Source organism: Actinacidiphila acidipaludis (assembly GCF_019890725.1).
In the GTDB taxonomy this organism is placed as follows: domain Bacteria; phylum Actinomycetota; class Actinomycetes; order Streptomycetales; family Streptomycetaceae; genus Actinacidiphila; species Actinacidiphila acidipaludis.
Genome location: NZ_JAINZZ010000009.1, coordinates 111,378 through 192,212 on the forward strand (window position 1 = coordinate 111,378; position 80,835 = coordinate 192,212).

The 80,835-nt window shown below is 72.4% G+C and carries 79 protein-coding genes (1 of these 79 cut by a window edge); 25 read left to right on the top strand and 54 right to left on the bottom strand.

Translation table 11 applies throughout. The features are described 5' to 3' along the window. The 7 genes in view from K7862_RS10945 to K7862_RS10975 are tightly spaced (at most 50 nt apart) and all read right to left on the bottom strand, a layout consistent with a single transcriptional unit that may run on beyond the window. A protein-coding gene (locus K7862_RS10945) for an NADH-quinone oxidoreductase subunit G (RefSeq protein ID WP_222962281.1) crosses the window boundary here: on the bottom strand, positions 1–1,425 show its 5' portion. The gene continues 1,077 nt to the left of window position 1, outside the view; the window shows 1,425 of its 2,502 coding nt (coding positions 1–1,425); the start codon lies at positions 1,423–1,425; its stop codon lies off the left edge, out of view. Continuing rightward, a complete protein-coding gene (gene nuoF, locus K7862_RS10950; protein ID WP_222962282.1) occupies positions 1,422–2,756 on the bottom strand; it encodes an NADH-quinone oxidoreductase subunit NuoF in 1,335 nt (444 codons plus the stop codon). Before nuoF ends, K7862_RS10945 begins: the two co-directional genes overlap by 4 nt. Beyond that, the gene (nuoE, locus tag K7862_RS10955) at positions 2,756–3,610 is read right to left on the bottom strand and encodes an NADH-quinone oxidoreductase subunit NuoE (protein ID WP_222962283.1); all 855 of its coding nucleotides are present in this window, start codon (positions 3,608–3,610) and stop codon (positions 2,756–2,758) included. The genes nuoF and nuoE overlap by 1 nt, the downstream gene beginning before the upstream one ends. Beyond that, positions 3,607–4,959 (bottom strand): NADH-quinone oxidoreductase subunit D, encoded by a 1,353-nt coding sequence (locus K7862_RS10960; RefSeq protein ID WP_222962284.1) that lies wholly within the window; start codon positions 4,957–4,959, stop codon positions 3,607–3,609. Before K7862_RS10960 ends, nuoE begins: the two co-directional genes overlap by 4 nt. Continuing rightward, a complete protein-coding gene (locus tag K7862_RS10965; protein ID WP_222962285.1) occupies positions 4,959–5,678 on the bottom strand; it encodes an NADH-quinone oxidoreductase subunit C in 720 nt (239 codons plus the stop codon). Before K7862_RS10965 ends, K7862_RS10960 begins: the two co-directional genes overlap by 1 nt. Beyond that, a complete protein-coding gene (locus tag K7862_RS10970; protein ID WP_222962286.1) occupies positions 5,675–6,229 on the bottom strand; it encodes a NuoB/complex I 20 kDa subunit family protein in 555 nt (184 codons plus the stop codon). Before K7862_RS10970 ends, K7862_RS10965 begins: the two co-directional genes overlap by 4 nt. A gap of 50 nt (positions 6,230–6,279) precedes the next feature. Continuing rightward, positions 6,280–6,639 carry an NADH-quinone oxidoreductase subunit A gene (locus K7862_RS10975; protein ID WP_222962287.1) on the bottom strand — a complete coding sequence of 120 codons (360 nt, stop codon included), beginning with the start codon at positions 6,637–6,639 and terminating at the stop codon, positions 6,280–6,282. A gap of 606 nt (positions 6,640–7,245) precedes the next feature. Between K7862_RS10975 and K7862_RS10980 the strand changes: the two genes are divergently transcribed. After that, the gene (locus tag K7862_RS10980; protein ID WP_222962288.1) at positions 7,246–8,106 is read left to right on the top strand and encodes a C40 family peptidase; all 861 of its coding nucleotides are present in this window, start codon (positions 7,246–7,248) and stop codon (positions 8,104–8,106) included. An 85-nt stretch (positions 8,107–8,191) separates the two neighbouring features. Here the strand turns inward: K7862_RS10980 and K7862_RS10985 are convergent, their stop codons facing one another. The 7 genes from K7862_RS10985 to K7862_RS11015 all read right to left on the bottom strand — a co-directional run bounded on the left by K7862_RS10985 (position 8,192) and on the right by K7862_RS11015 (position 15,518). Next, positions 8,192–9,481: a geranylgeranyl reductase family protein gene (locus K7862_RS10985; RefSeq protein WP_372461554.1), complete on the bottom strand. Its 1,290-nt coding sequence runs from the start codon at positions 9,479–9,481 to the stop codon at positions 8,192–8,194. Between the two features lie 181 nt (positions 9,482–9,662). Continuing rightward, on the bottom strand, positions 9,663–11,198 hold the full coding sequence (locus tag K7862_RS10990; RefSeq protein ID WP_222962290.1) for a hypothetical protein: 1,536 nt from the start codon (positions 11,196–11,198) through the stop codon (positions 9,663–9,665). A 281-nt stretch (positions 11,199–11,479) separates the two neighbouring features. Continuing rightward, positions 11,480–12,178 carry a demethylmenaquinone methyltransferase gene (locus K7862_RS10995; RefSeq protein WP_222962291.1) on the bottom strand — a complete coding sequence of 233 codons (699 nt, stop codon included), beginning with the start codon at positions 12,176–12,178 and terminating at the stop codon, positions 11,480–11,482. A gap of 113 nt (positions 12,179–12,291) precedes the next feature. Then, positions 12,292–12,759 (bottom strand): imidazolonepropionase-like domain-containing protein, encoded by a 468-nt coding sequence (locus K7862_RS11000; RefSeq protein WP_222962292.1) that lies wholly within the window; start codon positions 12,757–12,759, stop codon positions 12,292–12,294. Positions 12,760–12,766: 7 nt separating this feature from the next. Continuing rightward, positions 12,767–13,990, bottom strand: coding sequence for a cyclic dehypoxanthinyl futalosine synthase (gene mqnC / locus K7862_RS11005; protein WP_222962293.1), 1,224 nt, complete (start codon positions 13,988–13,990; stop codon positions 12,767–12,769). 182 nt (positions 13,991–14,172) lie between these two features. Beyond that, on the bottom strand, positions 14,173–14,472 hold the full coding sequence (locus K7862_RS11010; RefSeq protein WP_222962294.1) for a WXG100 family type VII secretion target: 300 nt from the start codon (positions 14,470–14,472) through the stop codon (positions 14,173–14,175). Between the two features lie 191 nt (positions 14,473–14,663). After that, positions 14,664–15,518: a menaquinone biosynthetic enzyme MqnA/MqnD family protein gene (locus tag K7862_RS11015; RefSeq protein WP_222962295.1), complete on the bottom strand. Its 855-nt coding sequence runs from the start codon at positions 15,516–15,518 to the stop codon at positions 14,664–14,666. Between the two features lie 251 nt (positions 15,519–15,769). On the opposite strand from K7862_RS11015, the gene K7862_RS11020 reads away from it, so the two are divergent. Beyond that, a complete protein-coding gene (locus tag K7862_RS11020) occupies positions 15,770–15,976 on the top strand; it encodes a cold-shock protein (protein WP_222962296.1) in 207 nt (68 codons plus the stop codon). A gap of 193 nt (positions 15,977–16,169) precedes the next feature. On the opposite strand, the gene K7862_RS11025 is transcribed toward K7862_RS11020, so the two are convergent. Both K7862_RS11025 and K7862_RS11030 read right to left on the bottom strand, forming a co-directional pair. Further along, a complete protein-coding gene (locus tag K7862_RS11025) occupies positions 16,170–18,080 on the bottom strand; it encodes an AMP-dependent synthetase/ligase (protein WP_222962297.1) in 1,911 nt (636 codons plus the stop codon). A 150-nt stretch (positions 18,081–18,230) separates the two neighbouring features. After that, positions 18,231–19,511, bottom strand: coding sequence for an acetyl-CoA C-acetyltransferase (locus tag K7862_RS11030; protein ID WP_222962298.1), 1,281 nt, complete (start codon positions 19,509–19,511; stop codon positions 18,231–18,233). A 98-nt stretch (positions 19,512–19,609) separates the two neighbouring features. On the opposite strand from K7862_RS11030, the gene K7862_RS11035 reads away from it, so the two are divergent. Both K7862_RS11035 and K7862_RS11040 read left to right on the top strand, forming a co-directional pair. Continuing rightward, positions 19,610–20,926 (top strand): 3-oxoacyl-ACP reductase, encoded by a 1,317-nt coding sequence (locus tag K7862_RS11035; protein WP_222962299.1) that lies wholly within the window; start codon positions 19,610–19,612, stop codon positions 20,924–20,926. 5 nt (positions 20,927–20,931) lie between these two features. Beyond that, positions 20,932–21,792, top strand: a complete 861-nt coding sequence (locus K7862_RS11040; protein WP_222962359.1) for a MaoC/PaaZ C-terminal domain-containing protein — start codon at positions 20,932–20,934, stop codon at positions 21,790–21,792. Positions 21,793–21,832: 40 nt separating this feature from the next. Here K7862_RS11040 and K7862_RS11045 read toward each other — a convergent pair whose 3' ends face one another. From K7862_RS11045 to K7862_RS11070, 6 genes are all read right to left on the bottom strand, one after another. Then, complete coding sequence (locus K7862_RS11045) at positions 21,833–22,417, bottom strand: TetR/AcrR family transcriptional regulator (RefSeq protein WP_222962360.1); 585 nt, start codon at positions 22,415–22,417, stop codon at positions 21,833–21,835. Between the two features lie 134 nt (positions 22,418–22,551). Then, complete coding sequence (locus K7862_RS11050) at positions 22,552–22,854, bottom strand: DUF4229 domain-containing protein (RefSeq protein ID WP_222962300.1); 303 nt, start codon at positions 22,852–22,854, stop codon at positions 22,552–22,554. A 124-nt stretch (positions 22,855–22,978) separates the two neighbouring features. Beyond that, positions 22,979–23,500, bottom strand: coding sequence for a GNAT family N-acetyltransferase (locus tag K7862_RS11055; protein WP_222962301.1), 522 nt, complete (start codon positions 23,498–23,500; stop codon positions 22,979–22,981). 165 nt (positions 23,501–23,665) lie between these two features. After that, complete coding sequence (mqnE, locus tag K7862_RS11060; RefSeq protein WP_222962302.1) at positions 23,666–24,829, bottom strand: aminofutalosine synthase MqnE; 1,164 nt, start codon at positions 24,827–24,829, stop codon at positions 23,666–23,668. Positions 24,830–24,905: 76 nt separating this feature from the next. Further along, the gene (locus tag K7862_RS11065) at positions 24,906–25,361 is read right to left on the bottom strand and encodes an Lrp/AsnC family transcriptional regulator (protein WP_222962303.1); all 456 of its coding nucleotides are present in this window, start codon (positions 25,359–25,361) and stop codon (positions 24,906–24,908) included. A gap of 82 nt (positions 25,362–25,443) precedes the next feature. Beyond that, positions 25,444–26,166 carry a UbiX family flavin prenyltransferase gene (locus tag K7862_RS11070; RefSeq protein WP_222962304.1) on the bottom strand — a complete coding sequence of 241 codons (723 nt, stop codon included), beginning with the start codon at positions 26,164–26,166 and terminating at the stop codon, positions 25,444–25,446. Positions 26,167–26,354: 188 nt separating this feature from the next. Here K7862_RS11070 and K7862_RS11075 point away from each other — a divergent pair, with 188 nt between their 5' ends. Then, entirely contained in the window at positions 26,355–26,942 is a 588-nt protein-coding gene (locus K7862_RS11075) for a rhomboid family intramembrane serine protease (protein WP_372461555.1), read from the top strand. 178 nt (positions 26,943–27,120) lie between these two features. After that, the gene (locus K7862_RS11080; protein WP_222962306.1) at positions 27,121–28,227 is read left to right on the top strand and encodes a hypothetical protein; all 1,107 of its coding nucleotides are present in this window, start codon (positions 27,121–27,123) and stop codon (positions 28,225–28,227) included. 85 nt (positions 28,228–28,312) lie between these two features. Here K7862_RS11080 and mqnP read toward each other — a convergent pair whose 3' ends face one another. Both mqnP and K7862_RS11090 read right to left on the bottom strand, forming a co-directional pair. After that, positions 28,313–29,233 (bottom strand): menaquinone biosynthesis prenyltransferase MqnP, encoded by a 921-nt coding sequence (gene mqnP / locus K7862_RS11085; protein ID WP_222962307.1) that lies wholly within the window; start codon positions 29,231–29,233, stop codon positions 28,313–28,315. 180 nt (positions 29,234–29,413) lie between these two features. Beyond that, positions 29,414–30,871, bottom strand: coding sequence for a menaquinone biosynthesis decarboxylase (locus K7862_RS11090; protein ID WP_222962308.1), 1,458 nt, complete (start codon positions 30,869–30,871; stop codon positions 29,414–29,416). A gap of 90 nt (positions 30,872–30,961) precedes the next feature. On the opposite strand from K7862_RS11090, the gene K7862_RS11095 reads away from it, so the two are divergent. Continuing rightward, positions 30,962–31,363 (top strand): PLD nuclease N-terminal domain-containing protein, encoded by a 402-nt coding sequence (locus K7862_RS11095; protein WP_222962309.1) that lies wholly within the window; start codon positions 30,962–30,964, stop codon positions 31,361–31,363. A gap of 30 nt (positions 31,364–31,393) precedes the next feature. Here K7862_RS11095 and ccsB read toward each other — a convergent pair whose 3' ends face one another. The 7 genes from ccsB to hemL all read right to left on the bottom strand — a co-directional run bounded on the left by ccsB (position 31,394) and on the right by hemL (position 39,649). After that, entirely contained in the window at positions 31,394–32,497 is a 1,104-nt protein-coding gene (gene ccsB, locus K7862_RS11100; protein WP_222962310.1) for a c-type cytochrome biogenesis protein CcsB, read from the bottom strand. Continuing rightward, positions 32,494–34,227, bottom strand: coding sequence for a cytochrome c biogenesis protein ResB (gene resB / locus K7862_RS11105; protein ID WP_222962311.1), 1,734 nt, complete (start codon positions 34,225–34,227; stop codon positions 32,494–32,496). The genes ccsB and resB overlap by 4 nt, the downstream gene beginning before the upstream one ends. 4 nt (positions 34,228–34,231) lie before the next feature. After that, complete coding sequence (locus K7862_RS11110; RefSeq protein ID WP_222962361.1) at positions 34,232–34,990, bottom strand: cytochrome c biogenesis CcdA family protein; 759 nt, start codon at positions 34,988–34,990, stop codon at positions 34,232–34,234. A gap of 16 nt (positions 34,991–35,006) precedes the next feature. Beyond that, positions 35,007–35,618, bottom strand: a complete 612-nt coding sequence (locus tag K7862_RS11115) for a TlpA family protein disulfide reductase (RefSeq protein WP_222962312.1) — start codon at positions 35,616–35,618, stop codon at positions 35,007–35,009. A 105-nt stretch (positions 35,619–35,723) separates the two neighbouring features. Further along, on the bottom strand, positions 35,724–37,028 hold the full coding sequence (locus tag K7862_RS11120) for a polysaccharide deacetylase family protein (RefSeq protein WP_222962313.1): 1,305 nt from the start codon (positions 37,026–37,028) through the stop codon (positions 35,724–35,726). 597 nt (positions 37,029–37,625) lie between these two features. After that, positions 37,626–38,345 (bottom strand): histidine phosphatase family protein, encoded by a 720-nt coding sequence (locus K7862_RS11125; protein ID WP_222962314.1) that lies wholly within the window; start codon positions 38,343–38,345, stop codon positions 37,626–37,628. Continuing rightward, positions 38,342–39,649: a glutamate-1-semialdehyde 2,1-aminomutase gene (gene hemL / locus K7862_RS11130; protein WP_222962362.1), complete on the bottom strand. Its 1,308-nt coding sequence runs from the start codon at positions 39,647–39,649 to the stop codon at positions 38,342–38,344. The genes K7862_RS11125 and hemL overlap by 4 nt, the downstream gene beginning before the upstream one ends. Before the next feature lie 118 nt (positions 39,650–39,767). Between hemL and K7862_RS37470 the strand changes: the two genes are divergently transcribed. The 6 genes from K7862_RS37470 to K7862_RS11160 all read left to right on the top strand — a co-directional run bounded on the left by K7862_RS37470 (position 39,768) and on the right by K7862_RS11160 (position 44,820). Beyond that, a complete protein-coding gene (locus tag K7862_RS37470; protein WP_262412950.1) occupies positions 39,768–40,448 on the top strand; it encodes a hypothetical protein in 681 nt (226 codons plus the stop codon). Between the two features lie 466 nt (positions 40,449–40,914). After that, entirely contained in the window at positions 40,915–41,535 is a 621-nt protein-coding gene (locus K7862_RS11140; protein WP_222962315.1) for a cyclodeaminase/cyclohydrolase family protein, read from the top strand. Then, complete coding sequence (locus K7862_RS11145; RefSeq protein WP_222962316.1) at positions 41,532–42,395, top strand: bifunctional 5,10-methylenetetrahydrofolate dehydrogenase/5,10-methenyltetrahydrofolate cyclohydrolase; 864 nt, start codon at positions 41,532–41,534, stop codon at positions 42,393–42,395. Before K7862_RS11140 ends, K7862_RS11145 begins: the two co-directional genes overlap by 4 nt. Positions 42,396–42,650: 255 nt before the next feature. After that, the gene (locus K7862_RS11150) at positions 42,651–43,184 is read left to right on the top strand and encodes a hypothetical protein (protein ID WP_222962317.1); all 534 of its coding nucleotides are present in this window, start codon (positions 42,651–42,653) and stop codon (positions 43,182–43,184) included. Between the two features lie 99 nt (positions 43,185–43,283). Next, positions 43,284–44,048 (top strand): SDR family NAD(P)-dependent oxidoreductase, encoded by a 765-nt coding sequence (locus tag K7862_RS11155; protein ID WP_222962318.1) that lies wholly within the window; start codon positions 43,284–43,286, stop codon positions 44,046–44,048. Between the two features lie 190 nt (positions 44,049–44,238). After that, entirely contained in the window at positions 44,239–44,820 is a 582-nt protein-coding gene (locus K7862_RS11160; protein WP_222962319.1) for a dienelactone hydrolase family protein, read from the top strand. Between the two features lie 138 nt (positions 44,821–44,958). Here K7862_RS11160 and K7862_RS11165 read toward each other — a convergent pair whose 3' ends face one another. The 4 genes from K7862_RS11165 to K7862_RS11180 all read right to left on the bottom strand — a co-directional run bounded on the left by K7862_RS11165 (position 44,959) and on the right by K7862_RS11180 (position 47,955). Then, entirely contained in the window at positions 44,959–45,723 is a 765-nt protein-coding gene (locus tag K7862_RS11165; RefSeq protein WP_222962320.1) for an SAM-dependent methyltransferase, read from the bottom strand. A 189-nt stretch (positions 45,724–45,912) separates the two neighbouring features. After that, positions 45,913–46,143 carry a hypothetical protein gene (locus K7862_RS11170; RefSeq protein WP_222962321.1) on the bottom strand — a complete coding sequence of 77 codons (231 nt, stop codon included), beginning with the start codon at positions 46,141–46,143 and terminating at the stop codon, positions 45,913–45,915. Positions 46,144–46,162: 19 nt separating this feature from the next. Beyond that, positions 46,163–47,317, bottom strand: coding sequence for an inorganic phosphate transporter (locus K7862_RS11175; protein ID WP_222962322.1), 1,155 nt, complete (start codon positions 47,315–47,317; stop codon positions 46,163–46,165). Positions 47,318–47,481: 164 nt separating this feature from the next. Continuing rightward, positions 47,482–47,955 carry a MerR family transcriptional regulator gene (locus K7862_RS11180; protein ID WP_222962323.1) on the bottom strand — a complete coding sequence of 158 codons (474 nt, stop codon included), beginning with the start codon at positions 47,953–47,955 and terminating at the stop codon, positions 47,482–47,484. Between the two features lie 71 nt (positions 47,956–48,026). On the opposite strand from K7862_RS11180, the gene K7862_RS11185 reads away from it, so the two are divergent. The 3 genes from K7862_RS11185 (at position 48,027) to K7862_RS11195 (ending at position 50,809) form a co-directional block, all read left to right on the top strand. Beyond that, positions 48,027–49,025, top strand: coding sequence for an aldo/keto reductase (locus K7862_RS11185; RefSeq protein WP_222962324.1), 999 nt, complete (start codon positions 48,027–48,029; stop codon positions 49,023–49,025). 131 nt (positions 49,026–49,156) lie between these two features. After that, complete coding sequence (locus K7862_RS11190; protein WP_222962325.1) at positions 49,157–49,663, top strand: GNAT family N-acetyltransferase; 507 nt, start codon at positions 49,157–49,159, stop codon at positions 49,661–49,663. A 111-nt stretch (positions 49,664–49,774) separates the two neighbouring features. Continuing rightward, positions 49,775–50,809, top strand: coding sequence for a cation diffusion facilitator family transporter (locus K7862_RS11195; protein WP_222962326.1), 1,035 nt, complete (start codon positions 49,775–49,777; stop codon positions 50,807–50,809). A 44-nt stretch (positions 50,810–50,853) separates the two neighbouring features. On the opposite strand, the gene K7862_RS11200 is transcribed toward K7862_RS11195, so the two are convergent. Continuing rightward, positions 50,854–51,042, bottom strand: a complete 189-nt coding sequence (locus K7862_RS11200; RefSeq protein ID WP_222962327.1) for a hypothetical protein — start codon at positions 51,040–51,042, stop codon at positions 50,854–50,856. A 173-nt stretch (positions 51,043–51,215) separates the two neighbouring features. Continuing rightward, positions 51,216–52,409: an RtcB family protein gene (locus K7862_RS11205; protein WP_222962328.1), complete on the bottom strand. Its 1,194-nt coding sequence runs from the start codon at positions 52,407–52,409 to the stop codon at positions 51,216–51,218. A gap of 394 nt (positions 52,410–52,803) precedes the next feature. Here K7862_RS11205 and K7862_RS11210 point away from each other — a divergent pair, with 394 nt between their 5' ends. The 4 genes from K7862_RS11210 to K7862_RS11225 all read left to right on the top strand — a co-directional run bounded on the left by K7862_RS11210 (position 52,804) and on the right by K7862_RS11225 (position 56,829). Beyond that, on the top strand, positions 52,804–53,607 hold the full coding sequence (locus tag K7862_RS11210) for a DUF3558 domain-containing protein (protein ID WP_222962329.1): 804 nt from the start codon (positions 52,804–52,806) through the stop codon (positions 53,605–53,607). A gap of 103 nt (positions 53,608–53,710) precedes the next feature. Beyond that, positions 53,711–54,427, top strand: a complete 717-nt coding sequence (locus tag K7862_RS11215; protein ID WP_222962330.1) for a DUF3558 domain-containing protein — start codon at positions 53,711–53,713, stop codon at positions 54,425–54,427. Between the two features lie 154 nt (positions 54,428–54,581). After that, positions 54,582–56,216 carry a DUF2637 domain-containing protein gene (locus tag K7862_RS11220; protein WP_222962331.1) on the top strand — a complete coding sequence of 545 codons (1,635 nt, stop codon included), beginning with the start codon at positions 54,582–54,584 and terminating at the stop codon, positions 56,214–56,216. 232 nt (positions 56,217–56,448) lie between these two features. Further along, positions 56,449–56,829, top strand: a complete 381-nt coding sequence (locus tag K7862_RS11225; protein WP_222962332.1) for a roadblock/LC7 domain-containing protein — start codon at positions 56,449–56,451, stop codon at positions 56,827–56,829. Between the two features lie 131 nt (positions 56,830–56,960). Here the strand turns inward: K7862_RS11225 and lysS are convergent, their stop codons facing one another. After that, positions 56,961–58,694: a lysine--tRNA ligase gene (gene lysS / locus K7862_RS11230; protein ID WP_308011932.1), complete on the bottom strand. Its 1,734-nt coding sequence runs from the start codon at positions 58,692–58,694 to the stop codon at positions 56,961–56,963. A 169-nt stretch (positions 58,695–58,863) separates the two neighbouring features. On the opposite strand from lysS, the gene argS reads away from it, so the two are divergent. After that, positions 58,864–60,636: an arginine--tRNA ligase gene (gene argS / locus K7862_RS11235; protein WP_222962334.1), complete on the top strand. Its 1,773-nt coding sequence runs from the start codon at positions 58,864–58,866 to the stop codon at positions 60,634–60,636. Between the two features lie 114 nt (positions 60,637–60,750). After that, positions 60,751–61,980 carry a PP2C family protein-serine/threonine phosphatase gene (locus tag K7862_RS11240; RefSeq protein WP_222962365.1) on the top strand — a complete coding sequence of 410 codons (1,230 nt, stop codon included), beginning with the start codon at positions 60,751–60,753 and terminating at the stop codon, positions 61,978–61,980. Positions 61,981–62,025: 45 nt separating this feature from the next. Here K7862_RS11240 and K7862_RS11245 read toward each other — a convergent pair whose 3' ends face one another. From K7862_RS11245 to K7862_RS11280, 8 genes are all read right to left on the bottom strand, one after another. Further along, positions 62,026–62,574, bottom strand: coding sequence for a hypothetical protein (locus tag K7862_RS11245; RefSeq protein WP_222962335.1), 549 nt, complete (start codon positions 62,572–62,574; stop codon positions 62,026–62,028). A gap of 40 nt (positions 62,575–62,614) precedes the next feature. Beyond that, entirely contained in the window at positions 62,615–63,601 is a 987-nt protein-coding gene (hemB, locus tag K7862_RS11250; protein ID WP_222962337.1) for a porphobilinogen synthase, read from the bottom strand. Between the two features lie 186 nt (positions 63,602–63,787). Then, positions 63,788–65,452: a bifunctional uroporphyrinogen-III C-methyltransferase/uroporphyrinogen-III synthase gene (locus K7862_RS11255; RefSeq protein WP_222962338.1), complete on the bottom strand. Its 1,665-nt coding sequence runs from the start codon at positions 65,450–65,452 to the stop codon at positions 63,788–63,790. Beyond that, complete coding sequence (gene hemC / locus K7862_RS11260; protein WP_308011933.1) at positions 65,449–66,450, bottom strand: hydroxymethylbilane synthase; 1,002 nt, start codon at positions 66,448–66,450, stop codon at positions 65,449–65,451. The genes K7862_RS11255 and hemC overlap by 4 nt, the downstream gene beginning before the upstream one ends. Next, complete coding sequence (locus K7862_RS11265; RefSeq protein ID WP_222962340.1) at positions 66,447–67,799, bottom strand: glutamyl-tRNA reductase; 1,353 nt, start codon at positions 67,797–67,799, stop codon at positions 66,447–66,449. The genes hemC and K7862_RS11265 overlap by 4 nt, the downstream gene beginning before the upstream one ends. Further along, positions 67,796–68,509 (bottom strand): redox-sensing transcriptional repressor Rex, encoded by a 714-nt coding sequence (locus K7862_RS11270; RefSeq protein ID WP_222962341.1) that lies wholly within the window; start codon positions 68,507–68,509, stop codon positions 67,796–67,798. Before K7862_RS11270 ends, K7862_RS11265 begins: the two co-directional genes overlap by 4 nt. Before the next feature lie 131 nt (positions 68,510–68,640). Next, positions 68,641–69,330 carry a 3'-5' exonuclease gene (locus K7862_RS11275; protein ID WP_308011934.1) on the bottom strand — a complete coding sequence of 230 codons (690 nt, stop codon included), beginning with the start codon at positions 69,328–69,330 and terminating at the stop codon, positions 68,641–68,643. A 116-nt stretch (positions 69,331–69,446) separates the two neighbouring features. Next, a complete protein-coding gene (locus K7862_RS11280; RefSeq protein ID WP_222962342.1) occupies positions 69,447–69,683 on the bottom strand; it encodes a glutaredoxin family protein in 237 nt (78 codons plus the stop codon). A gap of 93 nt (positions 69,684–69,776) precedes the next feature. Between K7862_RS11280 and K7862_RS11285 the strand changes: the two genes are divergently transcribed. The 3 genes from K7862_RS11285 to K7862_RS11295 all read left to right on the top strand — a co-directional run bounded on the left by K7862_RS11285 (position 69,777) and on the right by K7862_RS11295 (position 73,469). Continuing rightward, positions 69,777–70,775, top strand: a complete 999-nt coding sequence (locus tag K7862_RS11285; RefSeq protein ID WP_222962343.1) for an HAD family hydrolase — start codon at positions 69,777–69,779, stop codon at positions 70,773–70,775. A 339-nt stretch (positions 70,776–71,114) separates the two neighbouring features. Then, positions 71,115–71,972, top strand: a complete 858-nt coding sequence (locus tag K7862_RS11290) for an ECF subfamily RNA polymerase sigma factor, BldN family (protein WP_222962344.1) — start codon at positions 71,115–71,117, stop codon at positions 71,970–71,972. A gap of 243 nt (positions 71,973–72,215) precedes the next feature. Continuing rightward, entirely contained in the window at positions 72,216–73,469 is a 1,254-nt protein-coding gene (locus K7862_RS11295; protein WP_222962345.1) for a DUF5667 domain-containing protein, read from the top strand. A gap of 67 nt (positions 73,470–73,536) precedes the next feature. Here the strand turns inward: K7862_RS11295 and K7862_RS11300 are convergent, their stop codons facing one another. From K7862_RS11300 to K7862_RS11335, 8 genes are all read right to left on the bottom strand, one after another. Further along, positions 73,537–74,832 carry a lysophospholipid acyltransferase family protein gene (locus K7862_RS11300; RefSeq protein WP_222962346.1) on the bottom strand — a complete coding sequence of 432 codons (1,296 nt, stop codon included), beginning with the start codon at positions 74,830–74,832 and terminating at the stop codon, positions 73,537–73,539. Positions 74,833–74,870: 38 nt separating this feature from the next. Next, entirely contained in the window at positions 74,871–75,926 is a 1,056-nt protein-coding gene (locus tag K7862_RS11305; RefSeq protein WP_222962367.1) for an NAD-dependent epimerase/dehydratase family protein, read from the bottom strand. Positions 75,927–76,083: 157 nt separating this feature from the next. Further along, positions 76,084–76,299, bottom strand: coding sequence for a 30S ribosomal protein bS22 (locus K7862_RS38585; protein WP_443611929.1), 216 nt, complete (start codon positions 76,297–76,299; stop codon positions 76,084–76,086). Positions 76,300–76,319: 20 nt separating this feature from the next. Then, entirely contained in the window at positions 76,320–76,532 is a 213-nt protein-coding gene (locus tag K7862_RS11315; protein WP_176930343.1) for a helix-turn-helix domain-containing protein, read from the bottom strand. A gap of 127 nt (positions 76,533–76,659) precedes the next feature. Next, a complete protein-coding gene (locus K7862_RS11320) occupies positions 76,660–77,472 on the bottom strand; it encodes a phosphatase (RefSeq protein ID WP_222962347.1) in 813 nt (270 codons plus the stop codon). A gap of 177 nt (positions 77,473–77,649) precedes the next feature. After that, on the bottom strand, positions 77,650–78,825 hold the full coding sequence (locus K7862_RS11325) for an acetoin utilization protein AcuC (protein ID WP_222962348.1): 1,176 nt from the start codon (positions 78,823–78,825) through the stop codon (positions 77,650–77,652). Next, positions 78,794–80,059 carry an MFS transporter gene (locus tag K7862_RS11330; RefSeq protein ID WP_222962349.1) on the bottom strand — a complete coding sequence of 422 codons (1,266 nt, stop codon included), beginning with the start codon at positions 80,057–80,059 and terminating at the stop codon, positions 78,794–78,796. Before K7862_RS11330 ends, K7862_RS11325 begins: the two co-directional genes overlap by 32 nt. A gap of 59 nt (positions 80,060–80,118) precedes the next feature. Then, positions 80,119–80,766, bottom strand: coding sequence for an HAD family hydrolase (locus tag K7862_RS11335; RefSeq protein WP_222962351.1), 648 nt, complete (start codon positions 80,764–80,766; stop codon positions 80,119–80,121). Between the last annotated feature and the right edge of the window lie 69 nt (positions 80,767–80,835).

Consider the following 80,835-nt stretch of genomic DNA (forward strand, 5'->3'; position numbering starts at 1 on the left):
CCGCCCTACGTCGTCCAGGCCGACACCGCCGGCCAGCGCGTCCAGCCACTCCGGCTCGGTGCCGGGGGCGGCGGGAAGCAGGATGCCGCCGGCCTTCTCCAGGCCGCGGCTGGCGTGGGTCGCCAACGCGTAGGACTGCTGCTTGTGCGCGCGGTGGGCCTTGCGCAGCCGCAGGAAGACGATGGGCGCCTCTTCTTCGGCCTCCAGGCCGGCGAGCAGCACCGCCGGGGCCTGCTCCAGCGCCCGGTGGCTGAGTCCGCCGCCGCCCGGCAGGTCCACGCCGCGTCCCGCGACGGCGGCCGCCAGGAAGTCGGCCTCCTCCGCGGAGTGGGCCCGGGCCCGGAAGTCGACGTCGTTGGTGCCGAGCGCCACGCGGGCGAACTTGCCGTAGGCGTAGGCGTCCTCGACGGTGACCCGGCCGCCGGCCAGCACGGCCGCCCGGCCGTGCGCGGCGCTCAGGCCGGCCGCGGCCGCGGCGAGCGCCTCGGGCCAGCTCGCCGGGACCAGTTCACCGTCGGGGTCGCGGACCAGCGGCTGGCCGAGGCGCTCGGGGCGCTGCGCGTAGCGGAAGCCGAACCGGCCCTTGTCGCACAGCCACTCCTCGTTCACCTCGGGGTCGTCGGCGGCCAGCCGCCGCATGACCTTGCCGCGCCGGTGGTCGGTGCGGGTCGCGCAGCCGATCGCGCAGTGCTCGCACACCGAGGGCGACGAGACCAGGTCGAACGGGCGGGAGCGGAACCGGTAGGCGGCGGAGGTGAGCGCGCCGACCGGGCAGATCTGGATGGTGTTGCCGGAGAAGTACGATTCGAAGGGGTCGCCCTCGCCGATCCCGACCTGCTGCAGGGCGCCGCGCTCCAGCAGTTCGATCATGGGGTCGCCGGCGATCTGGTTGCTGAACCGGGTGCAGCGCGCGCACAGCACGCAGCGCTCGCGGTCCAGCAGCACCTGGGCGGAGATCGGCACCGGCTTCTGGTAGGTCCGCTTGCGGCCCTCGAAGCGGGTGTCCGGGTCGCCGACCTGCATCGCCTGGTTCTGCAGCGGGCACTCGCCGCCCTTGTCGCAGACCGGGCAGTCCAGCGGGTGGTTGATCAGCAGCAGCTCCATCACGCCGCGCTGCGCCTTCTCGGCCACCGGCGAGGTGAGCTGGGTGCTGATCACCATGCCGTCGGTGCAGGTGATGGTGCAGGAGGCGACGGGCTTGCGCTGGCCCTCGATCTCCACGATGCACTGGCGGCAGGCACCGGCCGGGTCGAGCAGGGGGTGGTCGCAGAACCGCGGGATCTCGATCCCGAGCAGCTCCGCGGCCCTGATGACCAGGGTGCCCTTGGGGACGGAGACCGCGATGCCGTCGATCGTGACGGAGATCAGGTCGTCGGGCGGCACCGCCTGCCCGCCCCCGGCGGGTGCGTTGGTAGTGACGGTCACGCGTTGACCTCCGTACGGGACTTGTCGGCCCAGGCGGTGGAGCGGGCCGGGTCGAACGGGCAGCCCTTGCCTGCGATGTGCTCCTCGTACTCCGCGCGGAAGTACTTCAGGGAGGAGAAGATCGGGGCGGCGGCGCCGTCGCCCAGCGCGCAGAAGGACTTGCCGTTGATGTTGTCGGCGATGTCGTTGAGCTTGTCGAGGTCCTCGGGCCGGCCCTTGCCGGCCTCGATGTCCCGCAGCAACTGCACGAGCCAGTAGGTCCCCTCACGGCACGGTGTGCACTTGCCGCAGGACTCGTGGGCGTAGAACTCGGTCCACCGGGTGACCGCCCGCACCACGCAGGTGGTCTCGTCGAAGCACTGCAGGGCCTTGGTGCCGAGCATCGACCCGGCGGCGCCGACGCCCTCGTAGTCCAGCGGCACGTCGAGGTGCTCGTCGGTGAACATCGGGGTCGACGAGCCACCCGGCGTCCAGAACTTCAGCCGGTGGCCGGGGCGCATGCCGCCGCCCATCTCCAGGAGCTGGCGCAGGGTGATGCCGAGCGGGCCCTCGTACTGGCCGGGCCGGGCCACGTGCCCGGACAGCGAGTAGAGCGTGAAGCCCGGGGACTTCTCGCTGCCCATCGACCGGAACCACTCCTTGCCCCGGTTGATGATGGCGGGAACCGACGCGATGGACTCGACGTTGTTCACCACAGTGGGGCAGGCGTAGAGCCCCTCGACGGCGGGGAAGGGCGGCCGGAGCCTCGGCTGGCCGCGCCGGCCCTCCAGGGAGTCCAGCAGCGCGGTCTCCTCACCGCAGATGTACGCGCCGGCCCCGGCGTGCACGGTGAGCTCCAGGTCGAAGCCGCTGCCCTTGATGTTCTTGCCGAGGTAGCCGGCCGCGTACGCCTCGCGCACCGCCTCGTGCAGGCGGCGCAGGACGGGCACGGTCTCACCGCGGAGGTAGATGAAGGCATGGTGCGAGCGGATGGCCCAGCACGCGATCACGATGCCCTCGATGAGGGAGTGCGGGTTGGCGAAGAGCAGCGGGATGTCCTTGCAGGTCCCCGGCTCCGACTCGTCCGCGTTGACCACCAGGTAGTGCGGTTTGCCGTCGCCCTGCGGGATGAACTGCCACTTCATGCCGGTCGGGAAGCCGGCGCCGCCGCGGCCGCGCAGCCCGGAGTCCTTGACGTAGGCGATCACGTCGTCGGGCGCCATGGCCAGGGCCTTGGTCAGCGCCTGGTAGCCCTCGTGCCTGCGGTAGGTGTCCAGCGTCCATGAACGCGGGTCGTCCCAGAACGCGGAAAGGACGGGCGCGAGCAGCTTCTCGGCCGGTTCCACGGTCATCACTCGCCGTCCTCCTCGGTGACCGGTCCCGCCGGGTTGTCCGGGTCGGAGACCGCGGACTGCTGCGGGGCGTCGTGCGAACTCGCGTGCTCGGCGGGCGAGACCGGGCCGTAGCCGGCGCCCTCGCCGGCCGGCGACTCCGCGCGCTGCGGGACGACGCGGGCCCCGGCGGCTTCGCCGCGGTGCAGTTTCAGGCCGGCCAGCGAGGCCGGTCCGGCGCCGCCGCTCGCCTCGACGGCGCCCTCGCGCTCGTCGGGGAAGCCGGCCAGGATCCGGGCGGTCTCCTTGTAGCCGCAGAGCGGGGCGCCGCGGGTCGGGCGCACCTCGCGGCCGGCGATCAGGTCGTCGACCAGCGCCTTCGCGGACTCCGGGGTCTGGTTGTCGAAGAACTCCCAGTTGACCATCACCACGGGCGCGTAGTCGCAGGCCGCGTTGCACTCGATGTGCTCCAGCGTGACCTTGCCGTCGGCGGTGGTCTCGTCGTTGCCGACCCCGAGGTGCTGCTTGAGCTCGTCGAAGATGGCGTCCCCGCCCATCACCGCGCACAGCGTGTTGGTGCACACCCCGACCTGGTAGTCGCCGCTCGGCTTGCGGCGGTACATGGTGTAGAAGGTGGCGACCGCGGTGACCTCGGCGGTGGTGAGGTCCAGCATCTCTGCGCAGAAGCGGATGCCGGTCCGGGTGACGTACCCCTCCTCGGACTGCACCAGGTGCAGCAGCGGCAGCAGGGCGCTGCGCGATCCGGGGTAGCGGGCGATCACCTCGCGGGCGTCGGTCTCCAACCGGGCCCGGACGTCGGCCGGGTAGTCCGGTGCGGGCATCTCCGGGATTCCCAGGGACACTTCGGCACTCATCGGTCGACACCTCCCATCACGGGGTCGATGGACGCCACCGCGACGATGACGTCGGCGACCTGGCCGCCCTCGCACATCGCCGCCATGGACTGCAGATTGCTGAAGGAGGGGTCGCGGAAGTGGACCCGGTAGGGGCGGGTGCTGCCGTCGCTGACGACGTGCACGCCCAGCTCGCCCTTCGCGGACTCCACCGCGGCGTACGCCTGGCCGGGCGGGACCCGGAAGCCTTCGGTGACGAGCTTGAAGTGGTGGATCAGGGCCTCCATGGAGGTGCCCATGATCTTCTTGATGTGGTCGAGCGAGTTGCCCATGCCGTCGGGGCCGAGGGCGAGCTGGGCGGGCCAGGCGATCTTCTTGTCCTCGACCATGACCGGGCCGGGCTCCAGCCGGTCCAGGCACTGCTCGACGATCCGCAGGCTCTGTTCCATCTCGTGCAGCCGGACCAGGAAGCGACCGTAGGAGTCGCAGGTGTCGGCGGTCGGCACCTCGAACTCGTAGGTCTCGTAGCCGCAGTACGGGTCGGTCTTGCGCAGGTCGTGCGGCAGCCCGGTGGCCCGCAGGATCGGGCCGGTGGCGCCGAGCGCCATGCAGCCGGACAGGTCCAGGTAGCCGACGTCCTGCATGCGGCCCTTGAAGATGGGGTTGCCGGTGGCGAGCTTGTCGTACTCCGGCAGGTTCTTGCGGAACTTCTTGATGAACTCCCGGACCTGGTCGACCGCGCCGGGCGGCAGGTCCTGGGCGAGGCCGCCGGGGCGGACGTACGCGTGGTTCATCCGCAGGCCGGTGACGAGCTCGAAGATGTCGAGGATCATCTCCCGGTCGCGGAAGCCGTAGATCATGATCGTGGTGGCGCCGAGCTCCATGCCGCCGGTGGCGATGCAGACCAGGTGCGAGGAGATCCGGTTGAGCTCCATGAGCATCACGCGGATGACGCTCGCCCGGTCCGGCACCGTGTCGGTGATGCCGAGCAGCCGCTCCACGGCCAGGCAGTACGCGGTCTCGTTGAACAGCGGCGTGAGGTAGTCCATGCGCGTCACGAACGTGGACCCCTGGGTCCACGTGCGGAACTCCATGTTCTTCTCGATGCCGGTGTGCAGGTAGCCGATGCCCGCGCGGGCCTCGGTGACCGTCTCGCCGTCGATCTCCAGGATCAGCCGCAGCACGCCGTGGGTGGACGGGTGCTGCGGACCCATGTTGACGATGATCCGCTCGTCGTCCGCCTTGCCGACGGTCTCGGCGAGTTCGTCCCAGTCGCCGCCGGTGACGGTGAAGACCCGGCCCTCGGTGGTCTCCCGCTCGGCCGCCTGCGCGGGGGCGTGGGGGGTGCCGGGTGTGCTGTGGGTGGACATCAGCTGTACGACCTCCGCTGGTCGGGAGCCGGAATCTGGGCGCCCTTGTACTCGACGGGGATCCCGCCGAGCGGGTAGTCCTTGCGCTGCGGGTGGCCGGGCCAGTCGTCCGGCATCATGATCCGCGTCAGCGCCGGGTGGCCGTCGAAGACGATGCCGAAGAAGTCGTACGTCTCGCGCTCGTGCCAGTCGTTCGTCGGGTACACCGAGACCAGGGACGGCACGTGCGGGTCGGCGTCGGGGGCGCTCGTCTCCAGCCTGATCAGCCGGCCGTGGGTCACCGAGCGCAGGTGGTAGACGGCGTGCAGCTCCCGGCCCTTGTCGGACGGGTAGTGCACCCCGCTGACGCCGGTGCACAGCTCGAAGCGCAGCGCCGGGTCGTCGCGCAGGGTCCTGGCGACCTGGAGCAGGTGCTCGCGGGCGATGTGGAAGGTGATCTCGCCGCGGTCGACGACGACCTTCTCGATCGCGTTGCCCGCGACCAGTCCCTGCTCCTCGAGCGCGCCCTCGAGCTCGTCGGCGATCTCGTCGAAGACGCCGCCGTAGGGCCGGCTGGACGGGCCGGGCAGCCGTACGGTGCGGACCAGGCCGCCGTACCCGGAGGTGTCGCCGCCGTTGTTGGCACCGAACATGCCGTGGCGGACGCCGACGACCTCGCCGGTGTCGTCGCGCTGCGTCGGCAGGTGGTTGCCGTTCGGGGTCCCGGGTGCGTCGCTCATCGCAGCAGCCCCTTCATCTCGATCGTGGGGAGCGCCTTGCGGGCCGCTTCCTCCGCCTCGCGGGCGGCCGCTTCGCGGTTGACGCCGAGGGGGGCGTGCTGGATCTTCTCGTGCAGCTTGAGGATCGCGTCCAGCAGCATCTCGGGCCGCGGCGGGCAGCCGGGCAGATAGATGTCGACCGGCACGATGTGGTCGACGCCCTGCACGATGGCGTAGTTGTTGAACATCCCGCCGCTGGAGGCGCAGACGCCCATCGAGATGACCCACTTGGGGTTCGGCATCTGGTCGTAGACCTGCCGCAGCACCGGCGCCATCTTCTGGCTCACCCGGCCCGCGACGATCATCAGGTCGGCCTGCCGCGGCGAGCCGCGGAAGACCTCCATGCCGAACCGGGCCATGTCGTACCGCCCCGCGCCGGTCGTCATCATCTCGATGGCGCAGCAGGCGAGACCGAACGTGGCCGGGAAGACCGACGCCTTTCGGACCCACCCCGCCGCGGTCTCGACCGTCGTGAGCAGGAATCCGCTCGGCAGTTTCTCTTCGATACCCATGGGTTGGCTCCTGGTCTCCTCGGTCTCCTGATCTCCTCGTCAGCCGTCCGCTAGTCCCACTCCAGGCCGCCGCGGCGCCACACGTACGCGTAGGCGACGAAGACGGTGAGGACGAACAGGAGCATCTCGACGAGCCCGAACATCCCCAGCCGGTCGAAGGTGACGGCCCAGGGATAGAGAAAGACGATCTCGATGTCGAAGACGATGAAGAGCATCGCCGTCAGGTAGTACTTGATCGGGAACCGGCCGCCGCCGGCCGGCGTCGGAGTGGGCTCGATGCCGCACTCGTACGCTTCCAACTTGGCCCGGTTGTACCGCTTGGGCCCGACGATCGAAGCCGTCACCACGGAGAAGATCGCGAACCCGGCCGCGAGGCCTCCCAGCACGAGGATGGGCGCGTAGGCGTTCACCGTCCCCCGCTCCTTCCAGTCGACAGTGACTGATATGCACGGACCGTGACTTCCGGTCTGTGCTGCGTCACGAAAACACGAAGATCGCGTCTATGTGAGGCAGTTCACAAGCCCAAGTCGCCTGCATCCTATGCCTCCCGGTCTGTGATCTGCGACACGGGGGTAGAGACGAGCTTTGTGATCTCCACCACCTGGCGAACGATCATGAAGTCGGATGAGCGGTGATCATGTGGCAGATGCGGCCCAAACGATCACTTCGCGTCACAATCGAGGCCGTTCCTGCTGGTCAGCCTACTCCGCGCATTATCAAGTGATCATCGTTCGAGGCAAATTCGCTCTGGACCGGACCCCGTGATAGCGCCACGTCCGACCCTCGGCGGACCACCGAACGACCGGAAACCGACGGGAATCACGCGCGTGAAAGCGTGCACGAGCGCATACGTAACCGGAGGGCTGAAAACGGACCAAAGCAACGCGCAACGAAGATCCCGAATCGGGCAATTGAGCCGTGAGCACGTCAACTGTGGCGCATCCCACCTTTGTTGAACGGAACCATTCGTTCCTGATAGCCAGAGACGCATGTCCCCGAACACACCACGGACGACGATGTCCGATTCGCATACCCATACAGGCCGCCGACGGCATGCGGCGCCCCGCGACGCCAAGTGGACGCGCAGGGCCGGACTCGTCGGCGGTGTCGTCAGCGCGCTCGCTCTCGGCGGCGCGGCCGCTCCGGCCATGGCCGACAACACGCACCACTCGGCGCCGGTCGGCGCCCACGCACCGCAGGCGGTCGTTCCCGCGGCGGCGACGACAACGCTGTCCACCGTCGCCACCGCCCGCCAGGCCGCCGCCGCGCTGCAGCAGGACGCCATCGACGTCTCGCTCGCCGCCGCCAAGCAGCAGGCCGCGACCGACGCCAAGAAGGCGGCCGCCGAGAAGAAGGCCGCCGACGCCGCTGCCGCGAAGAAGAAGGCCGCGGCGCAGGCCGCGAAGGAGCGGGCCGCCGCCCAGGCCGCCGCCTCACGCTCCGAGCAGCGCGCGCCGCTGAGCGTCACGACGCTCGCCGCGACCACCACGAGCTCGGTCACCACCGCCGCGCCGGCCTCGTCCGGCAAGGCCGGCCAGCTCATCGCGTTCCTGAAGTCCCAGATCGGCAAGCCGTACGTGTACGGCGCGACCGGTCCGGGCTCCTACGACTGCTCCGGGCTCACCCAGGCCGCCTTCGGCAGCGTCGGCGTGACCCTGCCGCGCACCTCGCAGGAGCAGTCCACCGTCGGCACCCCGGTGTCGATATCCGCCCTCCAGCCCGGCGACCTCATCTTCTGGGGCGGCGAGGGCAGCGCCTACCACGTGGGCGTCTTCATCGGGAACGGCCAGTACCTCGACGCGGCGAACCCGTCGACGCCGGTGGGCATCCACCAGCTGGCCGACTACATGCCCGACTGGGCGGTCCGGGTCCTGTGACCTGACAGGTGGCCGCCGCTCTCCCTGGGGAGTGGCGTGCGGCGGCCTCCACGATCCCGCCCGGGCGCACCGGGCGGCCGCGTCGTCAGGCGCTCGGAGTGATCTTCGTCAGTCCGTTGATGACGCGGTCCATCGCGTCGCCGCCGGTCGGGTCGGTCAGGTTCGCCAGCAGCTTCAGGGCGAACTTCATCAGCATCGGGTGGGTCAGACCGCGCTGGGTGCACATCTGCAGCACCTTCGGGTTGCCGATGAGCTTCACGAACGCGCGGCCCAGCGTGTAGTAGCCGCCGTAGGTGTCCTTGAGGATGCGCGGGTAGTTCTGCAGGGCAAGTTCGCGCTGCCCGGCGGTCGCGCGGGCGTGCGCCTGCGTGATGACGTCCGCGGCGAGCTGACCGGATTCCATCGCATAGGCGATGCCCTCGCCGTTGAACGGGTTGACGAGGCCGCCGGCGTCGCCGACCAGCAGCAGGCCGCGGGTGTAGTGCGGCTGGCGGTTGAAGGCCATCGGGAGCGCGGCGCCGCGGATCGGCTGCGTCATGTTCTCCGGGGTGTAGCCCCAGTCCTCCGGCATCGAGGCGACCCACGCCTTGAGGACCTCGCGCCAGTCCAGCTCGCGGAACGCCGACGAGGAGTTGAGGATGCCCAGGCCCACGTTCGAGGTGCCGTCGCCCAGGCCGAAGATCCAGCCGTAGCCCGGGAGTTGGCGCGGCTGAGCGCCGCGGCGGTCCCACAGCTCCAGCCACGACTCCAGGTAGTCGTCCTCGTGCCGCGGTGACGTGAAGTACGTACGGACCGCCACGCCCATCGGCCGGTCCTCACGCCGGTGCAGGCCCATCGCGAGCGACAGCCGGGTGGAGTTGCCGTCCGCGGCGACGACCAGCGGCGCGTGGAAGGTGACCGGGGTCTTCTCCTCGCCCAGCTTGGCCTGCACGCCGGTGATCCGGCCCGTGCGCTCCTCCAGGACGGGCGCGCCGACGTTGCAGCGCTCGTACAGCCGGGCGCCGGCCTTCACCGCCTGCTGGGCCAGCAGCTCGTCGAAGTCCTCGCGCTTGCGCACCAGTCCGTAGTTCGGGTACGCGGCCAGGTCCGGCCAGTCCATCTGCAGGCGCATGCCGCCGCTGATGATGCGCAGGCCCTTGTTGCGCAGCCAGCCCGCCTCCTCGGAGATGTCGATGCCCATCGACACGAGCTGCTTGGTGGCGCGCGGCGTGAGGCCGTCGCCGCAGACCTTCTCCCGCGGGAAGGCGGTCTTCTCCAGGAGCAGGACGTCCAGTCCCGCCTTCGCCAGGTAGTACGCGGTCGTCGAACCCGCGGGCCCGGCGCCGACGACGATCACATCGGCGCTGCGCTCGGACAGGGCGGCGGTGTCGGTCACGGTGGGCTCTCCCGTTTCGGCGAGGGGGTGTTGCTGCTGCACGATGCGGTCGAGTGTATGAGGCGACCCGCGGCCGCGCGTCGGCGGCTCTCCTGGGCGGCGCCATTCCGGACGCCCGGGTCCCCGCCGGGAGGGGCGCGGAGCGGCGGCAGCGGACGGCCGGGGAGGGTCCCGTGTGCCGTCAGCGGTGGCCGGGCGGCTTCCCCGGCCCGGGCGGCTCATTGAGCCGGGGCGGCTGGACGATGCCGAGGTCGTGCACGGTCGGCTCGACTGGCCCGCCCTGGGGCGGCAGCGGCGGCCGCCCGGGCATGGGCGGGGCGGGCACCGCCGGCTGCCGCGGCGGCCGGAGAAGGTGCGCGACGCCGCCCGGATCCGCGCCGGTTCCGGCCGCCGTCCCCCCGGGGGCGTGCGCGCCGGGCACCGGCGCCGGCAGAAAGCCGCGCAGCGCCCGCGCCACGTACGGCCCGACCAGGACACCGCCGCACGACCACAGCAGCGCGAACATCAGGGCCTCCGGCACGCTCGTCGCGTACGTGATGTGCCCGCTGCCGGCGCCGACCGCGACGAGCGTGCCGGCGCCGTCGGTCGACAGCCCGCCGAACGCGGTCAGCGCCGTGAACAGCGCGGTGAACAGGCCCGCGACGAGGAACTGTTCGAGCCGGTCCGCGGACCGGCGGACCGCCAGCACCCCGAGCACCAGCGCGCACACCAGGCCGCCGGCGACCGCGCCGGCGGTGGCCCAGCCGTGCCAGACGTGCCCGAGGTCCGACAGGCCGTACGAGAAGTGGGAGGAGCTCCCCGAACCGTTGTTCGCGTCCATCCGGAACGGTGCGCCCCAGCCCAGACCCAGACCGGAGACACCGAGGTTGAGCACGAACAGCGCGGCGAAGGCGACGCCCCAGCCGCTGGTGTCGGAGACATCGGCCCCGACCACCACGAAGACCACCGCCCCCGCGAGGGCGACGGTGACCAGCAGCGCGAGCAACGCCGTGACCAGGGCACGGGTCGTGGCCGCGAGGCCCGGCCGCTCCGCCAGCCACCGGCGGACGTCCGGCGCGCAGAGTGTGAGCAGGGCGGTGGCCAGGCTGATCAGGAACGCCCACAGCGTGAGCAGGGCCGGCCGGGTGGTCAGGTGCTCCTCGCGCACGTGCGGTCGGGCGGCCAGACCGAGGACGAGTGCGGTGGCCGCGGCCAGCAGCGCGACCCGCACGGCGGCCTCGGCGGCACCCCAACGGGCCGCCTCCGCCGGAGGGTTCGCGCCCTCGGCACCCGCGCCCGCGCCGGCTCCCGCTCCGGTGGCGCGCGTGCGCATCCTGCGCAGCGCTACGAACAGCGAGCCCACCCACAGCAGGGACATCGCGAGGGCGGTCACCGAGAACGTGGAATGGAGGGTGGTGAAGCTGGAGTCCGAGAGCCCCGAGGAGCCGTAGGAGTCGCCGAACGCGGAGCCGCTGTCGGGGAAGTTCTCGAAGCGGGTGGTGAGGTCGAGTCTCCCGCCGATGCCGGTGAGCAGCAGGGCCAGCGCCACCCGGGTCCGGGTGAGGAAGTCCACGCCGGAGTGGTGCACCGACGCGCCGGACCAGACGGAGATCACCACGGCGAGCGCGACGAACCACAGCGCGGGCACCACGGCGGCCCGGGCGGCCACGTCCCAGCGGCCGGTGAGGGTCCGGCGCAGGAACAACGCGGCGGGCGAGGTCCCCGCCGGTCCGGCCACGACCGGCGTCCCGGGCGGCGGGGACGGGGGCAGGGGCGTAGGTGCGTGGGTGGGCGGCGCGGGTGCGTGGGCGGGAGGCGGCGCCGTCAACTCCGTGCCGCAGCGCGCGCAGGAGCGGGTGTCCGCGCGGGTGTCCGCCTCGGAGGGGGCGACGTCTCCGCACGCCGGGCAGTACGACATGGGCCACTCCGGGGACGAAACGGGGACGCTTCCTCCCCTCAGACACCGCAGCGTAGAGGGGCAGTTCCGCGTTCCGCTGCCGGAATGACCGCTTCCCCGCGCTACGCGGCCGCTTTCCGCCCGCGGTGCAGCGCCACGATGCCGCCGGTCAGGTTCCGCCAGGCGACCTGTCCCCAGCCGGCGCCCTTCAGCAGTCCGGCCAGCGCGCGCTGGTCGGGCCAGGCCCGGATCGACTCGGCGAGGTACACGTACGCGTCGGGGTTGCTGCTGACCGACTTGGCGACCGGCGGCAGCGCCCGCATCAGGTACTCGGTGTAGACGGTGCGGAACGGCCCGTACGTCGGGTGGCTGAACTCGCAGATCACCAGGCGCCCGCCGGGCTTCACCACGCGCAGCATCTCGCGCAGCGCGGCTTCCGTGTCGTGCACGTTGCGCAGTGCGAAGGAGATGGTGGCGGCGTCGAACACGCCGTCGGCGAACGGCAGCCGGGTCGCGTCCCCGGCGGTGAGCGGCAGTTCGGGGTGGCGCTTCTTCCCCTCGCGCAGCATCCCGAGGGAGAAGTCGCACGGCACGACGGTCGCGCCCGCGGCGACGAACGGCAGCGAGGACGTGGCCGTTCCGGCGCCCAGGTCCAGGACCCGCTCCCCCGGCCGCACGTCCAGCGCCTGCGCGACGGCCCGGCGCCACAGACGCGTCTGGCCGAGCGACAGCACGTCGTTCGTCAGGTCGTACTTGGCCGCGACGTCGTCGAACATCGCGGCGACGTCCCGCGGTTTCTTGTCCAGAGAGGCTCGCGTCACGTCCCTAGCCTATGCATGCCGTGCGCCGCCGCCGCGCGCACCCCGGGCGCGCGCCGACGCGCGCCGGTGCGGGCGCGCCGATCCGGGCCCGGCGCCGGTCTCGTCGCGGCCGGTCACGCCCTGCGGTGGACGAGGCGGCCGGCCAGGATCGTGGCGACGCACGAGCCGTCGGGCGCGAAGACGGCCAGGTCGGCGCGGGCACCGGCGGCCAGCCCTGAGGCGGCCTCGCGGCGCAGCCCGCTACGGGCGACGGCCGCACGGACCACCGGGTCGGCGATCTCCCCGGTCACGGCCGTCACGCCGCGGGTCAGCAGGCCGTGCACCGCGCGGCGCACGGCCTCGCCCCGCTCGCGGGAGTCACCGGCGGGCACCGCCGCGAGCACCTGCGGCGCGGCCTCGGCCCGCCCGGCCCGCACGGTGCCGGTCCAGGCGCGCACCCGGGCCGCGGGGTGCGCCGCGGCCAGTTCCTCCAGCGGGCCGACGGCCGCGATCCGGTCGCCGTCCACCAGCACGGCGCCGCCGGTGACCGGCGGCCGACCGCCGCCGGGCTCGACCGCGTCCGCGGCGTGCAGGCTCAGCACGGGGGCCTCAGCGATCGCCGGCGAGCAGCTTCAGCTCGGGGTGCGCCGTGCCGCCCTCGATCGCGGTCGAGGACAGGTGCGAGACCACGTGGTCGTCGACCGGGTCGTTCGCCGGGTCGTCGTGCACCACCAGGTGCTCGTAGGTGGTGGCGCGCTGCGCGGGGACGCGGCCAGCGGCCCGGATGAGATGGATGAGCTCCATCCGGTTGGAGCGGTGCTTGGCGCCGGCCGAGGAGACGACGTTCTCCTCCAGCATGACCGAGCCGAGGTCGTCCGCGCCGTAGTGCAGCGAGAGCTGGCCCACCTCCTTGCCGGTGGTCAGCCAGGACCCCTGGATGTGGGCGACGTTGTCGAGGAACAGCCGCGCGATCGCGATCATCCGCAGGTACTCGAAGAGCGTCGCCTGCGTCTGGCCCTTCAGGTGGTTGTTCTCCGGCTGGTAGGTGTACGGGATGAACGCCCGGAAGCCGCCGGTGCGGTCCTGCACGTCGCGGATCATCCGCAGGTGCTCGATGCGCTCGGCGTTGGTCTCGCCGGTGCCCATCAGCATCGTGGACGTGGACTCCACACCGAGCCGGTGCGCCGTCTCCATGATCTCCAGCCAGCGCTCGCCGGACTCCTTGAGCGGGGCGATGGCCTTGCGCGGCCGCTCGGGCAGCAGCTCGGCGCCGGCGCCCGCGAAGGAGTCGAGGCCGGCCGCGTGGATCCGGCGGATCGCCTCCTCGGCGCTGACCCCGGAGATCTTGGCCATGTGCTCGATCTCGGAGGCGCCGAGGGAGTGGATCACGAGCTGGGGGAACTCCCGCTTGATCGCGGAGAAGTGCTCCTCGTAGTACTCCACGCCGTAGTCGGGGTGGTGGCCGCCCTGGAACATGATCTGGGTGCCGCCGAGTTCGACGGTCTCGGCGCAGCGCCGCAGGATGTCGTCGAGCCCGCGGGTCCAGCCCTTCGCGGTGTCCTTGGGCGCCGCGTAGAACGCGCAGAACTTGCACGCCGTCACGCAGACGTTCGTGTAGTTGATGTTGCGCTCGATGATGTACGTCGCGATGTGTTCGGTCCCCGCGTAGCGGCGGCGCCGGGACGCGTCGGCGGCGGCGCCGAGCGCGTGCAGCGGGGCGTCGCGGTACAGGTCGAGCGCCTCCTCCGCGGTGATCCTGCCGCCTGCGGCGGCGCGGTCGAGGACGGCTGCGATGTCGCTCGCCGGGGCGGCCGGGGAGTTGGGAGGAGTCACCGGGGCGGTCCCTTCTCAGGGGTGGATCGGACCAGGCCAGCGTACGCCAGCGGTCCGCGGCGCCCGTGAAGGGACCGGTCGGGCGCCGGGCGTCCACGGCCCCGGACACACGGGCGCCGCGGCGGAAGGAGCATCCGCCGCGGCGCCCGGTCCGTACCCGCCGGGTGCGGGACGGCTGGGGCTCAGTGGCCGCCGAGGCCCTTGGCGAGCTGCTCGTCCGCCTGCTGGAACGCGTCGGCCGCGGACTCCAGGTACTTGCCCAGGCCGTCCAGACCCTCGATGGTCTTGGTGGCACCGGTGTTGAACTCGTTGTAGGACGACTCGAACTGCTTCGAGGAGCGGTCCGTCACGTAGCCGCCGTTGACCAGGTCCTGCACGTACTTCTGCAGCGTGTGCAGCTTCTCGGTGATCTCGTGCTGGCCGCTGCGCAGCTTGGTGGCCGCGTCGCGCATGTCCTGGTAAGTGACGTTCACATTAGCCATAGCGGCTTGACTCCTCATCGAACGCGTGCCGCAGGGCCTACCCCCGTGGCTCCCTGATTCGGGCATCAACTTACAGGGGAGGACGTGACGGGTGCAGCCCCCGGTTCCCGGCACCGCAAGGCCAAGGCGAGCTTCACCGGGGCGAGTTCGCGGCCTTCCGCGGGGGCCGTCCCGCGCGCCCCGGCCGCTGCCTACGGGAGGAGTTCGACCCGGGCCTCCGGGGGGAAGCCGACGCGCTTGGCGAACTCGGCGATGCCCGTCAGCTGCTCCGGGCCGAGCGAGAAGTCGAGCGTGGTGAAGTAGCGCCGCAGCAGCGTCTCGTCGAACGCCTCCCAGCGGGCGGCCTGTTCGGCGACCTTGGTGACCTCCTCCAGCGACAGGTCGCGGGAGGCGAGGAAGGCGCGGTGCACCTCGCGCACGGCCTCCGGGTGGTCGGCGAAGTAGTCGCGCCGGGCGGCCCAGATCGCGAAGACGAACGGCAGCCCGGTCCACTCCTTCCACATCAGGCCCAGGTCGTGCACCTCCAGGCCCAGGCGCGGCGCGTCGTGCAGCGAGGCGCGCAGCGCGGCGTCACCGATGAGCACCGCCGCCTGCGCCTCCTGCATCATCAGGGCCAGGTCGGGCGGGCAGCGGTAGTAGTCGGGGCGGACGCCGTAGCGCTCGCTGAGCAGCAGCTCGGCCAGGCGGACGGACGTGCGGCTGGTGGAGCCGAGAGCGACCCGCTCGCCGTCCAGCCGCTCCAGCGGGAGCTGGGAGACGATCACGCAGGACATCACCGGGCCGTCGCAGCCGACCGCGATGTCGGGCAGGGCGATGAGCTGGTCGGCGTGCTTGAGGTACTCCATGAGGGTGACGGGCCCTATGTCGAGAGCGCCCTCGACCAGCTGGCTGCTGAGCTTCTCCGGGGTGTCCTTCGTCAGCTCCAGGTCGAGCAGGGCACCGGTTCTGGCCAGCCCCCAGTACAGGGGCACGCAGTTCAGGAACTGGATGTGGCCGACCCGGGGCCGGACCGGACCGCTGCCGTCGTCATGCGCCGATGTGTCCATATGGCGGACGCTACTCCTGGTTCCCGGAGCCCCTGCGGCGGGGGGCTCCGGGCGTGCCGCACGGCCCGGGGAACATGGATCTTGCGACCCTTCCCTGGCGACACCCCACATGCTAGGCTCGCCGCAAGTTGCAGTTTGGTTTCCTTGCAGTACAAAGCCTGCGGAGCATGTAACCCGCGGGCTTTTGTAGTTTTCAGATCTCTCTTGCAGGTTCTGGAGCAGGGCAACCCTTTGGGCCCAAGGAGGGCTTTATGGCTACCGGAACCGTCAAGTGGTTCAACGCTGAAAAGGGCTTCGGCTTCATCGCCCAGGACGGCGGCGGCCCGGATGTCTTCGTCCACTACTCCGCGATCAACGCGTCCGGCTTCCGTTCGCTCGAGGAGAACCAGCCCGTGACGTTCGACGTCACGCAGGGCCCGAAGGGCCCGCAGGCGGAGAACGTCACCCCCGCCAACTAGTTCTCACCGGTCTGGAAGCTGGGCGCACATCGCGCCCAGAACCTGTAAGCACTACCAAGGGGCCCCGCACCTGTGCGGGGCCCCTGCCTTTGTGTGCCGCGGTGTGGCGTGGTGTGCCGTGGTGGGCCGCCGAGTGTCCTGATGGTCCCTCGGCGCCCGGGCCGGCCCGACCAGCGCCGGCCGCCCTCCGCGCCTACCTGCGGCGCCGGTACAGCTCCTCGATCTGCGGCGCGAAGTCCCGCGCGATCGCGGCCCGCTTCAGCTTCAGCGACGGCGTCAGGTGCCCGGCCTCCTCGGTGAAGTCCACCGGCAGCACCGAGAACTGGCGGATGGACTCGGGCTGCGACACCGTCGAGTTCGCCTCGTCCACCGCCTTCTGGAGGTCGGCCAGCAGCTCCGGGTCCGCGACCAGTTCGGACGGCCGCAGCTCCTCCTTGCGGTGCATGCGCTGCCAGTGCGTCAGCCCGTCGGCCTCCAGGGTGATCAGCGCGCCCACGAAGGGCCGGTTGTCGCCGACCACCATGCACTGGCCGACCAGCGGGTGGGCCCGCACCCGGTCCTCCAGCGGCGCGGGGGCCACGTTCTTGCCGCCCGCGGTGATCAGGATCTCCTTCTTGCGGCCGGTGATCGTCAGATAGCCGTCCTCGTCCAGCCGGCCGATGTCCCCGGTTGGGAACCAGCCGCCGATCTGCGGCACTCCGGCGCCCTCGTCGTTCCAGTACCCGGCGAAGACCTGCCCGCCGCGCAGCAGCACCTCGCCGTCGGCGGCGATGCGCACTGCGGTGCCGGGCAGCGGCCAGCCGACCGTGCCGAGCCGGGGCCGCAGCGGGGGCGTCACGGTGGCCGCCGCGGTGGTCTCGGTGAGGCCGTACCCCTCGAAGACCATCACCCCGGCGCCGGCGTAGAAGGCGGCGAGCCGTTTGCCCAGCGGCGACCCGCCGCAGATCGCGTAGCGGACCTTGCCGCCCAGCGCGGCCCGGATGCGGCGGTAGACCAGCGGATCGTACAGCGCGTGCGCGAGCCGCAGGCCCAGCGACGGGCCGGGACCGGTGCCGACCTGCCGGGCGACCGTCGCCTCGCCGTAGCGCTGGGCGATCCGGGCCGCGCGGTCGAAGGAGGATGCCCGGCCGAGCTTCTCGGCGGTGGCCCGGCCGGTGTTGTAGACCTTCTCCAGCACGTACGGGATGGCCAGCAGGAAGGTCGGCCTGAAGCCGGCGAGGTCGGCGAGCAGGTCCTCGGTGGCGATGCTGGGCGCGTGCCCGAGCCGGACCCGGGCCCGCAGGCAGCCGACCGCGACCATCCGGCCGAAGACGTGCGACAGCGGCAGGAACAGCAGAGTGGACGCCGGTTCGGTGCTGACCGACCTGAAGACCGGGTGCAGCAGTTCGGTGGCGTTGTCGACCTCGGCGAAGAAGTTGCCGTGCGTGAGGACGCAGCCCTTGGGGCGTCCGGTGGTGCCAGAGGTGTAGATCAGCGTCGCGACGGTGTCCGGGCTCATCGACTGGCGCCGGGAGGTGACCAGCGCGTCCGGCAGGGAGCGGCCGTCGACGGTGAGCTGGCCGATCGCGCCGGCGTCGATCTGCCACAGGTGCCGCAGCCCCGGCAGTTCGGCGCGCCGGCCGCTGACCAGCCGGGACTGCTCGACGTTCTCCACCGCGCAGGCGGCGGCGCCGGAGTCGGCCAGGATCCAGGCGGTCTGGGAGGCGGAGGAGGTGGGGTAGATCGGCACGGTCACCAGGCCCGCGGCCCAGCCGGCGAAGTCCAGCAGCGTCCAGGCGTAGCTGGTCCTGGCCATGATCGCGAGCCGGTCGCCCGCCTTGAGGCCGGCCGCGATGAGGCCCTTGGCGACCGCGGTCACCTCCTGGCAGAACTCGGCGGCGGTCACGTCCCGCCAGACCCCGTTCGCCTCCTTGCGCGACAGCAGCACCTCACCGGGAGCCTCGGCCGCGTTGCTGTAGGGGATGTCGCCGAGGCTTCCCTGCCGGGGCGCCGGCACCAGCGGCGGAACGGCCGCCTGCACGACGCGGCCGCCCTCCCGCACGGTCTGCGGATCACCCGGCGCGGCGGGCGGCCCCACCGCGGACAGCTTCTGGCTGGACGTCATATCGGCGGCTCCTGAGGGTGGGCTGCTGCTGCACGGGGTGCTACGCGGATCGCCGCGTGGCCGGCTGGACGGGTGGCTGGGCGGATCGCCGCACGGGCGGCTGGACGGGTGGCCGGGCGGATCACCGCACGGGTCGCGGCGCGGGCTGCTTCACGGGCGGGTGAGGACGGCGGTGACGCCCTGGCCTCCGGCGGCGCAGATCGAGACCAGGCCGCGGCCGGGGGAGTCGCGTTCGGCGAGGAGCTGCGCGAGGGTCGCCACGATCCGCGCACCGGTCGCGGCGAACGGATGGCCGGTGGCCAGCGACGATCCGGCGGTGTTCAGCCGGTCGCGGTCGATCGTCCCCAGCGGCCCCTCCAGGCCGAGGCGCCGGACGCAGTAGTCCTTGTCCTCCCAGGCGGCGAGCGTGGCCAGCACCTGGGAGGCGAACGCCTCGTGGATCTCGTACAGGTCGAAGTCCGCCAGTCCGAGACCGGCCCGGGCCAGCATCCGCGGCACGGCGTAGGCCGGGGCCATGAGCAGGCCCTCGTCGCCCGACACGAAGTCCACGGCCGCGGTCTCGTAGGCGCTGAGGTAGGCCAGCGGGGTCAGGCCGTGCGCGGCCGCCCACTCGTCGCTCGCCAGCAGCACCACCGCGGCGCCGTCGGTGAGCGGCGTGGAGTTGCCCGCCGTCATGGTGCCCTCGGGACCGCCGTACACAGGCCGGAGCCGGGCCAGCTTCTCGACGCTGGAGCCGGGCCGCAGGTTCTGGTCGCGCTCCAGGCCCCGGTAGGGGGTGACCAGGGAGTCGAAGAAGCCGCGGTCGTACGCGGCGGCGAGCCGCTGGTGGCTGGCGGCGGCGAGCTCGTCCTGCGCCTGGCGGGTGACGTGCCACTGCTCGGCGGTGATCGCCGCGTGCTCCCCCATCGACAGACCGGTCCGCGGTTCGGCGTTGCGCGGGATGTCGGGCACCAGGTGCCGGGGGCGGATCCCGGCGAGGGCGCGGGCCCGGCCGCCGAGCGACCTGGCGCGGCGGGCGGCGAGCAGGGTGCGCCGCAGGTCGTCGTTGACGCCGAGCGGGGCGTCGCTGGTGGTGTCGGCGCCGCCCGCTATGCCGCAGTCGATGACGCCGAGCGCGATCTTGGCGGCGACGGCGAACACCGCCTGGAGGCCGGTGCCGCAGGCCTGCTGCACGTCGTAGGCGGGCGTGTCGGGAGCGAGCACCGACCCGAGCACGGTCTCCCGGGCGAGGTTGAAGTCGCGGCTGTGCTTGAGGACCGCGCCCGCCGCGAACTCGCCGACGCGCTCGCCGACCAGGCCGGTGCGCTCGGCGAGGCCGTCGAGGGCGGCGGTGAGCATGTCCTGGTTGGACGCGGTGGCGTACGGGCCGTCAGAACGGGCGAAGGGGATGCGGTTGCCGGCGACGACGGCGACACGGCGGACGGTCTGCATGCGGTCTCCCGGGACTGCGCTGGCCGCTCTTGGCCTGAGCGGTAACTCACCAGTAGCCTTACCGCCGGTAAACTTACTCCAGAGTAAGGAGAAGGCCAATGGCCGATCGCTACCTTCGCTTCACCGGTACGGCTCCCGGCCGCTTCCTCACCCGGAGCCTCGGCCTCCCCCAGCCGACGCCCCTGCGCCGCTGGTCCGCCGCCCGTCCCGAACTCGACGGCCCGGTGCTGCGGCTGACCGCGGGCCAGGCGCCTCCCGCCCCCGGGCCCGGCGGCTGCGCGGGCATCGTCCTGGATGCGACCGGCATCACCGATCCGGCGGGGCTGCGCGGTGTGCACACCACACTCCACCCACTGGTCCGCGGCCTCGCGGAGTGCGGCCGCGTGGTCGTGCTGGGCGCGCTGCCGGACGCCGCCGACGTCCACCAGGCCGCCGCGCAGCAGGCGCTGGAGGGCATCGTCCGCTCGCTCGGCAAGGAGATCGGGCGGGGCAGGACGGTGCAGCTGCTGCGTCTGGCGCCCGGTGCCGCGGCCGCGTCCACCCTGGAGTTCCTGCTCTCCCCGAAGTCGGCGTACGTCAGCGGTCAGGTCATCGAGATCGGCCCGGCGCCCGCGACCCCCGCGGCTGCGGAAGGCGACGCCGCCGACGACGACCCGGCCGAGCACGCCCCAGCCGGGGAACCGGTGGTCCGCCCGCGCACCGCCCTGGTCACCGGGGCCGCCCGCGGCATCGGCGAGGCCGTCGCCGAGACGCTGGCCCGCGACGGGCTGCACGTCGTCTGCCTGGACGTACCGCAGGCCGCCGAGCCGCTGGCCGCGGTCGCCGCCCGACTCGGCGGCACCGCGCTGCCGCTGGACATCACCGCGGACGACGCCGGGGAACGGATCGCGGCGGCCCTCCCCGACGGCCTGGACGTGCTGGTCCACAACGCCGGGATCACCCGCGACCGCAAGCTCGCCAACATGGACGGCGACCGCTGGGACGCGGTGGTGGAGGTCAATCTGAACAGCGTGCTGCGCACCACCGGGCACCTGCTGAAGGCGGGCACGCTCAACGCCGGGGCGCGGATCGTGGCCACCGCCTCGATCAGCGGGATCGCGGGCAACGCGGGCCAGACCAACTACGCGGCGTCCAAGGCCGGGATCATCGGATTCGTCCGGGCGCAGGCGGCGGCCCCCGAGCTGCGCGAGCGCGGGATCACCGTCAACGCCGTCGCCCCCGGGTTCATCGAGACGTCGATGACCGCCGCGGTCCCGCTGTTCATCCGCGAGGCCGGGCGCCGGATGAACTCCCTCGGCCAGGGCGGGCTGCCGGTGGACGTCGCCGAGACGGTCGCCTGGTTCGCCCGGCCGGGCTCCGGCGGGGTCACCGGCCAGGTGGTCCGGGTGTGCGGCCAGTCGCTGTTGGGGGCGTGAGGACGATGGCGCTGCTGCTCACCCTCGCGCTGGGTGCGGTCACCGGAGTCGGCAAGCGGCCGTCCCCCGCCTCCCCGCTGCCCGACGTGCGGCTCACCGAACCCGGTGTGCCGATCGCCCCGGCGCGGGTCGCCGCCTACGCGCGGGTGTGCGGCTTCCCGCGGCCGGCGTCAGGGGACGCCGGGGCAGCCGGGGACGCCGGGGACGCAGAACTGCCGCTGACCTACCCGCACATCCTGGGGTTCCCGCTGGCCGCGCGGATCATGGCAGCGCGCGGCTTCCCGCTGCCGCTGATGGGCCTGGTGCACACCTCCGTCGACATCGTGGCCCACGTCCGGCTGACCGTGGCGGACCGGCCGGAACTCGTGGTCCACGCGGCGGAGTTGCGAAGCCATCGGCGCGGCACCGAGGTGGTCATGGTCACCGAGGCGCGGCTCGCCGGCGCGGTGGTGTGGACCGACCGCAGCACCTACTTGGCCCGGCACGCCGTGGACGAGACGCGGGCGGCGGCGCCCGATCACGCCGATCCCGACGGTCCCGCCGCACCGGACGGGCCGCTGCCGGTGGTGGACACCTGGCGGCTGCCGGCCGACCTGGGCCGCCGGCACGCCCGGGTGTCCGGCGACTACAACCCCATCCACCTGCACCCGGTGACGGCCAGGCCGCTCGGCTTCCCCCGGGCAATCGTGCACGGCATGTGGACGGTGGCCCGCTGCGCCGCCGCGGCCCCGGGAGCCACGCGTATCACCGCGGAATTCCGCCGGCCGGTGCTGCTGCCCTCGACGGTGGAGTACGCCGCGGACGGCCCGCGGTTCGAGGTGCGCTCGCGGGCCGGGCTGCACGTCACCGGCCGCACGGAGAGCTGACGGCGGCTCGGACGGGGACGGCCGCGATTCACCGGGGGGATCAGCGCGCGGAGGACTCCCAGCGGTGCCCGTGCATCAGATTGCCCAGGCCCGCCCACGCGAAGTTCATCATGGTCGCGGCGTTCTCCCGGCCGGAGAAGGCCGCGCCCCAGCCGGCCAGCGACTCGGCGGCACCGACCAGGGCGTGGGCCAGCGCGGCCACCTCGCGGTCGGCCAGTGCGGGGTCGCAGTCCGCGTCCTCGGCCGCGGCGGCGATCAGCACCCGGACGAACTCGACGATCTCCGCGCGCATCGCGGAGACCTCCTCGGCGAACGGCTCGCCCACCGTCCGGGCCTGGCTGTAGAGGACCGCCCAGCCCTCGGGGTGCGCGGCGGTGTGCTCGAAGAAGGCGAGCAGCCCGGTCCAGAGCTGCCGGTCGGCGGTGGCGCCGGGCTCGACCGCGCCCCACACGGCCGCCTTCAGGGCGTCGGCCTCACGCCGGATGCACGCGCTGAACAACGCGTCCTTGGAGTTCAGATAGAGGTAGACCAGGGGCTTGCTGACGCCCGCGGCGATCGCGATCTCGTCCATCGACGCCGCGCGGTACCCCCGCCGGGCGAACGTCGCGACCGCCGCGTCCAGCATCTGCTGTTCGCGCACGGCCCGCGGTACCCGCTTGCTCTGCGTCCCCACCAGCCCCACCTCTCCCCTCGCGTTCCCCCGAGCGCAAGCGTAGGGCCTGTCCGGCTGGCCCTACCGAGAGATGCCCTACCGAGAGATCAGGCGGTGTGGGGCTCCGAGGTGCGGGCGGCCTCGTCGGCCTCGTCCTCCTCGCCGGCGGCCGCGGCGAAGTTCGCCTTGGTGCGCTCGACGCGCTCGGAGACCTGCACGGCCGCCTGCTCGCGGACGCCGCGCAGCAGCACCCAGCTCAGGGGCGCGGAGACGACGAGGGCGAGCAGACCCACCCACAGGTAGTTCGAGTCACCGAGCCCGGCCGGCAGGACGCGCAGCCGGACCAGGCCCCAGATGACGCCGAAGCTGGCAACGATGAGGCCGAAGCGCAGTGCGGTGTAACGGAGCATGGATCCAGTGAAGCACGCGCCGGCGGCGACGCGTGCCGCAGGGCCGGGTCCACCGGCACCGGGCCGGGTCGCGCCAGGTCAGGCGGGGTCGTTCGGCGTCACCGGGCACGCCGCGCGACCGATCTCACAGGGTGAGCAGCATGACGATGTCGTCGCGGTCGTCGCCGGGGGCCACCCGGATCGCGTTCGGGACCCGCCCGACCTCCTTGTAGCCGCACCCGGCGTAGAAGTGCTCGACCCCGGTGCCGCCGCGGCAGGTGAGCCGGACCGCCTCGATCCCGGGGAGGGTGCGCGCGGCCCCCTCGACGGCCGCCATCAGCGTGCGGCCGTACCCCTTGCCCTGGTGACGGGGGTGGACCATCACCGTGTACAGCCATATCCAGTGCCCCATCAGGCGGTGGCTGTTGTACGTCAGGAACGCCGTCGCGGCGATCCGGCCGTCCTCGTCGCGGCCGAGGAGCAGCCGGCGGCGGCCCGCCGCGAGCTCGCCGAGCGACCGTTCGAGGTCGGGCCGGATGTCGTCGGCGGTGACGGGCGGCACGAAGCCGACGGCACCGCCCGCGTTGGACACGTCGGTCCACAGCGCGCTGATGCCGTCCCGCACCTCGTCGTCGATCGCGGGGTCGAGCTGGCACGTAAGGGTCATAGGTCCACAGTATCCATTACGCACTCGGAGTACCGGACGGCCCCGGCCCCGCCCGGTGTCGCTCTCGTCACACCAAGGGCCCGCACCCGGCTCGTCCGCCGGGTGCGGGCCCTTCGCTGGTGTCCGGGTCCCCGGGGCGGCCCGAGTCCCGGGCCGCCCCTGGCCTCAGGCGCGCATCGGCTGCGGGGTCTCCCGGCGCGACGCGTCCGGGCCCGGGTACTCGCGGATGATCTCGTAGCGGGTGTTGCGCTCGACCGGCCGGAAGCCGGCGTCCCGGATGAGTTCCAGGATGTCGTCGCGGGTCAGCTTGTTGGGCGTGCCGAAGTCGTCCGCGTCGTGGGTGATCTTGTACTCGACGACCGAGCCGTCCATGTCGTCCGCGCCGTGGTTGAGGGCGAGCTGCGCGGTGGACAGGCCGTGCATGACCCAGAAGACCTTCACGTGCGGCACGTTGTCGAACAGCAGCCGGGAGACCGCGAAGGTCTTCAGCGCCTCGGCGCCGGTCGCCATCGTGGTCTGCGCCTGCAGCCGGTTGCGGATCTTGCCGTCCTTCATGTCCACGAAGTCGTGCTGGTACCGCAGCGGGATGAAGACCTGGAACCCGCCCGTCTCGTCCTGCAGTTCACGCAGCCGCAGCACGTGGTCGACGCGGTGCCGGGGCTCCTCGATGTGCCCGTACAGCATGGTCGCCGGGGTCTTCAGGCCCTTGGAGTGCGCCAGCCGGTGGATCCGGGACCAGTCCTCCCAGTGGGTGCGGTGGTCCACGATGTGCTGCCGGACCTCCCAGTCGAAGATCTCCGCGCCGCCGCCGGTCAGCGACTCCAGCCCGGCGTCGATGAGTTCGTCGAGGATGTCGGACGCGGACATCCCCGAGATCGTCTCGAAGTGGTGGATCTCGGTGGCGGTGAACGCCTTCAGCGAGACCTGCGGCAGCGCCTCCTTGAGGGCCTTCAGCGACCGCGGGTAGTACCGCCACGGAAGCGTCGGGTGCAGGCCGTTGACGATGTGCAGCTCGGTGAGGTTGTCGCCCTCCATCGCCTTGGCGAGCTTGACGGCCTCCTCGATCCGCATCGTGTAGGCGTCCTTCTCCCCCGGCTTGCGCTGGAAGGAGCAGTACGCGCACGACGCGGTGCACACGTTCGTCATGTTCAGGTGACGGTTGACGTTGAAGTGGACGACGTCGCCGTTCTTCTGCGTCCGCACGTGGTGGGCGAGGCCGCCCAGCCACGCCAGGTCGTCCGACGCGTAGAGGGCGATGCCGTCCTCACGGGTCAGCCGCTCCCCTGCGTAGACCTTCTCCTCGAGCTCGCGCTTCAGCCCGGCGTCCATGTGTCGTCTCCTCCTGCGCCGCGATCGGTCGGCCCGATCGACGATACGCCTGCCGCCCGCGGCGGCTCGGCGCGCCCTACACCTCTTCGGGCAGTTCGCCGACCCGGTTCTCCCACTTGGTGGACAGCACGATCGTGGTCCGGGTCCTGGCCACGCCCTTGGTCCCGGACAGCCGGCGGATGGTGTGCTCCAGACCGTCGACGTCGCCGACCCGGACCTTGAGCATGTAGGAGTCGTCGCCGGCGATGAACCAGCAGTCCTCGATCTCCTCCAGATCGCGCAGCCGGCGCGCCACTTCCTCGTGGTCGGCGGCGTCGGACAGCTGCAGGCCGACCAGCGCGGTCACGCCGAGACCGAGGGCGGCCGGCGCGACGGTGGCGCGGTAGCCGGTGATCACCCCGGCCTGTTCGAGCCGGTTGATGCGGTCGGTGACGCTCGGGCCCGACAGGCCGACCAGCCGGCCCAGCTCCGCGTAGGACGCGCGACCGTTCTCACGCAACGCCTGGATGAGCTGTCTGTCCACCGCGTCCATCAGAATGGACCCTCCCGTTCGTCCCGTGACTGCGCTGTCTGGACAAGAATCTAAGGCATCAACGGGTGTGTGCCCTGCGCATCTACTCCGCTGGTGCGGTTTCGGCCTGGTTGTCACCCGTCGCCCGGCCGCCGCCCAGCTCGCCCTCCCAGCGGCGGTACAGCTTGTGCGGGACGCCCACGGCGTCCAGCACCCGGCCGGCGACGAAGTCCACCAGGTCCTGGATGTGCGCGGGGCCGGAGTAGAACGCCGGGGAGGCCGGCAGCACCACCGCGCCGGCGTCGTCCAGGGTGACCAGGTGGCGCAGCGTCTGCCCGCTCAGCGGGGTCTCGCGCACCGCCATCACCAGCGGCCTGCGCTCCTTGAGCGTGACGCTCGCGGCGCGCTGCAGCAGGTCCTTGGACAGGCCGAGCGCCACCCCGGCCACACAGGCGGTGCTGGCGGGGACGACGAGCATGCCGCGGACCGGGTACGACCCGGACGACGGGCCCGCCGCCAGGTCGCCGGCCGGCCAGTGGCGGACGCCGGACAGATCGGGGGCCGCGGGGAAGAAGTCCGGGCTGCCGTCGGCGCCGCGGGCCAGCCAGGCGGCCAGGTCCTCGCGCCAGTGCGCGTCACGGAAGGCGCGGCCGGTCTCGTCCAGCAGGGTCAGGCGCGCGGCCCGGCTGACCACCAGGTCGACCTCCTCACCGGCGTGCAGCAGCCCGCGCAGCACGGCCGCGGCGTACGGCGTGCCCGATGCGCCGGACACACCGACCACCCAGGGCCTGCGTTCGCCCGGCCGGCCGTCGCTTCCTCGTCTCACGCGTCGAGCTTAGGCCCTGGCCGCGAGTGTCACCCGATCGAGGCGTCCGGGCGGGAACCGCGGGGGCCCGGACGGCGTTGGAGTCAGATGAGGGAACCGGGCCGCTGGACCTCAGGGGGGATGCGGTGACGTACGGACAGACCGCGGGCAGACCCGCCAGGCCCCGGACGGGGCTGGCGGACCTCGCGCTGGCGCCCCTGCGCGCGAGCACGAAGGTCACCGCCGCCGCGGCGCTGGCCGCCGGCTGGGTGGCCCTGCTCTGGGTGCTCGAAGCGATCGACGTCATCTCCGGGCACCGCCTCGACAGTCTCGGCATCACCCCGCGCAGGAGCGGCGAGCTGCTGGACATCGTGCCCGCCGCGTTCACCCACTTCGGGTTCGGCCATGTCGCCTCCAACAGCCTGCCGTTGCTGGTGCTCGGCTTCATCGCCGCGCTGCGCGGCATCGGGCGCTACCTCGCGGTGGCGTTCACCGTCATCGTCGTCAGCGGGCTCGGCGTGTGGCTCGTCGCCCCCGCGCACACCAACACCGCCGGCGCGTCCGGTCTGGTCTTCGGCCTCTTCGGCTACCTGCTGATACGCGGCTTCGCCGACCACCGCGCGCTGGACGTGGTGGTCGGCCTGATCGTCGGTCTCCTCTACGGCTCGATCCTGTGGGGCGTGCTGCCGAGCGCGACCGGAGTCTCCTGGCAGGGCCACCTGTTCGGGCTGATCGGCGGGGTGGCGGCGGCCTTCCTGTTCCGGACACGTCCCTCCGTGAGCGCGGCCGCCGGTTGAAGTCCGGTGCGCCCGCGCGGTCCTGACTTGCCGTCACGTTTCCGGAACCCGGCAGCGAAGAGCCGCCCGAACGCCTCGGAAACCCCCGTGAGACGGCGGCAGGAACACCAGTAGTCTTTCTCCAGCTCAGATTCCGCAAAGATTTCCCAAAGCTTCCGAGGAGTTCGCCATCATCACCATGCGCAAGGGCCTGGCTGCCGCCGGAGTGGTGGCCCTGATATCCGTGGGCGCCGTCGCCTGCGGGTCGGACACGACCACGCCCCAGGGCAAGGTCGAAAACGCCTTCGAGAAGCTCGGCAAGCAGAACACCGTCACCATGAGCCTGGGCTTCGACGGCTCCGCGGACGACATCTACGCCGCTCTGAAGGACGAGGACGACTTCTCCCGGGACAACGCCAAGCTGCTGGCGACGCTGAACCTCTCGCTCTCCGTCAGCTCGCAGAAGTCGTTCAGCCTGCTCGGCAAGGACGGCGCCAAGGACGGCAAGAACGGCGCCTTCGCGTTCGCCCTGTCCAACGACGGCTCCGGGGCGTCCAGCCTCGCCGAGATCCGCTACGTCAACCAGAAGGCGTACCTGCGGGTCGACCTCAAGGGCCTGGAGAAGCTGGGGCCGACCGGCGGGAACACCGCCTTCGACCAGTTCCTCAGCCAGTCCGACCAGTTGCCGTCCTCCCTCGCCTCGGTGAAGGCGGCGATCAAGGGCCAGTGGGTGACCATCGACCCCAAGGCGTTCCAGCAGTTCGCCAAGAGCCTGGCCGGGGCGTCCGGCGGTTCGTCCGGCTCCGCCGACTCGCCGCTGTCCGGCCTCACCGGCACCCCGTCGGTGGACGCCGCGACGCAGAAGAAGATCTGGGCGGCCCTGAAGAAGGCCCTCACCACCAACGTCACCTACAAGGACCTCGGCAACCGCGACGGCGCCGACCACGTCCAGGTGAGCGCCCCCGCGCGCCAGCTCGCCAAGGCGCTGTCCGACAGCCTCACGCCGGTCCTCAAGGACATCCCGGGCTACAACGCCAAGTCCCTGGACCCGAGCGGCGCGCCCGACAAGACGCTGTCGGTGGACGTGGCCATCAAGGGCGGTTCGCTGTCCGCGGTGACCTTCGACATAGCCCAGCTCGACGACCAGGCCCACGGCAAGCTCCCGATCACGCTCTCGCTGGACGGCAGCGCGAAGTCGATCAGCGCGCCCGCCGGCGCCCAGGTCCTCAACCCGCAGGACATCATGGGCCTGTTCATGTCGCAGATGCCGGGCTCGTCGGACGACGGCTCGTCCAGCGGCTTCTGACCCGTCCCGCAGTCACGAAGGGCGCGGCCCCGGACCGTCGAGGTCCGGGGCCGCGCCCTTGGCGGATCAGGTCGTCGGGCCGCCGCTATCCCCCGAGGCCGCGGGAGATCAGGTCGCAGAGGGCGAACACGAACAGGGTGATGCCGATCACGCCGTTCACCGTGAAGAACGCCCGGTTGAGCCGGGACAGGTCGTGCGGCGTGACGATCGCGTGCTCGTAGAGGAAGGCGCCGATCACGATCGCCAGGCCCACCCACCAGAACGCGCCCGCACCGGTCGCGGCGCCGTACCAGACCAGCAGGCCGGAGGTGACGGCGTGGGAGGCCCGCGCCCCGTACAGGGCGGCCGGGATGCCGAAGCGGGCCGGCACCGACATCACGCCGTGCGCGCGGTCGGCCGCCACGTCCTGGCAGGCGAAGATCAGGTCGAACCCGCCGATCCACACGCCCACCGCGAGGCCCAGGATCACCGCGTCCCACGACCAGGAGCCGGTCACCGCGAGCCACGCCCCGACCGGGCCCATGGCCTGCGCCAGCCCCAGGATCGCGTGCGGGAAGTTCGTGAACCGCTTGCCGTACGGGTACACCACCATCGGCACGACCGCGAGCGGCGACAGCGCCAGGCACAGCGGGTTGAGCAGCGCGGCCGCGCTCAGGAAGACCACCACGGCGACCAGCGCGCCGGTCCACGCGGTGCGCACCGACAGGGCGCCGGTGACCAGTTCGCGGGTCGCGGTGCGCGGGTTGCGGGCGTCGATCTCCCGGTCGATGATCCGGTTGCACGCCATCGCGAACGTGCGCAGGCCCACCATCGCGACGGTGACCAGCAGCAGTTCGGACCAGTGCACATGCCGGTCGTCGCGGTACATCGCGGTCAGCGCGGCGATGTACGCGAACGGCAGCGCGAAGACGGAGTGCTCGATCATCACCAGCCGCAGGAAGGCGCGCACCTTCCCCTCGGGCCGCGGCCCCGGCCCGAACAGATCCTCCGCCGCCACCTGACTCACAGCCTGCCTCCCTTCGCTTCTCCGCCCACTCGGCTCAACGGCGCGGCTTTCGCCGACACCTGCTGCCCGGCTGCCTCGTGTGCGTCGCTCACAGCCTGCCTCCGTTCGCTTCTCCGCCCACTCGGCTCAACGGCGCGGCTTTCGCCGACACCTGCTGCCCGGCTGCCTCGTGTGCGTCGCTCACAGGCCGTACTCCTTCCAGCGCTTGTCCACCAACGCCGCCGTATCGGGATCCGACAGCACCATCTCGGGCCAGCCGCCGTCCCGCGTGTAGCCCTCCTCGGGCAGTTTGCGGGTGGCGTCGATGCCTGCCTTGCCTCCCCAGAACTGCTGGTAGGAGGCGTGGTCGAGATGGTCCACCGGCCCTTCGACGACCGTCAGGTCGCGCGCGTAGTCGGTGTTGCCCAGCGCACGCCAGGCCACCTCGTGGAGGTCGTGCACGTCACAGTCGGCGTCCACCACCACGATCAGCTTGGTGAGCGACATCATGTGCGCTCCCCAGATCGCGTGCATCGTCTTCTGCGCGTGCTTCGGGTACTTCTTCTCGATCGAGACGATCGCACAGTTGTGGAAACCGCCCGCCTCCGGCAGGTGGTAGTCCACGATGTCCGGCACGATGATCTTCAGCAGCGGCAGGAAGAACCGCTCGGTGGCCCGGCCCAGCGGCCCGTCCTCGGTCGGCGGCCGACCCACCACGATCGACTGGAACAGCGGCCGCTTGCGCATCGTCACACAGTCGATGGTGAGCGCGGGGAACGGTTCCTGCGGGGTGTAGAAGCCCGTGTGGTCGCCGAACGGCCCCTCGGGCAGCATCGTCCCGGGCTCCAGCCAGCCCTCCAGCACCACCTCGGCCTGCGCGGGCACCTGCAGCGGCACCGTCTTGCAGTCGACCAGCTCCACCCGCTTGCCCTGCACGAAACCGGCGAAGAGGTACTCGTCGATGTCCCCGGGCAGCGGCGCCGTCGAGGCGTAGGTGACCGCGGGCGGGCAGCCGAAGGCGATCGCCACCGGCAGCCGTTCGCCCCGGCGCTGGGCCACCTGGTAGTGGTTGCGGCTGTCCTTGTGGATCTGCCAGTGCATGCCGATGGTGCGGCGGTCGTGCCGCTGCAGCCGGTACAGGCCCAGGTTGCGGACGCCGGTCTCGGGGTCCTTGGTGTGCGTCAGGCCCAGGTTGAAGAACGAACCGCCGTCCTGCGGCCAGGTGAAGAGCGCGGGCAGCTTGTCCAGGTCGACGTCGTCGCCGGTGAGCACGACCTCCTGCACCGGCGCGTCGCCCGCCTTCACCTTCTTCGGCGGAACGTGCATCATCCCGGCGAGCTTGCCGAACGCCTCGCGCACGCCGACGAAGCCGTGCGGCAGTTCGGGCTTGAGCAGCCCGGCGATCTTGTCGCTGATGTCGGAGTAGGCGTTCAGGCCCAGCGCCTTCAGCAACCGGCGGTCGGTGCCGTAGACGTTCATCGCCAGCGGGGCGACCGAGCCGCGCACGTTCTCGAAGAGCAGCGCGGGGCCGCCGGCCTTGTTGACCCGGTCGGTGATCTCGCCGACCTCCAGGTACGGGTCGACCTCGGCGGTGATCCGGCGCAGGTCGCCGTCCTTCTCCAGTGCCCGGAGGAACGAGCGGAGATCGTCGTAAGCCATGGGCTCAGTCTTCCATTCCGTGCACGCCGTACGCTTGGGGGTCGTCGCGGGGTGGTTCGGAGCCCCGCAACTCGAGGGGGACACCGAACCGTGTTGCGCTACCTGCCGTACCTCGTGCTGTTCGCGCTGTGGATCTACGCCTTCGTGGACTGCCTGGGCACGCCCGAGCGGGACGTGCGCGGGTTGCCCAAGGTGGTCTGGGTGCTCATCATCCTGTTCTTCGGCACCGTGCTGATCGGTCCGCTCGCCTGGCTGCTGATAGGCCGGCGCCGCGGCCGGGTGGGGCCCGCGGGCGCGACGCCCGCCGAGTGGCACCGCGCGAACCGGGCCGACCGCGGCGACCGCCCCGGTCCTGCCGGGCAGCCGCTGCGGGCGCCATCCGAGGACTGGATCCCGCCGGACGACAACCCCGCGTTCCTGCGTTCACTGAGCGAGCGGCTCAACCAGAACCGCCGGGACGGCGACGGCCGCCCCTCCGCCGAGGGCGAGTGACCTCCCCCGGCCGAAGAGCGGCCCTCTTCGTCACACCCCGGCGTAGGAGTGCTTGCCGGTCACGAAGATGTTCACGCCGTAGTAGTTGAAGAGGAAGCAGGCGAACGCGGCCAGCGCCAGGTAGGCGGCCTTGCGGCCCTTCCAGCCGGCCGTCGCGCGGGCGTGCAGGTAACCGGCGTACGCGACCCAGGTGATGAACGACCAGGTCTCCTTCGGGTCCCACTCCCAGTAGTGGCCCCACGCCGCCTGCGCCCAGATCGCGCCGGCGATGATCGTGAACGTCCACAGCGGGAAGACCAGCGCGTTCATCCGGTACGCGAACTTGTCCAGGGTCGCCGCGGACGGCAGCCGGCGCATGATGTCGCCCCAGCGCCCCTCCTGGGCCCGGCCGGCGGTCAGCGCCACCTCGAAGTGGTCCCGGAACAGGTACAGCAGGCTGCCGACGGCCGCCAGGTAGAACACCGCGCCGGAGATGATCGCGCAGGACACGTGGATCCACAGCCAGTACGAGTGCAGCGCCGGCACGAGCTGGTCGCTGGAGGTGTAGAGCACCGACAGGGCCAGGCCCAGGTCCAGCAGCACGGTCGTGGTGAGGAACAGCCCGATCCAGCGGACGTCCTTCTTCAGCGCGAGCAGCAGCAGGTACGCGCCGACCGCGACCATGCCGAAGGTCGTGGAGAACTCGTACATGTTGCCCCACGGCGCGCGCTGCACCGAGGCCGCACGCAGCGCGACGCCGCCGAAGTGCAGCAGCCAGGCGAGGATCGTGAAGGAGACCGCGATCCTGCCGTACAGGTCGCCCCGCTCGGAGCTTCCGGCCGCGCCCGGGCCGTCGGCGATCCCGCGGTCGCTCGCCGACGCGCGGGTGACGACCTTGGGCCGTTCCAGGGTGGTGGTGCCGCCGCGCGTGGTGACCTTGACGGCCACCCCGCCCGCGGCGCCCTGCCCGCCCTCCCCCTGACCCGCCGCCTCGGCGGTCAGCGCGGCGGACTGCGTGGCGATCTTGCTGCGACCGCCGAACACCCACTCGGCCAGATGCCCGAGGAAGGCGAGCGCGTAGACGAACATCGCCGAGCGGATGAGGTAGTTGCTGTAGTTCGCGAAGTTCTCGTTGACCGCGGCAGCGATGTTCACGCGCGGGCTCCTTCGTCTGCGGGCTGAGGGGCGGAATCGTCGGGGAGGCCGTCGTCGGCCGGGTCGCCGGGGTCCGGTTTCGCGGGTGCGTCCGGCTGGAGCTGCAGGGCGACGTCGCCGAGCTCGTCGGCGATGCGGGCGGACTCGCTGCGGCCGAGGCCGCCCATCTCCACGAGCGTGTCGCCGCCCTCGGAGGGCACCGCGCGCACCCAGATCCGGCGGCGCTGGATGAACAGCGAGCCCATCAGGCCGAGGATCGCGGCCGCGCCGCTGAACAGGGCCCAGTCGTTGCCGGCCTGGTGGGAGACGGTGAAGCTGGCCCAGGTCTTGACCCCGTCGAAGGTCAGGGTGCCGCGGCCGTCCGGCAGCACGATCCGGCCGCCGGGAGTGAGCGCGTCACCCCTCATCCCGGACTTGCTGCCGATGTCGAGCTGTTTCATGTGGGTGGTGTCGAGCTGGTACACGTTCTGCGCGATGCCCGAGTCGATGCCCAGGTCACCGTGGAACGCGGACAGCCACAGGATCGGGTGGTCGAGCGCGGGGAACACCGACCGGGGGCCCAGCGCGGTGTCACCGGTGGGGGTGAAGAACCCGGTGAAGCCGAGCTCGTCCGGCTTGCCGTCCTTGCCGAGCGCGTCCGGGACCTTGACCACGCCGGTCGCCGTCCCGTTGTTGTCCTGCGGCAGGAACGGCACCGGGCCGTGGAACGCGACGTTGCCCTGGCCGTCCCGCACGGTGACCACCGGCGCGTAGCCGTGCGAGATCAGGTAGACCTTCTCGCCGCCGATGCTCAGCGGGTGGTTGACGGAGATGGAACCCTTCACCGGCTTGCCGTCGGCGCCGTTCCAGTAGTGGATGTTGGCCCGGAACATCCGGGCGGAACCACGCTCGGGGCCGCTGGTGGCGTAGGCCGCGTCGAAGCTGTCCAGGTTGAAGCCGAACGGCTTCAGGTCGTCCTTGCCGTACAGCGTGCCGCCGTTGAAGTCGTCGTACTGCGTCGGGTTGTTGGTGAAGCCGTCGCCCTCGACGATCAGCTTGCCGCCCGAGGCCCCTTCCAGTGAGGTGGCCGCGAAGGCGATCAGCAGCCCGAACAACGCCACGTGGAACAGCAGGTTGCCGGCCTCGCGCAGGTAGCCCTTCTCGCCCGCCACCGAACTGCCGGACGTGCTGGTGCGGAAGCGGCGGCCACGCAGCGCGCGTTCGGCGGCGGCCGTGACCTGCTCGGGCGTGGCGTCGGTGTGCCAGGTGCTGTAGGCGGGCAGCCGGGTCAGGTTGCGCGGCGCGGCCGGCGGCTTCGACCGGAGCTGCCCGACGAACTGCCAGGTGCGCGGGACGATGCAGCCGGCCAGCGAGACGAACAGCAGGATGTAGATCGCGGAGAACCACGGCGAGCTGTAGACGTGGAACATCCCCAGCCGCTCGTACAGCGGCGTGATCGTGGGGTGCTTCTGCTTGAACGCGTCGACCTTGAGCTGGTCGGAGTGCTGCGGGATCAGCGACCCGGGGATCGCCGCCAGCGACAGCAGGAAGAGCAGGATCAGCGCCACCCGCATGGACGTGAGCTGGCGCCACATCCAGCGCAGCCAGCCGATCACGCCGAGCCCGGGCGTCTGCGCCAGGGTGTCGGTCGGCTGGGTACTGAGCTGCGCGCCGGCCGCCCCGAGTTCCTCGTTCTCGGACGTGGCGGGGGGCGCCTCCGGGTCGCCGCCGTTCTTCTGCGTGATGCTCATGGGTTCAGACCCCTGGGGTGAAGCTGCTCGACCAGATCTGCATCTGGTAGGTGATGTGGTCCCACACGCCGGTCACCAGCAGGACGCCGACGGCGACGAGCATGCCGCCGCCCAGCCGCATGACCCACACGTAGTGGCGCTTGACCCACGCGAACGCGCCGAGGGTTCGGCGGAAGGCGACAGCCGCGACGATGAACGGCACGCCCAGACCTAGACAGTAGAACACCATCAGCAGGGCGCCCCGCCCGGCACTGGCGTCCTGGAAGGCGAGCGTGTTGACCGCGCCGAGGGTGGGCCCGATGCACGGCGTCCAGCCGAGGCCGAAGAGCACACCGAGCACCGGCGCCCCGGCCAGGCCCATGGCGGGCTTGATGTGGAAGCGGAACTCGCGCTGGGTCACACCGCCGACGAACCCCATGAAGGCCAGGCCGAGCACGATGGTGAGCCCGCCGAAGACCTTCGTCAGCACGTCCCGGTGTTCCTGCAGGGTCATGCCGAAGTTGCCGAACAGGGCGCCGCCGGAGACGAACACGGCACTGAAGCCGAGCACGAACAGCGAGGCGCCCGCCACCATCCGGCCGCGCCGGGCCTCGCCGAGATCGGTGCCGGTGACTCCGGTCACATAGGACAGGTAGCCGGGGACCAGAGGCAACACGCAGGGCGAGAAGAAGGAGATGAGCCCCGCGAACATCGCGACGGGGATCGCGGCCAGCAGCGCTCCGGTGAGCACCGTCTGGCTGGGGTCCGCCGCGAGGACGCTCATCGTGCCGCCGGCCACGTCACTTCTCCGCGGCGATCGGGTCGATCAGCTGGTTCAGTTCGTCCACGCTCAGCGCCTTCAGCACGCGCGCCGCGATGCGCCCCTGCCGGTCGACGACCAGGGTGGACGGAATGGCCTGCGGGTTGAGGGTGCCGTCGGGGAACTGCCCGATCAGCTTGCCGTACGGGTCGTAGAAGCTCGGGTACCCGATGCCGAACCGCTTGTCGAAGCTGACCGCGTTGCTCACGTCGAGATCACGGGTGTTGATGCCGAGGAACTGCACGCCCTTGGTCTCGTCGCTCTTGGCGACCTGGGCCAGGTTGGGCGCCTCGGCACGGCAGGGCGAGCACCACGAGCCCCACACGTTGATCACCACGACCTTGCCCTTGTACGCGGAGAGCTGCGCGGTGCCCCCGTCGACGGTCTTGCCGCCGAGTGCGGGCGCGGGCTTGCGGTCGGCCGGCTTGACGGTGATGATCTCGCCGCTGCCGCCGACGAAGTTGGTGCCGTCCTTGGGCGACGAGGACGAGCCGGACGAGCAGGCGGCCGCGGACAGCACAAGTGCGGCGCCGGCGGCGAGGGCCGCGGCGCCGCGGACGGCGCGGCGCCGGGGGGCGCGCGTAGGACTCATGTGAAAAGTTTCGCATGGCCCTTGTGGCGATCTGTCGCACCCCCGGCACCGACCCCAAAAACGGCAATTGCCCCAAGTAAGGATCAGGTGACGGTCGTCCGATGATCAGGTGGCGGTCGTCACAGCCGCCTTCTGCGCACCCGTGGTGGACGTCGCCGACGCCGACATGAAGGTACTCCAGCCTCCGCTCGGCTTCTCGCCGACCTCCAGCGTCCGCAGGTGGTCCAGCACCGCCGGGTCCTGCGCGTCCAGCCAGTCGACGAACTGCCGGAAGGAGACCAGCCGGACGTCCTTGTTCTTCTCCGCGACCGACGCGATGTGCTTGAACGCCTCCTCGACGGCGTCCATGTAGATGCCGCCGTTCCACTGCTCGAAGTGGTTGCCGATGTACATGGGCGCCCGGTTGGTCTCGTACGCCCGCTGGAAGCCGGCGATGTACGAGGCGGTGGCCTGGGTGCGCCACCCCGGGTAGTTGCGCGGGTCGGACTTGGTGGCCGCGTGGGACTGGTTGGCCAGCATGTTGTAGTCCATCGACAGCACTTCGAAGGAGTGGCCCGGGAACGGGATGAGCTGCAGCGGCAGGTCCCACACTCCCTGGCGCTTGGTGGGCCAGATCTGGTTGCCGCCGGGCGAGCTGGCGTCGTACCGCCAGCCCAGCGCCTTGGCGGTGGGCAGCAGGTTGTCCTGGCCGAGCAGACAGGGCGTGCGGCCGCCGACCAGCTCGGCCTCGTAGTCGAACGGCAGCGGGTCGTGGTCGGTCCAGCCGGTGTGCGTCTTCCACGTGGTGACGAAAGCTTTCGCCTGCTCGATCTCGCTCTGCCACTGCGTGGCGTCCCAGCGGGCGACGCTTCCCCGGCCGGCGCAGAAGTGGCCGTTGAAGTGGGTGCCGATCTCGTGACCGGACAGCCAGGCCTGCCGGACGTTGTCCAGCGTCGCCTTGATGTGCTCGTCGGTGAGGTAGCCGATGTCGCTGGCGCCCAGCGGGTTGTTCGGCGGGTCGTAGGCGGTCTTCTTGCCCTCCGGCAGCAGGTAGAGGCCGGACAGGAAGAAGGTCATGGAGGCGCCGTGGTCGGCCGCCAGCTTGCGGAAGCGCGGGAACAGCCCGTTCCCGACCTCCCCCGCGCCGTCCCAGGAGAAGATCACGAACTGCGGGGGCGTCTGGCCGGGTTGCAGCCGGTCGACGGTGGGCTGGTTGGGCTGGGCTCCGGTGTGGGCGGTGGAGCCGTCGCCGATCAGGGTGACGGTGTTCTCGGGCTGGTGGGCGCCGCTGGCGCCGGACTTCTCACCGGTCTTGCGGGCGGGTGGCGGGGCCGCCTTCTCGCCCTTCTGCGAGCCGCACCCGGCGACGGCGAGTCCCGCGGCGGCTCCGGCGGTGGTGGTCAGCAGTGCCCTTCGGCTCATGAGGCTCATGCGGTCCCCGTTTCTCGCGTCCCGGCCCGACCTGGTCAGGGGGGCCGACTCCGGACAAGAAGAGTGGTCACCCTCCATGACGTCCACAGGTTCCTCATGGTTACGTCCAATATGACAATATGCTCGGCCGCCTCCCCTGGACGGCCCATCCGTATCACTGGTTCGCCTTCCGCTTTAGCCTCTCCGAGTTATCCCCCACGCCTTGGCCTCACCCCCCGCGACCCCGAGCGCCCCGCTCCCCCTCATCCCACCCAACTCCCCCCGACCCAGCCACCGGAGTACCCCCTCCCGGGTGTCCCGGGCACTCCTACGGACCCCGGACTGGCCCCGCCGCCAGCAACCGAGCAAGCCCCGCCAGGGGCGCGGGGTCCCCCAGGCTCCGCCCGGGAGGTGTCCCCAGTGCGGGCAACCCACCACCGGGCGGAGGACGGGAACGCACCGCAGGGGCATCCCAGAGCCCGAAGGGGCGCGAGGAGCGGCCACCGGGGGGAGGACGGCGAGGGCGGCTCGGGGGCACCCCGGAGGCCGTGGGGGGCGCGGGGTGCAGCCCCGAGCGGGGGCCGGGAGGAGGTGGCGGTACCAGCGCGAGCTGGGCGCCTACGCCCCGTAGGCCTTCCCCGCCCCCTTCACCGGCTTCGCCCCCGCCCTCAAATGCGCCGGCACAAGATCGATCGCCGGCTCGCTGTAGCCGACGGACACGATCGCGTCGCCCTGGAACGTGAACGTCGTGAGGCTCGCCAGCGTGCACTGCCGCTTGCGCGGGTCGTGCCACAGACGCCGCTGCTCGGCGAAGGACCGGACGACCCAGATCGGCAGCTGGTGGCTGACGCACACCGCCTCGTGGCCGCGCGCCGCGTCCCTGGCCGCGCCGAGCGCCGCCATCATCCGCACGACCTGCTCGACGTACGGCTCGCCCCAGCTCGGCCGGAACGGGTTCGTCAGGTACCTCCAGTTCGCGGGCTTGCGCAGCGCGCCGTCGCCGACGCCGAAGGTCTTGCCCTCGAAACGGTTCTCCGCCTCGATGAGCCGCGCGTCCGTAGCGATGGGCAGCCCGTGCGAGGCGGCGATGGGCGCCGCGGTCTCCTGGGCGCGCTCCAGCGGGGAGGCGACCACGTGGCGGATGTCGCGGCCGGCCAGGTGCTCGGCGACCCGGTCGGCCATCTTCCGGCCGAGCTCGGACAGGTGGTAGCCGGGCGCCCGCCCGTACAGCACGCCGCCGGGGTTGTGCACCTCGCCGTGACGCATCAGGTGGACGACGGTCAGTTCCTCGCCGGAGGTGCTGCCGGTGCTGCCGTCGGTACCGGTGGTGCTGCTCATGCGTGGGCCTCCGCTGCGGCACGTGCGGCGGCGGGCAGCGCGGCGGCGATCCGCTCCACGGCCCGCTCGTCGTGTGCGGTCGACACGAACCAGGACTCGAACGCCGACGGGGGCAGGTAGACGCCCTGCGCCAGCATCGAGTGGAAGAAGCCGGTGTAGCGGAACGCCTCCTGCTTCTTCGCGTCGTCGAAGTCACGGACCTGCTGGTCCGTGAAGAAGACGGAGAACATGCTGCCGGCGTTCTGCAGCCGGTGCGCCACGCCCTCCTTGGACAGCGCCTGGGTCACCAGGCCCTGGATCTCCCGCGACACCGCGTCCACCTTCGCGTACGCGGCGTCGTCCAGCAGCCGCAGCTGCGCCAGCCCGGCGGCCGTGGCGACCGGGTTCCCGGACAGCGTGCCGGCCTGGTAGACGGGCCCGGCGGGCGCGAGCTGCGCCATGACGTCGGCGCGGCCGCCGAACGCCGCGGCGGGGAAGCCGCCGCCCATCACCTTGCCGAAGGTCATCAGGTCGGGGCGCACGCCGTCGAGGCCGTACCAGCCGGCCTTGCCGACCCGGAAGCCGGTCATGACCTCGTCGGAGATGTACAGCGCGCCGTCGGCCGCGCACACCTCCTTGAGCGCGGCGTTGAACCCGTCGCCCGGCGGGACGACGCCCATGTTGCCGGGGGACGCCTCGGTGATCACGCAGGCGATCTCGCCGGGGTGGGCGGCGAACGCCTGGCGGACCGCGTCGATGTCGTTGTAGGGCAGCACGATCGTGTCGCCGGCCTGCGCGCCCGTCACCCCCGGGGTGTCGGGCAACCCGAACGTGGCGACGCCGGAACCGGCGGCGGCCAGCAGGGCGTCGACGTGACCGTGGTAACAGCCCGCGAACTTCACGACCTTGGTGCGGCCGGTGAAACCGCGCGCCAGGCGGATCGCGGACATGGTCGCCTCGGTGCCCGAGGACACCAGCCGGACCTGCTCCAGCGGTTCGACGCGGGCCACCATCGCCTCGGCCAGCGCCACCTCGCCCTCGCCGGGCGTGCCGAAGGACGTGCCGCGGGCCACCGCGGCCTGGACGGCCGCGATCACCTCGGGGTGGGCGTGGCCGAGGATCATGGGACCCCAGGAGCAGACGAGGTCGACGTACTCCCGTCCGTCGGCGTCGGTGAGGTACGCACCGGCACCGGACACCATGAAACGGGGCGTACCGCCCACGGCGCGGAACGCCCGCACCGGGGAGTTCACGCCTCCTGGCGTCACGGCCGCCGCGCGGTCGAAGAGTTCCTGGGACACTGGTGCTTCGTACGGATAGCTCACGGGATTGCTCACGCGGACATGCTCTCAAATGCCGGGCGTTGCGCCGTAACGTCTCAACCGTGCATCTGAGACGATGATCGGGTTGCATGGTTGGGTCACCAGATGGTCGGGTAGTGGAATGCAGCAACGTGGTGGCGGACGGGGTGACGGGCCGGGCGACCGCGACCCGGAGCACCCGGGTCCCACGGGCAGGCGGCGCCGAGCCCCCCAGGACCGGCCCATCCCCGTGGACCGCGGCACCGAGGACCACGAAGCAGGGCGCACCGAGCATCACGAGCACCACCACGAACGGCGCGAACAGCGCACGCAGGCAAGCCGATCGACCGCAGGACCGACCGCAGAAGGCAGGAGCAGGGGTGGCCGAGTGGGGGTGACCTACAAGTACTTCGGCGCGCCCGACGGCGCCACTGCGGCCCGCGTCCCGATCTCCATGCGGCCCGAGGAACTCGGTGGCGACGAACTCGGCCAGGGCATGTACACCAAGGTCAAGCCGGAGACGATGGCCGCCATGGTGCTCACCGGCATCGAGGGCATAGCCCCGTCCAAGGTGCCCCCGCTGGAGCTCGTGGTGCTCCACCCCGACTACGCGGTGGTCCGGCTGCCGGCCTCCGTGGTCGAGCCGCTGCGCAAGGCCGACGAGGAGTCGCTCGGCGCCGCGGCCTTCATCTGGTCGACGGTCCCAGACCGGCGCGGTCCGCGCGACGCGTTCGTGATCTACCAGATGCTCCACGAATGGCAGGATTTCGCCCGTCGCTGCGAGGAGTCCGGCCACCAGCTCTACTGCCTCGTCTGGCCGTAGCGCACCCCCAGCCCGGCCCACCCCGGTCTTCGGACCGCCTTTCGGCGGCACTCGAACCGCCCTTCGGCGAACGGACGTTCGCCCGTTTCGGACGGATTCGGTCTGGCGGATCGCCGCAACGGCGGGCACACGCGCCAGGGCCCTGGGGCACCCCGGAAATGACCTCGGTGTGATTTCCCGGGAACCGGAAAAGGCGGTGGAACGGCACCCCGTTTCGCCGGTCGCCACGGCATTTCCCGAACACTTCGATTTCGGCTTCCTTTGCCGCTTCCCGTGACCGGCGTCACCGGCCGCCGCCGGCCACTGTCCACGCGCCGGGCGACCGCTTCCGGACGCCGGCGGACCGCTTCCGCGCAGCCCGGCGCCCACGCCGCCGCGGCGGCCACGCGGCGCGTACCGCGGACCGGGACACCCGACGTGGGAGCATGGCGCCGAGACAGCCGGCGCGCGTGAAGGGCGGCACCGCATGCACGACCAGACCATCGGCGGCTATCTGGAGCGGCTCGCCGCACGGGAACCCGCACCCGGCGGCGGCGCCGCGGCCGCCCTGCACGCCGCCCAGGGGGCGGCACTGCTCGGCATGGTGGCCCGCTACACCACCGGCGAGAAGTACGCGGCGCACGCCGCCCAGATCGCCCAGATCACCGCGGAGAGCGACGAACTGCGCGACCGCTCGCTGCGGTTGGCCGAGGACGACGCCCGGGCCTTCACCGCCGTGACCGACGCCTACGCCCTGCCGCGCGCCGACGACGCGCAGAAGGCCGCCCGCTCGCAGGCGATCGCCGCGGCCCTGCAGGGCGCCGCCCGCCCGCCGGCCGAGGTCATCGCGACGGCGGGAGCGATCACCACGCTGGCCGAGGAACTGCTGCCCCTGGCGAACCGCAACGTCGTCACCGACGTCGCCGCCGCCACCGAGGCCGCCCGGGCCGCGGCGACCACCGCCCGCGTCAACGTCGAGATCAACCTCGGCGGCATCAAGGACGAGGCGGTGCGGGCCGAACTCGTCGCCTCCGCCGCCTCGGTGGACGCCCTCGCCGTCCGGGCCGAGGCCGTGACCGACGCGGTGCGCGCGGAGATCGCCCGATGACCGCGCCGGCGGTCGGCCCGACCCTGTCCGGTTCGGCCCGCGCGGCCGAACTGCGGGCCGAAGTGACCGAGCGCGCCGCCGCGTCGACCGAGCGCGGCGTCACACCGCGGCTCGCGGTCGTCGTGGCGACGGAGGACGAGTCGACGGGCTGGTACGTCCGGTCGCTCGCCCGCGCCGCCGGGAAGACCGGCGTGGCCTGCGACACCGTGCAACTGCCCACGGACGCGCGGCCCGCGCTGCTGCGCGACACCCTCACCGGGCTGAGCGAGGATCCAGGCGTCCACGGGATCATCCTCCAGACCCCGCTGCCGCCCGGGTCGGTGGCCGCCGACCTCGCCGGCGCCATCGCACCGGAGAAGGACGTCGACGGGGCCAACCCGCTGAGCCTGGGCCGACTGGTCGCCGGCCTGCCCGCCTTCGCCCCGGCCACCGCCGAGGCCGTCATGCAGCTCCTCGACGCCCACGCGGTGCCGCTGAGCGGCCGCACCGTCGCGGTCGTCGGCCGCTCCACGGTGGTCGGCAAGCCGCTCGCGCACCTGCTGCTCGACCGGGACGCCACGGTCACCGTGTGCCACTCCCGCACAGCCGAACTCGCCTCCGTCACACGGCGGATGGACGTGGTCGTCGCCGCCGCGGGCCGGCCGGGCCTGATCACCGCCGAGCACGTACGGGACGGCGCGGTCGTGGTGGACGTCGGCACGAACGCGACGGAGGACGGCGCGCTGGTCGGCGACGTCGCGGCCGAGGAGGTGGGCCGCAAGGCGGCGCTCTCCCCCGTCCCCGGGGGCGTCGGCCCGATCACCACGGCGCTGCTGCTGCGCCACACCGTGTCGGCCGCGGCGGTCGCGTCGGGACACTGAGCGGGGGCCGCCGAGCCTTCGGGCACTGAGCCGGGGTCGCTGAGCCGGGGTCGCCGAGCCGGGGTCGCTCGATCACGGCCGCCCGATCACGGCCGCCCGATCGCGGCCACCCGGGCCCTGACCGGGGAGGCCGGTCGGAGCGCCGCCGGACCGCCCGCCGCCCGGGCCGTCATGCCCGGGCGGTGACATCTGTCATGCGGGAGTGCGGATTTCCGGCTCTGCCGCCGCACTCCCCCCGCCCGCGAGACTCCTGCCATGACCACGACCGAGGCAGTCACCGCGAGCACGACCACCCCGTCCACGACGAGCGCGAGCGCGACTCCCGCCAACGCCGAGCCGCTCTACCGGCCCGTCCCCGTCTGGTTCTTCGCCTTCGAGGGCCTGATGGGCGCCTCCTACGACGTGATCAAGTCCAGCCACTACGGGTGGGTGTTCCTGGCCGCCGCGGCCGCGGCGAACATCGTGCTGGCCCGCACGGTCCTGCGCGGCCGGCTGAAGATGGCCAAGGCGATGCTCAAGGGCAGGCGGACCCGCCTGCTGGCGGTCGGCCTGATCGCGCTGCGGATGGGCGTGCACCTGGTGTTCGGCGCCGTCGGCATGGCGGCCACCTCCGGCGTGGCGCACGTGTGCTTCGGCGTGCTGATGTGCGCCACCACGGTCGGGCTGCTCGCCTTCGACCAGCGCGTCATGCTGCGGGCCCTGAACGCCCGGGCCGAGGAGGTTGCCCGGACCGCCCCCGCCCCCGCCGCCCCCGCCGCTCCCGCGGCCCCGGCCGGGGTGGCCGCCTGAACTCGCCGCATATGCTGCGAGGGCACGTCACGACCGCAGTGCGCGACCCCGCGGCCCCCGTCGCGAGACCTCGCGCACCACCGCGAAAGGCAGCACGACATGAGCAGCCCCCGCCCCCGAACCGCCGTGGTCACCGGTGCGAGCAGCGGCATCGGCGCCGCCACCGCCCGCAGGCTCGCCGAGGCCGGATTCCACGTCGTGCTCACCGCCCGCCGCACCGAGCGCCTGGAGGCGCTGGCCGAGGACCTCGCCAAGGAGGGCCACAGCGCCGCCGTCCGGCCCCTCGACGTCACCGACCGCACGGCGGTGGACGCCTTCGCCGCCGAGCTCACCGAGTGCCACGTGCTGGTCAACAACGCGGGCGGCGCGCTGGGCACCGAGACGGTCGCCGCCGCCGACCCCGCGGACTGGCGGACGATGTACGAGACCAACGTCCTCGGTGTGCTCAACGTCACCCAGGCCCTGCTGCCCGCGCTGACCGCCTCCGGCGACGGCACGATCGTGGTGATGTCGTCCACCGCGGGCCTCGCCACCTACGAGGGCGGCGGCGGGTACGTGGCCGCCAAGCACGGCGCGCACGTCATCGCCGAGACCCTGCGGCTGGAGCTCAACGGGCAGCCGGTGCGGGTCATCGAGATCGCGCCCGGCATGGTCAGGACCGAGGAGTTCGCCCTCACCCGTTTCCGCGGCGACGCCGAGCGGGCCGCCGCGGTCTACGCCGGCGTCGCGGAGCCGCTGACCGCCGACGACGTGGCCGACACCGTCGCCTGGGCCGTGACTCGTCCCTCGCACGTCAACGTGGACCTGCTGGTGCTGCGCCCGCGCGCCCAGGCGTCCAACTCCAAGGTGCACAGGGAGCTCTGAGCCGCGGCTCGTCCCCGCGGCGGCTCCCGCGGAACCCCGGACTGTCAGTGCCCCCGGCCATACTCGTCCCGCGGGGCCGCGGCCGTGCGCCGCGGCCCCGCACGGACCTGTGACGGCCCGGCGACGGCCCGAGGCCGGACCGCACGCCGCACAGCCGGGCCGGCGAGACACCGCACCGCGAAAGGGAGCCATGGCTGAGGTACTGCTGTTCCACCACGCCCACGGACTGACCACCGGCGTCCTGGAGTTCGCCGACACCCTGCGCGACGCCGGGCACACCGTCCACGTGCCCGACCTCTACGAGGGCCGCACCTTCGTGTCCCAGGAGGACGGGGTCGCCCACGCGCGGAAGATCGGCTTCGGCACGGTCGTCGAGCGCGGCAGGGCCGCGGCCGAGGGCCTTCCCGCCGGAATCGTCCTGGCCGGCTTCTCGCTGGGCGTCCTCCCCGCCCAGATGCTGGCGCAGACCCGTCGGGGCGCGAAGGGCGCGCTGCTCCTGCACGCCTGCGTGCCGGCCTCCGAGTTCGGCGGGGACTGGCCCGCGGACGTCCCGGTGCAGATCCACGCGATGGACGCCGACCCGTCGTTCGTCGACGAGGGCGACATCGACGCGGCCCGCGCCCTGGTCGCGAGCGCCCCGAAGGCGGCCGAGCTGGTCCTCTACCCGGGCGGCGGCCACCTCTTCACCGACCCCACGCTCCCCGACTTCGACGGTCCGGCCGCGGACCTCCTCACCTCCCGCGTCCTGTCCTTCCTGGAGGACAAGGGCTGAGGGCCGAACCTCAAGACCGCCCCAGGGAGCCCGGAACAGCCCCTCGCCGCCCGCGACCGGCGCGTATGCGCTCCGGCGACCCCCGCCCCGCCGGAGGGGGCGGCCGCCCGCGGCGTATGACGACGGGAACGCGGCGGTTCAGGCCGCCGGAACCAGCGTGAGGTAGGCGATCCCGAGGACGCCGCGGTACCCGCGCAGCCACGACGTGCGGTGGCGGTCGACCCGCTCGCGGGTCTCCTCCGCGAGTGGATGGCCGGGGTGGGCGGCGAGCCACTCCTCCACGTCGGCCTGGTAACCGGACTCGAAGTCGTCCCACTCGTCGGCGCCCGCCGCCTCGACCCACACGGGCCGGAAGCCGGCGGCCGTGGCGAGGTCGACGAGCCCGGCCAGGTCCGTCAGCTCGCCGGCGTGCGCGCCGGGCCACATGGCGCCGAGCTCGGCGGGCGTCGGCGCGCGCTCCCAGAAGCCCTCCCCCAGCACCACCCGCCCGCCGGGCGCGACGAGGCGGCGCAGCGCGGCCAGCGCCGCGGGGATGTGGGCGGGCGGCTCGGCGTCGCTCAGGGCGTGGGCGGCGCCCAGGCACAGGACGAGGTCGGCGGGTCCGCGGGCCGTGTCCACGGCGGACTCCTCGGCGAACTCCACGCGCCCGGCCAGCCCGCGGCCGGCGGCCTCGGCACGTCCCCGGGCGAGATCCTCGCCGTTGACGTCGACGCCGACACCGGTCGTGCCGGGCACCGCCTCCAGCACGCGCAGCATCAGCTCGCCCCAGCCGCACCCGAGGTCCAGAACGGTCGCGGGCGCGGCGCGGGCGAGACGCCCGACGATCCGTGCCGCCCGGGCCTCGGAGAGCGGGCCGTGGAAGGTGAGCCGGGTCAGCCGCGGAGGAGGAGCCGTGTCGTCCATGGGCGGCCACGCTAACCGCGATGGCCGCCCCCGGCACACGCTTTTCCCCGGGCCCGTGACCTGGGCCGTGGCCTGGCCCGTGGCATGGCCCGTGACCCGGGGCCCGGGCCCGGACGCCCGCGCTCCCCGGCCCGGCGAGCAGCCCGGCCGGCGATCAGGCCGCCGGCCGGGCGAGCGGCCCGCGGGACCCTAGTGGAACTGCGGGATGATCAGGTACAGCCCGTACGCCACCGCGGCCGCGCACACCGCGAAGCAGGCGCCCGCACCCACCGTCAGGGCCGTGCCGTCGCTGCCGGCCGCTTTCCGTTCGTCGCGGGCGGCCAGCGCCCGGACGCCGAGCGCGAAGATCACCACGACGCCGACGGTGACGCCGAAGCCGACCACCGCCACCCCACCCAGCGAACCCCACTTCACGTTCATGCCGGTGTCCTTCCGGAACTCACACGCCCGCCCGCGCCTTGGCCGCCGCGACCGGGCGGACGTGCGTGGTGCGGTCGTCGTTGACGTTCTTGGCGTCGACAGGGCTGCGGCGCGCCAGCAGCACGATGACCCCGGAGACCACGAGCGCCGCCAGCGCGATCAGCACGGTGCCGAGCGTGCCGCCGTGGACCACCGCGCTCGCCGCCACCGCGCCCACGGCCGCGGCGGCGGGCAGCGTCACCAGCCAGGCCATCGCGATCCGGCCCGCGGTCCCCCAGCGCACCCCGGCGAGCCGGCGTCCCATCCCGGCGCCGAGGATGCCGCCGGAGCAGACCTGCGTGGTGGAGAGCGCGAAGCCCAGGTTGGCCGAGGTGAGGATCACCGTGGACGACGCCGACTCGGCGGCGAACCCCTGCGGGGACTCGATGTCGGCGATGCCCTTGCCCATGGTGCGGATGATCCGCCAGCCGCCGATGTACGTGCCGCCCGCGATCGCCAGGCCCGCGGTGAGGATCACCCACACCGGCGGGCCCGAGCCGGGCGCGAGGGCCCCGGAGGAGATCAGGACGAGGGTGATGACGCCCATCGTCTTCTGCGCGTCGTTGGTCCCGTGGGCCAGCGACACCAGGGACGCGGAGGCGATCTGCCCCAGCCGGAACCCCCGGGACACGGTCGCGGGTTTCGCCCGCCGGGTGATCCGGTACGCGAAGTACGTCGCCGCCAGAGCCGCCGCGGCCGCCACGAACGGCGAGGCGATCGCCGGGATCAGGATCTTCTGCACGACCTCGTCGAAGTTCACGCCCTGCCGCCCGGCGCCCACCCACACCGCGCCGATCAGCCCGCCGAACAACGCGTGCGAGGAACTGGACGGCATGCCCAGCAGCCAGGTCGTGAGATTCCAGATGATCGCCCCGACCAGCCCGGCGAAGATCATGCCGGGGGTGACCAGGTGGTCGTTGACGATGCCGCTGGAGATGGTCTTGGCCACTTCCGTGGACAGGAACGCCCCGGCGAGGTTGAGCACTCCGCTGATCAGCACGGCGACCTTGGGACGGAGCGCGCCGGTGGCGATCGACGTCGCCATGGCGTTCGCGGTGTCGTGGAAGCCGTTGGTGAAGTCGAAGGCCAGCGCCGCGACGATGACCATTGCCACAAGGAAAGTGATGTGGTCCACATCACCATGAGAGCACCGGTCGGCGTACTCAGCAGGACGGGCACGTGAAGGTGTGGTGGCAGAGGTGGGGCGGGAGTGCGGCGGCGGGCGGATGAGGCGGTGCCGTTCTGCGGCGGAGGCGGCTCCGCGCGCGGCACCGGCAACTGCGGTGGGGCCGCGGCCTGCTACGTCGCCGAGCCGGCGGGGAGGTCCGGAGTCGGGTCGCACGGGGTGGCGTCCGCCGGGTCGGACGGGGTGGCGTCCGCCGGGTCGGCCGGGGTGGCGTCCGCCGGGAGCTCGGGGGTCTGCGACTCGTACCAGCGGATCTTGTCGTGCAGATGCTGCTGCTGGTCGACCAGTTCCGCGATGTGCTCGCGCAGTTGCACCGCGTGTTCGCGCAGTACCCGCAGGCGTTCGGCGTGCGTGGTCTCGCCGTGCCGGGCGAGTTCGGCGTAGCGGCGCATGTCGGCGATGGGCATGCCGGTGTCGCGCAGGCAGCGCAGCACCCCCATCCAGTCGAGGTCGTCCTCGGTGAAGACGCGCTGCCCGCCCGCCGTCCGCCCGATGTCGAAGAGCAGTCCGATGCGTTCGTAGTAGCGCAGCGTGTCCAGGCTGAAGCCGCTGCGGGCGGACGCGGCCGCGGGGGTGTAGGTCGTCACGCCACCACCCTGACACGGGCCGCGGCACCTCCCTTGACCTGGAGCACGCTCCAGATACGAGGGTGGCGGCCATGAGACGACTTCTGGGACGCAGTGGCATCGAGGTGAGCGGCCTCGGCATGGGCTGCTGGGCGATCGGCGGACCGTACGGCAACGGCGGCACCGAGCAGTTCGGTTGGGGCGAGGTGGACGACGCCGAGTCCACCCGGGCCCTGCACCGCGCCTTCGACCTCGGCGTGACGTTCTACGACACCGCGAGCAGCTACGGCGCGGGCCACAGCGAACGGGTCCTCGGCGCCGCCTTCCGCGACCGCCGCGACCAGGTCGTCATCGCCAGCAAGTGGGGGGTCGTCTTCGACGAGGAGACCCGCGCCGCCGGCGGCGCCGACGGCAGCGCGGCGTACCTGCGCACCTGCCTGGAGGGTTCGCTGCGCCGGCTCGGCACCGACTACGTCGACCTGTACCAGCTCCACATCGGCGATCTGCCGCTGGAGCAGGCACTCGACCTGGTGGGCACGCTGGAGGAGCTGGTCACGGCCGGCTCGATCCGGGCGTACGGCTGGAGCACGGACGACGCGTCGCGCGCCGAGGCCTTCGCCGCGCGGGCGCCGCACTGCACGGCCGTCCAGCTCGACCTGTCCGTGCTGCGCGACGCCCCCGCGATGATCGCGGTCTGCGAGGCGGCGGACCAGGCCGCGATCAACCGCGGACCGCTCGCGATGGGCCTGCTCAGCGGGAAATACCACGACCGCCGGCAGGTCGCGGGCAACGACGTGCGCCGCATGGACTACGCGTGGATGAGGTACTTCCGCGACGGCGCGGGCAGCCCGGAGTGGCTCGCCGCGATCGACGGGATCCGCGAGGTCCTCACCGGCGGCGGCCGCACCCTCGCGCAGGGCGCGCTGGCCTGGTTGTGGGCGCGCAGCGCGACGACCGTGCCGATCCCCGGCTTCCGCACCGTCGCACAGGTCGAGGAGAACGCCGGCGCGCTGGCCCACGGGCCGCTGTCCGCGGAGGAGTTCGCGCAGGTGGAGAAGCTGCTCGCGGCCGTGCGGCAGCCCGCTCACTAGCCGTTCCCCGCGTGCGGTGGTCCGGGTTCCCTTCTCCTGACCCGCCCGGCCGGGCTGCGCCTGACCCGCCCGGCCGGGCTGCGCCTGACCTGCCCGGCCGGGCAGGTCCGGCGGCCGTGGATAATCCGATCATGGGAGCAAGGACGGAGTGGTCGCTGCGGGCCGCCGGGCCCGAGGACGTCGAGACGATCGCCGAGCTCAAGGCCGTCGTGATGCGGGCCGACCTGGAACGGCTGGGCCGCTATGACGAGCACCGGGTCCGCCAGCGGCTGCGCGACGGGTTCTCGGCCACGCACACCTCGGTCATCGAGACCGGCGGCGCCTTCGCGGGCAGCCTGACCGTCCGCCCGGCCGGGGACGGCCGCTGGCTGGAGCACTTCTATCTCGCGCCGCACCTGCACGGCCGCGGACTCGGCACGGCGATCCTGCGGACCGTCCTGGAGCGGGCCGACGCCGAGGGCGCGCCGGTCCGGCTCATCGTCCTGCGGGGCAGCCCGGCCCAACGCCTCTACGCGCGGCACGGTTTCACCGTGGAGTCCGAGGACCCCATCGACGTCGTCATGGTCCGCGAGCCCCAGGCCGTACCCGAGCCCGAGACCGTACCCGTGGCCGACCCCGCGGCGCCGACCGCGAACTGACCCCCCCCGCCCGCCCGAGCGGTGGCGGATATTGCTGCATCGGGATCGCACCTGTTCAGGGCACGCAGGAGGGTCACCGCCGCGAGAGGACTCCGCGGGCATGCTGGTGCCATGGACGGCAACGAGCACAGGCACGTCCGGGAGGCGGGGGCCGGACGGGCAGGGACGCGGCACCGCGCGGGGCACCTGCTCGGGAAGCACCGGCACGAGGCGGCCGACCGCGTCGACACGGCGATGGCCGCCTCCCGGGAGGGGATGCGCACGCTCTGGCTGTCGCTCGCCATCCTCGTGGTGACCGCCGGGATCCAGACGGTCGTCGTGGTGTTCTCCGGCTCTATCGCACTGCTCGGCGACACCGTGCACAACGCCGCCGACGCGCTGACCGCCGTCCCGCTGGGGATCGCGTTCGTCGTGGGGCGGCGCGCGGCCACCCGCCGCTACACCTACGGGTACGGGCGCGCCGAGGACCTCGCCGGCATCGCGGTGGTGCTGGTCGTCGCCGCGTCCGCCGCCCTGACCGCGTACCAGGCGGTGAGCCGTCTGCTGGACCCGCGGGACGTCACCCACGCCGGAGCGGTCGCCCTCGCGGCGCTCGTCGGGTTCGTCGGCAACGAGTGGGTGGCGCGCTACCGGATCCTGACCGGGCGGCGGATCGGCTCCGCCGCCCTGGTCGCGGACGGCCTGCACGCCCGCGCCGACGGCTTCACCTCACTCGCGGTGCTGCTGGGCGCGGCCGGGGTGGCGGTCGGCTGGCCCTGGGCGGACCCGGTCGTGGGCCTGGCGATCACCGCCGCGATCCTGCTGGTCCTGCGGGACGTCGGGCGCGAGGTGTACCGGCGCCTGATGGACTCCGTCGACCCCGCACTGGTCGACGCCGCGGAGGCCGCGGTGCGCGGCGTGGACGGTGTGCGGGGCGCCGGGCAGGTCCGGCTGCGCTGGGTCGGCCACGCGCTGCGCGCCGAGGCGGACATCGTCGTGGACCCCCACCTGACGGTCGTGCAGGCCCACGCGCTCGCCGTCCAGGCCGAGCACGCACTGCTGCACGCGGTGCCGCGCCTCACCGCCGCGACCGTCCACACCGACCACACCCCCCAGGACACCGACCCCCACGCCCTCCTCGCCCACCACACCCCCACCCCCGCCTGACGCCCTCCGGGCGGGGGTCCCCCGATGAACGGGCAGGGCCCGGCCTACCGCTTCAGCGCCCGGTACCGCTTCGTCAGGGTGGTGAGCCGGGAAGGGTCCGCGGCCCCGTTCAGTTCGGTGAGGAGGTCGTCGGGGCACAGCTCGTACAGGTCGCCCCACCAGCGCCGGGCCTTGTTGTCCCAGATCCGGTAGCCGCCCGGGACGCCCCGGGCCACGTAACGCCGCCTGCTCACGGCACCGCCCGCCCCTCCGACTCCGCCCGCCCGCGCACTGCCCCGCCGGCGCCCCCCGCGGACCTTCCCGCACTGAACCGTCCGTCCGGCCTCGCGCGAGGCCGGACGGGGTCGGCGAGGCCGGACGGTTCAGCGAGGCCGGACGGGGCTCAGCCAGGCTGGGCGGACGGGCCTCAGCCCTTGACGCAGACGACCTGCTTCAGCTTGGCCACGACCTCGACCAGGTCCCGCTGCTGGTCGATCACCTTCTCGATCGGCTTGTACGCGCCGGGGATCTCGTCCACGACGCCGGAGTCCTTGCGGCACTCCACGCCGCGGGTCTGGTCCTCCAGGTCCCGCGTGGTGAACCGCTTCTTCGCCGCGTTCCGGCTCATCCGGCGGCCCGCCCCGTGCGACGCGGAGTTGAACGCGGCGGCGTTGCCCAGACCGCGCACGATGTAGGACCCCGTGCCCATCGAGCCCGGGATGATCCCGTAGTCGCCGCCGCCCGCGCGGATCGCGCCCTTGCGGGTCACCAGCAGGTCCGTCCCGTCGTACCGCTCCTCCGCCACGTAGTTGTGGTGGCACGAGATGACCTGCTCGAACGTGACCCGGGCCTTCTTGAACTCCTTGCGCACGACGTCCTGCAGCAGCGCCATCATCATCGCCCGGTTGTACTTGGCGTACTCCTGGGCCCAGAACAGGTCGTTGCGGTAGGCGGCCATCTGCGGGGTGTCCGCGACGAAGACGGCCAGGTCGCGGTCGACCAGGCCCTGGTTGTGCGGCAGCTTCTGCGCCTCGCCGATGTGGTGCTCGGCGAGCTCCTTGCCGATGTTGCGCGAACCGGAGTGAAGCATGAGCCACACGCCGTCCTCCGTGTCCAGGCACACCTCGATGAAGTGGTTGCCCGAGCCGAGCGTGCCCATCTGCGCGGCCGCCCGCTCCTCGCGGAAGTGCACGGACTGGGCGAGCCCCTCGAAACGGGACCAGAAGTCGTCCCAGCCGGCCGTCGGCATGGCGTGGAAGGACCCCGGGTCGACCGGGTCCGCGTGCATCCCGCGCCCGACCGGGATGGCCTGCTCGATCCGGGACCGCAGCCGCGACAGGTCGCCGGGCAGGTCCGACGCCCGCAGCGACGTCTTGACCGCGCTCATGCCGCAGCCGATGTCGACGCCGACCGCGGCCGGGCAGACCGCGCCCTCCATCGCGATGACGGAGCCGACCGTGGCGCCCTTGCCGTAGTGCACGTCGGGCATGACGGCCAGGCCCCGGATCCACGGCAGCGAGGAGACGTTGCGCAGCTGCTGCATCGCGCCGTCCTCGACCGTGGACGGGTCCGTCCACATCCGGATCGGTACCCGGACGCCGGGAACCTCGGTGTACGACATGGCCATCCCCCAGTGGAAAAAACGGTGTGTGAGACGGCGGGCTGCGACTGGTGGCGATGCGGCGTTCGTGCCGTTACATCCCATTCTGCCCGACCGTGAGGTACGTCACCCGATCTTCCGCCCCGGCGGGCGGAAGCGGTGTGGCGTGCGGTAGACATTGTGTCCAAGGGCCGCTCGGGCGCGCCAAGGATTTAGCGCTGCCCGTACGCTTTCCGGCGGAAACTGTTCGAAAGCGTTCACCGGCACGGCACAACACGACAGCAGGGTGCGGTACGGCGCACGACGGCGCAGTACCGCACCGAACGGCACAGCACGGCAGCGCAGCGGCACGACAGGCACGGCACGGCACAGCACGGCACAGCACGGCAGCTTCGACGAGAAAGGGGTCCGCGGGGTGCGCACCACGCGACGACTGCTCTCCCCGGCCGGGTCACGGCCCTCGGCCGTGGCCGGGATGGCGGTCACCGCGGCGCTGGCCCTCGGGGCCCTCGGCGCCTGCACCACCTCCGGCTCCTCGGTGAACGCCGCGACGGACCCCAAGTCCGCGCAGGCCGGCGGCGATCCCACGGCGTCCCCGCTGCCCCCGGGCAAGTACAAGACCCTGCCGCAGCCCTGCACCTCCGTCGACCTCGACACGCTCAAGTCGCTGGTGCCCGGCGCCCAGGACTACTCCGGAAGCGAGTCGCTGACGTACGACACCGACCGCCGCGTCGGCTGCTCCTGGCAGGCCGGCAAGGACAAGGGCGCCACGCGCAGTCTGGTCGTCGACTTCGAGCGGGCGGTGTCGTACGACCCGAACGTCAGCGACGAGGTGCAGGCCGAGACGGACTTCGAGCACCGCGCGTCGAAGGCCTCGATCCCGCCGCTGCCCCCGGGCGGCACCGCCACGCCGACCGTCACCGGCACCGATCCGGTGACCGGGGCGACGTCCGGGGCCGCCAACGGCGCCAACCCGCCCGACCTGCAGCCGCGGATGCTGACCGATCTGGGCAGCGACGCCTTCCTCAACGACGTGCTGAAGCCGGCCGCCACCGGAGCCAAGCGGACGGTGACCGTGGTCTTCCGCACCGCCAACGTCGTGGTGAGCGTCACCTACGCCGACACCGAACCACCCGGAGCCGAGGCCGCACAGAGCGCTGACCTGCAAAAAGGCGCGCAGAAGGTGGCCGGCGAACTGGAGCACCGGGTCGAGCGGTAGGCCCGGAGGGGGTCCGCGGACCCCGTAGGGTGGATGGCCGACCCGGCCCGGCACGCGCCGGCGGGTCGCCAGGAGACGAGACGTGAGCAAAGGATCCGGCCCCATGGAACGACGTCGACGCACCGCCCCGCGCCTTGCCGGTCTGCTGGTCTGTGCCGCCGTGCCCGCCCTGCTGGTGTCCGGCTGCTCATCGGGTTCCGGCTCCGGCTCGGACTCGGCGGGCACGTCGCCGTCCGGTTCGGCGGGCAGCTCGGGCGCGAGCGGCACCACCTCCCCGACGGTGGCGCCGGGCAAGTACCGCACGCTGCCCTCCGCCTGCGCGGCGCTGACGAAGTCGACGGTCAGCGCTCTGGTGCCGAAGGCGAAGAGCACCGGGGGCAGCGCGGCGAAGAGCTCCGCGGCGCAGTCCCGCGGCGGCTGTTCGTGGACCGGCAACGGCTCGGACGGCTACCAGTACCGCTGGCTGTCGGTGACGCTCCAGCGTTTCGACTCCGACCCGCAGCTGGGTACCGGCGACGACCAGGCCAAGAAGCGGTACAGCGACCAGGTCTCGACGCTGGGCGCGGTCAAGGGCTTCACCGAGGCGCCGGCCGCGGGCGTCGGCGACCAGGCGACGTCGGTGGCGGGCCAGGCGACGGTCGCGCACATCCTGTCGCAGAACGACACGGTGGTCGCGCGGACCGGCAACGTCGTGGTGATCGTGGAGTACAACGGCGCCGGCCTGGAGGGCAAGAAGAACCCGGGCGCCTCGACGGTCAACTCCGGCGCGCTGCGCGCGGTGAAGGAAGCCGTGGCCGCCGTCGCGGCGGCGAACGCATAACGAAACACACCACGAACTGGCGCCCCTCCACCCCCGTATCCGCACGTTTGTCCGACACTTGTGCGGCGAAGGCGCCTCCGCCGCGTCCTCCGGATGTGGCACTCTGGGGCGTCCAGTCACGGGGACAGGAGCTGAGCGGCAGGAGGGGTCGCGGGTGGCCGCGATACGTTTGACCCGGACGCACCGAATACTTGTCGGCATCGTCGTCTCGGGTGCGGTGATCATCGCGGGCATCGGCTTCGCCGGCTCGTACGCCGCGGTGCGCACTCTGGCCCTGCACAAGGGCTTCGGCTGGTTCGCGAACGTCTTTCCGATCGGCGTGGACGCGGGCATCGTCGTCCTGCTGGCCCTGGACCTGCTGCTGACCTGGCTGCGGATCCCGTTCCCGCTGCTGCGGCAGACCGCGTGGCTGCTGACCGCCGCCACCATCGCGTTCAACGGCGCGGCGGCCTGGCCGGACGGGCTGGGCGTGGGCATGCACGCGATCATCCCGGTGCTGTTCGTGGTCTCCGTCGAGGCGGCCCGGCACGCGATCGGGCGCATCGCGGACATCACCGCCGACAAGCACATGGAGTCGGTCCGCATCACCCGCTGGCTCCTGGCGCCGCTGCCGACCTTCCGGTTGTGGCGGCGGATGAAGCTGTGGGAGCTGCGCTCCTACGAGGAGACCATCCGGCGCGAGCAGGACCGGCTGGTCTACCGGGCCCGGCTGCGCGCCCGTTACGGCATCGCGTGGCGCCGCAAGGCCCCGGTCGAGGCGATCATGCCGCTGCGGCTGGCGAAGTACGGCGTGCCGCTGGCCGAGACCGCCGACGCGGGACTGCAGGCGGCCGGCATCGAGATCGCCACGCCCGTACGGCAGTTGGAGGCCGCTCCGGCCGCGGCGCAGGAGACCGCCGCCGCGGAGTCGGCGGACGCGTCGGCGACGGCGACGGATACGGCTCCCGGTGCGGCCGCCACGGCACAGCAGGGCCAGCAGGGCGCCCAGGGCCAGCAGGGCCAGTCGGCCGCCCAAGGTGTGCCCGGGCAGGCGCAGTTGACCCCGGAGCAGCTCTTCGCCGCCCAGCAGTACGCCCAGCAGCAGGCGTACGAGCAGCAGTTGTACGAACAGGGCTACTACGGCCCCTTCGAGGGCACCCCGCACGACAGCCCGTGGTTCAACGCCCAGCAGGTCCAGCAGGCTTACTACGAGGGGCAGCAGCCGTACGGACCGCAGGGCTACGAGCAGGCGGCCATGCAGGCCCAGGCACAGGCCCAGGCCCAGTACGCGCAGGCGCAGGCCCAGGTGATGGCCCCGGTGGGTCCCTACCAGGAGCGACCGCTGGGCTACGGCGCCCTCAACGGCAACGGCGTCCCGAACGGCGTGCACGGCGCCAACGGGATGGCCGGCGTGAACGGCGTGAACGGCGCCGGCGGCAACGACGCGGGCAACGGCGTGAACGGACGCACCGTCCCCGGCCCGCGCCGCGAGCAGCAGCCGGAGCCGGCCGGCGAACAGCCCGCCCCCGCACCGGAACCGGCGCCCGCGCCGGGTCCCGAGGCCGACCTGGAGACGTTCCCCCTCGCGGGCATGGAGCTGCCCGAGGACGTCTCCGCCGAGGACGCCTACTTCGCGGCCTACCGCAACTACGTGCAGGAGCACGGCGCCATGCCGAACGCCCGCCAGCTGGCGCGCTACCTGCCGTCCGTCTACAAGGGCACGCCGCCCGAGGAGCGCCAACTGGTCAGCGCCATAAGGGATCTGCGCTACCGGTACACCTCGGAGGCGAATGCGGAGAGCATTCCCTGACCGGGTGAGGCGCTTCCCAGGAGCTTCCCGCTTCCCAGGCCCTTCCGCGGCCGGGAGATCTCAGAGGCGCATTTTAGGCGCGGGTGAAGCATGTCCCGCCGGAAAATGCCAAAGTCCTCCTCCGGCCGGACGCAGTGCATAGCGTGCCCGTAGCGACCGGATCCGGCGGTGCGGGCGCGGACGCGACGGCTGTCGCGTGACCGGCCCGTCCGCCGAGAGGAGGGGACCGACCATGCACGAGGCCGAGCTGCGCGGCGAACTGGAACGGCTGCGGGCGGACACGCCCGGCGTGGCGGGGGCGCTGGCCACCAGCCCGGACGGCCTGGTCCTGGCGGTGGACGCCCCGGATCTGGAACCGGACGGCTTCGCGGCGCTGACCGCCGCGGCCGCGGCCGTCGGGGTGCGGCTGACCGGCGCGGCGGGCCAGGGCGACTTCCGCGAACTGCTGGTCCGCGGCGACGCGGGCGGCCTGGCGCTGTTCCCGGCCGGCTCCGGCATCCTGACCGTGCTGGCCGCCCCGGGCGCCGACCTCCCCGGCCTGCGCCCCGAGGCCCGCGCCTGCGCCACCCGCATCGCCCACCACCTCTCCCCCACCGAGGCCCACATCGTCTGAAGCCCCGCGTGCACCGCCCGGGCCGAACGGACACCCGCATCCGGGCCGAACGGACGACGGACACCCGCAGACGGCACCGGCCCGGCCGCCGGTGAGGGCGGCCGGGCCGGGGACGAACGGCGAACGCTGCGTCAGGCGGCCCCGCCCAGAAGCACCCGCACCCGCTCCTGCCCGACCGCCAGGAGAAGGGTGGGCAGCCGCGGCCCGGTGTCGCGCCCGACGAGCAGCTCGTAGAGCACCGCGAAGAACGCCCGCTGCGCCGCCTTCAGTTCGGGCGTCGGCTTGGCGTCCGCCTCCAGCCCGGCCTGCACCTTCGGCACCGCGTAGACGAGCGAGGTCAGGCCGTCCAGCGACCAGTGCGCGTCCAGTCCGTCGAGCAGCAGCTTCAGCGCGCCGCGCTCGGCGTCGCCCAGCCCGGCCAGCCGCTCGGTGTCCGGCTCGGACCGCACCACGGTGCGCTGCTCGGCCGGCACATAGGTGGAGATCCAGTTCTCCGCCCGGTCCAGCCGCGGCCGCGCCTCGTCCAGGGACGCCAGCGGCCGGGACGGGTCGAGCTCGGACAGGATCCGCAGGGTCTGCGCCTCCGCGCCGGCCGTGACGTCGGCCACCGAGGCGAGCGTGCGGTACGGCAGCGGACGCGGGGTGCGCGGCAGTTCACCGGCCGCGGTCCCGGCCGCGCGGCTGTACGCGGCCGCGTCGGCGGGCAGCACCGAGCCCTCGTCGACCTTCCGCTGCAGCGCGTCCCACTCGTCGTACAGCCGCTGGATCTCCTGGTCGAAGGCGATCTTGAACGACTGGTTGGGGCGGCGCCGGGCGTAGAGCCAGCGCAGGATCTGCGGCTCCATGATCCGCAGGGCGTCAGCCGGGGTCGGCACGCCGCCACGGGAGGACGACATCTTGGCCATGCCGGAGATCCCGACGAAGGCGTACATCGGCCCGATGGGCTGCTCGCCGCCGAAGATCGGGCCCACGATCTGGCCGCCGACCTGGAAGGACGAGCCCGGCGAGGAGTGGTCCACGCCGGACGGCTCGAAGATCACGCCCTCATAGGCCCAGCGCATCGGCCAGTCGACCTTCCACACCAGCTTGCCGCGGTTGAACTCGCTGAGGAGCACGGTCTCGCCGTGACCGCAGGCACAGGTGTAGGTGAGCTCGGTCGTCTCGTCGTCGTAGGCGGTGACCGTGGTGAGGTCCTTGCCGCAGTCGGCGCAGTACGGCTTGTAGGGGACGTAGCCGATGCCGCCCGCGCCGGCCGCGCTGCCGTCGTCCTCGGCCGCCGCGCCGGAGCCCTCCTCGGCCTCCAGTTCTGCGGCGTCCACCGGCTTCTGCGAGGTCTTTCCGGGCGCCTTCTTGGTGCGGTACTGGGCGAGGATCGCGTCGATGTCCCCGCGGTGCCGCATCGCGTGCAGGACCTGCTCCCGGTAGGCGCCGGCGGTGTACTGGGCGGTCTGGCTGATGCCGTCGTACTCCACGCCCAGCTCGGCCAGCGCCTCGATCATCTGGGCCTTGAAGTGCTCGGCCCAGTTCGGGTGCGCGGAGCCGGCCGGGGCCGGCACCGAGGTCAGCGGCTTGCCGATGTGCTCGGCCCAGGAGTCGTCGATCCCGGGGACGCCGGCCGGCACCTTGCGGTAGCGGTCGTAGTCGTCCCAGGAGATCAGGTGCCGGACCTGGTACCCGCGGCGGCGGATCTCGTCGGCGACCAGGTGCGGGGTCATCACCTCGCGGAGGTTGCCCAGGTGGATGGGCCCGGACGGGCTGAGCCCGGACGCGACGACGACGGTTTTCCCGGGGGCGCGACGCTCCGACTCGGCGATGACGTCGTCCGCGAAACGGGAGACCCAGTCGGCCTCGGTGCTCTGAGCCACGGTCCTCTTCTTCCTGGGATGGAGTGCTTGGCGTGCCCCATTCTCCCAGACGGCGCGGTCCGGCCCAGCCGTTTGTCCACAGGTCCGGCGCCGCCCTATGTACGTCGCGGCGGGCGCCCGCCGCGTGGGAGAATCGTGGCGACCCATCACCTAGACGAACGGCACTTCCATGGCCTCGGTCACGTCCCTCTCCGCCTCGCTCCAGCAGCGCGTCTCCGCAGCCCTCGCGGCCGCGGTGCCGTCGGCCGTCGACGCCGACCCGCTGCTGCGACGCAGCGACCGGGCCGACTTCCAGGCGAACGGGGTGCTGGGCCTGGCGAAGAAGGCCAAGGCCAACCCGCGGGAGCTGGCGGGCGCGGTGCTGGACGCGCTGCCCGCCGACGACGTGATCGCGCAGATCGAGGTCTCCGGCCCCGGCTTTTTGAACATCACGGTGTCCGACGCGGCGATCACCACGACGCTGGCGGCCCGGGCGGCCGACGACCGGCTCGGCGTGCCCGCCAAGGAGCACCCGGGCGTCACGGTCGTCGACTACGCGCAGCCGAACGTGGCCAAGGAGATGCACGTCGGCCACCTGCGGTCCTCGGTGATCGGCGACGCGATCTGCAAGGTGCTTGAGTTCGGCGGCGAGCAGGTCGTGCGGCGGCACCACATCGGCGACTGGGGCACCCAGTTCGGCATGCTCGTCCAGTACCTGATCGAGCACCCGCACGAGCTGGACCACACCGAGGGCGAGGGCGACGCCGGCGAGGCGTCGATGTCCCGGCTGGACCGGCTCTACAAGGCCTCCGGCGCGCTCTTCAAGTCCGACGAGGCGTTCAAGGAGCGGGCCCGGCGGCGGGTGGTCGACCTGCAGGCCGGCGATCCGGAGACGCTGGAGCTGTGGCAGCGGTTCGTGGACGAGTCGAAGATCTACTTCGACTCGGTCTACCGCAAGCTCGACATCGAGATCCGCGACGAGGACATCGTCGGCGAGTCCGGGTACAACGACATGCTCGCCGAGACCTGCGACCTGCTGGAGAAGTCCGGCGTGGCGGTCTGGTCGAACGGCGCGCTGTGCGTGTTCTTCGACGACGTCAAGGGCAAGGACGGCGAGCCGGTCCCGCTGATCGTCCGGAAGACCGACGGCGGCTACGGCTACGCGGCCACCGACCTGTCGGCGATCCGCAACCGGACCGGCGCCCTGCACGCCGACACCCTGCTGTACGTGGTGGACGTCCGGCAGTCGCTGCACTTCAAGATGGTCTTCGAGACGGCCCGCCGGGCCGGCTGGCTCACCGACGACGTCACCGCGCGGCACCTGCCGTTCGGCACGCTGCTGGGCAAGGACGGCAAGCCGTTCAAGACCCGGGCCGGGGAGAGCGTGAAGCTGGAGGACCTGCTCGACGAGGCGGTGCAGCGGGCGACGGCCGTGGTGCGGGAGAAGGGCGAGAAGATCGGCCTGACCGACGACGAGATCCGCGCCAACGGCGAGCAGGTCGGCATCGGCGCGGTGAAGTACGCCGACCTGTCGACGTCGCTCGGCCGGGACTACGTCTTCGACCTGGACCGGATGGTCTCGCTCAACGGCGACACCAGCGTCTACGTGCAGTACGCCTACGCGCGGACGCAGTCGATCTTCCGGAAGGCGGCCGCGGACCAGCGGCCGGCCGCGCACCCGGAGGTGGCGCTGGAGCCGTCCGAGCGGGCGCTGGGCCTGCACCTGGACGCGTTCGGCGACACCCTCGCCGAGGTGGCCGAGGTCTACGAGCCGCACCGGCTGGCCGCCTACCTGTACCAGCTCGCGTCGCTGTTCACGACCTTCTACGAGCAGTGCCCGGTGCTGACCGCCGAGGGCGGCGCCGCGCAGGTCGAGAATCGGCTGTTCCTGTGCGAGCTGACCGCCCGCACGCTGCGGCAGGGCCTGGCCCTGCTGGGAATCCGCTCGCCCGAGCGGCTGTAGGCACCCGACCCGCAGGCACAACGGCCGGCCGGCCCGCAGATCCCATGGTCTGTGGGCCGGTCGGCCGATCTTCAGGCATGCTTGTCCACATCTGTCCTACTTTGCGGGGCTGTGGTGACAAGAGCCGAGATCGACTTCGGGGCTGTCTTCCGGCATCTGCCGGTCGGTGTGGCACTGCTGAGCACCGACATGGTCTACCTCGACATGAACCCCTCGTACGAGCGGATGGCGGGGCGGCCCAAGGCCGAGCTGATCGGGCACAACATCTTCGACCTGTTCCCCGACAACCCCGGCGACCCGGACGCCGACGGCACCCGGAACCTCACCGCGTCGCTGCGGCACGTGGTGGAGACCGGCGAGCGCGACACCATGGGCCTGCAGCGGTACGACGTCGAGCGCACCGACCGGCCCGGGGTCTACGAGGAGCGCTACTGGAGCATCGTCAACCTCCCCGTGTACGGGCCCGGCCGCGAGCTGCTGTACGTCATGCACCGCGTCGAGGAGGTCACCGCGTTCATCCGCACCCGCGGCCTGCGCAGCGGGGACTACCGCACGCCGCGGGACCTGGAGGGCGAGCTGTACATGCGGGCGCGGGAGCTCCAGGAGGTCAACGAGAAGCTCCGCCAGGCGCACGCCCGTGAGCGGGAGGTCGCACTGACCCTGCAGGCCGCGATGCTGCCCGCGCTCCGGCCCACCGGCCACCACGTGGCCGTGCGCTACCAGCCGTCGCTCGGCGGGCTCCAGGTGTGCGGGGACTGGTACGACCTGGTCGACCTGCCCGGGGACCGCATCGCGGTGGCCGTCGGCGACGTCGTCGGCCACGGGCTGCCCGCCGCCGGGGTCATGGGCCAGCTCCGCAGCGCCCTGAGCGCGGCCTGCCGGGTCACCGACGGGCCGGCCGCCGCCCTGGAGGTCGTCGGGCTGTACGCCCGGTCCGTGGAGGGCGCCGAGTGCAGCACGGCCGTCTCCGCCTTCCTCGACTGGACCGCCCGCACCATCACCTACAGCAACGCGGGCCACCCGCCGGCCGCCCTGCTGCACCCCGACGGCACGGTGGACTTCCTCGACCAGGCCACGGACCCGCCGCTCGGCGCCCGCCCCGAGCACGTCGCCCGCCCGCAGGCCACCGTCCCGTTCACTCCTGGCAGCACCCTGGTCCTCTACACCGACGGCCTGGTCGAACGTCGCAAGGAGGACATCGACATCGGCCTCACCCGGCTCGCCCGGGCCCTGGATCACCACCGCCACCGCGCCCCCGAGCAGCTCGCCGACGCCCTGCTCCAGGACCTCCTGCCCCCGACCGGCGCGGAGGACGACACCGCCCTGGTCGCCATCGCGCTGTGAAGGGGCGTGAGCGGCCGCGGGGACACGCGGCCCGGGGGCCCGGGGCTACTTGACGACGACGACCGTGGAACCGTGGACCGTGTTGTTCCAGATCTTCAGGGCGTCGGCGCGGTGCGCGCGGACGGCGCCGGTGCGCAGGTGCGGGTCCGGCGGGGTCACCTTGTCGTCGATCTGCGCGGAGAAGGCGACCCAGGCCTCGGCGGTGTACTCGAAGAACACCACGTGCTCGACCTTCTTGCCGTCGCTGCCGATCGTCGCGGCGATCCGGTTGCCGACGTAGTACACCCCCGGCGTCGCCGGGACGGTGCCCGGCTGGACGAGGAAGGTCGAGACGGGGCCGGACTTGGGGACCACCCAGACGCGGTTCTGGCTGAGCGAGTAGACGATCCGCTTGCCGGTGTCGCCGCCCTGCGGGACCGGGGGCGGGGTGGTGGGGGCGCTGTGCGGCTTGGTGGCCGTCGGGCGCGGGGTGGGCGCCGCGGCGTGACCGGCGGACGTCGACCCGTTGGCCTGGAAGGCGAGCACCGACACCGCGACCATCGCCCCGGCCGTCAGTCCGCTGACCGCCATCCACGAAGGTATGCCTCGGCTCACGTCGCTTCCTCCTCCCCTGCTCCCGAGTACTCCCGAGAACCTACAGGCGCTGCGCGACCTCGGTCGCCCAGTACGTCAGGATCATTCCGGCGCCGGCCCTGCGGATCGAGGTCAGCGTCTCCAGAATCGTACGGTCCCGGTCGATCCAGCCGTTCGCGGCGGCCGCCTCGACCATCGCGTACTCCCCGGAGATCTGGTAGGCCGCGACCGGCACGTCCACCGCGTCGGCCACCTTGGTGAGCACGTCCAGGTAGGGCAGCGCGGGCTTGACCATGACCATGTCCGCGCCTTCCTGGAGGTCCAGGGCGAGCTCGCGCATCGACTCGCGCAGGTTCGCCGGGTCCTGCTGGTAGGTCTTGCGGTCGCCCTTCAGGGAGGAGTTCACGGCCTCCCTGAACGGCCCGTAGAACGCGGAGGCGTACTTGGCGGTGTAGGCCAGGATCGACACGTCCTGCCGGCCGATCTCGTCCAGCGCCTCGCGGACGACGCCGACTTGGCCGTCCATCATCCCGGAGGGCCCGACGACGTGGACACCGGCGTCGGCCTGCACCTGTGCCATCTCGGCGTAACGTTCCAGCGTCGCGTCGTTGTCGACGCGGCCGTGGGCGTCCAGCACGCCGCAGTGGCCGTGGTCGGTGAACTCGTCCAGGCACAGGTCGGACATCACCACGAGGTCGTCGCCGACCTCCTTGACGACGTCGCGGATCGCGACCTGGAGGATGCCGTCGGGCTCGGTGCCCTGGCTGCCGACGGCGTCCTTCACCTCGGGCACGCCGAAGAGCATGAGACCGCCGACGCCGGCCTCCGCGGCCTCCACGGCCGCGCGGCGCAGGGTGTCACGGGTGTGCTGGACGACGCCGGGCATCGACGAGATGGGCACCGGTTCGGTGAGCCCCTCCCGGATGAACACCGGAAGGATGAAGTCGGCGGGGTGCAGGCGGGTCTCCGCGACGAGCCGGCGCATCGCCGGCGTGGTGCGGAGGCGGCGCGGACGCGCGCCGGGGAACTCGCCGTACGAGCCAGTCATCGTCCATCTCCAGCCGTGAGGAATCCCCTCCACGGTACGCCCGCGCGAGGCGTGCTCTTCCCGACGTCGCGTCGGTCCCCGTCCCGGGCGGGACAAGGCCTCCGGGGCGTCCGGGCAAGCCCCGCGGGCGCCGCCGCACGAGCTCCGCGCGGCCCCCCGGCAGGGGGCGGCGCGGAGGGTGCGGCGTCAGACGCGGGGGCGGCGGCGGGCGCCGGGACGGCGCTCGCTGGGGCGGGTGACGGGGTCGCCCGCCTCCTGCGCGGCGGTGCGCCGGGCCGTCCCGAAGTCGGCCAGGGCCTGCGCCAGCGCGTGGACCGACGGCTCGGGTGCCATCACGTCCACCCGCAGCCCGTGCTCCTCGGCGGTCTTGGCGGTGGCCGGGCCGATGCAGGCGATGACCGTCACGTTGTGCGGCTTGCCCGCGATGCCGACCAGATTCCGCACGGTCGAGGACGAGGTGAAGAGCACCGCGTCGAAGCCGCCGCCCTTGATCGCCTCACGGGTGTCGGCCGGCGGCGGCGACGCCCGCACGGTGCGGTACGCCGTGACGTCGTCGACCTCCCAGCCCAGCTCGACCAGGCCGGCCACCAGCGTCTCGGTGGCGATGTCCGCGCGCGGCAGGAACACCCGGTCGATCGGGTCGAAGACCGGGTCGTAGGGCGGCCAGTCCTCCAGCAGCCCGGCCGCGGACTGCTCACCGCTGGGCACCAGGTCCGGCTTCACGCCGAACTCCACCAGCGCCTGCGCGGTCTGCTCGCCGACCGCGGCGACCTTGATCCCCGCGAAGGCGCGGGCGTCCAGGCCGTACTCCTCGAACTTCTCCCGGACCGCCTTGACCGCGTTCACCGAGGTGAAGGCGATCCACTCGTACCGGCCGGTGACCAGGCCCTTGACGGCCCGTTCCATCTGCTGCGGGGTCCGCGGCGGCTCGACCGCGATGGTCGGCACCTCGTGCGGGACCGCGCCGTAGGACCGCAACTGGTCGGAGAGGGAGGCGGCCTGCTCCTTGGTGCGCGGCACCAGCACCCGCCAGCCGAAGAGCGGCTTCGTCTCGAACCACGACAGGTGCTCGCGCTGCTCCGTGCCCTCACCGACCACGGCTATGGCCGCGATCGGGCCCTCCGGGGTCGGGAGCGCCTTGGTGGCCTTGAGCTCGGCCGCGATGGTGGACAGCGTCGCGGTCCAGGTGCGCTGCCGGGTGGTGGTGCCGGCCACGGTGACCGTCAGCCGGGTGTCGGGCTTGCGGCCGCAGGCGATCAGTTCGGACGCGGTCGCGGCCACGGTCTGCAGCGTGGTGGAGATCACCAGGGTCGCGGAGCTCGCACCCACCTCGGACCAGCAGCGCTCGGAGGCGGTGGCCGCGTCCACGAACCGCACGTCGCCGCTGAGCGGCACGCCGGCGTAGGCGGGCACGCCGACCGCGGCGGCCACGCCCGGGACGACCTCGAAGGGGATGCCGGCCTGGGCGCAGGCCAGCATCTCGGCGGCCGCCGAGGCGTCCAGGCCGGGGTCGCCGGCGACGGCACGGACGACCCGCTTGCCGGTCCGCGCGGACGCCATGACAAGCTGTGTGGCAACAACGGACGCGGCGGTGCCGGAATCCAACACCGCGCCGTCGGTGGCGGGTTCGACCGTGCCCACGTCGGCGCGGGCGTGCGTGCGGACGACGTCGAGGACGGGTGCGTCACCGACCAGGACGTCGGCTCGCGCGAGCGCCTCGACGGCGCGCAGGGTCAGCAGTCCGGGGTCGCCCGGGCCTGCCCCGAGGAAGGTGACGTGGCCTGCGGTGGTCCCGGCGGGACCGGCCGGGGTGCCGGCGGTGGTGGTCGTGGCGACGGCAGCGGGGTTCAAGGTGTGCGCTCCCCCATAAGACCGGCCGCACCCTTGGCGAGCATCTCGGCGGCGAGCTCACGGCCGAGGGCCCGCGCTTCGCCGTCCGATGCCGGAACGGGGCCGGTGATGGACATCTGCACCAGCTCGGTGCCGTCGGTGGAGCCGACGACGCCGCGCAGACGCAGCTCGGTAACCTGCCCGTCGGCCACGAGGTCGGCCAGCGCGCCCACAGGGGCGGAGCAGCCGGCCTCGAGGGCGGCGAGCAGGGATCGCTCGGCGGTCACGGCGGCCCGGGTGACCGGGTCGTCGAGCTCGGCGAGCTGTGCGGCCAGCTCCGGGTTGGAGGCGGCGCATTCCACGGCCAGCGCCCCCTGGCCGGGAGCGGGCAGGATGACGTCGACGTCGATCAGCTCGCTCGCCTCGGCGAGCCGGCCGATACGGTTCAGCCCGGCGGCGGCCAGCACGACTCCGTCGAGCTTGCCGGAGGTAACGTACCCGATCCGGGTGTCAACGTTGCCGCGGATCGGGACCGTCTCGATCTGCAGACCGTGACTGCGGGCCCAGGCGTTCAGCTGCGACATGCGGCGCAGCGCGCCGGTGCCGATGCGCGCGGGGCGGCCCAGTGTGGCGAGCATCTCGAAGGTCAGGCCGTCACGGGCCACCAGGACGTCCCGCGGGTCCTCGCGGACCGGGATCGCGGCCAGCACCAGGTCGTCGGGCTGGGCGGTCGGCAGGTCCTTGAGGCTGTGCACGGCGAAGTCGATGTCCCCGGCCAGCAGCGCGTCGCGCAGCGCGGAGACGAACACACCGGTGCCGCCGATCTGCGCGATGTTCTCGCGGGAGACGTCACCGTAGGTGGTGATCTCGACGAGTTCGACCGTGCGGCCGGTGACCCGCTCGACCTGTTCGGCGACCATCCCGGACTGTGTCATGGCGAGCTTGCTGCGCCGCGTGCCGAGACGGAGGGGGGCGGTCCCCTCAGGGGCGCCCTGCGGGGCACCTGCCGTGGCGTTCACCGAAGTCCCTCGATTCCGTTGTGCGAGACCTGGACCGGGGGCCGCTCGGCGCGGGAGACGGCGGCGACCGCAAGCGGGTCGAGGTCGAAGAGTTCACGCAGCGCGTCGGCGTACCCGGCGCCACCGGGCTCGCCCGCGAGCTGCTTGACGCGCACGGTCGGCGCGTGCAGGAGCTTGTCGACGACGCGGCGCACGGTCTGGGTGATCTCCGCGCGCTGCTTGTCGTCCAGACCCGGCAGCCTACCGTCGAGCCGGGCCAGTTCACCCGCCACGACGTCCGCCGCCATGGCCCGCAGGGCCACCACGGTCGGGGTGATGCGGGCCGCACGCTGCGCGGCGCCGAACGCCTCGACCTCTTCCGAGACGATCGCCCTGACCTGGTCGACGTCCGCGGCCATGGGCGCGTCCGCGGAGGCCGCGGCCAGGGTTTCTATGTCCACCAGGTGCACGTCGACCAAGCGGTGCGCGGCGGCGTCGACGTCCCGCGGCATGGCCAGGTCCAGGATCGCCAGGGTCTCGCCCTCGGGACGGTCCCCGGTCGCCCGGCGCAGGTCGTCGGCGGTCAACACCAGGCCGGTGGCGCCGGTGCAGGACACCACGATGTCGGCCTCGGCGAGCGCCGCGGGCACGCCGGACATGGGGATCGCCCGGGCGTCGGTGCCCTGTTCGGTGAGCAGGTGGGCCAGCCGCTCGGCGCGCTCGGCGGTGCGGTTGGCGACGACCAGGCCGCTCACCCCGGAACGGGCGAGGGTCGCGGCGGCCAGCGAGGACATCGAGCCGGCGCCGACGACCAGCGCGCGCTTGCCGGCCAGCGGGCCGGTGGTGGGCGCGAGTTGGGCCAGGCCGAAGGTGACCAGGGACTGGCCGGCGCGGTCGATGCCGGTCTCGGAGTGCGCGCGCTTGCCGACCCGAAGCGCCTGCTGGAACAGGTCGTTGAGCATCCGGCCCGCGGTGTGCAGGTCCTGGCCGAGGGCGAGGGCGTCCTTGATCTGGCCGAGGATCTGGCCCTCGCCGACGACCATGGAGTCCAGGCCGCAGGCCACCGACAGCAGGTGGTGGACGGCCCGGTCCTCGTAGTGCACGTACAGGTGCGGGGTGAGCTCCTCCAGCCCGACGCCGCTGTGCTGGGACAGCAGCGTGGACAGTTCGGCGACGCCGGCGTGGAACTTGTCCACGTCCGCGTACAGCTCGATGCGGTTGCAGGTGGCGAGCACGACCGCCTCGGTGGCGGGTTCCGCGGCCAGCGCGTCCTGCAGCAGCTTGGTGCGCGCGTCCTCACCGAGGGCGGCGCGCTCCAGGACGCTGACCGGCGCGGTGCGGTGACTCAGCCCGACGACCAGAAGACTCATGCCGGCATCACGGCGGGGACGTCCCCGTCCGGCTCCTGGCGGTCGTCCTCACCGGCCTTGCGCTGCTCGTGGAAGGCGAGGATCTGCAGCTCGATCGAGAGGTCGACCTTGCGCACGTCCACACCGTCGGGCACCGACAGCACCGTGGGGGCGAAGTTGAGGATGGAGGTGACGCCGGCCGCGACCAGCCGGTCGGTGACCTCCTGGGCGGCGCCGGCGGGCGTGGCGATGACGCCGATGGAGACCTGGTTGTCCGCCACGATCGACTCGAGTTCGTCGATGTGCCGCACCGGCAGTCCGGCCACCAGCCGTCCGGCCAGGGCGGTGTCGGCGTCGAGCAGGGCGGCGACCCGGAACCCGCGGGACGCGAAGCCGCCGTAGTTGGCCAGCGCCGCGCCCAGGTTGCCGATACCGACGATGACGACCGGCCAGTCCTGGGTCAGTCCCAGTTCCCGGCTGATCTGGTACACGAGATACTCCACGTCGTAACCGACGCCTCGCGTGCCGTAGGAACCGAGGTAGGAGAAGTCCTTGCGCAGCTTGGCCGAGTTGACTCCGGCTGCGGCGGCGAGTTCCTCCGAGGACACGGTGGGCACAGAACGCTCGGACAGAGCTGTCAGCGCCCGCAGGTACAGCGGAAGCCTGGCGACGGTGGCCTCGGGAATTCCTCGGCTACGGGTCGCCGGTCGGTGTGATCGGCCAGTTGCCACGGTGCTCCTGCGGGTAGAGCTGGGCTGAGGGCGACCACGGTCTTTGGGGACGCCCCGTGGACGCCAGGCTATGTCTTTGTGAACGCGTGCACAAAGATGGTGTCCGATTTGCCCGGCGGAAGTGATGGGCATCACGCGCCCCCATGGCGGACATTCGGCACCGATCGCAGCGCCGGTTCGTTACCGCGGCCCATCCACAGGGCGTCGGCCGCCGCCAGGAGCCCGGAAGCCTCCGGCCAGCCGACGGCCGCGGCCCTGGCCAGGTGGTCGGCCAGGCCCGGAACGCCGGGCGCGTAGTGGGTGAAGAGCGCGGCGGTGGTGCGGGCGTCACCGAGCGCGGTGTGGGGGTTCCAGTCCGTGATGCCGACGGACGCCGCGCAGGCGATGAGACTCAGCCCGTACGGGCGCGGGGCGTCGCCGCCGCGGTCCGCGGCCATCCGCATCGTGCACAGCTCGGGGACGACCGGCAGCCGCAGCCCGATCCGCGCGTACTCGGCCGCCAGGAACGCCCGGTCGCAGCCGACGTTGTGCCCGACCAGCACCCGCCCGCGCAGCAGGTTCAGCAGCCGGCCGGCGACACCGGCGAACTGCGGCGCGCCGCCCAGATGCCCGGCCTCGATGCCGTGGATGTGGGTGGGGCCGACCGGGCCCTGCGGATCGACGAGGGTGCTGAACTCACCCTGCGGCTCCAGGTTCCGGTCCAGCAGGACCACCGCGAGCTCCAGCACGCGGTGCCGGCGCGACGAGGAACCGGTCGCCTCCAGGTCCACCACGGCGTATCCGGACGGACCCTGGGGATGGCCGAAGGGACCCGAGAGCACGCGGCACACTCCTCACACAATCACCCCCGGGCGTACAAAACGCCCTCGATGGTAATCGAATGTGTGTGAGTGCAGGTAACTCCGGTAAAACGGTCACCGTGTTACGCGACGGAGCGTCACGCCGTGAGCGCCCGGCGCAGCCGCTGCTCGTCGACCCGCCAGAACGTGTGCTGTTCGCCGTCGACCAGCACCACCGGGATCTGCTCCCAGTAGCGGTCGTACAACTCGGCGTCCTGGGTGATGTCCTGCTCGGCGACCGCGGCGCCGGTCTCGGCGGCGACCTTCTCGACCACGGCGCGCGCGTCGTCGCACAGATGGCAGCCGGGCTTGGCGATGAGCGTCACAGTCCTCATACGGTCAAGGTAAGGGAAACGTGTCGCATGGAGTTCACACCCCCGCTTCGCGGGCGCATCAGCGTTGCCCCTCAACGTGGTTATGCTCGCGACATGGCGCCTATCAAATGGCTCACCCCGCGCAGGCAGTCCGCCACCGAACGGAGTGTGGTGGCGGGCGCGGCCGCGGCCGCCGCCGCGGAGGCCGCCCTGGCCACCGCGACGCGCCCGGGGCCGGAGACCGCGCCGGAGAGCGCGGAGATCGGTCCGCAGACCGCGCCGCAGACCGCGCCGGCCGGGGAGGCGCCCGCCGAGGAGGAACCGCAGTTCCCGGTGGCCGGGGACCCGCGCGCCGCGGCCTTCTTCGACCTCGACAACACCGTCATGCAGGGCGCCGCGATCTTCCACTTCGGCCGCGGCCTGTACAAGCGGAAGTTCTTCGACAAGCGCGACCTGATCCGTTTCGCGTGGCAGCAGGCGTACTTCAGGCTGGCCGGCCACGAGGACCCCGAGCACATGCAGGACGCCCGCGACAGCGCGCTGTCCATCGTCAAGGGCCACCGCGTCGAGGAACTGATGTCCATCGGCGAGGAGATCTACGACGAGTACATGGCCGGGAAGATCTGGCCGGGCACCCGCGCGCTGGCGCAGGCCCACCTCGACGCCGGCCAGCGCGTGTGGCTGGTGACCGCCGCACCCGTGGAGACGGCCACCATCATCGCCCGCAGGCTGGGCCTGACCGGGGCGCTGGGCACCGTCGCGGAGTCCGACGAGGGCGTCTACACCGGCCGCCTGGTAGGCGAACCGCTGCACGGCCCGGCCAAGGCCGAGGCGGTACGGGCGCTGGCCACCGCCGAGGACCTGGACCTGTCGCGCTGCGCGGCCTACAGCGACTCGCACAACGACATCCCGATGCTGTCGCTGGTCGGCCACCCCTACGCGATCAATCCCGACAGCGGGCTGCGTAAACACGCCCGCAAACAGGGCTGGCGGCTGCGCGACTACCGGACCGGGCGCAAAGCGGCCAGGATCGGGATTCCGGCGGCGGCCGGAATGGGCGCGCTCGCCGGCGGTGTGATCGCCGGTGTGGCCATCCATCGCAAGCGCTCCTGAACCCGGTCCGGACCGGCCCGAAACCAGCCCGGAACTAGCTCGGTACCCGCTCCGCCACCGGGGGACACGCCCCGTGTCCCCCTCACGCCACACGCGCACAACACGCTCTCTTCGCGAGCACTTCACGACCGGAAGTGGTCAACTTCCGTCACCGGTTCGATAATTGAGCGCACCTGATTCCGTACAGGAAGTGGCGGAAACGGCGAATTCAGCAACTCGGTGTAGCGTCGTCTGTACGAAGCGTTATTCTCCTCAGACGCATTCCGGTACCAACTCGTCGCCACGACGAGTGAACGGTTCCGTACTGCACGTGATGGAAGTTCTGCCTCTGGGAGTCCCGTGTACCCACACGACGGGGTTGACACCTCCGGCCTGGCTGCGTTGCGCGCACTGGTGCTTGACCGCCTGTTGCGCACGGTCCCCGCGTACGCCGTGCCCGCCCTCGCCACGCCCGGTCCCACCGTCCCAGGCCCGGCGTACGCGCTGGCCGAAACCAGTACCGCCGCAGGCAGACGCACCCGCACCGGCACCGGCACCGCGCGCGGCGGACGCCACGCCGGCGCCGCGGCGCACGCCCGAGGCGCCGCCACCACCGACCGCGTGACCGCCGACCGCGGCACCACGGCCCGCAGGCCCGCCTCGGACACCGACAGCGGCCGCATGATGGACCTGGTCGAACGGGCCCAGGACGGCGAGACCGAGGCGTTCGGCCGGCTCTACGACCACTACAGCGACACGGTCTACCGGTACATCTACTACCGGGTCGGTTCCAAGGCCACCGCCGAGGACCTGACCAGCGAGACCTTCCTGCGCGCGCTGCGCCGCATCGGCACCTTCACCTGGCAGGGCCGTGACTTCGGCGCCTGGCTGGTCACCATCGCGCGCAACCTGGTCGCCGACCACTTCAAGTCCAGCCGCTTCCGGCTGGAGGTCACCACCGGCGAGATGCTGGACGCCAACGAGGTCGAGCGCAGCCCCGAGGACTCGGTGCTGGAGTCGCTGTCCAACGAGGCGCTGCTGACCGCGGTGCGCAAACTCAACCCGCAGCAGCAGGAGTGCGTGACGCTGCGCTTCCTGCAGGGCTTGTCGGTCGCCGAGACCGCCCGGGTCATGGGGAAGAACGAGGGCGCCATCAAGACCCTCCAGTACCGCGCGGTGCGCACCCTGGCCCGGCTGCTGCCGGAAGACGCCCGGTGAGCCGCGGATGTCCCCGATACCAGAGCACGCGTCCCGGCGTGCCGGTTCGCCCAGATGGCCGCGGCACGATGATCAGACCTGCGTAACCCAACTGGACTGGCACTCGTTGCATCACGTGCAGACACTTCCGTGCCGTACGCCCCGTGCCGCTTTTCACTCGATCGGGTGGACAGCGCCGGGCCGTGCAACCATCCGGGTGGCACGGCGAGTCGAGTGTGTGGATGACGAGAGGAGGTGCCGCCCGTGATCGGACAGGCAACGGCACACCGCCGGGCGAACGCCTTCGCCCAGGCCCTCGAGGAACAGACCCTCGAGGACGCCCCGGGGGCCCCGAGCGGCCACGGTGGCGGCGGCGCCCGGGGCGACCACGGCGACACCCACGGCGGCCACGGCGCCCACGCGGCGGCCCGGCACGCCGACCCCGAGCAGGGAGCGCTGCTGGCCCTGGCCGGGGCGATCAGCTCCAGGCCGCGCCCGGTGATGGACGCCGAGAAGAAGACCGTGCAGCGCGCCCAGCTGATCGCCGCGATGGAGCAGGCCATCGCGGACGGCAGCTTCGCCGGCGGCCGGGTGCCCGAGCAGCGCGGCGACGGACACGGCGCCCACCGCGCCACCGGGCTGCGCAAGCTCACCCCGCGCTCCCGGCTGTCACGGCGGCTGGCCGTCGGCGGTCTGTCGGTCGGCGTCGCCGCCGGCGCGCTCGGCGGAGTGGCCGCGGCGAGCACCAACGCGCTGCCCGGCGACACGCTGTACGGCCTCAAGCGCAGCATGGAGGACCTCAAGCTGGACATGGCCAGCGGGGACGCCTCGCGCGGCCAGGTCTACCTCGACATGGCCGCCACCCGCATGCAGGAGGCCCGCCGGCTGATGGACCGCGGCCGTGGCGGGCAGCTCGACCCCGACTCGGTCGCCGAGGTCCGCAAGGCCCTGTCCGGCATGCACCAGGAGGCCGCGGAGGCCCACCGGCTGCTCACCCAGGCCTACCAGGACGACGGCTCCCTGCAGCCCATGGAGATGCTCAACAGCTTCGCGCAGAGTCACCGGCAGAGCTGGAGCGACCTGCGCGGCAAGCTGCCGACTCAGCTCACCGACGTCTCCGACCAGGTGTCGTCGGTCTTCGACGCCATAGACCACGACGTGGCGCCGCTGGAGCCGCTCATGCCCAAGGCGCACACGAACAGGCGCGCGTCGTCCCCGCCGGACGACGACCAGGGGACCGGCGGCAGCGGCGGCACCTCGGGCACGCCCACCGGCCCGTCCGCGTCGGCCTCGGCCGGCGACCAGACCGGCACCGGCACCCCGACGCCGTCGCCGTCGAACACCACGGCCAACGGTCTGATCGGCGGCAGCGACCTGCTGAACCCCAAGCCGACCACGACCTCGCCGACGGACACCCCGACCGGCACGCCCTCCGGCCAGAACCACTCCGTGGTCCTGCCGCCGCTGCTGCCCGGCCTGCTGCCCGGCCTCGGACTCACCTCCGACGAGGACAACTAGCCGGCGGAAGCCGCCCGCCGGTGCGGCGGCGGTCCGTTCCGAGAGCCCGGGGAGACCCCGGACGCCCTCAGAAGAACACGGACCGCCGCTGCACCAGCTGCTCGTACAGCGTGTGCTGGATCGTCTCGCGCACCTGGTCGGTCAGGTTGAACACCAGCATCGGGTCCTCCGCCGCCTCCGGCGGATACGTGTCGGTGGGGATGGGCGCGCCGAACTGGATCGTCCACTTGGTGGGAAGCGGGATCAGGCCCAGCGGGCCCAGCCACGGGAACGTGGGGGTCAGCGGGAAGTACGGGAAGCCGAGGATCCGCGCCAGCGTCCGCGAGTTCCCGATCATCGGATAGATCTCCTCGGCGCCCACCACCGAGCACGGGACGATCGGCACCCCGGTCTTCAGCGCGGTCGCCACGAACCCGCCCCGCCCGAACCGCTGCAGCTTGTACCGCTCGGAGAACGGCTTCCCCAGGCCCTTGAAGCCCTCCGGCATCACGCCGACGACCTCACCGCGCTCCAGCAGCGACTGGGCGTCCTCCGCGCACGCCAGGGTGTGCCCGGCCTTGCGGGCCAGCTCGTTGACCAGCGGCAGCATGAACACCAGGTCCGCGGCGAGCAGCCGCAGGTGACGCCCCGCGGGGTGGTGGTCGTGCACCGCGACCTGCGTCATCAGCGCGTCGATCGGCAACGTCCCGGAGTGGTTGGAGACCACGAGCGCACCGCCCTCGGCGGGGATGTTCTCGACGCCCTTCACCTCGACCCGGAAGTACCCGTCGAACAGCGGCCGCAGCAGCGACATCAGCACCTGGTCGGTCAGCTCGGCGTCGTACCCGAACTCGTCGACCTCGTAGTCCCCGGTCACCCGGCGCCGCAGGAACGACAGCCCCGAGGCGACCTTCCGCTCCCAGTCGCCGCCGAGCAGCAGGTCGGCCGCGCCGGCCAGCGCCGCCCCCAGCGAGGGCGCCGCGGGCTCCTCGGGGTCCGTTCCGGCGTCCCCGGCGTCCCGGGCGTCCGGTGCGCCGCCCTCCGCTCCCGCCGCGCCCTCAGGGCCCGTTGAGGCCCCGGCACGGGCCTGCCCGGCGCCGCCGCGGCCCGCCGCGGACTGAGCCGGAATGCCCGCGGACGCGTCCGCCTGCGGCCCCGCGGCGTCCTCGGCCGCGCGCCCGGCGGGCGCGGCGTCACCGACGCCCGCGGTACCGCCGTCCGGGACGGCCTCCGGCACCGGCGACAGCGGGCCGTGGTCCGCGGCCGGGCCGGCCGCGCCGCCACTCGTACCGGAGGACGCCTTCTTGGTCCGTCCCCGGGAGCGGCCGGCGCCCCTGCGGGCCCGCGAGTCCTCGTCGAACGGGATGACCTTCGCGTCGGTCATGGCTTCCGCTCCTTCCGCCGAAACCTGCTCCGGGCCCCTCACGGGCGTCCCGCCGCACCGCGCACCGCCGGCGGCAGGGCCGCCGCCATCCGGTCGACGGCCCCCGCCATCCGCTCCGGTGGGAGCAGCCCGGGGCCGTGGCTGCGGGCGAAGTCGCTGAAGGTCCCGGCCGTCGTGTAGGCCGGCTCGAATCCGAGCGTCTCACGCATCTGCCGGGTGTCCACCACCCTGCCGTGCGTGAGCAGCCTGATCTGTTCCCGGGAGAAGTCCGTGATCCCCGCCGTGCGCAGCATCTGGCCCAGCCAGGTGACGGCCGGCAGGAACACCGGCACGGTCGGCTTGCCCAGGCGCCGCGCGGTCTGCGACAGCAGCAGCACCCCGTCGCCGGCGATGTTGAACGTGCCGCTGTTCAGCGTCCCGCGCCGGGCCTCCAGCGTCGCCACCAGCAGCACGGCCTCGACGTCGTCCTCGTGCACGAACTGCAGCCGCGGGTCGTAGCCCAGCACCGTCGGCAGTATCGGCAGCTGGAAGTACTCCGCCAGCGGGGTGTCGGCGCGCGGGCCGAGGATGTTCGCGAACCGCATGACCGCGACGGCCACGTCCGGCCGCCGCCGCGCGAAGCCGCGCACATACCCCTCGACCTCGACCGCGTCCTTGGCGAACCCGCCGCTGGGCAGCGACTTGACCGGCGTCGTCTCGGTGAACACCGCCGCGTCGCGGGGCGCCGAGCCGTACACGCTCGTGGTGGACTTCACCACCAGCCGCCGCACGGTCGGCGCCTTCTGGCACGCGCCCAGCAGCTGCATGGTGCCGATGACGTTGGTCTCCTTGGCCTGGGTGCGGCCGCCGGCGCCCAGCGCCGTGCCACTGACGTCCAGGTGCACCACGGTGTCGACCGAGTGCTGCGCCAGGATCTTGCCGATCATCGGCTGCCTGATGTCGGCCCGGACGAACTCGGCGTCGCCCAGGTCGTGCTCGGGCGGCACCGCGTCGACCGCGATGACCCGGTCCACCTCGGGCTCGCGCTGCACACGCCGTACGAACCCGCCAGCGAGCTGCCGTGCGACTCCGGTGACGAGGACCACCTTGCCCACCATCAGCGCCTTCCCTGGGAGATGCAGCCACCGTACCGCCCGGGCGGTGTCACACGGTGAAGCCCCGCCCCACAAACGGGCGTCCCCCTGAAATGCCACTGCCCCCTTGCTCCACCCGGAGGTGGGGCAAGGGGGCAGGAAGAGCGGCGAAGTGCGCCTACTTCTTGTTGCGACGCTGAACACGCGTCCGCTTCAGAAGCTTGCGGTGCTTCTTCTTGGCCATACGCTTGCGCCGCTTCTTGATGACAGAGCCCACGACTACCCTCGCTTCGGTTTCACTCGGTGCGGGGCGTCCGAGCCCACACGACCTACGTCGGCCAAGCCTACCCGCCCGGAGCGGGCGAGCGTAACCGAGGCCCACGCGGCCGGTCACCAACCCGTTACCGGGCCTTCTCAGGCAGATTCCACCCCCACGTAGGATTCGCGGAGGTAGTCGTGGACGGCCTGCTCCGGAACCCGGAAGGACCGGCCCACGCGAATGGCCGGGAGATGACCGCTGTGCACCAGCCGGTACACGGTCATCTTGGACACCCGCATCACCGACGCGACTTCGGCGACGGTGAGGAATACGACCTCGTTGAGAGGCCGGCTTTCAGTTACAGCCATGACACACCTGAACCTTCCGCACATGACGCCACCGGCTTCCCCTCCGGCGACTCCAACAGGCATGTGCGCTCCCCCACAGATTAGGGGCGGATGATGCAAGTGGGGAAGAGGAGTTGCCAATGGTTGACTACTGTGCGAGCCAGGCCCTCGTGAGAACGTAACGGGTCAGTGGCCGATAGTCATCGGTGCGGACCGTGTCGTCCACCGGAACCGCCACCGCAACCTTGCCCTCGGCCTCCGCCACGAAAACCGCCGGGTCGTCGGTATCCCCCAATCCGATCGCCTCGAACCCCAACTGACCTGCGCCGCAGAGAAACCCGTGGTCGCCGACGACCAGCCCGGGCAGCGCGGACCCCTCCTCGACGGCCGCCCCGAGCAGCGCTCTGACCGGTAGCGGAGAGTGCGTGTGGGCCCCGGGACCCGGTTGCCCGCCCGCCTCCGCGGGACGTAGAACCGCAACACCGCCGGCGTACCGCAGCACGTGACGGCGTACGCCGAATGGTGTCGGCACCTCGACGCATCGGCCGTACCCCGGGGTGAGGACCCGGCAGCCGGCCGCCGAGAGCGCCGCCGCCAACGCGGCGTAGAAGTCCAGCAGGCGGTGCGGATGGCCGGTTCCCAGCAGCACCGGCGCCCGGTCCCGTGCGGCACGCGCCAGACGCTCGGCGAACGCGTCCAGCGCCGCGAGTGTGCAGTCCGGGTCGATCATGTCCTCCCCGGACGTGTGCCCGGGATCCGGCGAGACCCCGCACCGGTCGGCCATCAGCTCCAGGAGCGCCCCGACGTCCCACGCCCCCTCCGGGTCCAGCCCGAGGGTGTGCCGCGGGTCGCGGGCCGCGAACAGGGCATAGTTGCGCAGGCTCTTCTCGCGGGGCGTCGCCACCCGCCCCGCCAGCCTCGCCGCCACCAGATGCGCACGGAGTGCGCCAGCGCTCACCACCCCCCGATCGTCCCGCCGCGTCCGGCCCGGGCGGGCCGAACCCCGCAAACACACCCCGACCGGGTGAAGCCGGGCGCGTCCACCACCCGTACGCGGTACGGCCGGTGGACGCCCGTACGCCCGGCGGAGTGGTCCGCCCGGGTCACGACGGGCGGTCCTCCCGCTGCACAGCCCGCGCTACGGCAGCAGGCCGTGCAGCGGGAAGACCGCCCGCCGGGTGGCCAGCACCGCCTGGTCGAGACGGTTCGCGGGGTCGTAGCCGCCGTCCTCGAACGACGACCACCGCGGATCGCGGCCGTCGGTCATCCGCAGCGGCGCGGTGGCCCGGGTCCGCGCGTACACCTCCTGCCGCCACTCCTCCGGCAGCAGCGTCTGCGGCGCGATCGGCACACCAGCCGCGATCGCCACCAGATGCGTCCAGGTGCGCGGCACCACGTCCGTCACCGCGTACCCGCCGCCGCCCAGCGCGATCCAGCGTCCCTCCGCGTGCCGGTGGGCCAGGTCGTGGCACGCCTCCGCCACCAGCCGCTGCGCGTCCAGCGACACCGCCAGATGCGCCAGCGGGTCCTCGAAGTGCGTGTCAGCGCCGTGCTGCGAGACCACCACCTGCGGGCGGAACGCCGCCACCAGCTCCGGCACCACCGCGTGGAACGCCCGCAGCCAGCCGTCGTCCCCGGTGCCCGCGGGCAGCGCCAGATTGACCGCGCTGCCCTCCGCGTCAGCGCCGCCGGTCTCCTCCGGCCAGCCGGTCTGCGGGAACAGCGTCCGCGGGTGCTCGTGCAGCGAGATCGTCAGCACCCGCGGGTCGTCCCAGAACGCCGCCTGGACGCCGTCGCCGTGGTGCACGTCCACGTCCACGTACACCACGCGCTCGGCGCCCAGTTCCAGCAGCCGTGCCACGGCCAGCGCAGCGTCGTTGTACACGCAGAATCCGGACGCCGACGCCGGCATCGCGTGGTGCAGGCCGCCGGCGAAGTTCACCGCGTGCGCGACCTCACCGCGCCACACCGCCTCCGCGGCGCCCACCGACTGACCGGCGATCAGCGCGGACGCGTCGTGCATCCCCGGGAACGCCGGGTTGTCCTCGGAGCCGATCCCGAACCGCGACTCGGCGGCGCCGCGCGGATCCGCCGACGCCCGCCGCACCGCGGCCACGTACTCCGCCCGGTGCACCAGCGCCAGCGTCGAATCGCCGGCGGCCGGCGCCGCCACCACCGGCAGCGCGCCGTCCAGCCCGAACGCCCGGACCAGGCTGCGGGTGAGACCTAGCCGCACCGGGTCCATCGGATGCCCGGGCCCGAAGTCGTACTGCGTTACCTGCTCATCCCACATCAACTGTGCGCGGCCGCTCATGGCCGACACCGTACCCGGCGGGCCCCGGAGCGAAAGACCGCGCGTACAGCAGCGTCGCCCCGACCAGCGCCATCGGCACGAGCATCGCCCCGCGGTACGACCAGGCGTCGCCCAGCGCCCCCACCAGCGGCGAGCCGACGAGGAAGCCCACGTAGTTGAAGATGTTCAGCCGCGCGATCGCCGAGTCCGACGCCCCCGGGAACAACCGACCGGCCGCCGCGAAGGTCTGCGGCACGATCACGCACAACCCGAGCCCGAGCAGCGTGAACCCGAGCATCCCCACCCAGGCGCCCGGCGCCACCGCCACCACCGCGAAGCCCGCCATGGCCACGACCGTGCCGAGCCGCACCACCGGCACGGCCCCGAACCGCCGCACGCCGAAGTCGCCCACCGAGCGCCCGATCAGCGTCGTCACCATGTACACCGCGTACGGCACCGTCGAGAGCTGGTCGGAACTGTGCAGGGTGTCCTGGAGGTACTTCGCGCTCCAGTTGGAGACCGTCGAGTCGCCGATGTAGGCGAAGGCCATCACCAGACAGAGCGGGAGCAGCAGCCGCATGACGACCTGCTGCGTCTCGCCGCCCCGCGGACCGCTCGGCGTCGCGCCCAGGGCCGCGCCGTCCACCGCCGCCAGGGCCTCGGCGCCCTCCGGCCGCGCGTCCCGGTACCAGCGGGACGCGGTGAGCGTCAGCGGGATGAGGACGAGCACCGACGGCCCGTACAGCGTCAGCAGCGCCATGTGCCAGTGCGCCCCGGCCCACGCCAGCGACGCCCCGATGATGCCTCCCAGGCTGTACGACGCGTGGAAGCCGAGCATGATGCTCTGCCCGTACTCCCGCTGCAGGCTCACCCCGAGCATGTTCATCGACGCGTCCAGCCCGCCGACGCACACCCCGAAGAGCGCCAGTGTCACCGCCGCCGTCCACATCCGGTCGCCGGCGCCCAGCCCCGCCAGGACGAGCGCGACCACCGGCTGCACCCAGCGCAGCACCGCACTCGGCCGGACCCGCTTCACCAGCTGCTCGGTGGCCACGCTGCCGACGCCGGCGAGGATCGGCACGGCCGCGAGGAAGACCGGCAGCAGGCCGTCACTGATCCCGTACCGGTCCTGGATCGCCGGGATGCGGGTCACCAGCATCGCGAACAGGGCGCCCTGCGCGAAGAAGCTCACCGCGAGGGCGGCACGACCGTGCCGCAGGGCCGGTGGCCGGGTCACCGGCGGGGCGTCGTCCATAAGGGAGGAGAGTAGGGGCGAAAGCTACGGATGAGTAGATCTCGCGACCCACTCGACGGTCAGCGGAACAGGAGGTCCGGGAGCTCCGTCATGCTGCCGAAGAGGGCGCTCGCGCCGGTCAGCCGCTCGGCCGGTGTCATGGCCGTGAACCCCAGGACGTCCATCCCGGCCGCACGGGCCGCCTGGACGCCCAGCGGACTGTCCTCGACCACCACGCAGCGCTCCGGGGCCACCCCCAGCGTCGCCGCGGCGTGCAGGAACAGATCCGGAGCGGGCTTGCCACGGCCCACGTCCTGCGAGGAGAAGATCCTGCCCTCCCCGAACCGTGCGAAGAGGCCGGTGGTCCGCAGCGCGACCCGGATCCGCTCGTGGGTCCCGGACGACGCCAGGCAGTACGGCACACCGTCCGCGGCCAGCTTCTCCAGGACGACGCCGATGCCTTCGACCGGCCGCAACTCCCGCTCGAACGCCGCGAAGACGCGGGCCTGGTAGGTCGCGTCGAAATCCGCCGGCAGCGCCTGGCCGGTCCGCTCGCGCACCACGTCGTGCACCCGGTGAAGAGCGGCGCCCATGTAGTCGCGCAGGGAGTCCTCGTAGCTCGTCGGGTGCCCCAGCTCGCTGAGGTAGCCGGCGAGGATAGTGTTGGAGAGCGGCTCGCTGTCCACGAGGACGCCGTCGTTGTCGAAGATCACCAGGTCGTACCGCACGGACACACGGTACCCGGGTCCAGAACGCAGAAAAGCGTCAGCCCCCGTGCTGGGCACGGGGGCTGACGC

Coding starts and splice junctions, on each gene's coding strand:
- K7862_RS11010 (WP_222962294.1), bottom strand. CDS start 14,472: ATGGCTAATGTGAACGTCACTTACCAGGACATGCGCGACGCGGCCACC.
- K7862_RS11015 (WP_222962295.1), bottom strand. CDS start 15,518: ATGGACACATCGGCGCATGACGACGGCAGCGGTCCGGTCCGGCCCCGG.
- K7862_RS11195 (WP_222962326.1), top strand. CDS start 49,775: ATGGACGGCAACGAGCACAGGCACGTCCGGGAGGCGGGGGCCGGACGG.
- K7862_RS11185 (WP_222962324.1), top strand. CDS start 48,027: ATGAGACGACTTCTGGGACGCAGTGGCATCGAGGTGAGCGGCCTCGGC.
- K7862_RS10970 (WP_222962286.1), bottom strand. CDS start 6,229: ATGGGTATCGAAGAGAAACTGCCGAGCGGATTCCTGCTCACGACGGTC.
- nuoE (WP_222962283.1), bottom strand. CDS start 3,610: ATGAGTGCCGAAGTGTCCCTGGGAATCCCGGAGATGCCCGCACCGGAC.
- K7862_RS10980 (WP_222962288.1), top strand. CDS start 7,246: ATGTCCGATTCGCATACCCATACAGGCCGCCGACGGCATGCGGCGCCC.
- K7862_RS11225 (WP_222962332.1), top strand. CDS start 56,449: ATGCACGAGGCCGAGCTGCGCGGCGAACTGGAACGGCTGCGGGCGGAC.
- K7862_RS11040 (WP_222962359.1), top strand. CDS start 20,932: ATGGCGCTGCTGCTCACCCTCGCGCTGGGTGCGGTCACCGGAGTCGGC.
- resB (WP_222962311.1), bottom strand. CDS start 34,227: ATGAGCATCACGCAGAAGAACGGCGGCGACCCGGAGGCGCCCCCCGCC.
- K7862_RS11285 (WP_222962343.1), top strand. CDS start 69,777: ATGGCGCCTATCAAATGGCTCACCCCGCGCAGGCAGTCCGCCACCGAA.
- K7862_RS11170 (WP_222962321.1), bottom strand. CDS start 46,143: ATGAACGTGAAGTGGGGTTCGCTGGGTGGGGTGGCGGTGGTCGGCTTC.
- K7862_RS11215 (WP_222962330.1), top strand. CDS start 53,711: ATGGAACGACGTCGACGCACCGCCCCGCGCCTTGCCGGTCTGCTGGTC.
- K7862_RS11145 (WP_222962316.1), top strand. CDS start 41,532: ATGACCGCGCCGGCGGTCGGCCCGACCCTGTCCGGTTCGGCCCGCGCG.
- argS (WP_222962334.1), top strand. CDS start 58,864: ATGGCCTCGGTCACGTCCCTCTCCGCCTCGCTCCAGCAGCGCGTCTCC.
- K7862_RS11150 (WP_222962317.1), top strand. CDS start 42,651: ATGACCACGACCGAGGCAGTCACCGCGAGCACGACCACCCCGTCCACG.
- K7862_RS11190 (WP_222962325.1), top strand. CDS start 49,157: ATGGGAGCAAGGACGGAGTGGTCGCTGCGGGCCGCCGGGCCCGAGGAC.
- K7862_RS11155 (WP_222962318.1), top strand. CDS start 43,284: ATGAGCAGCCCCCGCCCCCGAACCGCCGTGGTCACCGGTGCGAGCAGC.
- K7862_RS11330 (WP_222962349.1), bottom strand. CDS start 80,059: ATGGACGACGCCCCGCCGGTGACCCGGCCACCGGCCCTGCGGCACGGT.
- K7862_RS10965 (WP_222962285.1), bottom strand. CDS start 5,678: ATGAGCGACGCACCCGGGACCCCGAACGGCAACCACCTGCCGACGCAG.
- K7862_RS11315 (WP_176930343.1), bottom strand. CDS start 76,532: ATGGCTGTAACTGAAAGCCGGCCTCTCAACGAGGTCGTATTCCTCACC.
- K7862_RS37470 (WP_262412950.1), top strand. CDS start 39,768: ATGCAGCAACGTGGTGGCGGACGGGGTGACGGGCCGGGCGACCGCGAC.
- K7862_RS11205 (WP_222962328.1), bottom strand. CDS start 52,409: ATGTCGTACACCGAGGTTCCCGGCGTCCGGGTACCGATCCGGATGTGG.
- K7862_RS11115 (WP_222962312.1), bottom strand. CDS start 35,618: ATGAGTCCTACGCGCGCCCCCCGGCGCCGCGCCGTCCGCGGCGCCGCG.
- K7862_RS11280 (WP_222962342.1), bottom strand. CDS start 69,683: ATGAGGACTGTGACGCTCATCGCCAAGCCCGGCTGCCATCTGTGCGAC.
- K7862_RS11020 (WP_222962296.1), top strand. CDS start 15,770: ATGGCTACCGGAACCGTCAAGTGGTTCAACGCTGAAAAGGGCTTCGGC.
- hemB (WP_222962337.1), bottom strand. CDS start 63,601: ATGACTGGCTCGTACGGCGAGTTCCCCGGCGCGCGTCCGCGCCGCCTC.
- K7862_RS11140 (WP_222962315.1), top strand. CDS start 40,915: ATGCACGACCAGACCATCGGCGGCTATCTGGAGCGGCTCGCCGCACGG.
- K7862_RS11120 (WP_222962313.1), bottom strand. CDS start 37,028: ATGAGCCTCATGAGCCGAAGGGCACTGCTGACCACCACCGCCGGAGCC.
- K7862_RS11160 (WP_222962319.1), top strand. CDS start 44,239: ATGGCTGAGGTACTGCTGTTCCACCACGCCCACGGACTGACCACCGGC.
- K7862_RS10960 (WP_222962284.1), bottom strand. CDS start 4,959: ATGTCCACCCACAGCACACCCGGCACCCCCCACGCCCCCGCGCAGGCG.
- K7862_RS11030 (WP_222962298.1), bottom strand. CDS start 19,511: ATGCAGACCGTCCGCCGTGTCGCCGTCGTCGCCGGCAACCGCATCCCC.
- nuoF (WP_222962282.1), bottom strand. CDS start 2,756: ATGACCGTGGAACCGGCCGAGAAGCTGCTCGCGCCCGTCCTTTCCGCG.
- K7862_RS11045 (WP_222962360.1), bottom strand. CDS start 22,417: ATGCTGGACGCGGCGGTCGCGACGTTCGCCCGGCGGGGGTACCGCGCG.
- K7862_RS11025 (WP_222962297.1), bottom strand. CDS start 18,080: ATGACGTCCAGCCAGAAGCTGTCCGCGGTGGGGCCGCCCGCCGCGCCG.
- K7862_RS11090 (WP_222962308.1), bottom strand. CDS start 30,871: ATGGCTTACGACGATCTCCGCTCGTTCCTCCGGGCACTGGAGAAGGAC.
- K7862_RS11300 (WP_222962346.1), bottom strand. CDS start 74,832: ATGACCGACGCGAAGGTCATCCCGTTCGACGAGGACTCGCGGGCCCGC.
- K7862_RS11050 (WP_222962300.1), bottom strand. CDS start 22,854: ATGCTCCGTTACACCGCACTGCGCTTCGGCCTCATCGTTGCCAGCTTC.
- K7862_RS11080 (WP_222962306.1), top strand. CDS start 27,121: ATGCGCAAGGGCCTGGCTGCCGCCGGAGTGGTGGCCCTGATATCCGTG.
- K7862_RS11035 (WP_222962299.1), top strand. CDS start 19,610: ATGGCCGATCGCTACCTTCGCTTCACCGGTACGGCTCCCGGCCGCTTC.
- K7862_RS11125 (WP_222962314.1), bottom strand. CDS start 38,345: ATGAGCAGCACCACCGGTACCGACGGCAGCACCGGCAGCACCTCCGGC.
- K7862_RS11110 (WP_222962361.1), bottom strand. CDS start 34,990: ATGAGCGTCCTCGCGGCGGACCCCAGCCAGACGGTGCTCACCGGAGCG.
- mqnE (WP_222962302.1), bottom strand. CDS start 24,829: ATGGACGCCGGGCTGAAGCGCGAGCTCGAGGAGAAGGTCTACGCAGGG.
- K7862_RS11055 (WP_222962301.1), bottom strand. CDS start 23,500: ATGACCCTTACGTGCCAGCTCGACCCCGCGATCGACGACGAGGTGCGG.
- K7862_RS11265 (WP_222962340.1), bottom strand. CDS start 67,799: ATGAGTCTTCTGGTCGTCGGGCTGAGTCACCGCACCGCGCCGGTCAGC.
- K7862_RS11325 (WP_222962348.1), bottom strand. CDS start 78,825: ATGAGCGGCCGCGCACAGTTGATGTGGGATGAGCAGGTAACGCAGTAC.
- K7862_RS11165 (WP_222962320.1), bottom strand. CDS start 45,723: ATGGACGACACGGCTCCTCCTCCGCGGCTGACCCGGCTCACCTTCCAC.
- K7862_RS11065 (WP_222962303.1), bottom strand. CDS start 25,361: ATGGACGCGGTGGACAGACAGCTCATCCAGGCGTTGCGTGAGAACGGT.